At 68.4% G+C, this 115343-nt stretch carries 104 protein-coding genes and 2 pseudogenes (1 of these 106 running past the window's edge); 75 read left to right on the top strand and 31 right to left on the bottom strand.

The genetic code is table 11. The features are described from left to right. The 13 genes from J3476_RS11410 to ppc all read left to right on the top strand — a co-directional run. Positions 1-626 carry the 3' portion of a bifunctional 3,4-dihydroxy-2-butanone-4-phosphate synthase/GTP cyclohydrolase II gene (locus J3476_RS11410; protein WP_152517030.1) on the top strand. The gene continues 658 nt to the left of window position 1, outside the view, so 626 of the gene's 1284 nt are visible here — the last part of the coding sequence; the start codon falls outside the window, past its left edge; it ends in the stop codon at positions 624-626. Continuing rightward, positions 623-1105: a 6,7-dimethyl-8-ribityllumazine synthase gene (gene ribH, locus J3476_RS11405; protein WP_152517031.1), complete on the top strand. Its 483-nt coding sequence runs from the start codon at positions 623-625 to the stop codon at positions 1103-1105. Before J3476_RS11410 ends, ribH begins: the two co-directional genes overlap by 4 nt. Further along, positions 1102-1572, top strand: a complete 471-nt coding sequence (locus J3476_RS11400; RefSeq protein WP_207066588.1) for a PH domain-containing protein — start codon at positions 1102-1104, stop codon at positions 1570-1572. Before ribH ends, J3476_RS11400 begins: the two co-directional genes overlap by 4 nt. Before the next feature lie 36 nt (positions 1573-1608). Then, positions 1609-3729 carry an excinuclease ABC subunit UvrC gene (uvrC, locus tag J3476_RS11395; protein ID WP_207066587.1) on the top strand — a complete coding sequence of 707 codons (2121 nt, stop codon included), beginning with the start codon at positions 1609-1611 and terminating at the stop codon, positions 3727-3729. Beyond that, complete coding sequence (rapZ, locus tag J3476_RS11390) at positions 3726-4673, top strand: RNase adapter RapZ (protein ID WP_221356992.1); 948 nt, start codon at positions 3726-3728, stop codon at positions 4671-4673. Before uvrC ends, rapZ begins: the two co-directional genes overlap by 4 nt. Before the next feature lie 55 nt (positions 4674-4728). Further along, positions 4729-5748 (top strand): uridine diphosphate-N-acetylglucosamine-binding protein YvcK, encoded by a 1020-nt coding sequence (gene yvcK / locus J3476_RS11385; RefSeq protein WP_207066586.1) that lies wholly within the window; start codon positions 4729-4731, stop codon positions 5746-5748. Beyond that, positions 5745-6722, top strand: a complete 978-nt coding sequence (gene whiA / locus J3476_RS11380) for a DNA-binding protein WhiA (protein ID WP_207066613.1) — start codon at positions 5745-5747, stop codon at positions 6720-6722. The genes yvcK and whiA overlap by 4 nt, the downstream gene beginning before the upstream one ends. Positions 6723-6872: 150 nt before the next feature. Beyond that, positions 6873-7589, top strand: coding sequence for an ABC transporter substrate-binding protein (locus J3476_RS11375; protein ID WP_286182902.1), 717 nt, complete (start codon positions 6873-6875; stop codon positions 7587-7589). Between the two features lie 108 nt (positions 7590-7697). Then, positions 7698-8720 (top strand): type I glyceraldehyde-3-phosphate dehydrogenase, encoded by a 1023-nt coding sequence (gene gap / locus J3476_RS11370; RefSeq protein ID WP_207066584.1) that lies wholly within the window; start codon positions 7698-7700, stop codon positions 8718-8720. Between the two features lie 4 nt (positions 8721-8724). Beyond that, complete coding sequence (gene pgk / locus J3476_RS11365; RefSeq protein ID WP_207066583.1) at positions 8725-9939, top strand: phosphoglycerate kinase; 1215 nt, start codon at positions 8725-8727, stop codon at positions 9937-9939. Positions 9940-9949: 10 nt separating this feature from the next. After that, positions 9950-10735 carry a triose-phosphate isomerase gene (gene tpiA, locus J3476_RS11360; RefSeq protein WP_207066582.1) on the top strand — a complete coding sequence of 262 codons (786 nt, stop codon included), beginning with the start codon at positions 9950-9952 and terminating at the stop codon, positions 10733-10735. Between the two features lie 72 nt (positions 10736-10807). Next, positions 10808-11041, top strand: a complete 234-nt coding sequence (gene secG, locus J3476_RS11355) for a preprotein translocase subunit SecG (RefSeq protein ID WP_048417856.1) — start codon at positions 10808-10810, stop codon at positions 11039-11041. Positions 11042-11198: 157 nt separating this feature from the next. Continuing rightward, a complete protein-coding gene (ppc, locus tag J3476_RS11350; RefSeq protein ID WP_207066581.1) occupies positions 11199-14003 on the top strand; it encodes a phosphoenolpyruvate carboxylase in 2805 nt (934 codons plus the stop codon). Positions 14004-14009: 6 nt separating this feature from the next. Here the strand turns inward: ppc and J3476_RS11345 are convergent, their stop codons facing one another. Then, a complete protein-coding gene (locus J3476_RS11345; RefSeq protein WP_207066580.1) occupies positions 14010-14384 on the bottom strand; it encodes an ATPase in 375 nt (124 codons plus the stop codon). A 231-nt stretch (positions 14385-14615) separates the two neighbouring features. On the opposite strand from J3476_RS11345, the gene J3476_RS11340 reads away from it, so the two are divergent. Then, positions 14616-14918: a hypothetical protein gene (locus J3476_RS11340; protein WP_207066579.1), complete on the top strand. Its 303-nt coding sequence runs from the start codon at positions 14616-14618 to the stop codon at positions 14916-14918. Between the two features lie 179 nt (positions 14919-15097). On the opposite strand, the gene pgl is transcribed toward J3476_RS11340, so the two are convergent. The 5 genes from pgl to tkt are packed head-to-tail and all read right to left on the bottom strand — an operon-like array spanning position 15098 to position 21554. Then, positions 15098-15829 carry a 6-phosphogluconolactonase gene (gene pgl, locus J3476_RS11335; protein WP_207066578.1) on the bottom strand — a complete coding sequence of 244 codons (732 nt, stop codon included), beginning with the start codon at positions 15827-15829 and terminating at the stop codon, positions 15098-15100. After that, a complete protein-coding gene (gene opcA, locus J3476_RS11330; protein WP_207066612.1) occupies positions 15826-16737 on the bottom strand; it encodes a glucose-6-phosphate dehydrogenase assembly protein OpcA in 912 nt (303 codons plus the stop codon). Before opcA ends, pgl begins: the two co-directional genes overlap by 4 nt. Positions 16738-16768: 31 nt before the next feature. Continuing rightward, entirely contained in the window at positions 16769-18325 is a 1557-nt protein-coding gene (gene zwf, locus J3476_RS11325; RefSeq protein WP_207066577.1) for a glucose-6-phosphate dehydrogenase, read from the bottom strand. Further along, positions 18309-19427 carry a transaldolase gene (gene tal, locus J3476_RS11320; RefSeq protein WP_207066576.1) on the bottom strand — a complete coding sequence of 373 codons (1119 nt, stop codon included), beginning with the start codon at positions 19425-19427 and terminating at the stop codon, positions 18309-18311. The genes zwf and tal overlap by 17 nt, the downstream gene beginning before the upstream one ends. A gap of 39 nt (positions 19428-19466) precedes the next feature. Beyond that, the gene (tkt, locus tag J3476_RS11315) at positions 19467-21554 is read right to left on the bottom strand and encodes a transketolase (RefSeq protein WP_207066575.1); all 2088 of its coding nucleotides are present in this window, start codon (positions 21552-21554) and stop codon (positions 19467-19469) included. 206 nt (positions 21555-21760) lie between these two features. Between tkt and J3476_RS11310 the strand changes: the two genes are divergently transcribed. Further along, complete coding sequence (locus tag J3476_RS11310; protein ID WP_152517047.1) at positions 21761-22702, top strand: heme o synthase; 942 nt, start codon at positions 21761-21763, stop codon at positions 22700-22702. 1 nt (position 22703) lies between these two features. On the opposite strand, the gene J3476_RS11305 is transcribed toward J3476_RS11310, so the two are convergent. Further along, on the bottom strand, positions 22704-23690 hold the full coding sequence (locus J3476_RS11305) for a quinone oxidoreductase (RefSeq protein WP_207066574.1): 987 nt from the start codon (positions 23688-23690) through the stop codon (positions 22704-22706). A 55-nt stretch (positions 23691-23745) separates the two neighbouring features. Between J3476_RS11305 and J3476_RS11300 the strand changes: the two genes are divergently transcribed. Beyond that, a complete protein-coding gene (locus tag J3476_RS11300) occupies positions 23746-24702 on the top strand; it encodes a RimK family alpha-L-glutamate ligase (RefSeq protein WP_207066573.1) in 957 nt (318 codons plus the stop codon). Here J3476_RS11300 and J3476_RS11295 read toward each other — a convergent pair. From J3476_RS11295 to mptB, 4 genes are all read right to left on the bottom strand, one after another. Beyond that, positions 24652-25587, bottom strand: coding sequence for a heme A synthase (locus J3476_RS11295; RefSeq protein WP_207066611.1), 936 nt, complete (start codon positions 25585-25587; stop codon positions 24652-24654). The genes J3476_RS11300 and J3476_RS11295 overlap by 51 nt on opposite strands. A gap of 67 nt (positions 25588-25654) precedes the next feature. After that, positions 25655-26449: an ABC transporter permease gene (locus J3476_RS11290; RefSeq protein WP_286182910.1), complete on the bottom strand. Its 795-nt coding sequence runs from the start codon at positions 26447-26449 to the stop codon at positions 25655-25657. Next, positions 26443-27381: an ABC transporter ATP-binding protein gene (locus J3476_RS11285; protein ID WP_207066572.1), complete on the bottom strand. Its 939-nt coding sequence runs from the start codon at positions 27379-27381 to the stop codon at positions 26443-26445. The genes J3476_RS11290 and J3476_RS11285 overlap by 7 nt, the downstream gene beginning before the upstream one ends. Further along, positions 27378-29102, bottom strand: a complete 1725-nt coding sequence (gene mptB / locus J3476_RS11280; protein WP_207066571.1) for a polyprenol phosphomannose-dependent alpha 1,6 mannosyltransferase MptB — start codon at positions 29100-29102, stop codon at positions 27378-27380. Before mptB ends, J3476_RS11285 begins: the two co-directional genes overlap by 4 nt. Positions 29103-29158: 56 nt before the next feature. Between mptB and J3476_RS11275 the strand changes: the two genes are divergently transcribed. The 7 genes and pseudogenes from J3476_RS11275 (at position 29159) to J3476_RS11245 (ending at position 35676) form a co-directional block, all read left to right on the top strand. After that, positions 29159-29941, top strand: a complete 783-nt coding sequence (locus J3476_RS11275) for a helix-turn-helix transcriptional regulator (protein WP_373889049.1) — start codon at positions 29159-29161, stop codon at positions 29939-29941. Between the two features lie 74 nt (positions 29942-30015). Then, the gene (sufB, locus tag J3476_RS11270; RefSeq protein ID WP_152517053.1) at positions 30016-31455 is read left to right on the top strand and encodes a Fe-S cluster assembly protein SufB; all 1440 of its coding nucleotides are present in this window, start codon (positions 30016-30018) and stop codon (positions 31453-31455) included. 2 nt (positions 31456-31457) lie between these two features. Then, positions 31458-32657, top strand: a complete 1200-nt coding sequence (gene sufD / locus J3476_RS11265) for a Fe-S cluster assembly protein SufD (protein ID WP_207066569.1) — start codon at positions 31458-31460, stop codon at positions 32655-32657. A 2-nt stretch (positions 32658-32659) separates the two neighbouring features. After that, complete coding sequence (gene sufC / locus J3476_RS11260; protein WP_152517055.1) at positions 32660-33436, top strand: Fe-S cluster assembly ATPase SufC; 777 nt, start codon at positions 32660-32662, stop codon at positions 33434-33436. A 1-nt stretch (position 33437) separates the two neighbouring features. Next, positions 33438-34709 (top strand): cysteine desulfurase, encoded by a 1272-nt coding sequence (locus J3476_RS11255; RefSeq protein ID WP_207066568.1) that lies wholly within the window; start codon positions 33438-33440, stop codon positions 34707-34709. Then, positions 34709-35143 (top strand): annotated as a pseudogene (gene sufU, locus J3476_RS11250) (Fe-S cluster assembly sulfur transfer protein SufU); the annotation flags it as partial. The gene J3476_RS11255 and the pseudogene sufU, both read left to right, overlap by 1 nt. A gap of 185 nt (positions 35144-35328) precedes the next feature. Beyond that, complete coding sequence (locus tag J3476_RS11245) at positions 35329-35676, top strand: metal-sulfur cluster assembly factor (protein WP_152517057.1); 348 nt, start codon at positions 35329-35331, stop codon at positions 35674-35676. Between the two features lie 10 nt (positions 35677-35686). Here the strand turns inward: J3476_RS11245 and J3476_RS11240 are convergent, their stop codons facing one another. Beyond that, entirely contained in the window at positions 35687-36367 is a 681-nt protein-coding gene (locus J3476_RS11240; protein WP_207066567.1) for a haloacid dehalogenase type II, read from the bottom strand. A 92-nt stretch (positions 36368-36459) separates the two neighbouring features. Here J3476_RS11240 and J3476_RS11235 point away from each other — a divergent pair, with 92 nt between their 5' ends. The 3 genes from J3476_RS11235 (at position 36460) to J3476_RS27930 (ending at position 40035) form a co-directional block, all read left to right on the top strand. Next, entirely contained in the window at positions 36460-37107 is a 648-nt protein-coding gene (locus tag J3476_RS11235; RefSeq protein WP_207066566.1) for a hypothetical protein, read from the top strand. Then, positions 37104-37820, top strand: a complete 717-nt coding sequence (locus J3476_RS11230) for a flavodoxin family protein (protein ID WP_207066565.1) — start codon at positions 37104-37106, stop codon at positions 37818-37820. The genes J3476_RS11235 and J3476_RS11230 overlap by 4 nt, the downstream gene beginning before the upstream one ends. Before the next feature lie 532 nt (positions 37821-38352). Beyond that, complete coding sequence (locus J3476_RS27930) at positions 38353-40035, top strand: glycoside hydrolase family 16 protein (RefSeq protein WP_286182894.1); 1683 nt, start codon at positions 38353-38355, stop codon at positions 40033-40035. Positions 40036-40038: 3 nt separating this feature from the next. Here the strand turns inward: J3476_RS27930 and J3476_RS11220 are convergent, their stop codons facing one another. Further along, positions 40039-40863: a helix-turn-helix transcriptional regulator gene (locus J3476_RS11220; protein WP_207066564.1), complete on the bottom strand. Its 825-nt coding sequence runs from the start codon at positions 40861-40863 to the stop codon at positions 40039-40041. Positions 40864-40976: 113 nt separating this feature from the next. Between J3476_RS11220 and ilvD the strand changes: the two genes are divergently transcribed. The 5 genes from ilvD (at position 40977) to J3476_RS11195 (ending at position 46103) form a co-directional block, all read left to right on the top strand. Then, on the top strand, positions 40977-42872 hold the full coding sequence (gene ilvD / locus J3476_RS11215) for a dihydroxy-acid dehydratase (RefSeq protein WP_207066563.1): 1896 nt from the start codon (positions 40977-40979) through the stop codon (positions 42870-42872). Next, positions 42869-43231, top strand: a complete 363-nt coding sequence (gene trxA, locus J3476_RS11210) for a thioredoxin (RefSeq protein ID WP_207066562.1) — start codon at positions 42869-42871, stop codon at positions 43229-43231. Before ilvD ends, trxA begins: the two co-directional genes overlap by 4 nt. A gap of 23 nt (positions 43232-43254) precedes the next feature. Continuing rightward, positions 43255-44112: an enoyl-CoA hydratase gene (locus J3476_RS11205; protein WP_207066561.1), complete on the top strand. Its 858-nt coding sequence runs from the start codon at positions 43255-43257 to the stop codon at positions 44110-44112. Between the two features lie 96 nt (positions 44113-44208). Beyond that, positions 44209-45846 (top strand): ABC-F family ATP-binding cassette domain-containing protein, encoded by a 1638-nt coding sequence (locus tag J3476_RS11200; RefSeq protein ID WP_163675088.1) that lies wholly within the window; start codon positions 44209-44211, stop codon positions 45844-45846. Between the two features lie 68 nt (positions 45847-45914). Next, entirely contained in the window at positions 45915-46103 is a 189-nt protein-coding gene (locus J3476_RS11195) for a helix-turn-helix domain-containing protein (RefSeq protein WP_152517066.1), read from the top strand. A gap of 6 nt (positions 46104-46109) precedes the next feature. Here the strand turns inward: J3476_RS11195 and J3476_RS11190 are convergent, their stop codons facing one another. Beyond that, the gene (locus J3476_RS11190; protein ID WP_152517067.1) at positions 46110-46673 is read right to left on the bottom strand and encodes a TetR/AcrR family transcriptional regulator; all 564 of its coding nucleotides are present in this window, start codon (positions 46671-46673) and stop codon (positions 46110-46112) included. A gap of 17 nt (positions 46674-46690) precedes the next feature. Beyond that, positions 46691-49516, bottom strand: coding sequence for an aconitate hydratase AcnA (gene acnA / locus J3476_RS11185; RefSeq protein WP_207066560.1), 2826 nt, complete (start codon positions 49514-49516; stop codon positions 46691-46693). 211 nt (positions 49517-49727) lie between these two features. Between acnA and J3476_RS11180 the strand changes: the two genes are divergently transcribed. The 9 genes from J3476_RS11180 (at position 49728) to J3476_RS11140 (ending at position 58880) form a co-directional block, all read left to right on the top strand. Next, entirely contained in the window at positions 49728-50267 is a 540-nt protein-coding gene (locus J3476_RS11180; RefSeq protein WP_286182891.1) for a DUF6676 family protein, read from the top strand. A 235-nt stretch (positions 50268-50502) separates the two neighbouring features. Continuing rightward, positions 50503-51939 carry an NlpC/P60 family peptidoglycan endopeptidase RipA gene (gene ripA, locus J3476_RS11175; RefSeq protein WP_207066559.1) on the top strand — a complete coding sequence of 479 codons (1437 nt, stop codon included), beginning with the start codon at positions 50503-50505 and terminating at the stop codon, positions 51937-51939. Next, positions 51939-52628, top strand: a complete 690-nt coding sequence (ripB, locus tag J3476_RS11170) for an NlpC/P60 family peptidoglycan endopeptidase RipB (RefSeq protein WP_163680273.1) — start codon at positions 51939-51941, stop codon at positions 52626-52628. Before ripA ends, ripB begins: the two co-directional genes overlap by 1 nt. A 336-nt stretch (positions 52629-52964) precedes the next feature. Next, positions 52965-54125, top strand: a complete 1161-nt coding sequence (locus J3476_RS11165) for a MoxR family ATPase (RefSeq protein WP_207066558.1) — start codon at positions 52965-52967, stop codon at positions 54123-54125. Positions 54126-54204: 79 nt separating this feature from the next. Further along, on the top strand, positions 54205-55131 hold the full coding sequence (locus J3476_RS11160; protein WP_207066607.1) for a DUF58 domain-containing protein: 927 nt from the start codon (positions 54205-54207) through the stop codon (positions 55129-55131). Between the two features lie 22 nt (positions 55132-55153). Further along, positions 55154-56161, top strand: coding sequence for a VWA domain-containing protein (locus J3476_RS11155; RefSeq protein ID WP_207066557.1), 1008 nt, complete (start codon positions 55154-55156; stop codon positions 56159-56161). A gap of 59 nt (positions 56162-56220) precedes the next feature. Then, entirely contained in the window at positions 56221-57006 is a 786-nt protein-coding gene (gene fabG1, locus J3476_RS11150) for a 3-oxoacyl-ACP reductase FabG1 (protein WP_286182890.1), read from the top strand. A gap of 39 nt (positions 57007-57045) precedes the next feature. Further along, positions 57046-57855, top strand: coding sequence for an NADH-dependent enoyl-ACP reductase InhA (gene inhA / locus J3476_RS11145; protein ID WP_207066556.1), 810 nt, complete (start codon positions 57046-57048; stop codon positions 57853-57855). 2 nt (positions 57856-57857) lie between these two features. Then, positions 57858-58880, top strand: coding sequence for a ferrochelatase (locus J3476_RS11140; RefSeq protein WP_207066606.1), 1023 nt, complete (start codon positions 57858-57860; stop codon positions 58878-58880). 14 nt (positions 58881-58894) lie between these two features. On the opposite strand, the gene J3476_RS11135 is transcribed toward J3476_RS11140, so the two are convergent. Further along, positions 58895-59773 carry a hypothetical protein gene (locus J3476_RS11135; RefSeq protein WP_207066555.1) on the bottom strand — a complete coding sequence of 293 codons (879 nt, stop codon included), beginning with the start codon at positions 59771-59773 and terminating at the stop codon, positions 58895-58897. A 59-nt stretch (positions 59774-59832) separates the two neighbouring features. Here J3476_RS11135 and J3476_RS11130 point away from each other — a divergent pair, with 59 nt between their 5' ends. The 3 genes from J3476_RS11130 to J3476_RS11120 are packed head-to-tail and all read left to right on the top strand — an operon-like array spanning position 59833 to position 61833. Continuing rightward, complete coding sequence (locus J3476_RS11130) at positions 59833-60267, top strand: NfeD family protein (protein WP_207066554.1); 435 nt, start codon at positions 59833-59835, stop codon at positions 60265-60267. A 28-nt stretch (positions 60268-60295) separates the two neighbouring features. Continuing rightward, the gene (locus tag J3476_RS11125; protein WP_207066553.1) at positions 60296-61474 is read left to right on the top strand and encodes an SPFH domain-containing protein; all 1179 of its coding nucleotides are present in this window, start codon (positions 60296-60298) and stop codon (positions 61472-61474) included. Next, positions 61471-61833, top strand: coding sequence for a DoxX family protein (locus J3476_RS11120; RefSeq protein WP_207066552.1), 363 nt, complete (start codon positions 61471-61473; stop codon positions 61831-61833). The genes J3476_RS11125 and J3476_RS11120 overlap by 4 nt, the downstream gene beginning before the upstream one ends. On the opposite strand, the gene J3476_RS11115 is transcribed toward J3476_RS11120, so the two are convergent. Beyond that, on the bottom strand, positions 61820-62533 hold the full coding sequence (locus J3476_RS11115) for a TVP38/TMEM64 family protein (protein WP_207066551.1): 714 nt from the start codon (positions 62531-62533) through the stop codon (positions 61820-61822). The genes J3476_RS11120 and J3476_RS11115 overlap by 14 nt on opposite strands. Before the next feature lie 100 nt (positions 62534-62633). On the opposite strand from J3476_RS11115, the gene mutA reads away from it, so the two are divergent. Genes mutA through J3476_RS11095 form a run of 4 tightly spaced genes read left to right on the top strand, consistent with a single transcriptional unit; the run spans position 62634 to position 69115 of the window. Then, a complete protein-coding gene (gene mutA, locus J3476_RS11110; protein ID WP_207066550.1) occupies positions 62634-64511 on the top strand; it encodes a methylmalonyl-CoA mutase small subunit in 1878 nt (625 codons plus the stop codon). Between the two features lies 1 nt (position 64512). Beyond that, the gene (gene scpA / locus J3476_RS11105) at positions 64513-66765 is read left to right on the top strand and encodes a methylmalonyl-CoA mutase (RefSeq protein ID WP_207066549.1); all 2253 of its coding nucleotides are present in this window, start codon (positions 64513-64515) and stop codon (positions 66763-66765) included. Positions 66766-66769: 4 nt separating this feature from the next. Beyond that, entirely contained in the window at positions 66770-67765 is a 996-nt protein-coding gene (meaB, locus tag J3476_RS11100; RefSeq protein WP_207066548.1) for a methylmalonyl Co-A mutase-associated GTPase MeaB, read from the top strand. 54 nt (positions 67766-67819) lie between these two features. Then, the gene (locus J3476_RS11095; protein ID WP_286182887.1) at positions 67820-69115 is read left to right on the top strand and encodes a serine hydrolase domain-containing protein; all 1296 of its coding nucleotides are present in this window, start codon (positions 67820-67822) and stop codon (positions 69113-69115) included. 127 nt (positions 69116-69242) lie between these two features. On the opposite strand, the gene J3476_RS11090 is transcribed toward J3476_RS11095, so the two are convergent. Next, entirely contained in the window at positions 69243-69977 is a 735-nt protein-coding gene (locus J3476_RS11090; protein WP_207066547.1) for a hypothetical protein, read from the bottom strand. Between the two features lie 55 nt (positions 69978-70032). Beyond that, positions 70033-70416: an XRE family transcriptional regulator gene (locus tag J3476_RS11085; protein ID WP_207066546.1), complete on the bottom strand. Its 384-nt coding sequence runs from the start codon at positions 70414-70416 to the stop codon at positions 70033-70035. A gap of 136 nt (positions 70417-70552) precedes the next feature. Here J3476_RS11085 and J3476_RS11080 point away from each other — a divergent pair, with 136 nt between their 5' ends. Together J3476_RS11080 and ileS are read left to right on the top strand one after the other, a co-directional pair. After that, positions 70553-71158 carry a hypothetical protein gene (locus tag J3476_RS11080; protein ID WP_207066545.1) on the top strand — a complete coding sequence of 202 codons (606 nt, stop codon included), beginning with the start codon at positions 70553-70555 and terminating at the stop codon, positions 71156-71158. Between the two features lie 276 nt (positions 71159-71434). Beyond that, a complete protein-coding gene (ileS, locus tag J3476_RS11075; protein ID WP_207066544.1) occupies positions 71435-74566 on the top strand; it encodes an isoleucine--tRNA ligase in 3132 nt (1043 codons plus the stop codon). A gap of 95 nt (positions 74567-74661) precedes the next feature. On the opposite strand, the gene J3476_RS11070 is transcribed toward ileS, so the two are convergent. After that, positions 74662-74868 (bottom strand): RNA-binding S4 domain-containing protein, encoded by a 207-nt coding sequence (locus J3476_RS11070; protein ID WP_286182886.1) that lies wholly within the window; start codon positions 74866-74868, stop codon positions 74662-74664. 31 nt (positions 74869-74899) lie between these two features. On the opposite strand from J3476_RS11070, the gene J3476_RS11065 reads away from it, so the two are divergent. Beyond that, complete coding sequence (locus tag J3476_RS11065) at positions 74900-76267, top strand: DNA polymerase IV (protein ID WP_207066542.1); 1368 nt, start codon at positions 74900-74902, stop codon at positions 76265-76267. A 41-nt stretch (positions 76268-76308) separates the two neighbouring features. On the opposite strand, the gene J3476_RS11060 is transcribed toward J3476_RS11065, so the two are convergent. Beyond that, a complete protein-coding gene (locus J3476_RS11060; protein ID WP_207066541.1) occupies positions 76309-77244 on the bottom strand; it encodes an asparaginase in 936 nt (311 codons plus the stop codon). A gap of 34 nt (positions 77245-77278) precedes the next feature. On the opposite strand from J3476_RS11060, the pseudogene lspA reads away from it, so the two are divergent. The 6 genes and pseudogenes from lspA to J3476_RS11030 form a co-directional block, all read left to right on the top strand. Next, a pseudogene (gene lspA / locus J3476_RS11055) lies at positions 77279-77881 on the top strand (signal peptidase II); the annotation flags it as partial. 194 nt (positions 77882-78075) lie between these two features. After that, positions 78076-79005 carry an RluA family pseudouridine synthase gene (locus J3476_RS11050; protein ID WP_207066540.1) on the top strand — a complete coding sequence of 310 codons (930 nt, stop codon included), beginning with the start codon at positions 78076-78078 and terminating at the stop codon, positions 79003-79005. After that, a complete protein-coding gene (gene rarD, locus J3476_RS11045) occupies positions 79002-79892 on the top strand; it encodes an EamA family transporter RarD (RefSeq protein WP_207066539.1) in 891 nt (296 codons plus the stop codon). The genes J3476_RS11050 and rarD overlap by 4 nt, the downstream gene beginning before the upstream one ends. Positions 79893-79946: 54 nt before the next feature. Next, positions 79947-80621, top strand: a complete 675-nt coding sequence (locus J3476_RS11040; RefSeq protein WP_286182884.1) for a TetR/AcrR family transcriptional regulator — start codon at positions 79947-79949, stop codon at positions 80619-80621. A 104-nt stretch (positions 80622-80725) separates the two neighbouring features. Continuing rightward, a complete protein-coding gene (gene dnaE, locus J3476_RS11035) occupies positions 80726-84292 on the top strand; it encodes a DNA polymerase III subunit alpha (protein WP_207066537.1) in 3567 nt (1188 codons plus the stop codon). Next, positions 84289-85506, top strand: a complete 1218-nt coding sequence (locus tag J3476_RS11030; protein WP_207066536.1) for an MFS transporter — start codon at positions 84289-84291, stop codon at positions 85504-85506. Before dnaE ends, J3476_RS11030 begins: the two co-directional genes overlap by 4 nt. Before the next feature lie 73 nt (positions 85507-85579). Here the strand turns inward: J3476_RS11030 and J3476_RS11025 are convergent, their stop codons facing one another. Further along, positions 85580-85810, bottom strand: a complete 231-nt coding sequence (locus J3476_RS11025) for a hypothetical protein (RefSeq protein WP_207066535.1) — start codon at positions 85808-85810, stop codon at positions 85580-85582. Between the two features lie 133 nt (positions 85811-85943). Between J3476_RS11025 and ilvA the strand changes: the two genes are divergently transcribed. Next, on the top strand, positions 85944-87233 hold the full coding sequence (gene ilvA / locus J3476_RS11020) for a threonine ammonia-lyase IlvA (protein ID WP_207066534.1): 1290 nt from the start codon (positions 85944-85946) through the stop codon (positions 87231-87233). A 25-nt stretch (positions 87234-87258) separates the two neighbouring features. Here ilvA and treZ read toward each other — a convergent pair whose 3' ends face one another. Genes treZ through J3476_RS11000 form a run of 4 tightly spaced genes read right to left on the bottom strand, consistent with a single transcriptional unit; the run spans position 87259 to position 95552 of the window. Continuing rightward, positions 87259-88986 carry a malto-oligosyltrehalose trehalohydrolase gene (treZ, locus tag J3476_RS11015; protein WP_207066533.1) on the bottom strand — a complete coding sequence of 576 codons (1728 nt, stop codon included), beginning with the start codon at positions 88984-88986 and terminating at the stop codon, positions 87259-87261. Further along, positions 88979-91285, bottom strand: a complete 2307-nt coding sequence (gene treY, locus J3476_RS11010; protein WP_207066532.1) for a malto-oligosyltrehalose synthase — start codon at positions 91283-91285, stop codon at positions 88979-88981. The genes treZ and treY overlap by 8 nt, the downstream gene beginning before the upstream one ends. Then, on the bottom strand, positions 91285-93435 hold the full coding sequence (gene glgX, locus J3476_RS11005) for a glycogen debranching protein GlgX (RefSeq protein WP_207066531.1): 2151 nt from the start codon (positions 93433-93435) through the stop codon (positions 91285-91287). The genes treY and glgX overlap by 1 nt, the downstream gene beginning before the upstream one ends. Then, positions 93435-95552, bottom strand: a complete 2118-nt coding sequence (locus J3476_RS11000; RefSeq protein ID WP_286182883.1) for an acyltransferase family protein — start codon at positions 95550-95552, stop codon at positions 93435-93437. The genes glgX and J3476_RS11000 overlap by 1 nt, the downstream gene beginning before the upstream one ends. Positions 95553-95671: 119 nt before the next feature. Between J3476_RS11000 and J3476_RS10995 the strand changes: the two genes are divergently transcribed. The 4 genes from J3476_RS10995 to J3476_RS10980 all read left to right on the top strand — a co-directional run bounded on the left by J3476_RS10995 (position 95672) and on the right by J3476_RS10980 (position 99428). Then, the gene (locus tag J3476_RS10995; RefSeq protein WP_207066529.1) at positions 95672-96964 is read left to right on the top strand and encodes an adenosylmethionine--8-amino-7-oxononanoate transaminase; all 1293 of its coding nucleotides are present in this window, start codon (positions 95672-95674) and stop codon (positions 96962-96964) included. Between the two features lie 122 nt (positions 96965-97086). Continuing rightward, complete coding sequence (locus J3476_RS10990; RefSeq protein ID WP_207066528.1) at positions 97087-98229, top strand: 8-amino-7-oxononanoate synthase; 1143 nt, start codon at positions 97087-97089, stop codon at positions 98227-98229. Continuing rightward, complete coding sequence (gene bioD / locus J3476_RS10985; RefSeq protein WP_207066527.1) at positions 98226-98903, top strand: dethiobiotin synthase; 678 nt, start codon at positions 98226-98228, stop codon at positions 98901-98903. Before J3476_RS10990 ends, bioD begins: the two co-directional genes overlap by 4 nt. Continuing rightward, complete coding sequence (locus J3476_RS10980) at positions 98904-99428, top strand: 2'-5' RNA ligase family protein (RefSeq protein ID WP_207066526.1); 525 nt, start codon at positions 98904-98906, stop codon at positions 99426-99428. 45 nt (positions 99429-99473) lie between these two features. Here the strand turns inward: J3476_RS10980 and J3476_RS10975 are convergent, their stop codons facing one another. Further along, the gene (locus J3476_RS10975; protein WP_207066525.1) at positions 99474-100070 is read right to left on the bottom strand and encodes a TetR/AcrR family transcriptional regulator C-terminal domain-containing protein; all 597 of its coding nucleotides are present in this window, start codon (positions 100068-100070) and stop codon (positions 99474-99476) included. Positions 100071-100242: 172 nt separating this feature from the next. On the opposite strand from J3476_RS10975, the gene bioB reads away from it, so the two are divergent. From bioB to J3476_RS10960, 3 genes are read left to right on the top strand one after another with little or no spacing between them, the layout of a single operon-like run. Beyond that, positions 100243-101238, top strand: a complete 996-nt coding sequence (gene bioB, locus J3476_RS10970) for a biotin synthase BioB (protein ID WP_207066524.1) — start codon at positions 100243-100245, stop codon at positions 101236-101238. Then, positions 101238-101465, top strand: a complete 228-nt coding sequence (locus J3476_RS10965) for a hypothetical protein (RefSeq protein WP_207066523.1) — start codon at positions 101238-101240, stop codon at positions 101463-101465. The genes bioB and J3476_RS10965 overlap by 1 nt, the downstream gene beginning before the upstream one ends. Next, positions 101462-102118 (top strand): DUF2567 domain-containing protein, encoded by a 657-nt coding sequence (locus J3476_RS10960; protein WP_207066522.1) that lies wholly within the window; start codon positions 101462-101464, stop codon positions 102116-102118. Before J3476_RS10965 ends, J3476_RS10960 begins: the two co-directional genes overlap by 4 nt. On the opposite strand, the gene J3476_RS10955 is transcribed toward J3476_RS10960, so the two are convergent. Together J3476_RS10955 and J3476_RS10950 are read right to left on the bottom strand one after the other, a co-directional pair. Then, positions 102054-103406, bottom strand: a complete 1353-nt coding sequence (locus J3476_RS10955; protein WP_207066521.1) for a lipase family protein — start codon at positions 103404-103406, stop codon at positions 102054-102056. The two genes, J3476_RS10960 and J3476_RS10955, sit on opposite strands and share 65 nt — an antisense overlap. A gap of 42 nt (positions 103407-103448) precedes the next feature. After that, a complete protein-coding gene (locus tag J3476_RS10950) occupies positions 103449-104153 on the bottom strand; it encodes an NUDIX domain-containing protein (protein WP_207066520.1) in 705 nt (234 codons plus the stop codon). Positions 104154-104201: 48 nt separating this feature from the next. Here J3476_RS10950 and nadA point away from each other — a divergent pair, with 48 nt between their 5' ends. The 4 genes from nadA to J3476_RS10930 are packed head-to-tail and all read left to right on the top strand — an operon-like array spanning position 104202 to position 108150. Next, positions 104202-105245: a quinolinate synthase NadA gene (gene nadA / locus J3476_RS10945; RefSeq protein WP_207066519.1), complete on the top strand. Its 1044-nt coding sequence runs from the start codon at positions 104202-104204 to the stop codon at positions 105243-105245. Further along, on the top strand, positions 105242-106804 hold the full coding sequence (locus tag J3476_RS10940; RefSeq protein ID WP_207066518.1) for an L-aspartate oxidase: 1563 nt from the start codon (positions 105242-105244) through the stop codon (positions 106802-106804). The genes nadA and J3476_RS10940 overlap by 4 nt, the downstream gene beginning before the upstream one ends. Beyond that, a complete protein-coding gene (nadC, locus tag J3476_RS10935) occupies positions 106801-107670 on the top strand; it encodes a carboxylating nicotinate-nucleotide diphosphorylase (protein WP_207066517.1) in 870 nt (289 codons plus the stop codon). Before J3476_RS10940 ends, nadC begins: the two co-directional genes overlap by 4 nt. 27 nt (positions 107671-107697) lie before the next feature. After that, positions 107698-108150, top strand: coding sequence for a hypothetical protein (locus J3476_RS10930; protein WP_207066516.1), 453 nt, complete (start codon positions 107698-107700; stop codon positions 108148-108150). A 3-nt stretch (positions 108151-108153) separates the two neighbouring features. On the opposite strand, the gene J3476_RS10925 is transcribed toward J3476_RS10930, so the two are convergent. Beyond that, positions 108154-108792: a LysE family transporter gene (locus J3476_RS10925; RefSeq protein ID WP_207066515.1), complete on the bottom strand. Its 639-nt coding sequence runs from the start codon at positions 108790-108792 to the stop codon at positions 108154-108156. A 12-nt stretch (positions 108793-108804) separates the two neighbouring features. Next, positions 108805-109209 (bottom strand): nitroreductase family deazaflavin-dependent oxidoreductase, encoded by a 405-nt coding sequence (locus J3476_RS10920; RefSeq protein ID WP_207066514.1) that lies wholly within the window; start codon positions 109207-109209, stop codon positions 108805-108807. Positions 109210-109244: 35 nt separating this feature from the next. Between J3476_RS10920 and hisD the strand changes: the two genes are divergently transcribed. From hisD to hisF, 7 genes are read left to right on the top strand one after another with little or no spacing between them, the layout of a single operon-like run. After that, positions 109245-110600, top strand: coding sequence for a histidinol dehydrogenase (hisD, locus tag J3476_RS10915; protein WP_207066513.1), 1356 nt, complete (start codon positions 109245-109247; stop codon positions 110598-110600). Then, positions 110597-111706: a histidinol-phosphate transaminase gene (locus J3476_RS10910; protein ID WP_207066512.1), complete on the top strand. Its 1110-nt coding sequence runs from the start codon at positions 110597-110599 to the stop codon at positions 111704-111706. Before hisD ends, J3476_RS10910 begins: the two co-directional genes overlap by 4 nt. After that, entirely contained in the window at positions 111703-112329 is a 627-nt protein-coding gene (hisB, locus tag J3476_RS10905) for an imidazoleglycerol-phosphate dehydratase HisB (protein ID WP_207066511.1), read from the top strand. The genes J3476_RS10910 and hisB overlap by 4 nt, the downstream gene beginning before the upstream one ends. Then, positions 112326-112946 carry an imidazole glycerol phosphate synthase subunit HisH gene (gene hisH / locus J3476_RS10900; protein WP_207066510.1) on the top strand — a complete coding sequence of 207 codons (621 nt, stop codon included), beginning with the start codon at positions 112326-112328 and terminating at the stop codon, positions 112944-112946. The genes hisB and hisH overlap by 4 nt, the downstream gene beginning before the upstream one ends. Positions 112947-112951: 5 nt before the next feature. Further along, positions 112952-113701, top strand: coding sequence for a bifunctional 1-(5-phosphoribosyl)-5-((5-phosphoribosylamino)methylideneamino)imidazole-4-carboxamide isomerase/phosphoribosylanthranilate isomerase PriA (gene priA, locus J3476_RS10895; RefSeq protein WP_207066509.1), 750 nt, complete (start codon positions 112952-112954; stop codon positions 113699-113701). Beyond that, the gene (locus J3476_RS10890; RefSeq protein WP_207066508.1) at positions 113698-114516 is read left to right on the top strand and encodes an inositol monophosphatase family protein; all 819 of its coding nucleotides are present in this window, start codon (positions 113698-113700) and stop codon (positions 114514-114516) included. The genes priA and J3476_RS10890 overlap by 4 nt, the downstream gene beginning before the upstream one ends. A gap of 2 nt (positions 114517-114518) precedes the next feature. After that, a complete protein-coding gene (gene hisF / locus J3476_RS10885; RefSeq protein ID WP_207066507.1) occupies positions 114519-115298 on the top strand; it encodes an imidazole glycerol phosphate synthase subunit HisF in 780 nt (259 codons plus the stop codon). Positions 115299-115343 lie beyond the last annotated feature (45 nt).

Raw genomic sequence — 115343 nt, 5'->3', positions numbered from 1 at the left:
GACACGGCGAGTTCCGGGCCGTCGGCTACACCAGCATCTACGAAGACGTCGAGCATGTCGCCCTGGTCAAGGGCGATATCGCCGGGCCGGGGGCGGGCCCCCACGGTGACGGCCACGACGTGCTGGTGCGGGTGCACTCGGAGTGCCTGACCGGCGACGTGTTCGGCTCCCGCCGCTGCGACTGCGGCCCGCAGCTGGACGCCGCGTTGGCGATGGTGGCGCGCGAGGGCCGCGGAGTGGTGCTCTACATGCGAGGCCACGAGGGCCGCGGCATCGGGCTGATGCACAAGCTGCAGGCCTATCAGTTACAGGACGCCGGGGACGACACCGTCGACGCCAACCTGAAGCTGGGCCTGCCCGCCGATGCCCGCGACTACGGCACCGGGGCGCAGATCCTGGTCGACCTCGGGGTGCGCTCGATGCGTCTGCTGACGAACAACCCGGCCAAACGCGTCGGCCTCGACGGTTACGGCCTGCACATCATCGAACGCGTCCCGCTGCCGGTGCGTGCCAATGCCGAGAACATCCGCTACCTGATGACGAAACGCGACCGCATGGGCCACGACCTCGTCGGCCTGGAGGACTACGACGAGGCGGTACCCGGCGAGTTCGGCGGAGCCGTATGAGTCCAGCCGCCGGTGTCCCCGATCTGCCCGCGCTGCAGGCCGGCGACGTCACGTTGGCGATCGTCGCCAGCACCTGGCACGAGACCATCTGCGACGCGCTGCTCGAAGGAGCGCGAAGGGTCGCTGCCGAGGCGGGGATCGCCGATCCGACCGTCGTGAGGGTGCTCGGCGCCATCGAGATCCCTGTGGTCGCGCAGGCGCTGGCCGCGACCCACGACGCCGTCGTCGCGCTCGGTGTGGTGATCCGGGGGGAGACGCCGCATTTCGACTACGTCTGTGACGCGGTCACCCAGGGGTTGACGCGGGTGTCGCTGGATTCGTCGACGCCGGTGGCCAACGGTGTGCTCACCACGAACACCGAGCACCAAGCGCTCGACAGGGCAGGGCTGCCGTCCTCGGCCGAGGACAAGGGCGCGCAGGCGGCTGCGGCGGCGCTGTCGACCGCGCTGACCTTGCGCCGGCTGCGGTCGGGGACATGACCGGGGCGGACTGGGACCTCGAGGTCAAACCGCACCTGGCCCCGATCTTCGCCTACAGCGCGGCGGCCGTCGTGCTGGTCGCCCACATCGCGGTCGGGGCCCTGCTCAAGGTGGGCTCGACCGGGGTGATCTTCCGCACCTACGACCAGGTGGCGATCGCCACCGTGGGCGTCGTGATCGCGGGCTTTCTGTGCCTGTTCGCCCGGCCGCGGCTGCGTATCGGTGCCGCCGGCGTCGCAGTGCGAAACCTGTTCGGCTACCGGCTGTTTGGGTGGGACGACGTGTGCGGGGTGTCCTTCCCTGCCGGTGCGCGCTGGGCGCGGCTGGACCTGCCCGACGACGAGTACGTCCCGGTGATGGCGATCCAGACCGTGGACAAGGGGCGGGCCGTGCAGGCCATGGACCGGGTCCGCGAGCTCGAGCAGCGGTATCGGCCCGATCTGGCGTCCCGTAGCGACCCGCACTGAGGCGAGCCGTCGGGGTGGGGCAGTAGCCTGGGAGCTGTGCCCGATCCATCGACGTACCGACCTGCCCCCGGGTCGATTCCCGTCGAACCCGGGGTGTACCGCTTCAAGGACGCCCACGGCCGGGTCATCTACGTCGGCAAGGCCAAGAGCCTTCGCAGTCGGCTGAACTCCTACTTCGCCGACCTGTCCGGACTCGCTCCGCGCACCCGCCAGATGGTGATGACCGCGGCCGGGGTGGAGTGGACGGTCGTCAACACCGAGGTCGAAGCCCTTCAACTCGAATACAACTGGATCAAGGAATTCGATCCGCGGTTCAACATCCGCTACCGCGACGACAAGTCCTACCCCGTGCTCGCGGTCACCCTCAACGAGGAGTACCCGCGTCTGATGGTCTACCGGGGACCGCGGCGCAAAGGGGTGCGCTACTTCGGCCCCTACTCCCATGCCTGGGCCATCCGCGAAACGCTGGACCTGCTGACCCGCGTGTTCCCCGCGCGGACCTGTTCCAACGGAGTGTTCAAGCGTCACAGCCAGATTGACCGCCCCTGCCTGCTCGGATACATCGACAAGTGTTCCGCACCGTGCATCGGCCGGGTCAGCGCCGAGGAGCACCGGCGCATCGTCGGCGATTTCTGCGACTTCCTGGCCGGCAAGACCGACAAGCTGGTCCGCGAGATGGAGCAGCAGATGAACGACGCGTCGGTCAACCTCGATTTCGAGCGCGCTGCGCGGCTGCGCGACGACATCTCGGCGATGCGCCGCGCGCTGGAGAAACAGGCCGTGGTCTTCGGCGACGGCACCGACGCCGATGTCGTCGCCTTCGCCGACGACGAGCTGGAGGCCGCGGTGCAGGTCTTCCATGTCCGCGGCGGGCGGGTGCGCGGCCAACGCGGCTGGGTCGTCGAAAAGTCCGGTGAGCCCGGCGAATCCACGCTGGAGTATCTGGTCGAGCAGTTTCTCACCCAGTTCTACGGAGACCAGGCGGCACTGGGCACTGCCGCCGACGGCGGGCGAGACGAGGTCGCCAACCCGGTGCCGCGTCAGGTGCTCGTGCCGGTGCTGCCGGAGACCTCCGACGAACTCGAGACGTGGTTGTCCCAGCTGCGGGGCTCGCGGGTGACGCTGCGGGTGGCGCAGCGCGGCGACAAACGGGCGCTGGCCGAAACGGTGCACCGCAACGCCCAGGACGCCCTGACCCAGCACAAGCTCAAGCGGGCCGGTGACTTCACCGCGAGAAGTGCTGCGCTGCAGAGCATCCAGGAGGCTCTCGAGCTCGAGGACGCGCCGCTGCGCATCGAGTGCGTCGACATCAGCCATGTCCAGGGCACCGACGTCGTCGCCTCGCTGGTCGTCTTCGAAGACGGCCTGCCCAAGAAATCCGACTATCGGCATTACGCGATCAGAGAGGCGGCGGGGCACGGCCGCTCCGACGACGTCGCATCGATCGCGGAGGTGACACGGCGGCGCTTCCACCGTCACCTGCGTGACTCCGAGGACGTCGCAGAGTCGGGCGCGGACGATGGCGCTCGGGCGGACGATGGTTCTCGGGTGAGCGCTCGGGTGGATGACGGTCCCCGCGCTCGTCCGGCCCGCTTCGCTTACCCCCCCAACCTTTTCGTCGTCGACGGGGGCGCACCGCAGGTCAACGCGGCGGCGTCGGTGCTCGACGAACTGGGCGTGACCGACGTCGCGGTGGTCGGCCTGGCCAAGCGGCTCGAAGAAGTGTGGGTGCCTGGACGCGACGGCGCGCCCGCCGAGCCGGTGATCCTGCCGCGCAACAGCGACGGTCTGTACCTGCTGCAGCGGGTGCGTGACGAGGCGCATCGGTTCGCGATCAGCTACCACCGCAGCAAGCGCTCCAAACGAATGACGGCATCGGCGCTGGACTCGGTGCGGGGGCTGGGTGAGCACCGGCGCAAAGCCCTGGTCACCCACTTCGGGTCGCTGGCCCGGCTCAAGCAGGCCAGCGTCGAGGAGATCACCTCGGTGCCCGGCATCGGCGCTGCGACAGCCCACGCCGTGCTGGAGGCGCTCGGCGCCGCGCCGCCGACTGGGCCACCCGTCGAGGCGCCGGCGGCCGCGGCGCCTGATTCACCGGCCGTTTCGCAGGCGTCCGCACCCGTGATCGGCGATGATCGGAGCACAGCACCGGGATGACAGAGCAAGGTATGCACGAGGAACTGCGCGCAGACACCGGCACCGCCGCTGACGGGAGTGACCTCGGCGACGAGGTCGGAAGCGACATCGACGTGGTCCTCGTCACCGGCCTGTCCGGAGCCGGCCGGGGAACCGCGGCCAAAGTGCTCGAGGACCTCGGCTGGTATGTCGCCGACAACCTGCCGCCCGAGCTCATCGCCCGGATGGTCGACCTCGGGCTGGCCGCCGGGTCCCGCATCACCCAACTCGCGGTGGTGATGGACGTGCGATCCCGGGGCTTCACCGGGGACCTCGACTCGGTGCGCAACGAGCTCGCGACCCGCAACATCGCCCCCCGCGTCCTGTTCCTGGAGGCCTCCGACGACATCCTCGTCCGGCGCTACGAGCAGAACCGGCGCAGCCATCCGCTGCAGGGCAACCAGACGCTGGCCGAGGGCATCGCCGCGGAGCGGGCCATGCTCGCGCCGGTGCGCGCGGCGGCCGATCTGGTCATCGACACGTCGTCGCTTCCGGTTCCCGCGCTGCGCGAGAGCATCGAGCGCGCCTTCGGGGGCGAGACCGTCGCCCACACCAACGTCACCGTGGAGTCCTTCGGTTACAAGTACGGCCTGCCGATGGACGCCGACACCGTGATGGATGTGCGGTTCCTGCCCAATCCCCACTGGGTGGACCAGCTGCGCCCCCACAGCGGCCAGCATCCCGACGTCCGCGACTACGTCCTCGGCCAACCGGGCGCCGTCGAGTTCCTCGACTCCTACCATCAGCTGTTGGGCGTCGTCATCGACGGGTACCGCAGGGAGGGGAAGCGCTACATGACCGTGGCCATCGGCTGTACCGGCGGCAAGCACCGCAGTGTGGCGATGGCCGAGGCCCTGGCTGCCCGGTTGTCCGGCGGCGACGCGCTGACGGTGCGGGTGCTGCACCGCGATCTGGGGCGCGAATGAGCTGCTCGGTCCGTGAGGCACAGCAGGTGAGCTTCTCCGCGCGGGAGGTGGACGGGTGAGTCCCCGCATCGTTGCGCTCGGGGGCGGGCACGGGTTGTACGCGACGCTGTCCGCGGCCCGGCGGATCACCCCGCATGTCACCGCGATCGTCACCGTGGCCGATGACGGCGGGTCCTCGGGCCGGCTGCGCAGCGAGCTCGACGTCGTTCCCCCCGGTGATCTGCGAATGGCGCTGGCGGCGTTGGCCTCCGACAGCCCGCATGGCCGGTTGTGGGCGACGATCATCCAGCACCGGTTCGGCGGTAGCGGTGCGCTCGCCGGGCACCCCATCGGCAATCTCATGCTGGCCGGGTTGAGCGAGGTCCTCGCCGACCCGGTGGCCGCCCTCGATGAGCTGGGCCGCATCCTCGGCGTGAAGGGCCGGGTGCTGCCGATGTGTCCCACCGGATTGAGTATCGAAGCCGACGTGGTCGGCTTGGAGGCCGATCCGAGGGTCAGCCGCGCCATCCGCGGGCAGGTGGCCATCGCCACCACCGTGGGCAAGGTGCGGCGGGTGCGGCTGCTGCCCAGCGACCCGCCGGCCACGCGTCAGGCCATCGACGCCATCATGAACGCCGATCTCGTCGTGCTCGGTCCGGGCTCGTGGTTCACCAGTGTCATCCCCCACGTGCTGGTGCCGGAGCTCGCGGCGGCACTGCGCTCGACGACCGCCCGGCGCGCGCTGGTGCTCAACCTGGTGGCCGAACCGGGGGAGACGGCCGGCTTCTCGGTGGAACGCCACATCCACGTGCTGTCGCAGCACGCGCCGGAATTCACCATGCACGACATCATCGTCGACAGCACCAGCGTGCCCAGCGAGCGCGAGCGCGATCAGTTGCGCCGCACGGCGCTGATTCTCGACGCCCGCGTAGAGTTTGCTGACGTTTGCAGACCTGGTACACCTTTACATGACCCGGCGAAACTGGCCGCGGCGTTGGAGGGGGTCCGAAGGCGGGGCATGGTGCCCAGGGCGGCGCCGCCTACTGTGCCCACACCGACAGTGAACGGACCGAGAGGTGACGACCCGTGGCGATGACAGCCGAGGTCAAAGACGAACTGAGCCGGCTGGTGGTCAATTCGGTGAGCGCCCGCCGTGCCGAGGTGGCGTCACTGCTGCGGTTCGCCGGCGGATTGCACATCGTCTCCGGCCGGGTCGTCGTCGAAGCCGAAGTCGACCTGGGCATCATCGCGCGCCGGCTGCGCAAGGACATCTACGACCTGTACGGGTACAACGCGGTGGTGCAGGTCATGTCGGCGACCGGAATCCGCAAGAGCACCCGCTACCTGGTGCGCGTGGTCCAGGACGGTGAGGCGCTGGCCCGTCAGACCGGCCTGCTCGATCTGCGCGGCCGCCCCGTGCGCGGACTGCCCGCCCAGGTCGTCGGCGGCAGCGTCGCCGATGCCGAAGCCGCTTGGCGGGGCGCGTTTTTGGCGCACGGCTCGCTCACCGAGCCGGGTCGATCCTCGGCGCTGGAGGTCAGCTGCCCCGGGCCCGAGGCGGCGTTGGCCCTGGTCGGTGCTGCGCGGCGGCTCGGTGTCAGCGCCAAAGCCCGCGAGGTGCGCGGCAGTGACCGGGTGGTGGTGCGCGACGGCGAGGCCATCGGCGCACTGCTGACCCGGATGGGTGCCCAGGACACCCGACTGACCTGGGAGGAGCGGCGCATGCGCCGCGAGGTCCGCGCCACCGCCAACCGGCTGGCCAACTTCGACGACGCGAACCTGCGCCGGTCCGCGCGGGCCGCGGTCGCCGCCGCCGCCCGCGTCGAACGCGCGCTGGAGATCCTCGGCGATACCGTGCCCGATCACCTGGCCGCCGCCGGCAGCCTGCGCGTCGCGCACCGCCAAGCTTCGCTGGAGGAGCTGGGTCGCCTCGCCGATCCGCCGATGACGAAAGACGCCGTGGCAGGGCGTATCCGGCGCTTGCTCTCGATGGCCGACCGCAAGGCCAAACAGGACGGCATCCCCGACACGGAATCCGCGGTCACGCCCGACCTGCTCGAGGACGCCTAGAGATCGACGAGGTGCTCGAGCACCTTCTTGTCGATGGCCTGGAACCGGTGGTCCTCGACCCAATGTCGCGCAGAGCCGGTTGACGAAATCGTTGGTCGCCGGTATCGCCCAATCGGTCATCTGCTGATTATCGGGCGATACGGTGGTTCCGTGGCTGCATTGCTCGTCGGGGTCGGCTCTCCCGAGCCGCCGTTCAACGGGATGCCCGGCGGTGGACTGGACATCGACCTGATGACCGCGCTGGGGTCGGCCGTGGGCGAATCGGTGGAGTTCATCGCCGACGAGGCGAGCGCGGACTTCGGCGCCGTCCTCGAGCGACTGGCCGCCGGCGAGTACGACTGTGTGGCCGCAGCAGTGACCACCACCCCCGAACGGGAACACACGGTCGCGTTCCTCCCGCCCTACGTGATCTCCGGCCAGGGCCTGGCCGTCGACACCGTGCGGCTGCCGCAGGTCCGCTCGATCGACGATCTGAGCGGATTGACCGTCGGCGTGCAACGTGGCGACACCAGCGAAGCGATCGCCGGGCATCTCGTCGCCGAGGGCCGCGTGGCGCGCGTGCGGATCTATGACTACGGAGCCGCCGGCACCGCCGTCGCCGATCTCACCGCCGGTGGCTGCGACGCAGTGCTCGAACTTGCTCCGGTGTTGTCCCGGCTGGTCAGCCAGGTGCCCGATGTCGAAATCGTCCAGTCCGGCGGTATCTCCACCGAACAGATCGCGGTCGCGGTCAACCCTGCTGACCAAGCCCTGCTGGCGCGCCTGCAGGTGGCCCAGGCCGAGTTGGAAGAAGACGGCACACTGCAGCGGTTGCGGCGCAAATGGCTCGGCAACCCCTACGTCGACCAGAGTTTGTCGGTGAGCTAGCAGTGGTCTGGGCCAGGCCGCGCGGGGCGACACCGACACCTACTAGGCTGGCTGCCGAGCAGTTCAGGAGAACGACAGCGCAGTTCGAGCGACATTGAGGAGACACACGTGACGATCCGGGTAGGCGTGAACGGCTTCGGCCGTATCGGACGCAACTTCTTCCGCGCACTGGATGCCCAGAAGGCCGAGGGCAAGAACGCCGACATCGAGATCGTCGCGGTCAACGACCTCACCGACAACGCCTCACTGGCGCACCTGCTGAAGTTCGACTCCATCCTGGGCCGGCTGCCCTATGAGGTCAGCCTCGAAGGCGAGGACACCATCGTCGTCGGCAGCACCAAGATCAAGGCACTGGAGGTCAAGGAGGGCCCGGCCGCCCTGCCGTGGGGTGATCTCGGCGTGGACGTCGTCGTCGAATCGACCGGCATCTTCACCAAGGCCGACAAGGCCAAGGGACACCTCGACGCCGGGGCCAAGAAGGTCATCATCTCCGCACCTGCCACCGACGAGGACATCACGATCGTGCTCGGCGTCAACGACGACAAGTACGACGGCAGCCAGAACATCATCTCCAACGCTTCCTGCACCACCAACTGCCTGGGCCCGCTGGCCAAGGTGTTGCACGACGAGTTCGGCATCGTCAAAGGGCTGATGACCACGGTGCACGCCTACACCCAGGACCAGAACCTGCAGGACGGCCCGCACAAGGACCTGCGACGCGCCCGCGCCGCCGCGCTGAACATCGTGCCCACCTCCACCGGTGCCGCCAAGGCCATCGGCCTGGTGCTGCCCGACCTGAAGGGCAAGCTCGACGGTTATGCGCTGCGCGTGCCGATCCCCACCGGATCCTGCACCGACCTGACCGCGGAGCTGGCCAAGTCGGCCACCGCCGATGAGATCAACGCCGCGATGAAGGCGGCGGCCGACGGTCCGCTCAAGGGCATCCTGAAGTACTACGACGCGCCGATCGTCTCCAGCGACATCGTCACCGATCCGCACAGCTCGATCTTCGACGCCGGGCTGACCAAGGTGATCGACAACCAGGCCAAGGTGGTGTCCTGGTACGACAACGAGTGGGGCTACTCCAACCGCCTCGTCGACCTGGTCGGCCTCGTCGGCAAGTCGCTGTAGCCCGATGGCTGTCAAGACGCTCTCCGATCTTCTGGCAGAGGGTGTTTCGGGGCGCGGCATACTGGTGCGCTCCGACTTCAACGTCCCGCTGAACGACGACGGTCAGATCACCGATCCGGGCCGGATCATCGCCTCGCTGCCGACCCTGAAGGCGTTGAGTGACGCCGGCGCCAAGCTCGTCGTCACCGCGCACCTGGGCCGGCCGAAGGGCGAGCCTGATCCGAAGTACTCGCTGGCTCCGGTGGCCAGGGACCTCGGGGAGCGGTTGGGCCGCCACGTTCAGCTCGCCGGTGACGTGGTCGGCAGTGACGCGCTGGCCCGCGCCGAGGGACTGACGGACGGCGACATCCTGCTGCTGGAGAACATCCGCTTCGATCCGCGCGAAACCAGCAAGGACGACGCCGAGCGGGAATCGCTGGCCAAGGCGCTCGTCGAGCTCGTCGGCGACGACGGTGCTTTCGTCAGTGACGGCTTCGGCGTCGTGCACCGCAAGCAGGCTTCGGTGTTCGACGTCGCCAAGCTGCTGCCGCACTATGCCGGCACACTGGTCGCGACCGAGGTCAGGGTGCTCGAGCAGCTGACCGAGTCGACGCAGCGGCCGTACGCCGTGGTACTCGGCGGGTCCAAGGTCTCCGACAAGCTCGCCGTGATCGAGAACCTGGCCACCAAGGCCGACAGCCTCATCATCGGCGGCGGTATGTGCTTCACCTTCCTTGCGGCGCAGGGTCTTTCGGTCGGTTCATCGTTGCTCGAAGAGGGCATGGTCGACACCTGCCGCAAGTTGTTGGACACCTACGCCGACGTGTTGCATCTGCCGGTGGACATCGTCGTCGCCGAGAAGTTCGCCGCCGACTCGCCACCGGAGACGGTTTCCTGCGATGCGATCCCGGACGACAAGATGGGCCTCGACATCGGCCCCGAGTCGGTGAAGCGCTTCGCCGCGCTGCTGTCCAACGCCAAGACGGTGTTCTGGAACGGTCCGATGGGCGTGTTCGAGTTCCCGGCGTTCTCGGCGGGCACCAAGGGCGTCGCCGAAGCCATCATCGCCGCGACCGGCAAGGGCGGCTTCAGCGTCGTCGGCGGCGGGGACTCCGCCGCGGCGGTACGGCAGCTGGGGTTGCCCGAGGACGGCTTCTCCCACATCTCCACCGGCGGCGGGGCGTCGCTGGAGTACCTCGAGGGCAAGACCTTGCCCGGCATCTCCGTACTCGAGTCCTGAAGGGGGCACCGTGTCGCGAAAGCCGCTGATCGCCGGCAACTGGAAGATGAACCTGAACCACTTCGAAGGCATCGCGCTGGTGCAGAAGATCGCGTTCTCGTTGCCCGACAAGTACTTCGACAAGGTCGACGTCACCGTCATCCCGCCGTTCACCGACCTGCGCAGCGTGCAGACGCTGGTCGACGGGGACAAGTTGCGGCTGACCTACGGTGCCCAGGACCTCTCCCAGCACGACTCGGGCGCCTACACCGGCGAAGTCAGCGGGGCTTTCCTGGCGAAACTGGGCTGTTCGTTCGTCGTGGTCGGCCACTCCGAGCGGCGCACCTACCACCACGAGGACGACGCGCTGGTCGCCGCGAAGGCGCTCGCCGCGTTCAGGCACGGGCTGGTGCCGATCATCTGCATCGGTGAGCATCTCGAGATCCGTGAGGCCGGCAACCACGTCGACTACAACGTCGAACAATTGCGGGGCTCGCTGGCCGGGTTGAGCGCCGAGCAGATCGGGCAGGCCGTGATCGCCTACGAGCCGGTCTGGGCGATCGGCACCGGCCGGGTGGCCAGCGCGGCCGACGCCCAGGAAGTCTGCCAGGCCATCCGGCAGGAGTTGGGCAACCTGGCATCGCCGGAGTTGGCTGCCGGCGTGCGGGTGCTCTACGGCGGCTCGGTCAACGCCAAGAACGTCGGTGAGATCGTCGGCCAGGCGGACGTGGACGGCGCGCTGGTGGGCGGTGCCTCGCTGGACGGCGAGCAGTTCGCCACGCTGTCGGCGATCGCCGCGGGCGGGCCGCTTCCTTGAGGCCGGTTCTCATGGCCGATTTCTCAGGGTCGATTTGGGAGGGCGGACTGCCCACCCTGTAGTCTGGCCGCCATGGAATTGGCCCTGCAGATCATCCTGGTCGTGACCAGCGTGCTGGTTGTGCTCCTGGTCCTGCTGCATCGCGCCAAGGGTGGCGGTCTGTCCAGCCTGTTCGGTGGCGGTGTGCAGTCCAGCCTGTCCGGCTCCACGGTGGTCGAGAAGAACCTGGACCGGTTGACGCTGTTCGTCACCGGCATCTGGGTGGTCGCCATCATCGGGATGGCGCTACAGATCAAGTACAGCTGACCCTGCGACACCGCATGCCCGGTCCGACGTCACCGTCGTTACCGGGCATTGTGCGTCGGGGGCTGGTCACCGTCGTGACCGGGCGTTGTGCGTCGGGGCGGGGTCCCCGCAGGGGGCTCGTCATGCAGTCGATGGGCTCGCCCTCGATACTTGGGGGATGGCTGAGTCTCCCGATATCGCACTGGCACCGATCGGTTCTGTCCTCCGCACCCAGGTGGGACGGGAAGCGACGGAGCCGATGCGTGAGGACATCCGCCTGCTCGGCGCGATCCTGGGAGAGACCGTTCGCGACCAGAACGGTGACACCGTCTTCGACCTGGTAGAACGCGCCCGGGTGGAGTCGTTTCGGGTGCGTCGCTCCGAGATCGACCGCGCCGACATCGTCTCGCTATTCGACGGCATCGATGTTCACCAGGCCATCCCCGTCATCCGCGCCTTCACCCACTTCGCACTGCTGGCCAACGTGGCCGAGGACATCCATCGCGAGCGTCGCCGGGCAGTCCACGAGGCCGCCGGTGAACCGCCCCAGGACAGCAGCCTGGCCGCCACCTATCTCAAACTCGACACGGCGAACCTGGATCCCGACATCGTCGCCGACGCGCTGGTCGGCGCGCTGGTGTCGCCCGTCATCACCGCGCATCCCACCGAGACGCGACGACGCACCGTGTTCGACACCCAGCACCGCATCACCGAGTTGATGCGGATGCGGCTGCACGGCCTGGCCAGGACCGAGGAAGGCCGCGACATCGAGACCGAGTTGCGCCGCCACATCCTCACGCTGTGGCAGACCGCGCTGATCCGGCTGTCCCGGCTCAAGATCCAGGACGAGATCGAAACCGGCCTGCGGTACTACGCAGCAGCGTTCTTCGAGGTCATTCCACAGGTCAATGCGCAGGTGCGCGCGGCGCTGCAGGCCCGCTGGCCCGACACCGATCTGCTGGCCGAGCCGATCCTGCGCCCCGGATCGTGGATCGGAGGCGACCGGGACGGCAACCCGAACGTGACCGCCGAGGTGGTGCGGCTGGCCACCGGCCGCGCCGCATTCACCGCATTCGCGTATTACTTCGGTGAGCTCACTGCGCTCCAGCAGGAGTTGTCGATGTCGGTGCGTCTGGTGCACATCAGCGACGGGCTGGCCGCCCTCGCCGACGCCTGCCATGAGCCGGCCCGCGAGGACGAGCCCTACCGTCGGGCCCTTCGGGTCATCCATGCGCGGCTCACGGCGACGGCCCAGCAGATCCTCGACGAACAACCCGAGCACGAGCTCGACCTGGGTATGTCGCCCTACCAGACGCCGGCCGAGTTGCTGGCCGACCTCGATGTGGTCGACGACTCGCTGCGCGCCAACGGCAGCGCGGTGCTCGCCGACGATCGGTTGTGCCGGCTGCGGGAATCGGTGCGGGTGTTCGGGTTTCACCTCTCCGGGCTGGACATGCGGCAGAACTCCGACGTGCACGAGGAGGTCATCGCCGAGTTGTTCGCCTGGGCGGGGGTGCACGACGACTACGCGTCGCTGAGCGAACCGGAGCGCGTCGAGCTGCTCGCCGCCGAACTGGGCACCCGGCGACCGCTGGTGCGCCCGGAGGCCGACCTGTCCGAGCTGGCGCGCAAGGAGCTGGGCATCGTCAGGGCCGCGGCACGCGCCGTGCACGTGTTCGGGCCGCAGGCGGTGCCGAACTACATCATCTCGATGTGCCAGTCGGTGTCGGACATGCTCGAACCCGCCATCCTGCTCAAGGAGGCCGGGCTGCTGGACGCCTCGGGTGATCAGCCTCACGCCGCGGTCGGGATCGTGCCGCTGTTCGAGACCATCGACGATCTGCAGCGCGGGTCGTCGATTCTGGAGGCGGCGCTGGACCTTCCGTTGTACCGCGCTCTGGTCACCGCGCGGGGTGACAGCCAGGAGGTGATGCTGGGCTACTCCGACTCCAACAAGGACGGTGGCTACCTGGCGGCCAACTGGGCGCTCTACCGCGCGGAACTCGATCTCGTGGAGTCGGCCCGTAAGACCGGTATCCGGCTGCGGTTGTTCCACGGTCGCGGCGGGACGGTGGGCCGCGGCGGGGGGCCCAGTTACGACGCCATCCTGGCGCAGCCGCCCGGTGCGGTGCGGGGCTCGCTGCGGCTGACCGAGCAGGGCGAGGTGATCGCCGCCAAGTACGCCGAACCGCAGATCGCCCGCCGTAACCTGGAAACCCTGCTGGCCGCCACACTGGAGGCCACCCTGCTGGACACCGAGGGTCTGGGGCAATCGTCGGAAGAGGCCTACGCGGTGCTCGACGACCTCGCTGCCAGGGCACAGCGCGCCTACGCCGAATTGGTGCATGAGACACCGGGTTTCGTCGACTACTTCAAAGCCTCGACACCGGTCAGTGAGATCGGCGCGCTGAACATCGGCAGCCGGCCCACGTCACGGAAACCGACCACCCAGATCTCGGACCTCCGCGCGATCCCGTGGGTGCTGGCCTGGAGCCAGTCGCGGGTGATGCTGCCGGGCTGGTACGGCACCGGCAGCGCCTTCGAACAGTGGATCGCCGACGGCGAGGACCCGGATGCGCGGCTGGCCGTGCTGCAGGACCTCTATCAGCGCTGGCCGTTCTTCACCACCGTGCTGTCCAACATGGCCCAGGTGCTGGCCAAGTCTGATCTCGGCCTGGCGGCCAGATATTCGGAGTTGGTCGACGACGAAGACCTTCGGCGGCGGGTGTTCGACAAGATCGCCGACGAGCACGCGCGGACGATCCGGATGCACGCGCTGATCACCGGGCAGGACGATCTGCTGGCCGACAACCCGGCGCTGGCCCGCTCGGTGTTCAACCGGTTCCCGTACCTCGAGCCGCTGAACCACCTGCAGGTGGAGTTGCTGCGCCGCTACCGCTCCGGCGACGAGGACGAGTTGGTCCAGCGAGGGATCCTGCTGACCATGAGTGGGCTGGCGACGGCGCTGCGCAACAGCGGCTGAGCGGTCTTACTGCAGTCCCGCGGTGCGTCGCACCCGGTCGATGGCGCCACGCACGACCTGCTCGGTGGCCGCGAGCGGGGAGATGACCGATTCGCCCATCTCGACGATGCGCTCGACGCGAGCGACGACCCCTTCCATCCGGTCGACGACGTCGTGCAGGCGAGGAGCCAACTCGTTGATCTGGTTGATGGTCTCGTTGAACCGCTCCAGAGTGGCGTCCAGATTGCCGGTCGAATGGTTGAGGTCCTCGAGCGTCTCGCTGAGACCCTCCAGGATGGTGTCGACCTGCTCGACGGTGACGTCGGCGTTCAGCGCCGCCTGCGCGAGTTTGCGGATCCGTTCCGGGCCGGTCCGGACCGGTCGGTCACCTCTGTCTGCCATGACGCAAGTATGACGACTCGGCGCGCCGAACCGGCAGTGCCCCGGCGTCGAGACTGCAGCCACCGCGGGAAAGTGCGAGAGGGAAGCGCGGCCACCGCAGTGTGAACGGATGTGGCCGGCCGTTGTGAAGTGCATTCCTGCCAGCGGCCGGTCACTTTCTGCCAGTGGAAATCAACGGCCTGACCTGCGGGTTACACCGGGCAGAACTCAAGATCGGAAAGAGGAACCGAGATGAAGAGCATCACTGTCGCCACCGCCGCCGCTGCCGGATTGACCGCCGCCGTCCTGGGACTGGCCGCCCCCGCCGCCGCCGCACCCAGTGGCTCCGATGCCCAGCAGACCATCAGCCAGCTCGAAGCCGACGGCAACCGCGTCATCGTCAACCGCCTGTCCGACACCCCGCTGTCGCAGGCGACCGTCGTCGCCGTCCAGCCCGGACCGGCCCTGCGCGGCACCGTGCCCAACACCGGCTACAACGACGACAACCGCCAGGACGTCGTCACCGGCCAGGTCTACTACGTCGACATCCGCTGAGCGGATAAACAGGCAAGAGTCCGCTGAGCGGATAATCAGGCAGGAGTCCGCTGAGCGGATAATCAGGCAGAAGTCCGCTGAGCGGAGCTCCGCACACCGTTGAGACTGCGGCCACGGCGACGAAGTTCGAGTGACGTCCGCCGCCAGCGCAGTCTCAACGGGGAGAGCGCCTTGGAGAGTCAGAGCTTGGCGGCGGCGGCCTCGTCGAGCAGCCAGACCGTCGCCTCGGAGCCGACCGCCCCGGCGGCCGGCACCTCCGTCGGTTCGGCGCCGTTGACCGCAGCGGCCACCGCGTCGGCCTTCCCCTCGCCGGAGACCACCAGCCACACCTGCCGGGAGCGCCGAACCGCGGGCAGGGTCAACGTGATCCGGCGCGGCGGTGGCTTGGGGGAGTCGGTGACGCCGACCACCATCCGCTCGGTCTCGCGCACCGCCGCAGAGTCGGGGAACAACGAGTTGACGTGGCCCTCACCGCCCATGCCGAGCAGATGAATGTCGAATTCGGTGGCGGGGTCGACGAACGTCTCGGCGAGCAGCTGCTCGTACCCACCGGCGGCCGCGTCGAGGTCGTCGCCGAACTCGCCGTCGGAGGCAGCCATCGAATGCACGTTGACCGGTGGGATGTCGATGTGGTCGAGCAGCGCCTCGCGGGCCTGCTTGTCGTTGCGCTCGTCGTCGTCGGAGGGTACGAAACGTTCGTCACCCCAATAGATGTGCACCTTCGCCCAGTCGATCTCGCCGGCGCGTTCGCGCACCCGTTCGAGCAGCCCTATCCCGGTGCCGCCGCCGGTCAGCACGATCGAGGCTGAACCGTGCTCCTCGATCGTCGAGGCGATGGCCGACACCAGCCGGTCGCCTGCGGCAGCGACCAGCGCCGTGCTGTCGGAGTAGGTTTCGATGGTCGGTTTCATTGATAGGACACCTTGTCGATTCCGGTCAGCGCCTCGCGATAGATCTCGTCGGCATCGAGCCGACGCATCTCCTCGGCGAGGCATTCAGGGACATCTCTTCTTGCCAGTGGAACCAGCGCCACGGGCCGCGACGTGCGGCTCAGCGTCGCCGTAACACCCTCCTGCGGTCGGCTGAGCGTGACGGTGTCGTGATCCCGGTGCAGCTCCACCTTGAGCGTGCCGACCGACCGGGTCACCGTGCCGTCGATGCGGCTGGCCAGCCAGCCGGCCAGCATGTCCAGCGCGGGCTCGGACTTCAGTCCCGACACCACTGCTGAACGGATCGGCTCATGCGGCGGCTCGTCGATGGCCGAGGCCAGCAGCGCGCGCCAGTAGGTGATGCGACTCCACGCCAGGTCGGTGTCGCCGGGGTGATAGCCGGGCAGGCGACTCTTGATCGCGGCCAGCGGATCGGGGGCGTCGGTCGCGTTGGTGATCCGCCGGATCGCCAACCTGCCCAACGGATCCTCGGCCGGCACCTGCGGCGCGGTGTCAGGCCACCACGCCACCACCGGGGTGTCGGGCAGCAGGAACGGCAGAACGACTGCCGAGGGCTGCGCGGACAGTTCGCCGTGCAGACGCAGCACCACGACCTCACCCGCTCCGGCGTCACGGCCGACTCGCAGCTCGGCGTCGAGCCGCGAGTCAGCGGCGTCGCCGTCACCGGCCAGTGCTGCGATCACCCGGCAGGGATGCTCACGACTGGCGAACGTGGCGGCGTCGATCGCGCTCTGCAGCGTCTCCTCGCTGTCGGGGGCGATGACGAGGGTCAGCACCCGGCCCAGCGTCAGCGCGCCGCCCTCTTCACGAAGCCCGGTGATCTTCTTGTTGATCTCGGCAGTGGTGGTGTCGGGAAGTTCGACGATCATCGGGGCCCCCGGTTCCTCGCGCAAGCGCTCGTCACGGCCGCCTCCATTCCCGGTCCAGCCGATGCACCATCTCGAATGCCGACGGCGGGCCCCACGTACCCGACTCGTAGGGCTCCGGACGCCCTTGCCCGGCCCACGCGTCCAACACCGGATCGAGGATCTTCCAGGACAATTCGACCTCGGCGTTGACCGGGAACAACGACGGCTCGCCGAGCAGGACATCGAGGATCAGCCGCTCATAGGCTTCCGGGGAGTCCTCGGCGAACGCCGAGCCGTAGGAGAAGTCCATGTTCACATCTCGGACCTCCATCGCGCTGCCGGGCACCTTGGAGCCGAACCGCATCGTGATGCCTTCGTCCGGCTGGATCCGCAGCACCAGTGCGTTCTTGCCGAGCTCCTCGGTCATCGTGGAGTCGAACGGCAGATGCGGGGCACGCTTGAACACCAACGCCACCTCGGTGACACGACGCGGCAGTCGTTTTCCGGTGCGCAGGAAGAACGGCACCCCCGCCCAGCGCCGGGTGTCCACCTCGAGGGTGATCGCGGCGAACGTCTCGGTCGTGGACTCGGGGGAGAAGCCGCCCTCGTCGAGCAGGCCCGGCACCTTCTCGTTGCCCTGCCAGCCCGCCGAATACTGGCCGCGCGCCGAGGTCAGATTCAACGGCTGAAGCGGCCGGGTCGCCGAGAGCACCTTGATCTTCTCGGCCTGCAGCTCGTGCGGACCGAAGCTGACAGGTTCCTCCATCGCCGTCAGCGCCAGCAGCTGAATGAGGTGGTTCTGGATGACGTCGCGCGCAGCGCCGATCCCGTCGTAGTAGCCGGCCCGGCCGCCCAGGCCGATGTCCTCGGCCATCGTGATCTGGACATGGTCGACGTAGTGGGCGTTCCAGATCGGCTCGTAGAGCTCGTTGGCGAACCGCAGCGCCAGGATGTTCTGCACCGTCTCCTTGCCGAGATAGTGGTCGATACGGAACACCGACTCCTCGGGAAAGACGCTGTTGACCACCGCGTTGAGCTCGCGGGCGCTGGCCAGATCGTGCCCGAACGGCTTCTCGATCACGACCCGGCTCCACCGGTCCTCCTGCGGACGGGCCAAGCCCGACTTCTGCAGCTGTTCACACACGACGGGGAACGCCTTGGGCGGGATGGACAGGTAGAAAGCGTGATTCCCGCCGGTGCCGCGTTCGGCGTCGAGCTTGTTCAGCGTCTCGGCGAGCCGCTCGAAGGCCGCGTCGTCGTCGAACGTGCCCTGCACGAAGCGGAAACCTTCGGCCAGCCGGTCCCACACCTCTTGACGAAACGGGGTGCGCGCGTGCTGCTGGACGGCCTCGTAGACCACCTGGCCGAAGTCCTCGTCGGCCCAGTCCCGGCGTGCGAAACCCACCAGGGCGAACGACGGCGGCAGCAAGCCCCGGTTGGCGAGGTCATAGATCGCCGGCATCAACTTCTTGCGTGCCAGGTCACCGGTCACGCCGAAGATCACCACGCCGCACGGGCCGGCGATGCGGGGCATGCGCTTGTCGCGCTTGTCCCGTAGCGGGTTGTGCCATGGAGTCGTCACGGCCGGGAGGTCACTTCCCGGCGGCATCGAGTTGTCCCTTGGTGGCGTCGAGCAGCTCCAGCCAGGACTTCTCGAATTTCTCGACACCTTCGTCTTCGAGCACCTTGAACACATCGGGCAGGTCGATGCCGATGTCGGCGAGCTTGTCGAAGACCTCCTGGGCCTCCGCGGCACGGCCGGTCACCGTGTCACCGGTGACCACGCCGTGGTCGGCGACGGCGTCGATTGTCTTCTCCGGCATGGTGTTCACCGTGTTGGGTGCTACGAGCTCGGTCACGTAGAGCGTGTCGGAGTAGTCCGGGTTCTTGACACCGGTCGACGCCCACAGCGGACGCTGCACCCGGGCGCCGGAGGACTGCAGCGCCGAGAAGCGGTCGCCGCCGAGGAACACCTCTTCGTAGGCGGCGTAGGCCAGCCGGGCGTTGGCCACGGCAGCCTTGCCGCGCAGCGCCATTGCTTCCTCGGAGCCGATGCTCTCGAGGCGCTTGTCGATCTCGGTGTCCACGCGGGAGACGAAGAACGAGGCGACCGAGTGGATGCGGGACAGATCGTGGCCGGCCTCCTTGGCCTTCTCGAGGCCGGCCAGGTAGGCGTCCATCACCATGCGGTGTCGTTCGACCGAGAAGATCAGTGTCACGTTCACCGAGATGCCCTCCGCGAGCACCGCGGTGATCGCCGGAATGCCGGCCATCGTGGCCGGGATCTTGATGAGCAGGTTGGGGCGGTCGACGGTCTTCCACAGATCGATGGCCTGCAGGATCGTCTTGTCGGTGTCGTGCGCCATCCGCGGATCCACCTCGATGGACACCCTGCCGTCCACCCCGTCGGACTGCTCGTACTGCTTGGCCAGCACGTCACAGGCGTTGCGGACGTCGTCGGTGGTGACGGTGCGGATGGTGGCCTCGACGTCGGCGCCGCGCGCGGCCAACTCGTTGATCTGCTCGTCGTAGGCGTCGCCGGAGGACAACGCGGACTGGAAGATCGACGGGTTGGTGGTCACGCCGACCACCGACTTGGTGTCGATCAGCTCTTGCAGGTTGCCGGTCTGCAGCCGGTCTCGGGACAGGTCGTCGAGCCACACGGATACGCCCGCAGCGGACAGTGCGGCCAGATTCTGGTTCTGGGTCATGGTCGGATCCTCGGTCTCTCGTTGTGTCTGGTTGGCCGTCTAGTTGGCCATCGTGCGTTCCGCGGCGGCCACCACAGCCTCTGGGGTGAAGCCGAATTCACGGAACAGCGTCTTGTCGTCGGCGGACTCGCCGTAATGCTCGATGGACACGATCTCGCCGCAGTCGCCGACGAGCTTGTACCAGCTCTGGGCGATGCCGGCCTCGACCGCCACCCGCGCCGACACGGTGGGCGGCAGCACGCTGTCGCGGTATTCCTGCGGCTGCGATTCGAACCATTCGATGCAGGGCATCGACACCACGGCGGCGGTGATGTTCTTGTCCGCCAGCATCTTCTTGGCCTCGACCGCGATCTGCAGTTCGGAGCCGGTCGCGATGAGGATGACGTCGGCCTGGGCTGAGTCGCCGCCCAGTACGTAACCTCCACGGGAGACGCCTTCGGAGTCGGTGCCCTCCAGGACCGGGATTCCCTGACGGGTCAGGATGAAACCGACCGGGCCGCTGCCGTTGCCCCGGGCGATGATGCTGCGCCAGGCGTAGGCGGTCTCGTTCGGATCGCCCGGCCGGACCACCGACAGGTTGGGAATGGCCCGCAGCGCCGCCAGGTGCTCGATCGGCTGATGGGTGGGGCCGTCCTCGCCGAGGCCGATGGAGTCGTGGGTCCAGACGTAGATGGTGTCGATGTCCATCAGCGAGGCCAGTCGGACCGACGGCCGCATGTAGTCGGAGAACTGCAGGAACGTGCCGCCGAACGCGCGGGTCGGTCCGTGCAGCACGATCCCGGACAGGATCGCACCCATCGCGTGCTCACGCACCCCGAAGTGCAGCACCCGGCCGTACCAGTCGGCTGTGAAGTCGTCGGTGGAAATCGAGGGTGGTCCAAAGGATTTGACCCCATCGATGGTGGTGTTGTTGCTGCCGGCCAGGTCGGCGGAACCGCCCCAGAGCTCGGGCAGTTTGGGGGCGACGTCGTTGAGCACCTCGCCGAAGGCCTTGCGGGTGGCCATCGCCTTGGAGCCCGGCTCCCAGTAGGTGATGTCGGCGTCCCAGCCGTCGGGCAGCTCCTGGGCCAGCAGCCGGTCCAGCAGCTTCTTGCGCTCGGGTTCGCGCTCGGCCCACGCGTCGAATGTCGACTGCCACTTCTGGTGTGCCTCGCGGCCGCGGTCGACGAGTTTGCGGGTGTGCCCGATGACCTCTTCGCTGACCTCGAAGGTCTGGTCGGGGTCGAACCCGAGGATCTTCTTCGTGGCGGCGACCTCGTCCTCGCCGAGCGCGGAGCCGTGCACGCCGCCGGTGTTCATCTTGTTGGGTGCGGGATAGCCGATGATCGTGCGCAGCGCGATGAACGACGGCTTGTCGGTGACCTTCTTGGCCTCGGCGATCGCCTGCTCGATCGCGACGACGTTCTCGCCCCCCTCGATCTCCTGCACGTGCCACCCGTAGGCCCGGTAGCGTGCCGCGACGTCCTCGGACAGTGCGATGTTGGTGTCGTGCTCGATGGAGATCTGGTTCTTGTCGTAGAACACGATCAGATTGCCGAGCTGTTGGGTGCCCGCAAGTGAGGACGCCTCGCTGGTGACCCCCTCCTCGATGTCGCCGTCGGAGGCGATCACGTAGATGTAGTGATCGAACGGGCTCTCACCCCACGGCGTGTCAGGGTCGAACAGGCCGCGCTCGTAACGTGAGGCCATCGCCATGCCCACGGACGAGGCCAGCCCCTGCCCGAGCGGGCCGGTGGTGATCTCCACACCTCGGGTGTGGCGGAACTCGGGATGGCCGGGGGTCTTGGACTTGAACGTCCGCAGCGCCTGGATGTCGGACAGCTCCAGGCCGAAGCCACCGAGATAGAGCTGGATGTAGAGGGTGAGGCTGGAGTGACCGCAGGACAGCACGAACCGGTCCCGACCCAGCCAGCTGGTGTCGCTGGGGTCGTGGTTCATCTGCCGCTGGAACAGCGTGTAGGCCAGTGGCGCCAGGCTCATCGCAGTGCCGGGGTGTCCGCTGCCGACCTTCTGGACCGCGTCGGCGGCCAGCACCCGCACGGTGTCGACGGCCCGGGTGTCCACCTCCGTCCAGTCGTCCGGGTGGTTCGGCCGGGTGAGGGCGTTGATCTCTTCGAGCGTGGTCACGAGGAGCACTCCTTGACTTGGGCGGTGGGCATCCGGTTGTGAGTGGGTGATCCGCACCAACCACCCTAGTGCGGAACGCTGCGGCGACGCAGGGGTCATCCCTGGCCGGGGAGTCGGTGGGGACCCTGCGGTTCCGGGTACCCGCCCCGGCGGTCTACCATCCTCTGTAGTAGAAGTTCGTTGTTCGTCGTCGAGGAGTGGGTTGCGTGAGGATTCGCGAAGGCCATCTCGTCGACGACAGCCCGAACGGGTCCGTCCGCTTCCGCGACCGCATCCTCGGCTACATCGGGTTGACCAAGCCGCGCGTCATCGAACTGCTGTTGGTCACGACGATCCCGGCCATGCTGCTGGCGCACCGCGGCACGGTCGACCCGGTGCTGATCTTCAACACGCTGGTCGGTGGCCTGCTGGCGGCTGCCGGCGCCAACACGCTGAACTGTGTGGCCGACGCCGACATCGACAAAGTGATGAAGCGCACCGAACGCCGCGCCCTGGCACGCGCCACGGTGCCGCGCAGCCATGCGTTGATCTTCGGCTTGACCCTGTCGGTGGCCTCGTTCTTCTGGCTGTGGTGGACGACCAACATGCTCTCGGCCCACCTCGCAGGCGCCACCATCGCGTTCTACGTGCTGGTCTACACGTTGCTGCTCAAGCGGCGCACCTCGCAGAACGTGGTGTGGGGCGGGGCCGCGGGCTGCATGCCGGTGATGATCGGGTGGTCCGCGGTGACCGGCACGATCCAGTGGCCCGCGCTGGTGATGTTCCTGATCATCTTCTTCTGGACTCCTCCGCACACCTGGGCGCTGGCCATGCGCTACAAGGAGGACTACAAGGCCGCCGGTGTGCCGATGCTGCCCGCGGTGGCCACCGAGCAGCAGGTCACCAAACAGATCCTGATCTACACCTGGCTGACCGTTGCGGCGACGCTGGCGCTGGCGCTGGCCACCGGCTGGTTGTACGCCGCGGTGGCGATCGTGGCCGGCACCTGGTTCCTGGTGATGGCGCACCAGCTCTACGCCGGGGTGCGACGCGGCGAGCCGGTCAAGCCGCTGCGGCTGTTCCTGCAGTCCAACAACTACCTCGCGGTCGTGTTCCTCGCGCTGGCCGTCGACTCGGCCTTGGCCCTGCCCGCGCTGTTCAGCGTCTGACTCAGGGGACCAGCACCACCGACCCCACGGTCTGTCGGCCCTGCAGGTCCCGGTGGGCCTGCTGCGCCTCGTGCAACCGGTAGCGGTGGCTGACGGTCACCGACAGCGTGCCGTCGGCGATGGCGGTGAGCAGTTCGCCGGCCCGCCACGAGAACTCGTCGGGGGTGCGGGTGTAGTGCGCGAGGTTGGGTCGAGTCAGGTAGACCGACCCGGCCGCGTTGAGGCGCTGCGGGTCGACCGGGGGGACAGGCCCGCTGGCCGCGCCGAACAGCGCCAGCGTGCCTCGTACCGCCAAGCTCGCCAGGCTCGCGTCGAACGTCGACGCCCCCACACCGTCGTACACCGCGGCGACGCCGTTGCCGTCGGTGAGCTCGCGGATGCGGTCGCCGAACGCCTGCGCGTCGCCGGCGTCGCTGCCGGGATAGTCGAGGACCTCGATCGCGCCGGCCCGGCGTGACAGTTCGGCCTTGTCCGGTGTCGACACCGTGGTGATGACGCGAGCAGCCAGCGCGGTCGCCCATTGCGTCAGGATCAGCCCCACCCCGCCGGCGCCCGCGTGCATCAGCACGGTGTCGCCCTGCTGGACCGCATAGGTGGACTTGAGCAGGTAGTGCGCCGTCATGCCCTTGAGCAGGGCCGAGGCCACGGCGTCGGGGGCCACGCCGTCCGGCACGTAGGCGACGAAGTCGGCCGGCGCCAGACAGTACTCGGCGTATGCGCCGGACGCCTTGTCGGTGACGACCCGGTCGCCGACCGTCAGGGCGGCGACGTCGTCGCCGACGGCCTCGATGACGCCGCACACCTCGCTGCCGACGACGAACGGCAGCTCGCGCGGATACAGCCCGGAGCGGAAATAGGTGTCGATGAAGTTGACGCCGATCGCCTCCGCGCGGATCAGCACCTGGCCGGGGCCGGGTTCGGGTCGCGGCTTCTCCACGTGGGACAGGACTTCCGGTCCGCCGGTCTCGGCGACTTCGATGGCGTACATAGGCCCATCATGCCCGCCGCGGTGCCGGGCGCCCCCTCGGTAGCATTGCTTCGCCATGAAGACGGCCCGGCCCGACCTGTTCCACCCGCGGATCGTGTTCGCGGGGTGTCCGGCATTGCCGGACGGCGACGGCGATGACGCCGGACTGGTCGGCGCGCTGCGTCGCCGCGGACTGCACGCGCGCTGGATGTCCTGGGACGACCCGGCGGCGCTCGAGGCGGACCTGGTGATCCTGCGCGCGGCCTGGGACTACACCGAACGGCTGGACGAGTTCCTGGACTGGACGCGCCGGGTGCCGCGTCTGCTGAACTCGCCCGACGTGGTGGCCTGGAACACCGACAAGCGCTACCTGGGCGACCTGGCCGACGCCGGCGTGCCGACGGTGCCGAGTTGTTTCATCGCGCCCGGGCAACGCTTCGAGCTGCCTGAGGGTGTGCTGTCCCGGGGTGGCGAGATCGTCGTCAAGCCGGCGGTCGGCGCGGGGTCGTCCGGTGCGCTGCGGTTCTCCGAGGCGGAGGCGGCGGGCGCGCACGCGGCGATACTGCAGGCCGGTGGCCACACCGTGCTGGTGCAGCCGTTCGACCCGCGTGTCGAGGCAGGGGAGACGGCGCTGGTGTTTCTCGGCGGCGCGGCGTCGCACGCGTTCACCAAAGGCCCGATCCTCCCGCCGCCGGGGGGTGCGCCGGTGTTCGACGAGTCGGGTACCTACGCGCAGGAGCGGCTGTCGCCCGCGGATCCTGATTTCGAGCTGTGGGACCTCGGCCACGCGGCGCTGTCGGCGGCCGCGGCGCACCTGGGTATCGCGGTCTCGGAACTGTTGTACGCACGGGTGGACGTCATCGGCGGTCCCGACGCACCCGTGCTGCTCGAGCTCGAATTGGTGGAGCCGTCGCTGGGCTGGCGCCAGCTGAACGCGCCGAGCCGACTGCGTCAGCAGCGGGTCTTCGCGCTGGGTGTGGAGTCAGCGCTGGAGCGGTTCGGCCTCGGTCCGCTCTCGCATCGACGCCCATAGCGCCGCGGTGGCCGCGGTGCAGGCCGCCGCGCCGGCGACATGCAGCGCTACCAGTGCCGCGGGCACGCCGGTGAAGAACTGGATGGTGCCCAGCAGGCCCTGCGCGGCGACCAGGACCACGAGCACCGCCAGCCGGGTGCGTACTTCGCGCGGAGCACGCACAGCCAGAAGCCCGAACCCCAGGCCGATCACCAGCGACAGGTAGGCCACCAGCAGCGACGAATGCATGTGCACCAGCGTGGTGATCTCGATCTGCAGGCGGGGTACCGGGCGGTCCAGGCTCTTGTCGCCGGCGTGTGGTCCGGCTCCGGTGACCATGGTGCCCGTGACCAGCACCGCGGCGAGGGCCACGGCGCTCAGTGCCGCCAGCCGGCGCAGCGGAGCGGGGACGCAGGCGACGTAGCTGCCGGTGTCGGGTTGTCCGATCTTGACGTAAAGCAGCACCGCCAGCCAGACCATCGTCATCGATGCGAGCAGGTGAATCGCCACGGTCCACCACAGCAGTCCGGTGAGGACGGTGATGCCCCCGATCACGGCCTGCACCACCGTCGACGCGGGCATCAGCCAGGCGTAGAACAGGACCTCCCGGCGGCGCCGCGCCCGCACCACGGCGAGCACCGCGGCGGCAGCGGTGAGCACGACGAGGAACGTCAGCAGCCGGTTGCCGAACTCGACCGCCTGGTGGATGCCGGGTACCTCGGGATGGGGAACGGGGGTGAAGCTGCCCGGGAAACACTGTGGCCAGGTCGGGCACCCCAGCCCAGAGGCGGTCACCCGCACGATCGCACCGGTCACCGCGATCCCGCCCTGGGTGAGGATCACCGCCGCAGCGATGACGCGCTGCACGCGCAGGCTCGGTTCCGGAAGCAGGTCGACGAGCCGCATGAAGAGTCGTTTCACGGGCACCTTGTGATGGTAGAGGCTCGCTAACTACACCCCGTAGTAGGGGCGGTCAGGTGAACCGGAACCAGCGCAGCGCGCACACCGCACCGACCGCCCCCCACACCGCCAGCACGGCCAGCCCGAACCAGTCCACCGAGAGTGTCATCGCCTGCGACAGCGCCTCGGTGAGTGCACCCGACGGGGTCAGCCTGGCGACCCAGGCCACCGCCGACGGCACCATCGCGTCCTCGCCACTCTGGCCCTCGACGGTCAGGGCGCCCAACCCGGCGAAGACGAACCACAGCAGGTTCGCCAGTGCCAGCACGATCTCGGCGCGCAGGGTGCCGCCCAGCAGCAATCCCAGCGCGGCGAACACCGCCGTGCCCGCCGCGATGATCACCGCACCCAGCACCAGACCCGCCAGCGGCGGCCGCCAGCCCAGGGCCGCGCCGATGGCGCCGAGTACCACCGACTGCAGGATCACCACCGTGACCACGGCCAGCGATTTGCCCGCGATGATGCCCCACACCGGCAGCGCGGTGGCACCAAGTCGTTTGAGCGCGCCATAGCGCCGATCGAACGCCACGGCGATGGCCTGGCCGGTGAACGCGGTCGAGACGACCGCCAGTGCGACGATCGCCGGCACGAACGTGGCGGCGCGGTTGGGTCCGAACGATCCCAGCGGCAGCAACGTGAGCCCGACAAGCAGGGTGATCGGGATGAACATGGTCAGCAGCAATTGCTCGCCGTTGCGCAGCAGCAGGCGAAGCTCCAGAGCGAACTGCGCGGCCAGCATGCGCGGGACGGGGGCCGGGCGGGGATCGGGATCGAAGGTGCCCGGGGCGAATCGATTCTCGGTCACGATCGCAGCTCCCGGCCGGTCAGGTCCAGGAACACGTCTTCGAGGCTGCGCTGTTCCACGCGCATGTCGGTGGCCAGCACGTCCAGTCTGGCGCACCACGCGGTGACGGTGGCCAGCACCTGGGGGTCGATCCGGCCCTCCACGAGGTATTCGCCCGGCGCTGCTTCGACGGCCCGGTAGCTCTCGGGAAGCGCGGTGACGAGCAGGCTCAGATCGAGCTTGCGCGGGGCCCGGAACCGCAGTTGGTTCTCGGCGCCGTTGCGGGTGAGCTCAGTCGGGGTGCCGGTCGCCACCGCGGTCCCGTGGTCGATGATCAGGATTCGGTCGGCCAGTTCCTCGGCCTCGGCCAGCTGGTGCGTCGTGAGCACCACGGTGACCCCGTCGCGGCGCAGCGCGTCGATCAACTCCCAGACGACGATGCGCGCGTGGGCGTCCATGCCGGCAGTGGGTTCGTCCAGGAACACCAGCTCAGGACGTCCCACCACGGCACAGGCCAATGCGAGCCGCTGCTGCTGGCCGCCGGACAGCCGTCGGTACGGCGTGCGCGCCGACTCGCTGAGGCCCAGCGTGTTCAACAGCCACTGGGGGTCCAACGGGTGGGCGGAGTAGGCGGCCACCAGGTTGAGCATCTCGCCGGCCTTGGCGGCGGGATAGGCCCCTCCGCCCTGCAGCATCACCCCGGTGCGGGCCCGCACCTGTGCGTTGTCGGCGACGGGGTCGAGCCCGAGGATCTCGATGGAGCCGGCATCGGGTGCGAGGAAGCCCTCACACATCTCCACCGTGGTCGTCTTTCCGGCGCCGTTGGGGCCCAGCAGGGCGAACACCTCGGCCGACCCGACCTCTAGGTCCAGCTCGGACACCGCGGTCAGCGAGCCGTAGCGCTTGCTGACTCCACGCAGCCGCACCGGCGTCGATGAGCGTTCGCGCGGGGTCACGGGGATTCAGCGTAGGCGTCGCTCCTGGGTGCGGGCCGCGCCGGTGGTGAGGTGGGGTCGCCGGATGCCGCAGTGTCGTTGCCGCCGGCTGGGTCTGGATCCGGATCGGGCAGCGCACGCCACGGCAGGCGCCGGTAGGTCAGCGCCATCAGCACCGCCACGATCACCGTGCTGGCCAGCGTCGCCAGCACGATCTGGAACAGCGCGAAGCGGTCGCCGTTGGCGGTCGGCCCGAAGATGCCGACCACCAGCGTGACGACGATCGCCGCGACCCGGAACTTGGGCAGCGTGGCCCAGGCCGCGAGCGGAATGATCGCCCAGAGCAGATACCAGGGCTGGACCACGGGGAACAGCAGCACCGTGGCGCCGAGCGCGACACCCAGCCCACCGACGGGGTGCAGGCGCCCGCGCAGCACCGACAGCAGCAGCCAGGTCACGATGAGCGCGATCAGCGTCACGCCGATCGCGCGGGTCAGCGCCAGCACCGCGGTGGTGTGGTCACCGAGTCCGAGCAGGATGCCGACTTGCCCGGTGCCCAGGGCCAGCAGCGTCGGCGGCGACATCCAGCTGCGCACGACGTTGGCCGTGCCCAGCGTGAACAGCCAGCCGAAGCCCAGCCCACTGGCCCAGCCGATCAACGCCATCACCGCCAGCGCCACCGTGCCCAGTAGGCCGCTGGCGGCCACAAACGCCCGTACCGTGCCGCCCCACTGATGCGCCAGAGCCATCGCCACGAATCCCAGTGCCAACAGCGAGGGCAACTTGACCTGCGACGACAACGTGATCAGGACGGCGCCGAGCACCACGATCGCCAGCGGGGACCAGCGGGCCGGCCCGAGGGGCAGGTGCGGCGGTCGCGACGACGACCCGTCGTTGGCGGCTCGCATGGCCTCGATGCCGCGCAGCGCGAACTCGGTGCCGGCCAGCATGAGGCCCAGCATCAGCGCCTCGTTGTGAATGCCGGCCACCAGATGCATGAACAGCAGCGGATTGCAGGGGCCCAGCCACAGCGCGCTGACCTCCGCGACGCCGCAGCGGCGGGCCAACCGTGGGGTGGCCCAGACGATGAGTCCGACGCCGACGAGTACGACCAGACGATGGAACAACACGGCTTCGACGATGTTCTCGCCGGTGATGCTCGATATGCCCCGCCCGATCCACAGGAACAACGGGCCGTAGGGCGCCGGGGTCTCCCGCCACAGGCTGGGCACCGACAGCGTGAAGACGTGGTCCAACCCGAGGCCGGTCGCCGGTCCGACCCGGTACGGGTCGCTGCCCTGCAGCGAGATCTCGCTCTGGGCCAGGTAGGAGTACACGTCCTTGCTGTACATCGGCGGAGCGATGAGCAGCGGCAACGTCCACAACAGCAGCGTGCGGTCGAGTTGGCTGCGCGTCATACGCCGCTCACCGAGCGCGAACCGGCCCAGCATCAGCCAGGCCAGTGCCATCATCACCGCGCCGGTGGTGGTCATCGTCAGTGACACCGTCTGGATCCGTGACGGCAGGTTGAGCAGCCGCACCCCGAACGTCGGATCCTGGATGACCGGCCGGGCGCCGGCGCCCAGCGCACCGATGGCCATGAGCACGGTGCCGGTGGCGCCGAACAGCCGGGTGCGGCGCATCGCGATGAGCTCAGCGTCGTTCAGTGGTGTGCCGACCGCGCGCTCGTCGCCGTGCCAACCGGCGATCGAGGTGCTCAACGAAGAGAGGCGGCCTGCCACGATGGCAGCGTAACCGCCGGATATTCCCGGGCGGTCGGGGTAAGTCGATGTGAGCATTGCGACACCCACCGATAAGGGTGCCCTTCCTAGACCCTGTCGGGGAATTGCGTCACACTGGTGTTGTGAAAATCCGTACGCAGCGCTCGACCGCACCGAACCCGGTGTCGTCGCATGCTGTCGACGGTGACACCCACGGTCACACCCGTGGCGCGATCATCAGGCTCCTGCTGGAGTCCGGTCCCACCACCGCGGGTCGCATCGGCGACGAACTCGGCCTGTCCGCCGCGGGCGTCCGGCGGCACCTCGATGCGCTCATCGAGGCCGGCGATGCCCAGGCCAACGCCGCGGCGGCCTGGCAGCAGGAGGGGCGTGGTCGGCCCGCCAAGCGCTACCAGCTCACCGCAGCTGGTCGGACCAAGCTCGAACACACCTACGACGACCTGGCATCCGCGGCCATGCGGCAACTGCGGGAGATCGGCGGGGACGACGCCGTGCGCACGTTCGCGCGCCGGCGCATCGATGCGATCCTCGCCGGTGTCGAGCCGGCCGACGGGGACGTCCAGGAGGCCGCCGATCGGGTCGCCGATGCGCTCAGTCAGGCCGGTTACGCCACCACGACCACCCAGGTGGGCGGTCCGCTGCGCGGCGTGCAGATCTGTCAGCACCACTGCCCGGTGTCCCACGTGGCCGAGGAGTTCCCGGAATTGTGCGAGGCCGAGCAGCAGGCGATGTCCGAGGTTCTGGGTACCCACGTCCAGAGGCTGGCGACCATCGTCAACGGCGACTGCGCCTGCACCACCCACGTCCCGTTGAGCTCGGGCGCGCTGCCGCAACGGTGACCGTCCGAACCCGCACGACCTTCGGCGCACAGCCCGCGCCGGAGTAACCACCAGAGCAAAAGGAGTGTGTCGCAATGACACTCACACCGGAGGTCAAGCCAGAGGCGCTGACCCAGGAAGAGACCATCGCGTCCCTGGGCCGGTACGGCTATGGCTGGGCCGACTCCGATGTCGCAGGCGCCAGTGCGCAGCGGGGGCTGTCCGAGGCCGTGGTCCGCGACATCTCTGCCAAGAAGAACGAACCGGAGTGGATGCTCGACATCCGGCTCAAGGCGTTGCGCACCTTCGACAAGAAGCCCATGCCGTCCTGGGGGTCGAACCTCGAGGGTATCGACTTCGACAACATCAAGTACTTCGTGCGTTCCACGGAGAAGCAGGCCGCCAGCTGGGAGGACCTGCCCGAGGACATCCGCAACACCTACGACAAGCTGGGCATCCCGGAAGCCGAGAAGCAGCGCCTGGTGTCCGGCGTGGCGGCCCAGTACGAGTCCGAGGTCGTCTACCACCAGATCCGCGAGGATCTCGAGGCGCAGGGTGTTCTCTTCCTCGACACCGACAGTGCCCTGCGTGAGCACCCGGAGGTCTTCAAGGAGCACTTCGGCACCGTGATCCCGGCCGGAGACAACAAGTTCTCCGCGCTGAACACCGCGGTGTGGTCGGGCGGCTCGTTCATCTACGTGCCGCCGGGCGTGCACGTCGACATCCCGCTGCAGGCCTACTTCCGGATCAACACCGAGAACATGGGCCAGTTCGAGCGCACGCTGATCATCGTCGACGAAGGCGCCTACGTGCACTACGTCGAAGGCTGCACCGCCCCGATCTACAAGAGTGACTCGCTGCACTCGGCGGTGGTCGAGATCATCGTCAAGCCCGGGGGCCGGTGCCGCTACACGACGATCCAGAACTGGTCGAACAACGTCTACAACCTGGTCACCAAGCGTGCCCGGGCCGAGGCCGGCGCCACCATGGAGTGGGTCGACGGCAACATCGGCTCCAAGGTCACGATGAAGTATCCGGCGGTGTGGATGACCGGCGAGCACGCCAAGGGTGAGGTGCTCTCGGTGGCCTTCGCCGGCGAGGGGCAGCACCAGGACACCGGCGCCAAGATGCTGCACCTGGCGCCGCACACGTCGTCGAACATCGTGTCCAAGTCGGTGGCGCGCGGCGGCGGACGGGCGTCCTATCGCGGCCTGGTCCAGGTCAACAAGGGCTCGTACGGATCCCGCTCGAGCGTGAAATGCGATGCGCTGCTCGTCGATACGGTCAGCCGCAGCGACACCTATCCCTACGTCGACATCCGCGAGGACGACGTCACGATGGGCCACGAGGCCACCGTGTCGAAGGTCAGCGAGGACCAGATGTTCTATCTGATGAGCCGCGGTCTGACCGAGGACGAGGCGATGGCGATGGTCGTGCGCGGGTTCGTCGAGCCGATCGCGAAGGAACTGCCGATGGAGTACGCGTTGGAGCTCAACCGGCTCATCGAGCTGCAGATGGAAGGTGCGGTCGGATAACAGTGACGTCGAATCTGACTCAGGCTGTGGAGGGCTCGGCGCTCTCCGCTGTCAACAAGGGAGAGATCTTCTCGTCCTTCGACGTCGACGCCTTCGAGGTGCCCGGCGGTCGAGACGAGATCTGGCGGTTCACCCCGCTCAAACGGCTGCGTGGACTGCATGACGGGTCGGCGGGATCGGATGGCCGCGCCACCGGTTCGGCCGGCATCACCGTCACCGAGCGTCCCGGCGTCACCGTCGAAACCGTCGGACGCGACGACGAGCGGCTCGGCCAGGCCGGTGCTCCCACCGACCGCGTTGCCGCGCAGGCGTATTCATCGTTCGACACCGCCACCGTGGTGACGGTCGCCCGCGACACCGAGGTGAGCGAACCGATCGAGATCGCGATCACCGGTCCCGGTGAGGGCGCCGTGGCCTACGGCCACCTGCAGATCCGCGTCGAGGAACTCTCGCGTGCCATCGTCGTGGTCGACCTGCGCGGGAGCGGGACCTACGCCGACAACGTCGAGATTCTCGTCGGGGACTCGGCCGGCGCCGGAGTGATCTGGATCGCCGACTGGGCCGACGACATGGTCCACGTCAGTTCGCATCACGCCACACTCGGCAAGGATGCCGTGATCGGGCATGTGAACGTCACCCTCGGCGGAGACGTGGTGCGGACCACGGCGACGGTGCGCTACACCGCCCCCGGCGGGGACGCCCAGATGTTGGGCACCTATTTCGCCGACGACGGACAGCATTTCGAGTCCCGGCTCCTGGTCGACCACGCCCACCCGAACTGCAAATCCGACGTGCTCTACAAGGGGGCGCTGCAGGGTGATCCCGACTCGGCCAAGCCCGATGCGCACACCGTCTGGGTCGGCGACGTCCTGATCCGCGCCGCGGCGACCGGCACCGATACTTTCGAGGTCAACCGCAACCTGGTGCTGACCGACGGAGCCAGGGCGGACTCGGTGCCGAATCTGGAGATCGAGACCGGCGAGATCGCCGGCGCCGGACACGCCAGCGCCACCGGTCGTTTCGACGACGAGCAGCTGTTCTATCTGCGCTCGCGCGGGATTCCCGAGGAAGCGGCACGGCGGCTGGTCGTGCGCGGCTTCTTCAACGAGATCATTGCCAAGATCGCCGTGCCCGCGGTGCGTGAGCGTCTGACCGAAGCCATTGAACGAGAACTAGCCATCACGGAATCGAGAACCTCGTAACCATGACCACTCTGGAAATCAAAGACCTGCACGTGTCGGTCGCCAACCCCGACGCGGCCGGCGAGCAGATCCCCATCCTCAAGGGCGTGAACCTCACCGTGCGCTCGGGCGAGACCCATGCGGTGATGGGCCCCAACGGGTCCGGCAAGTCGACGCTGTCCTACGCGATCGCCGGTCACCCCAAGTACACCGTCACCTCCGGCTCCATCACCCTGGACGGCCAGGACGTCCTCGAGATGGAGGTCGACGAGCGGGCCCGCGCGGGGCTGTTCCTGGCGATGCAGTACCCGGTCGAGGTGCCCGGCGTGTCGATGTCGAATTTCCTGCGCACCGCGGCCACCGCCGTGCGTGGCGAGGCGCCGAAGCTGCGGCACTGGGTCAAAGAGGTCAAGGGCGCGATGGGCGACCTGGGCATCGATCCGTCCTTCGGTGAGCGCAGCGTCAACGAGGGGTTCTCCGGCGGCGAGAAGAAGCGCCACGAGATCCTGCAGCTGGGGCTGCTCAAGCCGAAGATCGCCATCCTCGACGAAACCGACTCCGGTCTCGACGTCGACGCGCTGCGGGTGGTCAGCGAGGGAGTCAACCGGTATGCGAAGGACGAGGACGGCGGCATCCTGTTGATCACCCACTACACGCGGATCCTGCGCTACATCCAGCCGCAGTTCGTCCACGTCTTCGTCGATGGCCGGATCATCGAGTCCGGTGGTCCGGAGCTGGCCGACGAACTCGAGGAGAACGGTTACGAGCGCTTCACCCAGGCTGCGGCCGCCGGAGCCTGACATGACGGCCGTGCGGACGCCCGGCCTGCACCGGGGCGACACCATCGACGTCGAGCGGATCCGGGTGGATTTCCCGATTCTGAGCCGGGTGATGCGAGGCGGACACCAGCTGGCCTACCTGGATTCCGGCGCGACGTCGCAGAAGCCCCTGGCGGTGCTCGACGCCGAGCGTGACTTCCTGACCACGTCCTACGGCGCGGTGCACCGCGGTGCGCATCAATTGATGGAGGAAGCGACCGACGCCTACGAACAGGGCCGCGACGACATCGCCGCGTTCGTCGGCGCGCGGGCCGACGAACTGGTCTTCACCAAGAACGCGACCGAGGCCCTCAACCTGGTGTCCTACGTGCTGGGCGACGACCGGTTCGACCGCACGGTCGGTCCCGGCGACGTGATCGTCACGACCGAACTCGAGCACCACGCCAACCTCATTCCGTGGCAGGAATTGGCGCGCCGGACGGGCGCGACTCTGCGCTGGTACGGGGTGGACGAGCAGGGGCGCATCGATCTGGATTCGCTGCAGCTCGATGAGCGGGTGAAGGTGGTGGCGTTCAGCCACCATTCGAACGTCACCGGAACGGTCGCGCCGGTGGCCGAGCTGGTCGCACGGGCGAAGGCGGTCGGAGCGCTGACGGTGCTCGACGCCTGCCAGTCCGTGCCGCATCAGCCGGTCGACCTGCACGACCTCGACGTGGACTTCGCTGCGTTCTCCGGCCACAAGATGCTCGGTCCGACCGGTATCGGAGTGCTCTACGGCAGGGCGGCGCTGCTCGAGGAGATGCCGCCGTTTCTGACCGGCGGATCGATGATCGAGACCGTCACGATGGAGATGGCCACCTACGCGCCGCCCCCGCAGCGGTTCGAGGCCGGCACGCCGATGACGTCCCAGGTGGTCGGTCTGGGTGCCGCCGCCCGGTATTTGACCGAACTCGGCATGCCGGCCGTCGAAGCGCACGAACGCGAACTGGTGGCGGCCGCGCTGACCGGGCTCGCCGAAATCGACGCGGTCCGCATCATCGGCCCGACCTCGATGACCGACCGCGGCTCGCCGGTGTCGTTCGTGGTGGACGGCATTCACGCCCACGATGTCGGTCAGGTCCTCGACGACGACGGTGTGGCGGTGCGCGTCGGTCATCACTGCGCGTGGCCCCTGCACCGCAGGTTCGGGCTGGCGGCGACCGCGCGGGCCTCCTTCGCGGTGTACAACACCGTCGACGAGGTGGACCGCCTGGTCGCCGGGGTACGCCGGGCGCTGGAGTTCTTCGGAGACTGATGAGGCTCGAGCAGATCTACCAGGAAGTGATCCTCGATCACTACAAGCATCCACACCATCGCGGGCTGCGTGAGCCCTTCGGCGCCGAGGTGCATCACGTCAATCCGACCTGTGGTGACGAGGTGACGTTGCGGGTGGCGTTGTCCGACGACGGTCAGACCGTCGACGACATCTCCTACGACGGTCAGGGTTGCTCGATCAGCCAGGCGTCGACGTCGGTACTGACCGATCAGGTGATCGGTCAGAGCGTCGGGGATGCGCTCAAGACCGTCGCGGCGTTCTCGGAGATGGTGTCGTCTCGCGGCCGGATCGACGGGGACGAGGAAGTGCTCGGTGACGGCGTGGCTTTCGCCGGGGTCGCGAAGTATCCCGCCCGGGTGAAGTGTGCACTGCTGGGCTGGACCGCGTTCAAGGCCGCGCTGGCGCAGGCCAGCGCATCGGACACCGCGTTGGCGCAGGCCAGCGCATCGGACACCGCGTTGGCGGAGGCCAGCGCATCGGACACCGCGTTGGCGGAGGCCAGCGCATCGGACACCGCGTTGGCGGAGGCCAGCGCATCGGACACCGCGCTGGCGCTCGCCGGCAGCGGCGACGCTGCTGAAGAAGCTGAGGAGAATTCATGAGTGACACCGCACTGCCCAACGACGAACTGTTGGCCGAGCTCGAGGAGGCCATGCGCGACGTCGTCGATCCCGAGTTGGGCATCAACGTCGTCGACCTCGGACTGGTCTACGGCATCGACGTCGAGAAGAGCGACGGTGGACCCGTCGCGTTGATCGACATGACGCTGACGTCGGCGGCGTGTCCGCTGACCGATGTGATCGAGGATCAGTCGCGTACCGCGCTGGTGGGTGCGGGGCTGGTCAACGAGATCAAGATCAACTGGGTGTGGAACCCGCCGTGGGGCCCGGACAAGATCACCGACGACGGGCGTGAGCAGCTGCGAGCGCTCGGGTTCACGGTGTAGCGAACTCGGGTCAACCCAGCAGGGCGGCCAGTTCGATCAGATCGGTGGCCACCAGCGTGGGCCGGGGCAGTGAGTCGGAGGGGAGTACGGCGTTGCCCGGACGGGCGATGAACGCCGCGCTCATCCCGGCGGCTTGCGCGCCCATCGTGTCCCAGATATGGGCCGCGACCATCATGCAGTCCGTGGGCAGGACCCCGAGTTCGGCGGCAACGCCGGTGTAGAGCCGGGTGGTCGGCTTGAACACCCCGAATGTGTCGACACTGAACTGCCGCTCGAAGTGACCTGCCAGTCCGGCGTTCTCGAGCGGTGTCGGGGCCCCGGACGACGGCGGTGAGTTCGTCAGGGTGACAAGGCGGTAGCCCCGGTCGGCCAGGGTGGTCAGGCCTTCGGCGACGTCCGGGTGGGCCGGCATCGTGCGCATGCTCTGCCCGAGTCGCTCGAGGTCGTCGGACCCGACAGCAACACCGTGCACGTCCCCGAGCATTCGCAGGACCGATCGGCCGAGGGTGAAGAAATCCACGTAGCTGTCGGACAGGGTCACCGTCATCGAATACATGACCAGCTGGCCGAACCATTCCCGCAGCACCTGTGGGTCGCCGAACAGGCCGTCGAACACCGGGGCCAGCGCATCGATGTCGATCAGCGTCTCGTTGACATCGAACACCAACACCGACGGTTCATCCGCAGTCACGCCTTTCACGATCTCATTCTGCGTACGCGGCTTTCGTGTAACGCTCGACCTGGACGACCGCACTGTCTCGGGTGGAGGCGAGAGGAGCCGAGGTGGCCGAGGGTTTCGACCAGCGCTATGTGCGCACCCGTGTCCAGTTGCACGGCTTGGCGGACGGTCTTATCGCCGGCCCGCAGTATCGGTCGGCGGGCACGATCCGGCTGTCGGTCTACGCCGACGGGTTCGGTGGCGCCGCATCACCGCTGTCCATCCGCGGCATGCGGTTCGACTGGGCCGACGGGTCCGCGCCGTTGGCGGGTACGCCACGGGAGTTGGCCCGGGCCGCGGGTGTCGACTTCGGCGCACCCGAGGACGTCTATCCAGCCACCGGTCTGGTGGACGCCGAGACGACTCTCGCTGTCGATGAAGCCGCCGCCACCCTCATCATCCGCAGCCACCATGCAGGCAGCCAGGCTTTGCGGCAGCTGTTCACAGAGCAGCAGCCGGTTCTGTGGCCCGAACACTTCGACGTCGCGGTGAGCGTGAGCGACGTCAACTACGGCGTCTCGGCGGGCGACGGGTACCACCCGACGCCCTACGCGTATGTGGGTCCCTGGATACCGCGAACCGGCTCGTTCTGGAACGCCCCGTTCGGTGCGGCGTATCCGCTGAACACCAACGACGACTGCGCAGAGCTCATCATCGGCATCGTCGAATTCTTCGAACAGGGCACAGCCGAACTGGAGGGACACGCCCCATGACCGACATCGACCCGGATTTCAGTGACCTTCGCGCCTTGTTCATCAACTGCACGCTCAAGAGGTCGCCCGAGATCAGCCACACCGAGGGCCTGATCCGGATCAGTTCCGCCATCATGGAGCGACACGGCGTCGCGGTCGAGGTGGTCCGCGCCGTCGACCATGACATCGCGACCGGGGTGTGGCCGGACATGCGGGAGCACGGCTGGCCGAGCGACGACTGGCCCGCCATCTTCGAGCAGGTCCTGGCCGCCGACATCCTGGTGCTCGCGGGTCCGATCTGGCTCGGCGACAACAGCTCGGTGATGAAGCGGGTGCACGAACGGTTGTACGGAGGGTCGCACCTGCTCAACGATGCCGGCCAGTATCTCTACTACGGCCGGGTCGGTGGGTGCCTGATCACCGGCAACGAGGACGGAGTCAAGCACTGTGCGCAGAACGTGCTGTACACGCTTCAGCACATCGGGTACACGATCCCGCCGCAGGCCGATGCCGGCTGGATCGGTGAAGCCGGCCCGGGCCCGTCGTACCTCGACCCGGGTTCGGGTGGGCCGGCCAACGATTTCACCAACCGCAACACCACCTTCATGACCTGGAATCTGATGCACCTGGCCCGGATGCTGAAGAACAGCGGAGGTGTGCCGGCCTACGGCAACGTCCGCGCGGGGTGGGACGCGGGATGCCGGTACGACTTCGTCAATCCGGAGTACCGCTGACCCTGATGTTGCCTCTCTGCTTTCGGCAATTGTGACGTCGGCGCGCGCCGCGGGCAGTTCCACTGAAAAGGCCGCGCAGAGCGCTGCAATTGCCGATTTCCGCCCGCAGTAATGAGAGCGCTGGCAAACGCCGAGTGCTGCGCTGCAAATGTCGATCACGCCTTCGTTTTTCGTCCGGCCCCTGTTCTGAAATTTGCGGAGTGGAATTTTTCGGAAGAAAACAAGCGCGTGGTCACGTCATTGGATATCGTTTGCTGCACAGCGAGGTCAGTCAGCGGAGAGGCGTTGCACGAGAGCCTTTTTCTGCACCGTTAGCGCTGATGCGTGTGCGAGGGGGCGTCCGCATCGGGATTCCTGTATTCGCTGTGGCGTGGCGTTCTTGGGGCGGTCGCGCCGTGTTCGTTTCTGTTTCTTGTCGCCGACAGCAGGGATGGATGGAGTCATGCGAAGTCGCCACAGTGATTGCTCGCCGGGGGTCAACGGCAAATACTTGTTGGCCAGCGGTGTGGTCGTTGCCGGACTCGGTGCGGCCATGCTGACCGCTAGCGTCGCCACCGCTTCGGCCACTCCCGCCGACTCCGGTGCATCCGCCGGCTCGTCGTCGCAGGACGGCACCTCGCCGCGGGATGCCAATTCCTCCGACGGGTCCACCACGGCGAGTGCACCGGATGACGACGCGACCGACAGAGCGTCCGACGACGCGACCGATCATTCGGTCGGCGACGAGCTCGACGATTCCGACGTTGTCGGCGAGCACGATGAGGTGACCGAGGAGATCTCGCAGGACTCCGACGATGAAGCAGTGGACCCGAACCGAGACACGGTCGACCTCGTCGAATCCGTCGACATCTCCGGTGAGAACGACTTCTCCGATGAGAACGACATCGCCGGCGAGGAGAGCGCAGGCGCGGGAAACGACACCGACGAGGGAACCGCCTCGGGTGCGGACGACGCGGGCGCGGGAGACGCCGGCGGAGAAGAACAGGTCGGAACCACGCAGGGCGACGATTCCGGCTCCGACGAGTCCGGCGGGGTGAGCATGCCGGTCCCGGTCACGCGCAAGGAGACCGATCACGACGAGGTACTGCGGGACGCGGTCGACCGCGCGCCCGCTCCGGTCGACCGCGCGCCCGCTGCAGCGCAGGCGCATCGCGTCGCGGCGGACCCGCCCGCCGAGACCGCATCGGCCCAGTCCGCGATGTCGGTCACCGCCGCATCCCCTGCCCGGATCACGGTCGGCTCGATGATCGTCGACATGCTCTACTCCCTGGGAATTCGCAATACCGGGTTGGGGGCCGACTTCCTGGCCATTCCTGTGCCGCGCTTCATCGAGTCCTGGTGGCAGGGTGTGCGCACCCGCATCTACCGCGACGTGGTCATTCCCGAACCGGAGCCCGAACCCGAACCGGAGCCCGGACCTGAGCCGGAGCCCGCTCCAGAGCCGGCCGACCCAGAGTTGTTGTGGGAGAGCAACTTCACCGACATGTCCGAGGCGCTGCGGTACTGGGGCCTGCAGACCGGGCGATGGGGCGCTCCGGCGGGGGAGAACCAGTACTACACCGACGGCGACAACGTCTACATCGACGCCGACGGGAACCTCGTCATCGACGCCCGGCGAGAGGCCACGCCCGACGGGCTCGGCGCACCGCACAACTACACCTCGGCCCGCGTGGTCACCTACGGCAAGCAGTCCTTCGGCGTGGGCACCAGGGTGGTGGCACGCATCCAGATGCCGGCCACGCAGGGCAGCCTGCCGGCGTTCTGGTCGGTGGGCCTCGAACCGGGTCACGAATTCGACTGGCCGCGGCAAGGCGAGATCGACATCGTCGAGATCCCCGGGCTGGGCACCCCGCAGTCACGGCGGGTCTGGACGGGCAACATCCACGGTCCGGACGACACCGACAACGGCGTCGACGTCACACTGCACGACGTCGCTGCCGACCTGGGCATCGATCTGTCGCAGGGGTTCCACGACTACGGCATGGACTGGTATGCCGACCGCATCGTCTGGCACGTCGACGGCGTCGAGGTCGGCAGCGTCACCCAGGCCCAGTACGAGGCTCTGGGCGGCGACTGGACACCCTTCTCCGGGGCCTGGGACCACTACCTGATCCTCAATGTGGCGGTCGGCAACCCCTGGACCGGGGACCCGGACCCGTCGGCGCCGTTCCACGCACAGATGAAGGTCGACTGGGTCAAGGCCTATCAGCTGTGACCCTCAGTGCTCATCGAGCAGCGAGCGGGTGGTCTCGTCCAGCGGGGTGTAGACCACCAGCTGCAGGTCCGGGCGGTCCGAGGGGCGCAGTTGATGGTGTTCGAGCCGCAGCCGGCCCGCACCGGGACGGTGGAACACCCGCTCGCGGGACTCGAACCCCGCCACCGGGTGACCGTCCCAGCCGCTGCAGAACTCGGGGCTGGCGGTCCGCAACCGGTCGACCAGGGCCACGATCTCCGGGTCACCCAGCCGGCCGGCGGACTCGGCGCGGAACTCGGCGAGGAACCGGCGGCTGGTGACCTCCCAGTCGTCCACCAGCTCGCGCACCGCGGGGTCGGTGAACACCAGCCACAGCAGGTTGCGATCTGCCGCTCCGACCTTCGCCACGTTGGGGTACAGCGACGCGTACGCGCGGTTCCACGCCACGATCGTCCAGTCGGCGGCCAGCGCGTAGGCGGGCCTGCCCGCCAGCTCGTCCAACAGGCGCTGGATGTGCGCCGGCGCCGGTTCGACGGTGTCGGCGTGCAGGTGCGGCGGCGGGGCGTAGCCGGCCAGGCTGAGCAGGTACTGATGCTCCGGGCCGGAAAGCCGCAGTGCCGTGGCGATCGCGTCCAGCACCTGCCGCGAGGGCGTGATCGGCCGGGCCTGCTCGAGCCACGTGTACCAGGTCACGCTCACACCGCAGAGCGCAGACACCTCCTCGCGGCGCAGCCCGACCGTGCGGTCCCGGGGCAGCGCCGGCAAGCCGTGCAGCTCTCGCGACATCTCGGTGCGGCGGGCCCGCAGGAACGCGGCCAGCTCGGCGCGGCTGTCGGAGTGTCCCGCCATGGCTGACCATCGTATTCGTGGAAAACGCCGGCCTCCGCGATCGGACCTGGTGCTCTCACTACTAGCAGCGCCGCCGTCTTCCGGGCGGCACCGGGCAGCGCAAGGCTGAGCAGATGCCTGAACTTCGCTCCCGCACCGTCACCCACGGCCGCAACATGGCCGGCGCCCGGGCATTGCTGCGCGCGGCCGGCGTCGCGGCGGCCGACTTCGGCAAACCGCTGGTGGCGGTGGCCAACAGCTTCACCGAATTCGTGCCCGGCCACACCCACCTTCAGCCCGTCGGCCGGATCGTCTCCGAGGCGGTCAAGGCCGCCGGTGGAATTCCGCGGGAGTTCAACACCGTCGCCATCGACGACGGCATCGCGATGGGGCACGCCGGCACGTTCTATTCGCTGCCGTCGCGCGACCTCATCGCCGACTCGGTCGAGTACATGGTCGAAGCGCATCGCGCCGACGCGCTGGTCTGCATCTCCAACTGCGACAAGATCACCCCCGGCATGTTGATGGCGGCGTTACGGTGCAACATCCCGACCGTGTTCGTCTCGGGCGGCCCCATGGAAGGCGGGCGCACCACCCTTGCCGACGGGGCCCGCAAAACCGGCATGCACCTGATCGACACCATGACGACGGCCGCCGATACCGCGGTCAGCGACGACGACCTGACCCGGATCGAGGAAGCCGCGTGCCCGACCTGCGGATCGTGTGCCGGCATGTTCACCGCGAACTCGATGAACTGCCTGGTCGAAGTGCTGGGTCTGGCGCTACCCGGCAACGGCACCACGCTCGCGACCCATGTCGCGCGCCGTGCTCTCTACGAGAGAGCCGGCGCACTGGTGGTCGAACTGGCGCACCGGTGGTACGACCACGACGACGACACCGCGCTGCCGCGTCGTATCGCCGACCGCGCCGCATTCGGCAACGCGATGTCCGTCGACATCGCCATGGGCGGCTCCACGAACACCGTGCTGCATCTGCTGGCCGCCGCCCACGAAGCCGGTCTGGACTTCGGTCTCGACGACATCGACGCGGTGTCACGCAGCGTGCCGTGTCTGTGCAAGGTCGCGCCCAACGGCACGCACCTGATCGAGGATGTCCACCGCGCCGGCGGCATGCCCGCGCTGATGGGTGAACTCAACCGTGCCGGTCGGCTCACCGGGGACGTCTGCGCCATACACGCCAGCTCGCTGCCGCAGTGGCTGGGTCGCTGGGACGTCCGCGGCGGCCCCGCCACCGCTGAGGCGCATGACCTGTTCCGGGCTGCCCCGGGCGGGCGTCGCACAGCGGCGGCGTTCACCGCGACGGAGTTGCACGAATCGCTGGACACCGACGCCGTCGCAGGATGCATCCGCGACGCCGCGCACGCATACAGCGAAGACGGAGGCCTGGCGGTGCTGCGCGGGAACCTGGCGCCCGACGGCTGTGTGGTCAAGACCGCCGGCGTCGAGGCGCGCATGCTGAGATTCTCCGGAGCCGCGGTGGTGGTCGAGTCGCAGGAAGAGGCCGTCGACGCCATCCTCAACGGCCGGGTGCGCGCCGGGGATGTTCTCGTCGTGCGATACGAGGGACCCCGCGGCGGGCCGGGCATGCAGGAGATGCTGCACCCCACGTCCTTCCTGAAGGGCCGCGGTCTGGGCTCGGTCTGCGCGCTCCTCACCGATGGCCGGTTCTCCGGCGGCAGCTCGGGCCTGTCCATCGGGCACGTGTCACCGGAGGCCGCGGCGGGCGGCGCGATCGCGCTGGTCGAGGACGGCGACCTGATCGACATCGACGTCCCCGGGCGCCGTGTCGAGCTACGGGTGGGCCCCGATGAGCTGACCCGGCGGCGGACCGAGCAGCTGCACCATGGGGGGTTCCGACCTCGGCACCGGAACCGGCCGGTATCCACCGCTCTACGGGCTTACGCCGCGTTGACGACGTCGGCCGACCGCGGCGCTGTGCGCCACGTGCCTGCGGATCCGGTAGTGGACGGGGGAACACCACACCGTTCGCGGGCGTTGACAGACACGTGACTACTCAAGACATCACCGCCGAACAGTTCAACGACATCGTCACCGACAACGAGATCGTTCTGGTCGACTTCTGGGCGTCGTGGTGCGGACCGTGTAAGCAGTTCGCCCCGACGTATGCGGCGTCCTCGGAGAAGCACCCCGACGTCGTGTTCGCCAAGGTCGACACCGAGGCCGAGCAGCAACTCGCAGCCGCGGCCGACATCCGTTCCATCCCGACGCTGATGGCCTTCAAGAAGGGCAAGCTGGTGTTCAACCAGGCCGGCGCCCTGCCTCCGGCCGCGCTGGAGGACCTGGTCCAGAAGGTCAAGGAGTTCGACATCGACGCCGCGGTGGCCGCGCAGGAGAACGGGCAGGAATAACCTGCCCCGGCACGCCCGCTAGCGTGCTGAGCGTGACCGAGCAGCAGAACTCCGCACCGTTGGTCCTCGTCGACCGCCCGAGCGAACACGTGGCGGTCGTGACGCTCAACCGGCCCGAGCGCATGAACTCGATGGCCTTCGACGTCATGGTGCCGCTGAAGAGCGCACTCGACGAGCTGTCGTACGACAATTCCGTCCGCGCGATCGTGCTGACCGGGGCGGGGCGCGGGTTCTCCTCGGGCGCTGACCACAAGTCGGCGGGGTCCGTGCCGCATGTGGACGGTCTGACCAGGCCGACGTATGCGCTGCGGTCCATGGAGGTGCTCGACGACGTCATCCTGGCCCTGCGGAAGCTGCACCAACCGGTGATCGCCGCGGTCAACGGCGCCGCCATCGGCGGCGGCCTGTGCCTCGCGCTGGCCTGCGACATCCGTATCGCCTCGGTCGAGGCTTATTTCCGTGCCGCCGGGATCAACAACGGCTTGACGGCCAGTGAGTTGGGCCTGTCCTACCTGCTGCCGCGTGCCATCGGCACGTCCCGCGCCTTCGAGTTGATGCTCACCGGCCGCGACGTGGATGCCGAGGAGGCCGAGCGCATCGGCTTGGTGTCGCGCGCCGTGGCGCCCGCTGAACTGCTCGCTGTCTGCGTGCAGATGGGGGTGCGGATCGCGTCGTTCTCGCGGCCCGGCATCGAGTTGACCAAGCGCACATTGTGGAGCGGTCTCGACGCGGGCAGCATGGAGGCGCACATGCAGGCCGAAGGCCTGGGTCAGCTGTACATCCGGCTGCTCACCGACAACTTCGACGAGGCGGTCGCCGCGCGAGCACAGCAGCGCCCGCCGGTGTTCACCGACGACAAGAACCCGCGGCCGGGCAATTGAGTTGGCGCCCGGTCGGGCCTGCACACTAGCCTTGGAAGGATGGTCACGGGCGCGTAGTGCGCCCGATGTCGATTCACATGCAACAGGAGGGTCAGCGTGATCACCGCAACGGACCTCGAGGTCCGCGCCGGGGCGCGCACACTGCTCTCCACCGAGGGATCGGCGCTTCGGGTCCAGCCGGGTGACCGGATCGGGCTGGTGGGGCGCAACGGCGCGGGCAAGACGACGACGATGAGGATCCTGGCCGGCGAAGGTGAGCCCTACGCCGGATCGATCTCCCGATCGGGTGAGATCGGATATTTGCCGCAGGATCCCCGCGAAGGCGATCTGGACATGCTCGCCCGGGACCGGGTGCTGTCCGCGCGCGGTCTGGACACGCTGCTGGCCGACCTGGAGAAGCAGCAGGTGCTGATGGCCGAGGTGGCCGACGACACGGCCCGCGACAAGGCGGTCCGCCGCTACGGCCAACTCGAGGAACGGTTCGCGGCGCTGGGCGGTTACGCGGCCGAGAGCGAGGCCGGTCGTATCTGCGCCAGCCTCGGCCTGCCCGAGCGGGTGTTGACGCAGCCGTTGCGCACACTGTCGGGCGGTCAGCGGCGCCGGGTGGAGCTGGCGAGGATCCTGTTCGCCGCCAGCGACGGCGCCGGCGGCGGGGCCGGCTCCCAGACCACGCTGCTGCTCGACGAACCGACCAACCACCTCGACGCCGACTCGATCGGCTGGTTGCGCACTTTCCTGCAGAACCACAGCGGCGGACTCGTGGTGATCAGCCACAACGTCGAGTTGCTCGCCGACGTGGTCAACCGGGTGTGGTTCCTCGACGCCGTGCGCGGTGAAGCCGATGTGTACAACATGGGCTGGCAGAAGTATCTCGATGCCCGCGCCACCGACGAAGCGCGCCGGCGTCGCGAGCGCGCCAACGCCGAACGCAAAGCCGCCGCACTGCGGACCCAGGCTGCCAAGATGGGCGCCAAGGCCACCAAAGCCGTTGCCGCACAGAACATGCTGCGTCGCGCTGACCGCATGATGGCCGCGCTGGACGAGGAGCGGGTGGCCGACAAGGTGGCGCGGATCAAATTCCCCACCCCGGCCGCATGCGGACGTACCCCGCTGGTGGTCAAGGGACTGACCAAGAACTACGGCTCACTGGAGGTGTTCACCGGCGTCGATCTGGCGATCGACCGCGGCTCGCGGGTCGTCGTGCTGGGCCTCAACGGTGCAGGCAAAACCACGCTGCTGCGGCTTCTCGCCGGGGTGGAGACCCCCGATGCGGGTGTGATGGAACCGGGCCATGGCTGCAAGATCGGTTATTTCGCGCAGGAGCACGACACTCTCGACGACCACGCCTCGGTGTGGGAAAACATCCGCCACGCGGCGCCGGACACCGGCGAACAGGACCTGCGCGGTTTGCTGGGCGCCTTCATGTTCACCGGCGCCCAGCTCGAGCAGCCGGCCGGCACGTTGTCCGGTGGCGAGAAAACGCGCCTCGCGCTGGCCGGTCTGGTCGCGTCCACCGCCAACGTGCTGTTGCTGGACGAGCCGACGAACAACCTGGATCCGGCGTCTCGCGAACAGGTCCTCGACGCGTTGCGCAGCTACGTCGGGGCGGTGGTGCTGGTCACGCACGACCCGGGCGCCGCCGAAGCCCTCGATCCGCAGCGCGTGGTACTGCTTCCCGACGGCACCGAGGATTTCTGGTCGGAGCAATACCGCGATCTGATCGAATTGGCCTGACCGTCCCCAGGTGTCAACCCCCCAACTGCGGGGTATGTGTGTCGGAGCACAGACCCGGGAGGCGTTTGATGAAGAAAACCACCCAGTCCAGGGACCAGTTGCTCACCGAGCTCCGCAGCGCCTACGAGCGCGGAGCCAGCATCCGGAACCTGGCGGCGTCGACCGGTCGGTCGTACGGCTCGGTCCACAGTCTGCTCCGTGAATCGGGTACCACGATGCGCAGTCGCGGCGGACCCAACCACCGGCGCCGCACGTAGGACCGTTCAGGGCTGACGCACCGAGTCCTCGACCAGATCGAGTACCGCGCTGAGCTTTTCCGGATCGTCGCCGGAGGCCAGCCGGGCCACCAGCCCATCCAGCACCAGTTCGAGATACGTGCGCAGCACGTCGCCGGGCACATCGTCTCGCAGGCGCCCGGCCTGCTTCTGGCGTCGGAGCCGCTCGGCGGTGGCGGCGGACAACTCCGCTGACCGCTCCGCCCAGCCGCGACTGAACGCCGGGTCGTTGCGCAGTTTGCGCGCGATCTCCAACCGGGTGGCCAGCCAGTCGAATTGCTCCGGCGCCGCGAGCAGGTCGCGCATCACCTGGATCAGCCCCTCGCGGGCAGCGACGTCGGCCATCCGCTCCGCGTCCTCGCGGGCGAGTTCGAAGAACAGCGTGTCCTTGTCGCGGAAGTGGTGAAAGATCGCGCCGCGCGACAGCCCGATGGTTTCCTCGAGCCGCCGCACGGTCGCGCTCTCATAGCCGTATTCCGCGAAACACCGCCGGGCGCCGTCGAGGATCTGGCGGCGGCGGGCCGCCAGATGATCCTCGGTGACCCTGGGCATGTTTCCGGTGTGCCCGTCTAGGACTTCAACATGTTGCGCAGCACGAACTGCAGGATGCCGCCGTTGCGGTAGTAGTCCGCTTCGCCGGGGGTGTCGATGCGCACGACCCCGTCGAACTCGACCGTCGACCCGTCCTCTTTCTTCGCGGTCACCTTGACCGTCTTGGGCGTCTTGCCGTTGTTGAGTTCCTCGATGCCCGCGATGTCGAACACCTCGGTGCCGTCGAGCTTGAGCGACGCCGCCGACTCGCCTTCGGGGAACTGCAGCGGGATGACGCCCATGCCGATCAGGTTGGAGCGGTGGATGCGTTCGAAGGACTCGGCGATCACCGCACGCACGCCCAGCAGCGTGGTGCCCTTGGCCGCCCAGTCACGCGACGAGCCCGATCCGTACTCCTTGCCGCCGAGCACGACCAGCGGGATGCCGGCCTTCTCGTAGTTCTGCGCGGCGTCGTAGATGAAGGCCTGCGGCCCGCCATCCTGGGTGAAGTCACGTGTGTAACCACCGGAGACGTCGTCGAGCAACTGGTTGCGCAACCGGATGTTGGCGAAGGTCCCGCGGATCATCACCTCGTGGTTGCCGCGGCGTGATCCGTAGGAGTTGAAGTCCTTCTGTTCGACGCCGTTGGCCTCCAGGTACTGCGCCGCCGGTGTGCCCTTCTTGATGCTGCCCGCCGGCGAGATGTGGTCTGTGGTGACCGAATCGCCAAGCAGGGCCAGCACTCTGGCGCCCTTGATGTCGGAGACGGGCTCCGGCTCGGCGGGCATGCCGTCGAAGTAGGGAGGCTTGCGCACATACGTCGAGTCCGAATCCCACTCGAAGGTCTTGCCTTCGGGGGTGGGCAGGTTGCGCCACCGCTCGTCGCCCTTGAAGACGTCGGCGTAGTTCTTGGTGAACATCTCCTGGTTGATCGCCGAGGCGATGGTGTCGGAGATGTCCTTGGGCGAGGGCCAGATGTCCTTGAGGAAGACGTCGTTGCCGTCGGAGTCCTGGCCCAGCGGATCGGCCTCGAAGTCGAAGTCCATGGTTCCGGCCAGTGCATAGGCGATCACCAGCGGCGGGGAGGCGAGGTAGTTCATCTTCACATCGGGGGAGATGCGGCCTTCGAAGTTACGGTTGCCCGACAGCACCGCGGTCACGGTGAGGTCTTCGTCGTTGACGGCCTTGGAGATCTCCTCCGGCAGCGGACCGGTGTTGCCGATGCACGTGGTGCAGCCGTATCCGACGAGATAGAAGCCCAGCTTCTCCAGGTACGGCCACAGGCCGGCCTTGTCGTAGTAGTCGCTGACCACCTGGGAGCCGGGCGCCATCGAGGTCTTGACCCACGGCTTGGCCGACAGGCCTTTCTCGACGGCGTTGCGGGCCAGCAGCGCCGCGCCCAGCATCACCGACGGGTTGGAGGTGTTGGTGCAGGAGGTGATGGCTGCGACGACCACCGCACCGTGATCGAGGACGAACTCGCCGCGGTCGGCGGAGGTCACCTTGACCGGCTTGGTGGGACGACCCTCGGAACCGTTGGCCGCCGATGCCACGTCGACGGAGTCGTCGTCGGCGAAGGACAGTGACACCGAGTCGCTGGCCGGGAACGACTCGTCGACGGCCTCGTCGAGCTTCGTCTCGGGGGCGGGGTGGTTCTCTTCGACGTAGTTGTGGATGTCCTTGCGGAACGCGTTCTTGGCATCGGAGAGCTCGATCCGGTCCTGCGGGCGCTTCGGGCCCGCGATGGACGGCACGACGTCGCCCAGATCGAGTTCGAGGTACTCGGAGAACTCGGGTTCGCGGCTCGGGTCGTGCCACATGCCCTGCGCCTTGGCGTAGGCCTCCACCAGCGCCAGCTGGTCCTCGTCGCGGCCCGTCAGCCGCAGATAGTCGATGGTGACCTCGTCGATCGGGAAAATCGCTGCGGTGGAACCGAACTCCGGGCTCATGTTGCCCAGCGTGGCGCGGTTGGCCAGCGGCACCTCGGCCACGCCCTCACCGTAGAACTCGACGAACTTGCCGACGACGCCGTGCTTGCGGAGCATGTCGGTGACGGTCAGCACGACATCGGTGGCGGTCACGCCGGGCTTGATCTCCCCGGTGAGTTTGAAGCCGACGACGCGGGGGATGAGCATGGAGACCGGCTGGCCGAGCATGGCCGCCTCGGCCTCGATGCCGCCGACGCCCCAGCCGAGGACGCCGAGCCCGTTGACCATCGTGGTGTGGCTGTCGGTGCCGACGCAGGTGTCGGGGTAGGCCACCTTGGTCCCGTCGCCCTCGCGGACCATCACGGTGCGAGCCAGGTACTCGATGTTGACCTGATGCACGATGCCGGTACCGGGGGGGACGACCTTGAAGTCGTCGAAGGCGCCCTGGCCCCAGCGCAGGAACTGATAGCGCTCGCCGTTGCGCTCGTACTCGATCTCGACGTTGCGTTCGAAGGCGTCGGCGCTGCCGAACACGTCGACGATGACCGAGTGGTCGATCACGAGCTCAGCGGGGGCCAACGGATTCACCTTGTCGATGTCGCCGCCCAGGTCACCGACCGCCTCGCGCATGGTGGCCAGGTCGACGATGCAGGGCACGCCGGTGAAGTCCTGCATGACCACGCGGGCCGGCGTGAACTGGATCTCGATGCTCGGGTCGGCCGACGCGTCCCAATTGGCGATCGCGTCGATGTGGTCTTTGGTGACGTTGGCGCCGTCTTCGGTGCGCAACAGGTTCTCGGCGAGCACCTTGAGGCTGTAGGGAAGCTTCTCCGTCCCGGGAACGGCGTCGAGGCGGTAGATCTCGTAGTTGTTGTCTCCCACCTCGAGCGTGTCGCGTGCTCCGAACGAGTTCAGGGATGAATTCTTGGTGCTCACATCAACTCCCGGCTGTATTCATCGCCGCGACGGGCTGTGTCGGCGGCGTCCGTAACCCTAACAGTACGCTTGTCCTGTAAGTAATCCCAGGGTGCCTCTAGTGTTGTCGCTGACCGCTGGCGGTGCCAGTCCTGGCCGCCCCTGGGTTACCCCGAATCGCCGCCGACCGTGTCGGCGTCGCCTCGGAGGCCGGGTCGGCTACCGTGCTCGTGTGACCGAAGCTCAGTTCGTCGGGTTTCTGCCGGGATACATCCCGCCCGAGATCGACATGGACCGGGTGCAGAGCGATGTCGCCGACGACGGTATCAGCGTCGCGCCCGCGTATCAGGCCGACATTCCCGCGCTGCGCCAGGTCGTCGCCGACGCTCGCGAACAGGGCATCGACCTCAAGATCGTGGCGATCGACGTCAACCCTCCGATCGACACGCCGCTTCGCGACATCGCCACCGAGGTGGGGATGGCGAACCCCGGTTCGACCGTGCTGGCGATGAGCCCCTCGTACGCCGGGACCTACAGCACCGACTTCGATCGGGTCACGCTCGAGGCCGGTGAGGACTTGGCCGAGACCGGCAACCCGGTGCAGTCGTCGACCAATTTCGTCGGCGAGTTGACCGATTCCCACTTTGCGTGGACGCCATTCACCATTGTGGTCATTTTCGTCACCGTCTTGGCCGTCGTGGCCACCCGCATACTGCAAAAATGGGGCAAACGGGCAACCGGGTCGAAGGCGGCGTCCACCAGCGTCGATTAACGGGTTCCGCGCCCTGCGCAAATTCAAACATCACCGTTTGATAACGCGAAATGCAATTACATTGTTGTAATTCGTTACTAAAGTTTCTTTAGCGTCAGATGTGACGTACGGTGCAATCGGTGCTTGATGTTGCAGTAGTGCTTCGTGTTACTTCTGTGATCTTTGTGCTCACTGTGCTCGAGCGCCCGAGAATCTTCCGACACGTTCGCGTGGAGCATTAGGAGACTTGAGTCGGATGAGACGCACCCCTGGCGCCCCCGCTTCGCGGCTGTGTGCGGTGTCCCTGGCGTTCGGCATGGTCGTGACCGTGCCGAACCTGGGGCCCAGCCTGGCACTGGCCCAGCCCGCAAGCTCTGACACCTTGGCCGAGCTCGTCACCGAGGTGGCCACCGTCAACCAAAAGCTGCAGGATCTCGGAGCGGCGATCCAGTCGCAGCAGGAGAGTGTCAACAAGGCCATTCTGGAGGTCAAGACCGCGCGGGACTCCGCCGCGGCTGCGCAACAGGAAGTCGACGCCAGCGCACAGCGCGTCGAGCAGGCCAATGGCGCGATCACCGACGCCCAGAAGCGATTCGACACCTTCGCCGCCGCGATGTACGTCAACGGCCCGTCGAGTTCGTACCTGACGGCCTCGGATCCGGTCGACATCCTCAACACCGCCGCGGCCGGCGAGACGCTGGCGATCAGCTCCCGCCGGGTGATGACCGAGCTGCAGAGCGCCCGCGTCGAACAGGTCAACAAGGAGTCCGCGGCGCGACTGGCCAAACAGCAGGCCGACGCGGCCGTTTCGGCGGCCGAGGCCAGCCAGCAGGACGCCGTCGACGCGCTGACCGGCGCCCAGGAGACGTTCAAGTCCCAGCAGGCCGAGCTCGACCGCCTCACCGCCGAACGTCAGCAGGCCCAGGCGAAACTGGCCGAGGCGCGGACCCTGGCCGCGCCCAGCAGCCCGGCCGGGGCCGGCCGGCCCGCCGCCGCACCCGGGTCCTCCTCGTCCGGCGCGCCAGCGCCGGCCAAGCCGGGCGCCGCAAACCCGAACTGGGACGTCGACCCGGCCACCGGGAACCGCGAGACCGCCTGGGACATGACGCTGCCGCAGATCCCGAGCGCGTTCGTCAGCGGAGACCCGATCCAGATCATCAATGCGGTGATCAAGATCATCACGACGTCGCTCGAGATCACCCAGAACCTGGGCCGCAAGTTCCTGCAGAGCCTCGGCCTGCTGCCGACCGAAACCGGCATCACCAACGGTGCCATCCCGGCCGTCGCCGGACCCCAGGCCACCGAGCTGGTGATCCGGCGCGGCATGTCGCAGCTGGGCGTGCCGTACTCGTGGGGCGGCGGCAACGCCGCAGGACCCAGCCGCGGCATCGATCACGGCGCCGGAACCGTCGGGTTCGACTGCTCGGGGCTGATGCTGTACATGTTCGCCGGCGTCGGCATCAAGCTCGACCACTACTCGGGCTCGCAGTACAACGCGGGCCGCAAGGTGCCGTCCTCGCAGATGCGCCGCGGCGACATGATCTTCTACGGCCCCAACGCCAGCCAGCACGTGGCGATGTACCTCGGCGACGGCAAGATGCTCGAGGCGCCCTACACCGGTTCGGTGGTCAAGATCTCGCCGGTCCGTACCAGCGGCATGACCCCCTTCGTCACCCGGATGATCGAGTGGTGATCCCCGTGCGCCGCCTGCTCGTCGCGTTGGTGGCCGTCGCCGGTGTCGCGTTCGGTCCGATCGCTCCCGCCTCCGCCCAGCCCGCGGCCGGACAGTGGGACCCCACATTGCCCAAGCTCATCAGTGCGGGCGCTCCGGGCGACCCGCTGGCCATCGCCAACGCCTCGCTGGCCGCCACCGCGCAGGCAACCGAGGTCACCATGAACCTCGGGCGCAAGTTCCTGCAGACCATCGGTCTGGTGCCGGCCGATGCGCCGGCGAGTGTGGCACCGGGAACCGTGCGCGGTCCGGCTGCCATCGAATACGCGATCCGGCGTGGCGGCAGCCAGATGGGTGTGCCCTATTCCTGGGGTGGGGGCAAGCCCAGCGGCCCCAGCACCGGGGTCGACTCCGGCGCCAACACCGTCGGATTCGACTGTTCCGGGTTCACCCAGTTCTCCTACGCCGGGGTGGGCGTGCTGATCCCGAAGTACTCGGGCGACCAGTACAACACCGGTCGCAAGGTGCCCGTCTCGCAGGCCAAGCGTGGAGACCTCCTGTTCTGGGGACCCGGCGGCAGCCAGCACGTCGCGATGTACCTCGGCGGCGGAAAGATGCTCGAGTCGGCCAGCAGTGCGGGTCGGGTGACCGTGAGCCCGGTGCGCACGGCAGGCCTGCAGCCCTACGCGGTGCGCGTCATCGAAACCTGAGGCGGCCGCGCCTGTCACCGTGAGGTGCCCGCGCCCTGAGGTGCCCGCGCCTGTCACCCCGAGGCACCGGCGCGTGCGCCACGCCGAGTCGCCTGCGCGTGCGCAAGCCCGAGGCGCCTGCGCGTCCGCCACCCTGAGGCGCCCGCGCGTCCGCCAACCTGAGTGTGGCCTGAGTTAAAGCTGAGCACCATTGGTGAATGGCTGGGGTACGGCCCGGCTCGGCATGGGCGGCGTCGACGGATTCCGAACCGCCTGGAATAGTTGACGGCGAGCACGGTGCCACAACGGGCCCGTGCGCACAGACCTGTAGGTACTGCGCTTGTGGAAGGAAGTTTGATGACCGCACCGAGTGGGCCGCCACAGGGCTCTGGAGGATTTCCCGGGCAGGCCCCGGCACCCGGCTACTCCCCGGGTGCGCATGCCGCACCGAGCACCGGACAGTCGGGTTCGTCGGGCACCAACGGCGGCATGCAGCACGAGGTGCACACGCTCGAGCGCGCCATCTTCGAGGTCAAGCGCATCATCGTCGGTCAGGACCAACTGGTCGAGCGGATGCTCGTCGGTCTGCTGGCCAAGGGCCACGTTCTGCTCGAAGGTGTGCCGGGCGTCGCCAAGACGTTGGCGGTCGAAACCTTCGCCAAGGTCGTCGGCGGCACGTTCGCCCGCATCCAGTTCACCCCCGACCTGGTGCCCACCGACATCGTCGGCACCAGGATCTACCGTCAGGGCAAGGAGGAGTTCGACATCGAGCTCGGCCCCTGCGTGGTGAACTTCCTGCTGGCCGACGAGATCAACCGCGCGCCGGCCAAGGTGCAGTCGGCCCTGCTGGAGATCATGGCCGAACGCAAGATCTCCATCGGCGGCAAGACGTTCCCGCTGCCCAGTCCGTTCCTGGTCATGGCCACGCAGAACCCCATCGAGCAGGAGGGCGTCTATCAGCTGCCCGAGGCGCAGCGCGACCGCTTCCTGTTCAAACTCAACGTCGGCTACCCCTCACCGGAGGAAGAGCGCGAGATCATCTACCGGATGGGCGTGAAGCCGCCGGAGCCCAAGCAGATCCTCAACACCGGTGACCTGCTGCGGCTGCAGGAGACCGCAGCCAACAATTTCGTCCACCACGCGCTGGTCGACTACGTGGTGCGGATCGTCACCGCCACCCGCGAGCCGGAGAAGTTCGGGATGCCCGACGCCAAGGCGTGGATCGCCTACGGCGCCTCACCGCGTGCGTCGCTGGGCATCATCGCGGCGGCCCGGGCCCTGGCCCTGGTGCGGGGCCGCGACTACGTCATCCCGCAGGACGTCGTCGAGATCATCCCCGATGTGCTGCGGCACCGCCTGGTACTCACCTACGACGCGCTCGCCGACGAGGTGTCCTCGGAGACGGTGATCAACCGGATCATGCAGACCGTGGCACTTCCCCAGGTGAATGCCATTCCGCAGCAAGGTCCTTCCGCTTCGCCCGGGGTTCCCGCCGGCGCGGCCGCGGGTGGGCGCTGAGCATGCGTAGGCGGCTCACGCGGTGACGGCTCCCTCAGATCCTTCCAGTTCCTCCGGCTCCACCAACTCCACTCGTTCCATCGACCTGCCCTCTCTGCAGCGCGGGGAGATCCGGGACCCGGCACTGACCGCGGCCCTGCGAAAGCTCGAGTTGACGGTGCGCCGGAAACTGGACGGCGTGCTGCACGGAGATCATCTCGGTCTGCTGCCCGGACCCGGAACGGAACCGGGCGAGTCCCGCAGCTACCAGCCGGGCGACGACGTGCGCCGCATGGACTGGTCGGTGACCGCGAGGACGACCCAGCCCCACGTCCGGCAGATGATCGCCGACCGTGAACTGGAGACCTGGCTGGTGGTCGACGTGTCCGCCAGCCTGGACTTCGGCACCACCGGCTGTGAGAAGCGTGATCTGGCCGTCGCCGCGGCGGCCTCGATCGCCTTCCTCAACAGCGGCGGCGGAAACCGGCTGGGCGCGATCATCTCCAACGGCGACACGATGCGCCGGGTGCCCGCCCTGTCCGGCCGGATGCACGAGCAGGAACTGTTGCGCGCCATCGCCACCACCCCCCGGGCCCCGATGGGTACCCGCGGTGACCTCGCCGCGGCCATCGATGCGCTGCGCCGGCCCGAACGTCGACGTGGAATGGCCGTGATCATCAGCGATTTCCTGGGCCCGATCGACTGGATGCGTCCGCTGCGCGCCATCTCGGGCCGCCACGAGGTGCTCGGGATCGAGATCCTCGATCCCCGTGACATCGAGCTGCCGCCGGTCGGGGACGTGATCCTGCAGGACACCGAGACCGGGCGCACCCGCGAGTTCACCATCGACGAACAGCTGCGCAGCGACTTCGAGCGGGCCGCCGCCGCGCACCGCGCCGAGGTGGCCCGCACGCTGAGGCGTTGTGACGCGCCGCTGCTGACGCTGCGCACCGATCGAGACTGGATCGCGGACGTGGTGCGCTTCGTCGCCAGCCGGCGTCGCGGTGCCCTGGCCTCGGCGCGATGACCAACGAAATGACAGCGAGCACATGACTTTACCGTTTTTCGGCCCGATGTCGCTGACGGGCTTCGAGCATCCCTGGTTCTTCCTGTTCCTCCTGGTCGTCATCGGGCTGATCGCGCTGTACGTGATCGTTCAGATGGCGCGCCAGAAGCGCATGCTGCGGTTCGCCAACATGGAGCTGCTGGAAAGTGTTGCCCCACAGCGCCCCAGCCGCTGGCGGCACCTGCCGGCGGTGCTCCTCGTGTCCTCGATGGTGTTGTTCACCATCGCGATGGCCGGCCCGACCCACGACGTGCGTATTCCCCGCAACCGCGCGGTGGTGATGCTGGTGATCGACGTGTCGCAGTCGATGCGCGCCACCGACGTGTCGCCCAACCGGCTGGTGGCCGCCCAGGAAGCCGCCAAGCAGTTCGCCGATCAGTTGACCCCCGGTATCAACCTGGGCTTGATCTCCTACGCCGGCACCGCCACGGTGCTCGTCTCGCCGACCACCAACCGCGAGGCCACCAAGAACGCCATCGACAAGTTGCAGCTGGCCGACCGCACGGCGACCGGTGAGGGAGTGTTCACCGCGCTGCAGGCCATCGCGACGGTGGGAGCCGTCATCGGTGGCGGAGACGAACCGCCGCCGGCGCGCATCGTGCTGATGTCCGACGGCAAGGAAACCGTTCCGTCGAACCCGGACAACCCCAAAGGGGCCTACACCGCGGCGCGCACCGCCAAGGATCAGGGCGTCCCGATCTCGACGGTGTCGTTCGGCACGCCGTACGGCTACGTCGAGATCAACGAGCAGCGCCAACCGGTGCCCGTCGACGACGAGATGCTCGCCAAGATCGCCGAGCTCTCCGGTGGCGAGGCGTTCACCGCATCCAGCCTCGAGCAGCTCAAACAGGTGTTCAGCAACCTTCAAGAGCAGATCGGCTACGAAACCATCAAAGGTGATGCGAGCGTGGGCTGGCTACGGCTGGGTGCACTCGTACTGGCCGGTGCCGCACTGGGCGCGCTGCTGATCAACCGTCGGTTGCCCAACTAGTAGCCGAGCGCGCCGACCTTGATTTCGGATCCGTGCAGTCCACGCACTAAGTTGGCGGCATGACCGACACCTCCGGAGCCGCTCAGACGGAGACGGCGAACGCCGTCGCCGAACCCACCGACACCGGCCGGCCGGCTTTCGTCGCGCGGTCTGTGCTGGTCACCGGCGGCAACCGGGGGATCGGCCTGGCCATCGCGCAGCGACTGGCCGCAGACGGCCACAAGGTCGCGGTCACCCACCGCGGCTCCGGTGCCCCGGACGGATTGTTCGGTGTGCAGTGTGACGTCACCGACAGCGAGGCCGTCGACCGGGCGTTCACCGAGGTCGAGGAGCACCAGGGCCCGGTCGAGGTCCTGGTTTCCAACGCGGGTGTCTCCGCGGATGCCTTCCTGATGCGGATGACCGAGGAACGCTTCCAGAAGGTCATCGACGCGAACCTCACCGGGGCGTTCCGGGTGACCCAGCGCGCGTCGCGCACCATGCAGCGCAAGCGCTTCGGCCGCATCATCTACGTCGGTTCGGTCTCGGGCATGTGGGGCATCGGCAACCAGGCCAACTACGCGGCCTCCAAGGCCGGACTGATCGGGATGGCGCGCTCGATCTCCCGGGAGCTGTCCAAGGCCAACGTCACCGCCAACGTGGTGGCCCCCGGCTACATCGACACCGAGATGACCCGTGCGCTCGACGAGCGCATCCAGCAGGGAGCGCTGGATTTCATCCCGGCCAAGCGGGTCGGCACCGCTGCCGAGGTGGCGGGCGTCGTCAGCTTCCTGGCCTCAGAAGACGCCAACTACATTGCCGGCGCGGTGATCCCGGTCGACGGCGGCATGGGTATGGGCCACTAGCGAGGCCTCAGCGGCCCTGACACAGATAAGGACGTTCACATGACTGGCATTCTCGAGGGCAAGCGGATCCTCGTCACCGGCATCATCACCGATTCGTCGATCGCGTTCTACATCGCCAAGGTGGCCCAGGAGGCCGGCGCCGAACTGGTGCTGACCGGGTTCGACCGGATGAAGCTGATCCGGCGGATCTGCGACCGGCTGCCGAATCCGGCGCCGCTGCTGGAGCTCGACGTGCAGAACACCGAACACCTCGACACGCTGGCCGACCGGATCGCCGCGGAGATCGGTGAGGGCAACAAGCTCGACGGTGTCGTGCATTCGATCGGTTTCATGCCGCAGACCGGCATGGGCATCAACCCGTTCTTCGACGCGCCGTACGAGGACGTCGCCAAAGGCATCCACATCTCGGCCTACTCCTACGCCTCGCTGGCCAAAGCGGTGCTGCCGATCATGAATCCCGGCGGCGGCATCGTCGGCATGGACTTCGACCCGACCCGCGCGATGCCGGCCTACAACTGGATGACGGTGGCCAAGAGCGCGCTGGAATCGGTGAACCGCTTCGTCGCGCGCGAGGCCGGCAAGGTCGGCGTCCGCTCCAATCTCGTTGCCGCCGGACCGATCCGGACTCTGGCGATGAGCGCCATCGTCGGTGGCGCGCTCGGTGAGGAGGCCGGAGCGCAGATGCAGCTGCTCGAAGAGGGCTGGGACCAGCGTGCGCCGCTGGGCTGGAACATGAAGGATCCCACACCGGTGGCCAAGACGGTGTGTGCGCTGATGTCGGACTGGCTGCCGGCGACCACGGGCACCGTGGTCTACGCCGACGGCGGGGCCAGCACCCAGTTGTTGTGACCGTGGAGTTCGACGCGCTACTGCTGCTGTCCTTCGGTGGCCCCGAGGGGCCCGAGCAGGTCATGCCGTTCCTGGAGAACGTCACTCGCGGACGCGGCATCCCGCGGGAGCGGCTGGAGTCGGTGGCCGAGCACTACCTGCATTTCGGCGGGGTCTCGCCGATCAACCGGATCAACCGTGCGCTCATCGCCGAGATCGAGGCCGAGCTGGCCCGCCGCGGGCGCCGGATGCCGGTCTACTTCGGCAACCGCAACTGGGAGCCCTACGTCGAAGACACCGTCACGCAGATGCGCGACAACGGGATCGAACGCGCAGCGGTCTTCACCACCTCGGCGTGGGGCGGATATTCGGGCTGCACGCAGTATCAGGAGGACATCGCACGCGGCCGCGCGGCCGCTGGGGTGGGTGCACCGGAGTTGGTGAAGCTGCGCCAGTACTTCGACCACCCGCTGTTGGTCGAGATGTTCGCCGACGCGATCCGCGACGCCGCCGCCACACTGCCCGCCGAACTGCGTGACAAAGCGCGCCTGGTCTTCACCGCGCACTCGATCCCGCTGCGCGCGGCCAACCGGTGCGGCCCCGACCTCTACGAACGTCAGGTCGGTTACGCCTGCCGACTGGTGGCCGCGGCCGCGGGCTACCTCGACTACGACCACGTCTGGCAGTCCCGCTCCGGCCCGCCGCAGGTGCCGTGGCTCGAACCGGACGTCGGTGACCATCTGGAGGCGTTACAGCGGGCGGGCACCCCAGCGGTGATCGTGTGTCCGGTCGGGTTCGTCGCCGACCACATCGAGGTGGTGTGGGACCTGGACAACGAACTGGCCGAGCAGGCCGCGCAGGCGGGAATCGCGCTCGCGCGGGCCTCCACGCCCAACGCCCAGACCCGGTTCGCCCGGCTGGCGGTCGACCTGCTCGACGAGATGCGGATGGATGCCCCGGCCGCCCGGGTCACCGGGCCGCAGCCGGTGCCCGGCTACGGCTGCAGCGTCAACGGTGCGGTGTGCACCCCGGACTGTGAGGCCTGACGAGCGCCGAATCGTCAACGACGCCAGGCGGAATGCAGGATCGCCTCGACGGCGGCCAGCCGTGCCGAGCGGACCACCGCGGTCAGCGGACGCAATGCGTCGCTGGCGACCTGGACCTCCGAGGAACTCTGCAGACCGCTCGGGATCAACCCGGAGCTGACGGTGATGATCGCGTCGACGTGCGCGGCGTTCTCCAACACACGCACCGCGCGCGCCGGCGCGTGGTCGGGCACGCGATGGGCGAGAGTGGAATCGAGGACCTGTTCGACGAGTCGGCGGGGGTCGCCGATGTCACCGCCGGACGCGCCGGCCCGCAACGCGCCGAGCGCGTCGGCCGCCGAGCGCACCGCGTCGCGCAGGGCGTACTCCGCCTCGCCGAGATCGAAGTACCCGACGATGACGGGGCCGGGCAGCGAGTACACCGTCCACGACAGGCCACTGGGTTCGGGGTCGAAGATGTCGGGGTCGAACATGTCGGTACCCAGGTCGGTCTCGGGGAAGCCATCGGGGTACTCGAAGTCGGGGACGAGGCCGACGAGCGCTTCCGGCGGACCGACGAGAACCGCCTCACCGGCGGCGATGGCGTCCCGCCCGAACTGGGTGCCGGGCGGCAGGCCCCGGACGTCGCCGGGCACGGGCAGCGCCAGCGTGATCGCCGGCTGCGTGCCGGCGGCCCGGGCCGCGGTACGCATGGTCTGCAGCAGCGACACCGCACCCGGATCGTCGAGGTCGGGCCACGACAGGCCCGTGCGCTCCGCGGCTGCGGAGTCGTAGGCCGTGACCGAATGCCTTGGCGTCCACAGAGATAACGCGTCCAGGACGTCGTCAGGCGCGGCGGCGCCGGCCAGCCACGAATTGGCCCACACCGAAAGCGAAACACTGGGACACCACATGATGGCTGCAGTGTAGTTGTTCGATGCTGGCCCGGTCGGTCGCGCGATAGGCTGGCCATATGCCTGTTGCGCTGATCTGGCTGATCGCGGCCCTGGCGTTGGCCGGCGCCGAGGCGCTGACCGGCGATCTGTTCCTGCTCATGCTCAGCGGCGGTGCGCTGGCGGCCGCCGGGTCGGCGTGGGTGCTGGACTGGCCGATCTGGGCCGACGGACTGGTGTTCCTGCTGGTGTCGGTGCTGCTGCTGGTCGGTGTCCGGCCGGCGTTGAGGCGACGGATGCAGTCCGGTCAGGGACTGCCCGAGCCGGCCCGCGCCCTGGAAGGCAAGAACGCGTTGGTGCTCGGCCGCGTCGCGCGCCATGAAGGCCAGGTGAAACTCGAGGGTGAGGTCTGGACCGCGCGTCCGCTCAACGACAACGATGTGTACGAACCCGGCGACCAGGTCCTGGTCGTGAAGATCGACGGTGCCACCGCGGTGGTGTCGAAGATCGCCTGAGAAGTTCGGCGAGGGAAGGAGCCCCATCATGGACGGCACCATCGCAGGATTGGTCCTGCTGGCTGTGCTGGTCGTGTTCGCCGTGATCGTGGTCGCCAAGTCGGTGGCCCTGATCCCACAGGCCGAGGCGGCCGTGATCGAGCGACTCGGCCGCTACAGCAAGACCGTGTCCGGCCAGCTGACGTTGCTGTTGCCGTTCGTCGACAAGATCCGGGCCCGGGTCGATCTGCGCGAGCGGGTGGTGTCCTTCCCGCCGCAGCCGGTCATCACCGAAGACAACCTCACGGTGCAGATCGACACCGTCGTCTACTTCCAGGTGACCAACCCACAGGCCGCGGTGTACCAGATCAGCAACTACATCGTCGGGGTGGAGCAGCTGACCACCACCACGCTGCGCAACCTGGTCGGCGGGATGACGCTGGAGCAGACACTGACGTCACGCGACCAGATCAACACCGCGTTGCGCGGGGTGCTCGACGAGGCCACCAACCGATGGGGGCTGCGGGTGGCGCGGGTCGAACTGCGCAGCATCGATCCGCCACCCTCCATCCAGGATTCGATGGAAAAGCAGATGCGCGCCGACCGGGAGAAGCGCGCGATGATCCTGACCGCGGAGGGCCATCGCGAGTCGGCGATCAAGCAGGCCGAGGGTGAGAAGCAGGCCGCCATCCTGTCCGCCGAGGGCGCCAAGCAGGCCGCGATCCTGGCCGCCGAGGCCGACCGCCAGTCCCGCATGCTGCGGGCCCAAGGCGAACGCGCCGCGGCCTACCTGCAAGCTCAAGGCCAGGCCAAGGCGATCGAGAAGACGTTCGCCGCGATCAAGGCCGGCCGACCCACCCCGGAGCTGCTGGCTTACCAGTACCTGCAGACGCTTCCGAAGATGGCCGAAGGCGACGCCAACAAGGTGTGGGTGGTGCCCAGCGACTTCGGTACCGCGCTGCAGGGCTTCACCAAGATGCTGGGCGCGCCCGGCGAGGACGGGGTGTTCCGCTGGACACCGCCGCCGGTCGAGGACGATCTGGCCCGGCCGGAGGACGACAGCGAGGCCGTCGCCGACTGGTTTTCCACCGAGACCGATCCGGTGATCGCGCAGGCGGTGGCCAAGGCTGAGGCGGAGGCCCGGTCGCCGGTCGACGGGCCGGGGCTGCTCTCGTCGGCGCCACGGAACCCGCAACTGGGCTCGACCCCGCCGGGGGAGAACCAGTGAGCGCGCTGACCTCCCGACGGGCCTATCTGGCGCTGGCGGTGCTCCAGGCGGCCGATGCAGCGGCATGCGTCGGACCCATGGCGCCGGTGAAGAAGGCGTTCGACGATGTCGGCCTCCCGGAGGAACTGCGCCCGCTCATCCCGGTCGTCAAGGCCGCGAGCGCGGTGGGCCTGCTGTCGGTGTTGCGGTTCCCCGCCCTGGCCCGCCTGACGACGTTCATGCTGACGGTGTACTTCGTGCTGGCTGTCGGATCCCACCTGCGAGTTCGCGACTTCAGCCCGAACCTGATCGCGGCGTCGGCATTCCTGGCACTCTTCGGCACGATGACCGTGGAGGGCCCTGACCTCAGGACACGCTGACCGCGTCCTCGGCGCGGCGGTGCCGGCGTATCTCGTAGGCCAAGCCGGCCACGCCGACACCCGCGGTGCACAGCGAGACCGCGAGCAGCAGCGGGCTCACCCGCCCGGTGAGAGCGTCGCCGAGAATCACGACCGCCGCGGTGCCGGGGAGCACCCCGAACAGGGTTGCCAGGGTGTAGGGCAGGACCCGGACCGACGACGCGCCCGCGGCGTAGTTCAGCACGGAGAACGGCACCGCCGGGATCAGCCTGGTCGCCAGCACCACCGGCCAACCACGTTCCCGCAGCCGCGCGTCGACGGCGTCGATCCTGGGATGCCGGACCAGGCTGCTGACCTGCCAACCGGCGGAGCGCACCAGGAACAGCGCGATCAGTGCGGACAACGTGCTGGCTGCCACGGCGATCGGGATCCCCAGCACCGGACCGAACAGCAGGCCCGCGGCCAGCGTGAAGGCGGTGCGCGGGAACGGGAACACCGTCACCACCACGTGTGCGGCGAAGAACGCCAACGGAAACCACGCACCGACCGAGGTCGCCCAGTCGCGCAGCTGAACGGCGGACGGGATCGGCACCAGCAGCGCAACTGCGACGAGAATCACAATCGCGCACAGGACCGCCACGAGCCTGCCGCGGGGGATGGTCGCCAGGGTGCCGAGAAACGCGGCGCGGGCGGTGCGCAGCGTTCTGACGACGGATTTCACGCCTTCCAAGAGTACGGGTGTGCGCGCTCACCGGCTCAAATAGCGCGGTGTGGAGTCTGCACACCGGCGTGCGCTGATGTGACGCCCATCATTTAGCCTGATGGCTGTGCAGACACCCAGCGCCGGCTCTGCCGGGGTAGCAGACTCCGATCTGGACCGATGGCGCTCCGCGGTTGCGGGCGTTCTGGCGAAGTCCACGAAGCGGGATCCCGCCGATCTGGGCGCCGAGCCGGAGCGTCTGCTCGATTCGGACACCTACGACGGTTTCCCGGTCCGGCCTCTGTACACCGACGCCGACGAACTGGCTGAACCAGCTCTCCCCGGGCACTGGCCCTACGTGCGGGGCGGCGACGCGCTGCGCGACGTGAAGGCCGGGTGGAAGGTCGCCGACGTCTACCCGGCAGCCAACGCGGGCGTCGCCGAGGCCAACGGGTCGATCCTGCTCGGGCTGACCGAGGGCATCAGTGCGCTGGTGTTGCGCGTCGGCAGCGGCGACGCCGGCGACGCGGTGGCCCCCGCCGATCTCGAGCGTCTCCTCGACGGCGTGTACCTCGACCTCGTCCCCATCGTGGTCGAGCCGGTCGGTGACGCGTTCCGCTCCGCCGCCGACGCCGTGCTGGCACTGGTGACCGGACTCGATGACGAACAGCGGTCCAGGCTTTCGATCGATCTGGGCGCCGATCCGCTCGTCGCGCCACTGGCCGGCCGGGCCGCGCCCGACCTCGAGGACGTCGTCGCGGCGGCGACCAAGGCCAGCGCCTACGACGGCCACGTGCGAACGATCACCGTGGACGGACCGGTGTTCCACAACCTGGGCGCCAATGCCGCCTGGGAGCTCGGCGCCGCGATCGCCGCAGGTGTGTCGTGCGTGCGCCACCTGGTCGAGCGCGGTCTGTCGGTTCCGGCCGCGCTGGGACAGGTCGCGTTCCGGTTCGCCGTGGATGACGACCAGTTCACCTCGATCGCAAAACTGCGTGCCGCGCGCCAGATCTGGGCCCGCGTGGCTGAGGTGGTGGGGGAGCGTGACGCCGGCGCGGCGACCGTTCACGTCACCACGTCGCTGCCGATGATGTCGCAGCGGGACCCGTGGGTGAACATGTTGCGCACGACGGTCGCGGCCTTCGCGGCAGCCGTAGGAGGCGCCGACACCGTGCAGGTGCATCCCTTCGACGTGGCGATCGACGGCGGTTTTCCCGGCACCGCACGCAGTTTCGCGCGGCGCATCGCCCGCAACACCCAGCTGTTGTTGCTCGAGGAATCCCACATCGGCCGCGTTCTCGACCCGGCCGGCGGATCGTGGTTCGTCGAGGACCTCACCCGCCGGCTCGCCGAACAGGCGTGGTCGCACTTCCAGGAGATCGAGGCGAAGGGTGGCTTCGAGGCGGCCCGCGAGCACATCGCGGCAGCGATCGCCGAGGTCGCCGAACGCCGCGCCGGCGACATCGCGCACCGCCGGACAGCGCTGACCGGGGTCAACGAATACCCGGATCTCGCGGAAGTGCCTCTGCCGCAGGGCGATCCGCTGCCACACGTCCGGCGCTACGCCGCCGACTTCGAAGCCTTGCGGGATCGCTCGGATGCACACCTGCAGACCACCGGGGCGCGGCCGACAGCTCTGTTGTTGCCGCTGGGCCCGCTGGCCGAGCACAACATCCGGGCCACCTTTGCCGTGAATCTGTTGGCCTCAGGCGGGATCGAAGCAGTCAACCCCGGTCCGCTCAGCGCCGCCGACGTCGGTGCCGCGGTCGCCGATGCCGCGTCCACCGAGGTCGCCGTCATCTGCGGCACCGACGCCCGCTACTCCGAGGAGGTCGGCGCTGTCGTCGACGCGGCGAGGGCGGCCGGGATGCGCCACGTTCTGCTGGCTGGACCGGAGAAGGCTGTCGCGGCGGTGGACTCGAAGCCCGACGGATACCTGACCATGAAGATCGACGCTGTCAGCACCCTGTCGGATCTGCTGACCCGAATGGGGGCCTGAGGTGACTGCGACACAACCCAAGATCCAGAGCTTCGCCGACGTGCCGCTGCACGCCGGGGATGCCGTGGCGTCGCCGACCCACGAGCAGGTGGGCGAACACGTTCAGGCCGCGGCAGCAGCCCACGGCTACACCGCCGAGCAGCTCGACTGGGCCACTCCGGAGGGCATCGACGTCAAACCCGTCTACATCGCGGCCGACCGCGACGAGGTCGTCGATGCCGGCTTCCCGCTGGCCAGCCTGCCCGGGGAGCCGCCGTTCGTGCGCGGTCCCTACCCGACCATGTACGTCAACCAGCCGTGGACCATCCGCCAATACGCGGGTTTTTCCACCGCGGCGGAGTCCAACGCGTTCTACCGTCGCAACCTGGCGGCAGGACAGAAGGGTCTGTCGGTGGCCTTCGACCTGGCCACCCACCGCGGCTACGACTCCGATCACCCGCGCGTCGCCGGTGACGTCGGGATGGCCGGGGTGGCCATCGACTCGATCCTGGACATGCGTCAGCTGTTCGACGGCATCGACCTGTCCGCGGTGAGTGTGTCGATGACGATGAACGGCGCGGTGCTGCCGATCCTCGCGCTGTACGTGGTGGCCGCCGAGGAACAGGGCGTACCGCCGGAGAAACTGGCCGGGACCATCCAGAACGACATCCTCAAAGAGTTCATGGTCCGCAACACCTACATCTATCCGCCGAAGCCGTCGATGCGGATCATCTCCGACATCTTCGGCTACACCAGCGTGAAAATGCCCAAGTTCAACAGCATCTCGATCTCGGGCTACCACATCCAGGAAGCCGGGGCCACGGCCGACCTGGAACTGGGATACACGTTGGCCGACGGCGTCGAATACATCAAGGCGGGTTTGGACGCCGGACTGGACATCGACAAGTTCGCCCCGCGGCTGTCCTTCTTCTGGGGCATCGGCATGAACTTCTTCATGGAAGTCGCCAAGCTCCGCGCCGGGCGGCTGCTGTGGAGCGAGCTGGTCGGGCATTTCGATCCCAAGAACCCGAAATCGCGGTCGCTGCGGACCCATTCGCAGACCTCGGGCTGGTCGCTGACCGCGCAGGACGCCTTCAACAACGTCGCTCGCACCTGCATCGAGGCGATGGCGGCGACCCAGGGGCACACCCAGTCGCTGCACACCAACGCCCTGGACGAGGCGTTGGCGCTGCCGACGGACTTCTCGGCGCGCATCGCACGCAACACCCAGCTGCTGCTGCAGCAGGAGTCGGGCACCACCCGGCCCATCGATCCGTGGGGCGGTTCGTACTACGTGGAGTGGCTGACCCACCAGCTCGCCGAGAAGGCCCGTGCGCACATCGCCGAGATCGCCGAGCACGGTGGCATGGCTCAGGCGATCAACGAGGGCATTCCCAAGATGCGCATCGAGGAGGCCGCCGCGCGCACCCAGGCCCGCATCGACTCCGGGCAGCAGACCGTCATCGGGGTCAATCGCTACCAGGTCGACGAGGACCACGAGATCGAGGTCCTCAAGGTCGAGAACAGTCGGGTGCGTGCCGAGCAGATCGCCAAGCTCGAGCGGCTGCGAGCCGAACGTGACAACGACGCGACCGAGGCCGCTCTGGCCGAGTTGACCCGGGCGGCGGCCGCGACCGGCGCCGCCGGGGAAGACGGTCTGGGGAACAATCTGCTGGCGCTGGCGATCAATGCGGCCCGAGCCCAGGCCACGGTCGGCGAGATCTCCGACGCCCTGGAGAAGGTGTACGGCCGGCACCAGGCCGAGATCCGGACCATCGCCGGCGTGTACCGAGACGAGGTGGGGATGGCCAGCAACGTCAGCAGCGCCACCGAGATGGTGGAGAAGTTCGCCGAGGCCGACGGCCGGCGGCCCCGCATCCTGGTCGCCAAGATGGGGCAGGACGGGCACGACCGCGGTCAGAAGGTCATCGCCACGGCGTTCGCCGACATCGGTTTCGACGTCGACGTCGGCTCGCTGTTCTCCACGCCCGACGAGGTCGCGCGGCAGGCCGCGGACAACGACGTGCATGTCGTCGGTGTCTCGTCGCTGGCCGCCGGCCACCTGACGTTGGTGCCGGCGTTGCGGGACGCCCTCGCCGAGGTCGGCCGCCCCGACATCATGATCGTCGTCGGCGGCGTCATCCCGCCGGGCGATTTCGAGGAGCTCTATGCGGCGGGGGCCACCGCCATCTTCCCGCCCGGTACCGTCATCGCCGACGCCGCGATCGGCCTGCTCGACAAGCTCGCGCACCGCCTCGGCTACACCCTCCAGTAGCGCGATGAGCCCATCGGTCAGCGAGCTCGCCGCGGCGATCCGCGACGGTGACCGCTCCGCGCTGGCTCGGGCCATCACGCTGGTCGAATCAACCCGCGCCGACCACCGCCAGACCGCGCAGGAACTGCTGCTCGAGCTCATGCCGGAGGCCGGCCGCGCGTTGCACGTCGGCATCACCGGCGTGCCGGGAGTCGGTAAGTCGACGTCGATCGAAGCGCTCGGCATCTACCTGATCGAACAGGGTCACCGGGTCGCCGTCCTGGCGGTCGACCCGTCGTCCACTCGCACGGGTGGTTCCATCCTGGGAGACAAGACCCGCATGGCCAAGCTCGCCGTGCACCCCGACGCCTACATCCGGCCGTCGCCCACCTCGGGCACGCTCGGCGGGGTGGCCAAGGCGACACGCGAGACCATCGTGTTGCTGGAGGCTGCCGGATACGACGTCATCCTGGTCGAGACGGTCGGGGTCGGGCAGTCCGAGGTGACGGTTGCCAACATGGTCGACACCTTCGTCTTCCTGACCTTGGCGCGCACCGGAGACCAACTGCAGGGCATCAAGAAGGGTGTGCTCGAACTCGCCGACATCGTCGTGGTCAACAAAGCCGACGGTGAGCATGCGGTGGAGGCGAAGTCGGCCGCTCGCGAGCTCGCCGGTGCGATCCGGCTCATCTATCCGCGTGAAACGCTCTGGCGGCCACCGGTGTTGACGATGAGCGCGCTGCAGGGAACCGGGCTGACCGAACTGTGGGACACCGTTCTCAAACACCGCGAAGTGCTCACCGAGGCAGGGGAGTTCGAGGCGCGTCGACGCACCCAGCAGGTGCAGTGGACATGGTCGATGGTCCGCGACACGGTGCTCGACCGGGTGTTGTCGAGTGCCGGGGTGCGCGCGATTCGCGACGACGTGGAGCAGAAGGTGCGCGACGGTGAACTGACCCCGGCGCTTGCTGCGCAGCAGATCCTCGAGGCGGTGGACTGGCCGGCCAAAGCCGACGGTTAACAAATGGGTAACACCTGTCTACTTTGCCGCCCGGCGGGGTAAATTCAAATCATTGTGACGTCCGTCAACTTCGGGGAGCGCAACGTGGCGCCCTCACAGAGCATCGACGGCGCACCGCTGCCCCGAGGGGTGCAGGGCGCCGCCGACGAGAACTTCATGCTGGCGGTGCGCACGTTCGCGCAGATGTTCCCCTGGCGACGGCTCGGCGGCGGGGCTTTGTCGGTGTACCTCGACGGCGAGCCGGTCGTCGACGTCTGGACCGGCTTCCGTGACCGCCGCGGCTCTCAGCACTGGACGGCCGACACCGGGACCATGGTCTTCTCGGCCACCAAAGGGGTAGCGGCGACCGTCATCCACCGCCTGGTCGACCGCGGGCTGATCGACTACGACGCCCCGGTGGCCGAGTACTGGCGGGCGTTCGGCGCCAACGGCAAGTCGACCATCACCGTCCGCGACGTTCTGCGGCACCGATCCGGGCTGTCCCAGTTGAACGGCGTGCGAAAGGCCGACCTGCTCGACCATCTGCGCATGGAGGAGCGCCTCGCCGCGGCCCCGATGAGTTGGTTGCACGGCAAGCCCGCCTACCACGCGCTCACCTTCGGCTGGCTGCTGTCCGGACTGGCCCGGGCCGTGACCGGAACCGGTATGCGGGAACTCATGCGCACCGAGGTGGCCGAGCCGCTGGGCACCGACGGTCTGCACCTGGGCCGGCCCCCGGCGGGAGCAGCCACCCACGCCGCACAGATCATCGGCCCGCAGAGCGCGCTGCAGAACCCGCTGTTCAACATGGTGGCGCCGCACGTGGCTGCGCTGCCGTTCTCCGCCGCGTTCGGCGCGATCTACTTCCCGGGCGTCAAAGCCATGGTTCAGGGCGAAACGCCGTTGCTGGACAGTGAGATCCCGGCCGCCAACGGGGTGGCCACCGCGCGGGCGCTGGCCCGCATGTACGGTGCCATCGCCAACGGCGGCCAGATCGACGGTGTCCAGTTCCTGTCCCCGGAGACCACCGCCGCGCTCGTGGGGCGGCCCAGCCTGCGTCCCGACCACAGCATGGTGATGCCGTTGTCGTTCCACCTCGGCTACCACGGGCTGCCCTTCCCCGGCGTGCTGCCCGGGTTCGGGCACGTCGGGCTCGGAGGTTCACTGGGTTGGGCCGACCCGGCAACCGGTCTGGGGTTCGGCTACGTCCACAATCGGTTGCTGACCCCGCTGGTCGCCTCCGACCAGGCTGGCTTCGTGGCCACCGCGGCACTGATCCGGCGCGGAGCCGCGGCGGCCCGCCGGAACGGGTACCGCGCCGTGCGCGAGTTCGGGGCGCCCTACGCCCCGGCCACGGCGACGGCCGTGTGATTCGACCAGGGCCTGATTCGACCAGGGCCTGATTCGCCGCTCGCGGCTGGTGTTCTATTCGCCGCTCGCGGCGGTGGCCTGATTCGCCGCTCGCGGCTGGTGTTCTATTCGCCGCTCGCGGCGGTCCTCAGCTGTTGGCCCGCGTGAACCACTTCGTCTTGATCCGCCAGGAGTGCGCCGACGTCAGCGCGAACGCGGCGCCGCAGGCGCAGGCGAAGAACCACACCAGCGTGCTGCCCTGCACGGTCTGAAGCGTCGGCACCAACGCGGTGATGATGCGGACCACGCACGCCATGATGCCCATCGCCGAGGCGAACAGATAGACGTTGGCGATGTGGCGCGACCGCGGGTCGGTGCGCAGGATGAGCAGCGCGCGGGCCCCGTATCCCAGCAGGTAGATCAGCATGCCGCACAGCAGCAGCCAGTACATGTTGAGCCAGAAGTCCGTCGGCACGTCGAAGAAATCGGGCCGGTAGATCGCAGCACCGTTGCCCATCCAGAAAAGCGCCAGCAGCACCGGGATGCACAGTGTGGCGGGCCGTTCGACGAACTGCCGGAAGCGCTGGTGCATGGCGTTGTCCTGCTCCAGCCGGCCCAGCGTGTTGTACACCACCGCCGACGCGGCGACGATGTAGGCGTCGTGGCCCAGGTAGTCCTCGAGGTTCCATTTACCGGTCAGCGAGTAGAGCCAATGCCCGAGCGTCTGCGACGCCAGCGGCGACATCAGCAACACCGCCAGCCCCTGCAGGGCGATGTTCAGGGTGGCCGCGACCTCCCACCGGCAGGACCAGGTGACGCGACGAATCCACAGGCTCCACGCGATGCACATCAACGTGATCGCGATGAGAGTTGCCAGAGCCATGGGGTGTCGCCTTCGAGCTGAGCCTGATCAGCAAACAGTGTATGTGGTCAGACGCCTACAGGGGGGGAGCGTCGAACCGCGGTGTCAGCTCGGAGAGCTTGGGACGACGCCGTGTGTCGGTGGTGGTGCGCGCGCGAACCGCCGTGTCGATGCCGCGGCCGGGACCGTCCACGGCGGCCGTCGACTCGATGTACTGCCATACCTCTTGCCTGCTCATCAAGCCGAACTGGATCTGCAGATCGGGGTAGTTGAGCTGGAAGCGATCGGCGACCAGGCGCAGCTCTTCGGCGCTGGGGTAGTCGGCCTCTTTGATGCGCCGGTAATACGTGCTGCTGGAGATGCCCAAGGCGTCGAAGAGGTCTTTCGCGTCGATCTCTCCGTCGAGGAGGTAGTCGAGCAGCGCCTTGAGCTGTCTACCGTTCTCGTCTGTCCGTGGCATCTGACCACCATAAACTGCGTTCCGGCAAATGGGGAGAGTCACCCGGCAAACGGATAACACAATCTTAATTGACACGGCCGTCACAGTTCTGGGACCACTCTCCCATATCTGGGACATTCGCTGTACGGTTGGCTGCATGGTCGCTCCGTACATGGCTGACGAGGTCAGAAACACTCTCGTCGCCTCCGCACCGGAATCGCTGGTTGTTGTCGATCACGCCGCGGCAGACGGCGAAGCTCGGCAATTCGAGAATGTGGTCACCCCACCGTCGAGCGAACTGTCCGCAGAGCTCGACTCGTCGGCGGAATGGCTCGGCGTGACGGTCGAGGAAATCCTGCTGGCCGCCCTCGGCCGGACCTTCGGACGGACCCGCGGCGACGGGGCTGTCGTCGTCGACGTCGCGGCGGGTCAACCCGGACTGTGCCGGCGGGTGTCGCTGCTGTGCGCGGCCGGTGCGCCGATGGGGCCGACCGAGATGTTGCAGGGTGCGCACAACAGCCTGATCGCGGCGTCCAGCCATCCCGACGCGCGCGCCGAGATCCTGCTCGACGTCACCGGCGCCGGCGCGACCGGCCAGAGTCCGCGGGCGTTGGAGCTGCGCGTCGCGCGCCAGTCTGACGACCTGCACATCCAGTGGTGCTACGACCCGAGCCGTCTCGACCGGTACTCGGTCGAGGAGATGGCCGAGCAATTTCCGTTGGCGCTGATCGAGATCACCTCGGACGCCGCTGCGCCGCTGTGATGTGAGTTGAGCGGGCCGGCCCGCTAAACTGAGCGCCATCGGCGCCGATCCGGCCATCACCGGGGAGCCTTCGGAAGAACAGCCGTGTCCGGTGCTACCGGCCACGGCCCAGTAGAGCCGAACGGGTGGGCCCGTCATCGCCTTCAGTGGAGCGGCGCGCGACAGTGCGCGCAAGCGGGGTGGTACCGCGGCGCTCGCGCACCGGCGCGACGTTCGTCCCCGTGCCTTGACGACGACATCGTCGTCCACAACGCCGAGGCACAGGAGACGACGCACGTGACCGGATATCCGAAGCCCGCCGCCGGGGCGCCGAGTTTCCCGGCGCTGGAAGCCGATGTGCTGGACTACTGGGAACGCGACGACACGTTCCGGGCGAGCATCGCCCGTCGGGACGACTGCCCGGAGTACGTGTTCTACGACGGCCCACCGTTCGCCAACGGCCTGCCGCACTACGGTCACCTCCTGACCGGCTACGTCAAGGACATCGTTCCCCGTTACCGCACCATGCGGGGCTACAAGGTGGACCGTCGCTTCGGCTGGGACACCCACGGCCTGCCCGCTGAACTCGAGGTGCAGCGCCAGCTCGGCATCACCGACAAGGCCCAGATCGAAGAGATGGGCATCGAGAAGTTCAACGATGCCTGCCGTGCGTCGGTGTTGAAGTACACCGGCGAATGGCGCAACTACGTCACCCGCCAGGCACGCTGGGTCGATTTCGACAACGACTACAAAACCCTCGACATCGGCTTCATGGAGTCGGTGATCTGGGCGTTCAAACAGCTGTGGGACAAAGGTCTGGCCTACGAGGGCAACCGGGTGCTGCCGTACTGCTGGAACGACGAAACCCCGCTGTCCAGCCACGAACTGCGGATGGACGACGACGTCTACCAGAATCGCCAGGATCCGGCGCTGACGGTGGGGTTCCGCATCGACGGGGGAGCAGCCGAACTGGTCGGCGCGCATCTGCTGGTGTGGACCACGACGCCGTGGACGCTGCCCTCCAACCAGGGCGTCGCGGTCAACCCCGAGGTGACCTACGTCGTCGTGGAGAAGGACGGCCGCCGCTACGTGCTCGCCGAGGCCCGGGTGGCCGCCTATGCCCGCGAGCTCGGCGAGGAGCCGACGGTGCTCGCCACGTTCTCCGGAGCCGAGCTGATCGGCGTCCACTACGTGCCGCCGTTCCCATACTTCATGGACTCGGCCAATGCATTTCAGGTGCTGCCGGCCGACTTCGTCAGCACCGACGACGGAACCGGTCTGGTGCACCTCGCCCCGGCCTACGGCGAAGACGACATGGCCACTGCGCAGGCCGCCGGTATCGCAGCCGTCACGCCCGTCGACGCCAAGGGCCGGTTCGACGCAGGCGTGCCCGACTACGCCGGGCAGCACGTGTTCGACGCCAATCCGCAGATCATCCGCGATCTCAAAGCCGGATCCGGACCTGCGCAGGCCAACGGCGCGGTGCTGCTGCGCCACGACACCTACGAGCACTCCTACCCGCACTGCTGGCGCTGCCGCAATCCGCTGATCTACCGGGCGGTGTCGTCGTGGTTCATCAAGGTCACCGAGATCCGCGACCGCATGGTGGAGCTGAACCAGCAGATCACCTGGTACCCGGAGCACGTCAAGGACGGCCAGTTCGGCAAGTGGCTGGCCGGCGCCCGGGACTGGTCGATCTCTCGGAACCGCTACTGGGGCACGCCGATTCCGGTGTGGAAGTCCGACGATCCGGCGTATCCGAGGGTCGACGTGTACGGCAGCCTCGACGAACTCGAGCGCGACTTCGGGGTGCGGCCGGACAACCTGCACCGCCCGTTCATCGACGAGTTGACCCGGCCGAATCCGGACGACCCGACCGGCCGCTCGACGATGCGCCGGATCGAGGACGTGCTCGACGTGTGGTTCGACTCGGGATCGATGCCGTATGCGCAGGTGCACTACCCCTTCGAGAATCGCGAGTGGTTCGACGGCGCGGCCGGCGCGGAGGCCCACTTCCCCGGTGACTTCATCGTCGAGTACATCGGCCAGACCCGTGGCTGGTTCTACACCTTGCACATCTTGGCCACCGCGTTGTTCGACAAGCCGGCGTTCCGCACGTGTGTGTCGCACGGCATCGTGCTGGGCAACGACGGCCAGAAGATGAGCAAGTCCCTGCGCAACTACCCCGATGTCACCGAGGTGTTCGACCGGGACGGTTCCGACGCGATGCGCTGGTTCCTGATGGCCTCACCGATCCTGCGGGGCGGCAATTTGATCGTCACCGAGCAGGGCATCCGCGAAGGGGTGCGGCAGGTGCTGCTGCCCCTGTGGAACGCCTACACGTTCCTGGCGCTCTACGCGCCGAAGAAGGGCGCGTGGCGCACCGACTCGACTCACGTGCTGGACCGCTACATCCTGGCGAAGCTCGCGGTGCTGCGCGATGACCTGACCGTCGCGCTGGACGAATGCGACATCTCGCGGGCGTGCGATCAGCTTCGCCAGTTCACCGAAGCCTTGACGAACTGGTACGTGCGCCGGTCGCGGTCACGGTTCTGGGATGAAGACGCCGACGCCATCGACACCCTGCACACGGTGCTGGAGGTGACGAGCAGGCTGGCCGCGCCGTTGTTGCCGCTGATCACCGAGGTCATCTGGCGGGGAGTCACCGGCGAGCGTTCGGTTCACCTGTCGGACTGGCCGCAGTCCGATGTGCTGCCTGCCGATCCGCAGCTGGTCGCCGACATGGACCTGGTGCGCGAGGTGGCCTCCACCGGTTCGTCGCTGCGCAAGGCCAAGAAGCTGCGGGTTCGTTTGCCGCTGCCCAAACTGACTGTGGCGGTCGACGATCCGGGCCGACTCGCGGCGTTCGCCGACCTGATCTCCGACGAGCTCAACGTCAAGGCCGTCGAACTCACCGATGACATCGCCGCACACGGCCGATTCGAGCTCACGGTCAACGCGCGGGTCGCGGGTCCCCGCCTCGGCAAGGACGTCCAGGCGGCGATCAAGGCGGTGAAGGCCGGCGAGGGCGTGGTCAACGCCGACGGAACGCTGACCGCGGGTCCTGCGGTGCTGTTGCCCGAGGAGTTCAGCTCCCGGCTGGTCGCTGCGGACCCGGAGTTCACCGCGGCACTGCCCGACGGAGCAGGGCTGGTCGTGCTCGACGGAAACGTCACCCCCGAGCTGGAAGCCGAGGGGTGGGCCAAGGACCGCATCCGCGAGCTGCAGGAGTTGCGCAAGGCCACTGGCCTCGATGTGTCCGACCGGATCAGCGTCACGATGGCGGTACCGGCCGACAAGTTGGCCTGGGCCCAGACCCACCGGGATCTGATCGCCCACGAGATCCTCGCCACCCGCTTCGAATTCGGCGAGACCGCCGACGGTGCCGACATCGGCGACGGGGTGCGGGTCGCGCTGCAGAAAGCGTGAGGTTCGCCGCCGTGCAGCGGCGGCCGGGGGCGCGAGCGTGCAGCCACGGTTGTGATTTCGGCGTGCGAACGACCGTACGCGCACGCTCGCGGTGATCAGCCCACCCGCGCGGTCCGGCCGGCGAACTCGACGACGTCGCCGGCGCGGAGCTGACGCCCGCGGCGGGTCTCGACGTCACCGTTGACGCTGACCTGACCGTCGGCGATGACCGCCTTGGCATCGGCGCCGCTGTCGATGAGGTTGGCCAGTTTGAGGAACTGGCCCAGCCGGATCGACTCGTCACGGATAGGCACTTCGGACACGACCGCAACGGTAGCGCCTACGATTCGCCCTGTGGGCGCGCGATGGGTCCTGCACCTGGACATGGACGCGTTCTTCGCGTCGGTGGAGCAGCTCACCCGTCCCACGTTGAGGGGTCGCCCGGTACTGGTCGGGGGTCTGGGCGGACGTGGGGTGGTGGCCGGCGCCAGCTACGAGGCCCGGGTGTTCGGCGCCCGGTCGGCGATGCCCATGCACCAGGCGCGGCGCCTGGTCGGCGCCGCGGCGGTGGTGCTGCCGCCTCGCGGCGTCGTCTACGGTCTGGCCAGTCGGCGGGTGTTCGAGACGGTTCGGGCCACGGTGCCCGTGCTCGAGCAACTGTCGTTCGACGAGGCGTTCGGCGAACCCGGTGCGCTGGCCGGCGCCTCGCCGGCGCAGGTCGAGCAGTTCTGTCAGCGGCTTCGCGCCGAGGTGGCGGCCGTCACCGGCCTGGTGGCCTCGGTGGGCGCCGGGTCTGGCAAGCAGATCGCCAAGATCGCATCGGGCCTGGCGAAACCGGACGGAGTCACCGTGGTGGCGCGGGATGAGGAGGCGGCTCTGCTGCACGGCCTGCCGGTGCGCAAACTGTGGGGCATCGGACCGGTGGCCGAGGAGAAGCTGCACCGCCTCGGCATCGAGACCATCGGCGGGTTCGCGGCGCTGTCCGACACCGAGGTCGCCAACATCCTCGGACCCACCGTCGGCCCGGCGCTGCACAGGTTGGCCCGGGGCATCGACGAGCGTCCGGTGGCCGAGAACGCCCCGGCGAAACAGATCAGTGCGGAGTCCACGTTTGCGCAGGACCTGACCACGCTGGACCAACTCCGTGATGCGGTCGGGCCGATCGGTGAGCACGCTCACCGCCGGCTCCTCAAGGACGGTCGGGGCGCCCGCACCGTGACCGTGAAACTCCGCAAGTCCGACATGAGCATCCTCACCCGCTCGGCCACGCTGCCCTACGCCACCACCGATGTGGCGACACTGACCGCCATGGCGCGACGGCTACTGCTCGACCCGATCGAGATCGGGCCGATCCGCCTTGTGGGGGTCGGCTTCTCGGGTCTGTCGGACGTGCAGCAGGAGTCGCTGTTCCCGGACCTGGAGCTGGCCGCAACCGAGCACACGGCGAGCGTCGCCGCGTCGTCGGCGGTGGCGCCCGAGGGCGACCAGCTTCCGGCCTGGCGGGTCGGCGACGACGTGGTGCACGCCGACTACGGGCATGGCTGGATCCAGGGGGCCGGCCACGGGGTGACGACGGTGCGATTCGAGACGCGCAGCACCGGCCCGGGCACCGCACGGACGTTCAGCGCAACCGATCCGGCACTGTCGCGGGCCAATCCCGTCGACAGCCTGGACTGGCCACAATTCGTCGAGGAGACGTCGCGCTACCAGAGCACGCCGTAACGGGAGCACGGAACGGTCGCCCGGCTCCGGTCACCGGCCTGTCACCCCCAGCGGGTGAGGGCGTCTTCTGCGGAGACCCCGGCGGCCAGCGCGCCCATCAGCAGTATCCGCGCCTGGGGCGGCCGCAGGGTCGGCACGACGACGGCTCCGGCGTCGAGCAGATCACGACCCGGGCCGTACCCGGCATGCACCCGGCCGGCGGGAACGCGGGTGGACACCGCGACCGTGACACCGTCGGCGGTGAGCCTGCCCACCGCGTCGATGACGGCCGCGCCGGCGTTGCCCGACCCCAACGCCTCGAGCACGATTCCGCGGGCACCGGCCGCAGCGCACGCGCCCAGCGCCACGCCGTCGGCTCCCGGATAGACGGCGACGATGTCGACTCGCGGCGCCGAACGTGCCGACAGTGCACCGAGGCTGGGACGGTCGGCCCGGTCGGCTTCGGCCATGAAGGTGTGGTCGGCGACCGTGCCGAGCGTCCGCCCGGTGAAACCCTGCAAGCCTGCGGTGGCGACCTTCTGTAGCCCCAGCGCAGCGAACACCGTGCCGGCGAAGCAGACCGTCACACCCAGGTCGCGTGCGGCCGGGCTGGCGGCCACGGCCAGCGCATCGCGCAGATTCGCCGGTCCGTCTGCGTCGGGGGAGTCGGCGCTGTGCTGCGCGCCGGTCAACACCACCGGTGGCGATCCCGGGTGCACCAGTTGCAACCACAACGCGGTTTCTTCCATCGTGTCGGTGCCGTGGGTGATCACTATGCCGTCAATGGCGGCGTCCGCCGAGGCGCGCCGTACCGCTGCGGCCATCACGTCCCAGTCCTCGGGGCGCAGCTGCGAGCTGTCCACCGCCATCAGGTCGATGACCTCGACATCGAGCCCCTCGGTCAGATCTGCGCCGGACCGGCTGGGACGCTTGACCCCACCAGCATCGGCGCTGGTCGAGATCGTGCCACCGGTGGCGAGGACGAGGAGGCGACCCATGGGTGGGATTCTTCCCCACCTGTGCTTTGCGATGATGGGGGGCGTGACTGACGAATCTTCCAGCCCGGCCGACCCGGCGGCCGGTGACGCGGCGCCTCGGGATCCCTCGCCGCCGCGCCGGCTGCGCCTTCTGCTCGGCGTCGCCGGAGTCGTACTCGTGCTGGACATCGTCACGAAGGTGTTGGCCGTCGAGCTGCTGACGCCAGGTCAGCCGGTGTCGATCATCGGTGACACCGTGACCTGGACGTTGGTGCGCAATTCCGGTGCGGCGTTCTCGATGGCGACCGGTTACACGTGGGTGTTGACGTTGGTGGCCACCGGTGTCGTGTTCGGCATCATCTGGATGGGGCGCCGGCTGGTGTCACCGTGGTGGGCGATCGGCCTGGGGCTGATTCTCGGCGGGGCCATGGGCAACCTGGTAGACCGCTTCTTCCGGTCGCCGGGCCCGCTGCGCGGCCACGTGGTGGACTTCCTGTCGATCGGGTGGTGGCCGGTGTTCAACGTGGCCGACCCGTCGGTGGTGGGCGGCGCGATCCTGCTGGTCGTGTTGTCGCTGTTCGGATTCGATTTCGATTCCGTCGGGAGGCGTCAGCCGGACGGCGGCGAGGGTTCCGTCGGGAGGCGTCAGCCGGACGGCGGCGACGATCCGGTCGGGAGGCGTCAGCCGGACGGCGGCGAGGGTTCCGTCGGGAGGCGTCAGCCGGACGGCGGCGACGATCCGGTCGGGAGGCGTCAGCCGGACGGCGGCGAGGGTTCCGTCGGGAGGCGTCAGCCGGACGGCGGCGACGATCCGGTCGGGAGGCGTCAGCCGGACGACGAGTCGGGTCGGGAATGACGACACGGTCGATGCCGGTGCCGGAAGGCCTGGCTGGGATGCGCGTCGATGCCGGTCTGGCCAGGCTGCTCGGCCTGTCGCGCACCGCGGTGGCGGCGTTGGCCGAAGAGGGCGGCGTCGAGGTCGACGGCGTGCGTGCGGCCAAATCGGACAAGCTGCCGGCAGGGGCTTGGCTGGAGGTGCGGCTGCCCGACGCGCCGCCGCCGGTGGAGAACACCCCGGTCGATGTCGAGGGCATGGACATCCTGTATGCCGACGACGACATCGTCGCGGTGGACAAGCCGCCCGGGGTCGCGGCGCATGCGACGGTGGGCTGGCACGGGCCCACCGTGCTGGGTGGACTGGCCGCGGCCGGCTTCCGGATCAGTACCTCGGGTATCCACGAGCGGCAGGGCATCGTGCACCGTCTCGACGTCGGTACCTCGGGGGTGATGGTGGTCGCGTTGTCCGAGCGGGCGTACACGGTACTGAAGCGGGCCTTCAAGCAGCGCACCGTCGACAAGCGCTATCACGCACTGGTGCAGGGGCACCCTGACCCGTCGAGCGGAACCATCGATGCACCGATCGGCCGGCACCGCGGCCACGACTGGAAGTTCGCCGTCGTCGAGGACGGCCGCCACAGCGTGACGCACTACGACACGCTGGAGGCGCACCAGGCGGCCAGCCTGCTCGACATCGAACTCGAGACCGGACGCACTCATCAGATCCGGGTGCACTTCGCCGCGCTGCACCACCCATGCTGCGGGGACCTCACGTATGGCGCGGACCCGGCCCTGGCGAAACGGCTCGGACTGGAACGTCAGTGGCTGCACGCCTGCTCGCTGGCCTTCGCGCATCCCGCCGACGGCCGCCGGCTGGAGATCACCAGCGACTATCCGGCTGATCTGCAGCATGCGCTCGACGTGCTTCGCAACCAACAGCTGTGAGGTCGGGACTGCTGTTCGGGTTCGGCGCCTATGCGATGTGGGGGCTGTTCCCGGCGTTCTTCCCGCTTCTGAAGCCGGCCGGCGCCGTCGAGATCTTGGCGCACCGCATCATCTGGAGCTTCCTGTTCCTGCTGGTCGTGGTGGCGGCGGTCCGGCGCCTCGGTGACGTGCGTCGGCTCGACCGGCGCACCTGGCTGTTGCTGACCGCGGCCTCGGCGTTGATCGCGGCGAACTGGGTGATCTACGTGTACGCGGTGAACAACGGTCACGTCGTCGACGCCGCGCTCGGGTACTTCATCAACCCGCTGGTCTCGATAGCGCTGGGGCTGTTGATCTTCCGGGAACGGCTGAATCGGTGCCAGCTGAGCGCGCTGGTGATCGCCGTCGTCGCGGTCATCGTGTTGACGATCAATGTCGGGGCACCTCCGGTGATCGGCCTGGGGCTCGCGTTGTCGTTCGGCATGTACGGCGCGGTGAAGAAGTCGGTGTCCACCGACCCGCGCGTCAGCGTCGGCATCGAGGCGGGCCTGGCGACGCCGTTCGCGCTCGCCTATGTCGGGGTCACCGCCGCCGCCGGGCATGCGACGTTCACCGGTCACGGCGGCACACACGTGGTGCTGATGATCCTGGCCGGCGTGCTCACCGCGCTGCCGCTGCTGCTGTTCGCCGCCGCGGCGCAGCGGCTGGCGATGGTCTCGTTGGGGCTGCTGTTCTACATGACCCCGGCGATGCAACTCAGTTGGGGCGTGTTGGTCGGGCACGAACCGATGCCACCGGCGCGGTGGTTGGGCTTCGCGCTCATCTGGCTGGCGCTGGCGGTGTTCACCGTCGACGCGGTGCGGCGCGCACGCTCCGACCGGCGCACAATACAGACCACAGCAGCCTGAGAATTTGCGATCGGTGCGATTGACCCCCCAATAGCTATGCAATAACGTTTGCTCGTGGAGACTGTCAGCTCGGCCGGCGAGCGCCCTCGGGGCCGCGGCCGCCCGGTGGGGGCTGATTCCGAGAACACGCGCCGCGGAATCCTGGTCGCGGCGCGGGGCGTCATCACCGAACGCGGTTACCAAGCGGCGACGTTCCAGCAGATCGCGATGCGGGCCGGGGTGAGCAGGCCCACGCTGCACTATTACTTCGGCAGCCGTGAGCAGATCTACGACGTACTCCTCGCCGAGGTCCACCACGCCATGATGGGTTGCGTCGCCGAAGCCCAGCAGCAGGTCGGCCTACGCGACCAGTTGGCCAGCTTTCTCGGGTCGTTGCAGCGGTGGAGCCTCGAGGATGCCGACACGCTGCGGTTCCTCGTCGCGGCGCGGCTGGAACACCACCGTGGACCACATCGGGCCGAGGCCGCGGCGCGCATCTTCGCCGCGGTGCATTCTTTCTACGATTCTGTGGTCGTCGAGGCGATGCGGCGTGGTGAGTTGCCGTCCGACATCGACGCTGCCGCGGTGGCGGACATGCTGGCCGGGTTGTTCTGGGGCGCGGGGTTTCATGCCGGTTTCCTTCGGCACAGCACCTCCGACCAGGACGCCGGTGGTGTTGCCAGGCAATTGTTGACCCTGTTCGAGAGCGGATTGCTGGAATCGCCTGTCGCGGCGCACATCGACGCGTGAGCGGAACCGGGCGGGGGCCGGTGGGGCCGGGTCGTCGACCGCCGCGAGACACGCACCGCGACACGCCGCGCACTGTCGGTGGGCGGCCATAGACTGGCTGGCCTATGAGTGGTTCAGACGGGCGGTCTCCAGGGTCTTCAGGGTCTTTTGTGCATCTGCACAACCACACCGAGTATTCGATGCTCGACGGTGCCGCGAAGGTCAAGCCCATGCTGGCCGAGGCGCAGCGGCTGGAGATGCCCGCGATCGGGATGACCGACCACGGAAACATGTTCGGGGCCAGCGAGTTCTACAACGCCGCCACCGACGCCGGCATCAAACCGATCATCGGGATCGAGGCCTACATCGCCCCGGCGTCGCGTTTCGACACGAAGCGGGTGCTCTGGGGCGACCCGAGCCAGAAGTCCGACGACGTCTCGGGCAGCGGCGCCTACACGCACATGACGATGGTCGCCGAGAGTGCCACCGGGCTGCGCAATCTGTTCAAGCTGTCTTCGCTGGCGTCCTTCGAGGGCCAGCTCGGCAAGTGGTCACGGATGGATGCCGAGGTGATCGCCGAGCATGCGGAGGGCATCATCGCCACGACCGGGTGCCCGTCGGGAGAGGTGCAGACCCGGTTGCGACTCGGGCACCAGCGGGAGGCGCTGGAAGCCGCAGCGAAGTGGCGCGAGATCTTCGGCCCGGAGAACTTCTTCCTCGAATTGATGGATCACGGCCTCGACATCGAGCGCCGCGTCCGCGAGGGACTGCTGGAGGTGGGACGCAAACTCAACATCCCGCCGTTGGCCACCAACGACTGCCACTACGTCACCCGCGACGCCGCGCAGAACCACGAGGCGCTGCTGTGCATCCAGACCGGCAAGACACTCTCGGACCCCAACCGGTTCAAGTTCGACGGCGACGGTTACTTCCTCAAGTCCGCTGCCGAGATGCGGGCACTGTGGGACGACCAGGTCCCGGGCGCCTGCGACTCGACACTGCTGATCGCCGAGCGCGTCACGTCCTACGCCGACGTGTGGGAGCCCCGCGACCGGATGCCGATCTTCCCGGTTCCCGACGGTCACGACCAGGCCTCCTGGCTGCAGCACGAGGTGATGGCAGGACTGGAGCGGCGCTTCCCCGGAGCGGTCGGCCAGGACTACATCGACCGGGCGAACTACGAGATCAAGGTCATCTGCGACAAGGGCTTCCCGTCGTACTTCCTGATCGTCGCGGACCTCATCAACTACGCGAAGTCCGTCGACATCCGGGTGGGCCCCGGGCGTGGTTCGGCGGCCGGTTCCCTGGTGGCCTACGCGCTGGGCATCACCAACATCGACCCCATCCCGCACGGCCTGCTCTTCGAGCGGTTCCTCAACCCCGAGCGCCCGTCGGCGCCCGACATCGACATCGACTTCGACGACCGTCGTCGCGGCGAGATGCTGCGGTACGCGGCCAATAGGTGGGGTAGCGACCGGGTCGCCCAGGTCATCACCTTCGGCACCATCAAAACCAAAGCCGCGCTGAAGGATTCGGCGCGCGTGCACTACGGCCAGCCCGGGTTCGCGATTGCCGACCGGATCACCAAGGCGCTGCCACCGCCGATCATGGCCAAGGACATCCCCGTCTCGGGCATCACCGACCCCAACCACGAGCGGTACAAAGAGGCCGCCGAGGTCCGAGCCCTCATCGACACCGATCCCGACGTGCGGACCATCTACGAGACCGCCCGCGGGTTGGAGGGGCTGGTCCGCAACGCCGGGGTGCACGCCTGCGCGGTGATCATGAGCTCCGAACCGCTGATCGACTCGATCCCGCTGTGGCGCCGTCCGCAGGACGGCGCGGTGATCACCGGCTGGGATTACCCGTCGTGTGAGGCCATCGGTCTGCTCAAGATGGACTTCCTCGGGCTGCGGAACCTGACGATCATCGGCGACTGCATCGAGAACATCAAAGCCAACCGGGGTGTCGACCTCGATCTGGAGTCGCTGGAACTCGACGACCCCAAGGCTTACGAACTTCTCGGTCGCGGCGACACGCTCGGCGTGTTCCAGCTCGACGGCGGGCCCATGCGCGACCTGCTGCGCCGCATGCAGCCCACCGAGTTCAACGACATCGTCGCCGTGCTCGCGCTGTACCGGCCCGGACCGATGGGCATGAATGCCCACAACGACTACGCCGACCGCAAGAACGGCCGCCAGCCGATCAAACCGATTCACCCCGAACTCGAGGAGCCGCTCTCGGAGATCCTGGCCGAGACCTACGGCCTGATCGTCTACCAAGAGCAGATCATGTTCATCGCCCAGAAGGTGGCCTCCTACACCATGGGCAAAGCCGATGCGCTGCGAAAGGCCATGGGCAAGAAGAAACTCGAGGTGCTGGAGGCCGAGTACAAGAGCTTCCACGAAGGCATGACCAACAACGGCTTCTCCGAGGGTGCGGTGAAGGCGTTGTGGGACACCATCCTGCCGTTCGCCGGATACGCGTTCAACAAGTCACACGCGGCCGGTTACGGGTTGGTCTCGTACTGGACGGCTTACCTCAAGGCGAACTATCCGGCCGAATACATGGCCGGTCTGCTCACCTCGGTCGGCGACGACAAGGACAAGGCAGCGGTGTATCTGGCCGACTGCCGCCGGCTCGGCATCACCGTGCTGCCGCCGGACGTCAACGAGTCGGTGCAGAACTTCGCCTCGGTCGGCAACGACATCCGCTTCGGGCTCGGTGCGGTGCGCAACGTCGGGGCCAACGTGGTCTCGTCGCTGGTGAGCACGCGGACCGAGAAGGGCAAGTTCACCGACTTCTCCGACTACCTCAACAAGATCGACATCGCAGCGTGCACGAAGAAGGTCACCGAATCGCTGATCAAAGCCGGCGCCTTCGACTCGCTCGAGCATCCGCGCAAGGGTCTGTTCCTGGTCCACACCGACGCCGTCGACTCGGTGCTGGGCACCAAGAAGGCCGAGGCGATGGGACAATTCGATCTGTTCGGCGGCGGTGACGGCGCCGACGCAGGGGAGTCGGTCTTCACGATCAAGGTGCCCGACGACGAGTGGGAGGACAAGCACAAACTCGCGCTCGAGCGCGAAATGCTCGGCCTCTACGTCTCCGGTCACCCTCTCAACGGCATCGCCCACCTTCTCGCCGCACAGGTCGACACCCAGATCCCGGCCATCCTGGACGGGGACATCGCCAACGACACCCAGGTGCGGGTGGGTGGAATTCTGGCCTCGGTGAACCGGCGGGTCAACAAGAACGGCCTGCCGTGGGCCTCCGCCCAGATCGAGGATCTGACCGGCGGTATCGAGGTGCTGTTCTTCCCTCAGACGTACTCGATGTTCGGTGCTGAGATCGCCGACGACGTCGTGGTGCTGATCGGGGCGAAGGTGGCGATCCGCGATGACCGGATCTCGCTGATCGCCAACGAGCTGATCGTGCCCGACTTCTCCAGCGCCCAGGTCAACCGTCCGGTCGCGGTGAGCCTGCCGACCCGGCAGTGCACGGTCGACAAGGTCACTGCTCTCAAGCAGGTGCTGGCCCGCCATCCCGGCACGGCGCAGGTGCACTTGCGGTTGATCAGTGGTGAGCGCATCACCACCCTCGAACTGGATCAGTCCCTGCGAGTGACCCCGTCCTCGGCGTTGATGGGTGATCTCAAGGAGCTGCTGGGTCCGGGCTGTCTGGGGGGATGACGCCACGGTCGGGGGTGGGATTGAGCGCCTGGCGGTTTGTCACCACCTTCGGCCTGATCAGCCTGCTCGCCGACATCGTCTACGAAGGCGCGCGGTCGATCACCGGGCCGCTTCTGGCTTCGCTCGGAGCGACCGCCGTCGTCGTGGGTGTCGTGACGGGGGTGGGCGAAGCGGCGGCGCTGCTGTTGCGAATCGTGTCCGGACCGTTGGCCGACCGGACGGGGCACTTCTGGGCCTGGGCGATCAGCGGCTATTTCCTGACCGTGGTCACGGTGCCCTTTCTGGGGCTCGCCGGTGCGGTCTGGGTGGCCGCGGTGCTGGTGATCGCCGAACGGGTGGGCAAGGCCGTGCGCAGTCCCGCCAAGGACACGCTGCTCTCCCATGCCACGTCGGTGACCGGCCGGGGCCGCGGGTTCGCGGTGCACGAGGCGATGGACCAGGTCGGTGCCTTCGTCGGACCCCTCGCGGTCGCGGGCATGCTGGTGATCTTCGGGGGCGACTACCGCCCCACGTTCGCCCTTCTCGCGCTTCCCGGGGTCGCCGTGCTGGTCCTGCTGCTGTGGCTGCGGGCCCGGGTACCCGAGCCCGCAGCCTACGAGGTCATCGCGGCGACGGAGTCTTCATCTGCGTCTGACGGTGCGCAGCTCTTTGTGCGGGCTCTACCGCGCGCCTTCTGGGTGTACGCGGGATTCTCGGCTGCCACGATGGTCGGCTTCACGACTTTCGGTGTCCTGTCGTTTCATCTGGTCGATCGGCGGATCGTGTCGGTGGCGCTGGTCCCGGTCATCTACGCGACCGCGATGGCCGCTGATGCGGTCGCGGCGTTGGCCACCGGCTGGATGTATGACCGCCGGGGTGCACGCGTCTTGGTGGCACTGCCGCTGCTGGCTGCCCTCGTGCCGGTCTTCGCGTTCCAGGGCGCCGTGTCTTCGGTGGTGATCGGGGCTCTGCTCTGGGGCGCGGCGGTCGGCATCCAGGAGTCCACGTTGCGTGCCGTCGTCGCTGACCTGGTGGAGCCGGCCCGACGGGCCACCGCCTACGGGGTGTACGCGGCCGTCATCGGCGTCGCGGCAGCAGCCGGGGGAGCATTGACGGGTCTGTTGTATTCACAGTCCGTCGGTGCGCTGATCGCCGTCGTCATCGCCATCCAGGTGGCCAGTTTGTCGGTGCTGCCTGCGGTTCGCCGCGCAACGCATACGCCGGGGCGGGTGTGAGGCGGCATGGGCACTGCCACAGGAATCGCCCGAGACCCTGCCGGCTTCAGCCGGCGTGCTCTTCGGCTGGGCTTCAGTGGCCGGCGGGAGCTGTCAACCCCGACACGATCCAGACCACTGCGGCGACCCCGGCACCGCTGAGCACCGCCGGGGCTGCCGACGCGGTCGCGACCCCGACGACGGTGAACACCAGCAGGCCGAGAACCAGGGCAACGACCTTGAAGGTGGGCCAGGGCACGCCGGCAATCGACACCGTCGACGCAGGACGGGTCACCACATCGCGCAGGTGGTGGACAGTGGTCATGGTTTGACGATAGCTCGCAGGAAAGTTTTCGGCCACCCGAAACGCCGTTTTCGGCGCGTCCTGTCATCGGGTTCACGGGGTGGCGCCGAATTCCGATTTTTGCCGGTCGAGCCCGGGGTGGCACCATTGATCGGTGTCCGCTGACCTGAGCCACCGTCCCCGCACCGGTTCCGCCGCGCCGCTTTGCGCCGCGGACATCGATGAGGCGGCGCGGCGAATTGCGGGCGTCGTCTCCACCACGCCACTGCAGTTCAGCGAGAGACTGTCGCAGATCACCGGTGCGCAGGTCTATCTCAAGCGTGAGGATCTGCAGGCCGTGCGGTCGTACAAGTTGCGCGGCGCCTACAACCTGTTGATGCAGCTGAGCCCCGACGAGAAAGCTGCCGGGGTGGTGTGCTCGTCGGCCGGCAACCACGCCCAGGGTTTCGCGCTGGCCTGCCGGTCGATGGGCGTGCACGGACGGGTGTACGTGCCGGCGAAGACGCCCAAACAGAAGCGCGACCGGATCCGCTACCACGGCGGGGACTTCATCGAACTCATCGTGGGCGGAAAGACCTACGACATGGCCGCCGAGGCCGCGCGGGAGGATGTGGCGCGCACCGGCGCGACGCTGGTGCCGCCCTATGATGATGTGCGCACGATGGCAGGGCAGGGCACCATCGCGGTGGAGATCCTCGACCAGCTCGGAGCCGAACCCGACACCGTGATCGTTCCGGTCGGTGGTGGCGGCTGCATCAGCGGGATCACCACGTTCCTCGCCGAGCGCACCGCCACCACGTCGGTGCTCGGCGTCGAACCCGCCGGAGCGGCAGCACTGGTGGCTGCGCTGGCCAACGGCGCCCCGGTCACGCTCGAGCACGTCGACCAGTTCGTCGACGGGGCCGCGGTCGCCCGTGTGGGCACCAAACCGTTCGAGGCCCTCACCGCAGCGGGGGACATGGTGTCGATCACCACCGTCGACGAGGGTGCCGTGTGCACCGCCATGCTGGACCTGTACCAGAACGAAGGCATCATCGCCGAGCCCGCAGGCGCGCTCTCGGTGGCCGCGCTGACAGAGGCCGATATCGAGCCGGGATCGACGGTGGTGTGTCTGATCTCCGGTGGCAACAACGACGTGTCCCGCTACGGGGAGGTGCTCGAGCGTTCGTTGGTTCACCTGGGTCTCAAGCATTACTTCCTGGTCGATTTCCCCCAGGAGCCGGGGGCGCTGCGCCGCTTCCTCGACGAGGTTCTCGGCCCCAACGACGACATCACGTTGTTCGAATACGTCAAACGCAACAATCGGGAGACCGGAGAAGCTCTGGTCGGCATCGAGATGGGCTCGGCGTCCGACCTGGAGGGTCTCATGGCGCGGATGCGGACCTCGGAATGCCACGTGCAGTTGCTCGAGCCCGGGTCGCCGACCTACCGATACCTGACCTGATACCCCGCTGAGCTCTCGGTGGGCCTCAGGCGCGCAGCACTGCCACCGAGTGCCCACCCAGCCTCGAGGTGTCGCGTCCGGATGACGTCTCGCCGAAGGCCAACACCGTTTCCCCGGCGGCAGGGATGTCGACCGGCTCGGCACCGATGTTGCAGCAGATCGCCAGCGCACCGCGCCGCATGACGACCCAGCGAGCGTCTTCGTCGTAGTCGACACGCAGGTGGTCCAGCCAGGGATCGCCCATGTCGGGCTCGGAGCGGCGCAAGGCGATCAGAGCGCGGTAGAAGTCGAGCAGACGAGCGTGCTCGCCGGTGCCGACCTCGTCCCAGTCGAGCTTGGAACGCAGGAATGTCTGCGGATCCTGCGGGTCGGGTATGGCGTCGGCATCCCAGCCGTGCTCGGCGAACTCCCGCTTACGGCCCTCGGCCGTGGCGCGAGCCAATTCCGGCTCGGGATGGGAACTGAAGAACTGGAACGGTGACGACGACGCCCACTCTTCACCCATGAAAAGCATTGCGGTATAAGGCGATCCGACGGCAAGCGCAGCCTTGATGGCAAGCTGACCCGGGGTCAGGTTCTGCGAGGGCCGGTCACCGATCGCACGGTTGCCGACCTGGTCGTGGGTCACCGTGTAGGCCAGCAATCGGGTCGCCGGAATCGTGGCGGTGTCCAGCGGCCGGCCGTGGCGGCGGTGCCGGAACGACGAGAAGGTGCCCGCGTGGAAGTAGCCGCCGCGCAACGTCTGCGCGAGCGTCTCCAGGGAACCGAAATCCGAGTAATAGCCTTGCCGTTCGCCGGATACGGCCGCGTGGATCGCGTGGTGGATGTCGTCGTCCCACTGCGCGGTCATGCCCAGACCGCCTGCGTCGCGTGGGGTGATCAGCCGGGGATCGTTGAGGTCGCTCTCCGCGATCAGGGACAGCGGCCGAGCGACCCGTGCTGCCAGGTCGTCGGTTTCGGCAGACATCTCTTCCAGGATGTGGATCGCGGTCGTGTCGACGAGGGCGTGTACCGCATCCAGGCGCAGGCCGTCGGCGTGGAAATCGTGCATCCACCGCAGCGCGCAGTCCAGGATGTAGCGGCGCACCTCGTCGGCCTCGGCGTCGGCGATGTTGATCGACTCGCCCCACGGATTGGAGCCGGTGGACAGGTAGGGGCCGAACTCGGGCAGGTAGTTCCCCGAGGGGCCGAGGTGATTGAACACCGCGTCGATCAACACGCCGAGCCCACGGGTGTGGCACGCGTCGACGAACCGGATCAATCCGTCCGGTCCACCGTAGGGTTCGTGCACCGCATACCAGAGCACGCCGTCGTAGCCCCAGCCGTGCGTGCCGCCGAAGGCGTTGACGGGCATCACCTCGACGAAGTCGACGCCGAGGTCGACCAGGTGGTCGAGCTTCTCGATCGCTGCGTCGAACGTGCCATCGGGGGTGAACGTGCCGATGTGCAACTCGTAGATCACGGCACCTTCGATGGAGCGGCCCTGCCAGTCACCGTCGGTCCACGCGTCCGGGGCCGCGCGCCACAGCGCCGAGCGTTCATGCACCCCGTCGGGTTGGCGTGGAGAGCGCGGATCGGGCAGCACCTTGGGGTTGTCGTCGAGGACGAATCCGTAGCGGGCGTCGGCAGCGGTGTCGACGACGGCGCGCCACCAATCGTCCTCTCCGCGGGTCATCGGGTACAGGGTGCCCTCGACGTCGAGGCGCACCAGGTCGGGACGTGGTGCCCAGACGGCGAATTCATGTTCAGGCATCGGCGCGCACCAGCAATGCGACGGGCATCTCGGCGAACAACTCAGCGGCCGGCACCGTGCCGCGACGTCGGGTGCGGGACAGGACGTCGGTCCACACGCCGTCGGGCAGCGTCACCGCCGTGTCTTCCCACCCGCTGTCGCCCAGGCGCACGGTCCAGCGACTCACCGCGACCAGGACATCCTCGCCACGGAGGAAGGCCACCACATGCTCGGCCAACGCCCCGCCGGCAGGTACCGGACGGTAGCCACCCGAGACGAACGTGTCTGGGCGCTCCCGGCGCAGCCGAAGAGCCTCGCGCACCACCCGCATCTTCGGGTGGGTCATGGTGTCCAGGGCGTGGCGGCGTTCGGAGTAGTCCACCTCACGACGGTTGTCCGGATCGACGAGGCTGTCCTCCCACAGCTCGGTGCCCTGGTAGACGTCGGGGATCCCGGGCGCGGTCAGAGCGATCAGCTTCTGCCCCAGCGCATCGGAGTCTGCGTGCGGACCGAGCCGATCAACCAGCGCCGTCATCTCGACGGCGACGGGGCCGTCGATCACCGAGTCGATCCAGGTGTGCACGGCCTCCTCGAACTCGGTGTCGGGATCATTCCAGGTCGTGTGCAGCGCAGCCTCCCGGATGGCCTTCTCGGCGTACGCATGCAGACGCTGACGCAGTTCGGCGCTCACCACGCCGTCTCGTGGCCACACCCCGAACATGTTCTGCAGCAGGAACATGGCGGTCTGGGCGTCCGGGGCCGGGGCGGTGCTCTGCCAGCCCCCGACGAGCTCGGACCACAGCGACGGCACTTGGGACAGCACCCCGATACGGGCCCGCACGTCCTCGCCGCGTTTGGTGTCGTGGGTGCTCAGCGTGGTCATCGCGCGCGGCCACAGCGCGGCCCGCGCCGTCGCACGTTGGTGGAACTCCGCGGCGCTGACGCCGAAGTACTCGGGCTCGCCGCCCACCTCGTTCAGCGATACGAGCCGGGAGTCGCGGTAGAACAGGCAGTCCTCCATCGACTTGGCGGTGGCGGCGCCGCACAGCTGCTGAAGCCGCACCCCGACTTCCTCGGCGTTGCTCAGCGCCGCGCTGAGCAGCTCCAACGGTCGGCTCAGCTCGGGATGCTCAGATGCCGTTTCCGACATGGCCACCGGCAGCACCTGGGCCAGTGCCCGGTAGTCGGACCGGTACACGCCCACGTGGCTGAGCAGGACCGCGATCGACTCGGGCAGACGGTCGTGATCGGCGCCGGCGGCAGCCACCACCGCTCGGTGCAGCCGGGCCAGTTCACTGGCCAGCGTTTCGGTGGCGGCCTGGCGTTTCAGCCGGCGGGCTTCCTCGGCGACGGCGGCGTAGTCGGCGCCGGCTGAGTCGGTGAGTTCGGTCAACGCGTCCCGGCCGGTCGGGTCGATGAACAGGCCTCCGGTCTCGCGCAGCGCGTCGTAACCGGTGGTCCCGTCGACGGGAAGGCTGGGGTCGAGTGCCTCGTCCACGGCGAGGATCTTCTCGATGACGATCCAGGCCTGCGGACCGGTGAGGTCACGCAACCATTCGAGATAGCCGGTGGGATCGGACAATCCGTCCGGATGGTCGATCCGGATGCCGTCGACCAGCCCCTCGCTGAACCAGCGGCGGACCTCGACGTGGGTGGCGTCGAACACCTCGCGGTCCTCCTGGCGTAGCCCGGCCAGCGAGGTGATCGAAAAGAAGCGGCGGTACCCGCACACCCCGTTGCGCCAACCGATCAGCTTGTAGTGCTGGCGGTCGTGCACCTCCGGTCCGGTGCCCTCCTCGGTGCCCGGACTGACCGGGAATTCCAGATCGCCGAGCCGCAGCACGGCTCCGTCCTGTCCCCGGTCCACCACCAGGTCCGCGACGTCGGAGTCGGATCCCAGTACCGGCAACAGGATTCGTCCGTCAGGGTCGACGCCCCAGTCGATGTCGAAATAGCGCGCGTACTCGGACTGGCGACCGTGCGTCAACACGTCCCACCACCACCGGTTCTGGCGCGGTGCGTCGACGCCGACGTGATTGGGCACGATGTCGACGATCACACCGAGGCCGGCCGCCTCGGCGGAGGCCACCAGGCGGGCGAAGCCCTCGGCGCCGCCCAGTTCAGCCGACACCGCGGTCGGATCGGTGACGTCGTAACCGTGTCCCGAACCTTCCGTGGCGGTGAGGATGGGGGACAGGTAGAGGTGGGAGACACCCAGTTCGGCGAGGTAGTCCACCAGCTTCTCGGCGTCGGCGAAGGTGAACGTCTGACCGCTGGCCGGACCGCGCATCTGCAGCCGGTAGGTCGAGGTGACCGCCATCAGGCGGTCTTACGCAGTACGAGAAGTGAGCGCGGTGCCAGCGAGACTTTCTCCCCGGCGGACACGGTGAGGGCGGTGGTTCCGGTGGGGTCGGCGGTGTCGAGCGCGGCCTCCCACTCATTGGCGTAATTGCCTTGAGGCACAACGAAGTCCTGAATGTGGTCGTGGGCGTTGAAGCACAGCAGGAACGAGTCGTCGATGACGCGCTCGCCGCGTTCGTTGGGGGCGGGGATGGCCTCCCCGTTGAGGAAGACCGCGACGCACGTGCCCAGCCCGGCACCCCAGTCGTCGTAGTCCATCTCCTTGCCGGAGGTCGTCAACCAGGCGATGTCGCGGACCTGGTCGCCGGTGCGGATCGGCTTCCCCTCGAAGAAGCGTCGGCGGCGGAACACCGGATGGTCCTTGCGGAACTTGACCACCTTGCGGGTGAAAGCCAACAGGTCGGCGTTGGTGTCACACAGCGACCAGTCCATCCAGGACAGTTCCGAATCCTGGCAGTAGACGTTGTTGTTCCCCGACTGGGTGCGGCCGATCTCGTCGCCGTGCGCGATCATCGGGGTGCCCTGCGAGAGCATCAGGGTGGCCATGATGTTGCGCATCTGCCGTCCCCGCAGGGTGAGGATCTCAGGATCGTCGGTCGGTCCCTCGACCCCACAGTTCCACGACCGGTTGTGGCTCTCGCCGTCGCGGTTGTCCTCTCCGTTGGCCTCGTTGTGCTTCTCGTTGTACGAGACCAGGTCGGCCAGCGTGAAACCGTCGTGACAGGTGACGAAGTTGATACTCGCCGACGGTCGCCGACCCGTCGCCTCATACAGATCCGACGACCCGGTCAGCCGGGACGCGAGTTCGCCGAGGGTTGCGGGCTCTCCCCGCCAGTAGTCACGCACAGTGTCGCGATACTTCCCGTTCCACTCGGTCCACAAACCTGGGAAGTTGCCGACCTGGTAGCCGCCCTCGCCGACGTCCCACGGTTCGGCGATGAGCTTGACCTGGCTGACCACGGGATCCTGCTGCACCAGGTCGAAGAACGCCGACAGCCGGTCGACGTCGTAGAACTCCCGCGCCAGCGTGGAGGCGAGGTCGAAGCGGAACCCGTCGACGTGCATGTCGGTGACCCAGTACCGCAGCGAGTCCATGATCAGTTGCAGGGTGTGCGGGTGCCGGGCGTTGAGGCTGTTGCCGGTGCCGGTGAAGTCCTTGTAGTAGCGGAGGTCACCGTCGAGCAGCCGATAGTAGGCGGCGTTGTCGATGCCCCGGAAGTTCAGGGTGGGGCCGAGGTGATTGCCCTCGGCGGTGTGGTTGTAGACCACGTCGAGGATGACCTCGATCCCGGCCTCGTGGAAGGCGCGCACCATGGTCTTGAACTCGCCGACCGCGCCGCCGGCATGTTTGGTGGCGGCATAGTCGGCGTGCGGCGCGAAGAAGCCGAACGTGTTGTAGCCCCAGTAGTTTCGCAGCCCCAGGTCGAGCAGGCGGTGGTCGTGGAGGAACTGGTGGACCGGCATCAACTCGATCGCGGTCACGTTCAGCGACTTGAGGTGATCGATGATCGCCGGATGCGCGAGCCCGGCATACGTGCCGCGCAGCTCGTCGGGAATGCCGGGGTGCGCCTGGGTCATGCCCTTGACATGCGCTTCGTAGATCACCGTCTCGTGATAGGGCGTGCGCGGCGCGCGGTCGGAGCCCCACTGGAAGAACGGGTTGATGACGACGCTGGTCATGGTGTGTCCGAGCGAGTCGATCTGTGGCGGCGTGCCGCCGGTGACGAGGTCGTCGGCCTTCAGGTCGTAGGAGTACAGCGCCTGGCCGAACGCGAAGTCACCGTGGAAGGACTTGCCGTACGGATCGAGCAGGAGCTTGCTGGGATCACACCGGTGCCCGGCCGCCGGGCTCCAGGGCCCGTGCACCCGATATCCGTAGCGTTGGCCCGGGGTCACCGTGGGCAGGTAACAGTGCCAGACGAAGCCGTCGACCTCGTCGAGTTCGATGCGGTCCTCGCGGCCGTCCTTGCCGATCAGGCACAGCTCGACCCGTTCGGCAACCTCGGAGAACAGGGAGAAGTTCGTTCCCGCTCCGTCGTACGTGGCGCCCAGCGGATAGGCGTCGCCGGGCCAGACAGTGGGGATGGACGTCGAACCGGACGACGTCATCAATCCGTCCACCAGCCGGTGACGGCGGCGATCTGACGGCCCAGTTCGGGGGCCAGCGACCGCATGTAGGTCGCGGTCAGGTGATGGGAATCGTGGTAGATCAACACATTTCCCTCCACGGCACGGCATGTGTCGGCGCGGCATACCGCGTCGGTCATGTCCAGGGGCTTGAGGTTGGGAAAGCGACTGAGGAAGTCCAGCGTCGGGTTGTGATCGGCCAGGGCCATCGACCGGTCCATACCGCACGACACCGCGTCACCACCGTCGGCCAGGCAATCGGCGGGCCGGAACGGTTCACGGTCCTCGTCGAGAATCCACGGCGTGTCGCGCATCGCCAGCACGGGAATGTCGTGGTCGAGGAGCTTCTGCCAGATGCCGATGTAGGTGGCCGGCATGACGTCTCCGTCCTTGGTGTTCCACGGCCTGGTGGAGGTGGTGAACACATAGTCGGGCCGGTCGGCGATCAATGCGGACATCGCCCGCTGATTCCACGTGTGGCACTGCGGGTCCCGGCGGGTGGAGCCCATGATCAGCGGGGCTTCCTCGGTGGTCAGCGGACAACCCATCTTCAGGTATGTGACCACCTTGAAGTGGTGCATCCGCCCGAGCAGATCCAGTGCGGTGATCCAGTGCTCGGCATGCGAGCCGCCCGCCAGCGCAATGGTTCGCGCGGCGTCCGGGTCGCCGTAGGTGCAGTTGATGAGCCCGGCATTGGAGAAGTCGCTGATGCACTTGTCGATGGTGGAGATGGGCAGGTCTTCCTTGGCCTCCAGGACCGTCGGACGCATCGGCAGCTTGGGGACCCGGGCGTCGTCGACAAGGGCACGCGCGCCCGGGTAGTCGCGGGATGACAGGCCGGCGAGCTCCTTGCCGTCGGCGCGCAGCACCATGACGTGCTCGCGCCAGCTGAACGAGGTCGCGGTCAGCGCCACCCCGAGCAACGCCACTGTCGAACCGAGCACGATCGTCGGGCGCCGCAGGCGGACCCGCAGCGGTACCGGCGAGGCCGGGCTGACCGCCGCCGACGGCCCGCTGCGCTGACGCAACGGATCCTCGACGTAGCGGGTGGTCAACCAGGCCAACACGCCGGAGACCGCCAGGATGGCGGCTCCTTCGGCCACGGTGACCCGGGTCTCCCCGGTGTAGACGAGGTAGAAGATCAGCAGCGGCCAGTGCCACAGATACAGCGAATACGCCATCGCGCCCAGGGCGACGAAGGGCTTGCTGGCCATCAGCCGGTTGGGCGCCGGCATCGCGCCGCCGGTGTGCGGATCAGCGTGGCGGTTGGCCGCCGACAGGATGAACAACAGCGTCGCCACCACCGGGACGAGCGCCCAGGGGCCGGGGAACTCCCGCACTCCGTCGATCAGCGCCCCACACGACAGGATCACCGCCAGGGCCGTCACCGACATCGCGACGCGCAACCACATCGGGCAGCGCAGGTTCGGTACGACCGCCCCGACGAGCACGCCGACGAGCAGCTCCCAGGCTCTGGCGAAGCTGTTGTAGTACGCGGTGGCCTGATCGGTGTTGTGCGCGATGATCGCGTAGACGAACGAGGCGATGGTCAGCCCGGCAAGCAGGACGACGAACGCCGCCCGCATGTGGCTGCCGAAGAGGCGGCGAAACGCGAACGCGAACACCAGGATCAGGGCCAGGAAAGCGATGTAGAACTGCCCCTGCACCGACATCGACCAGATGTGCTGCAGCGGGCTGACGGCTTCCCCGGCGCGCAGGTAGTCCGCGGCGGAGTTGGCCAGCTCCCAGTTCTGGTAGTAGCCCAGGCTCGCCAGGCTCTGGTCGGCGAACGTCTCCCAGCGCGTCTCGGGTTGGATCAGGATGGTCAGTACCGCGGAGGCGGCCAGCACCACGACCATCGCCGGCAGCAGCCTGCGCACCAGCCTCTTGATCTCGGGCACCGGGCGTAGCGACGCACCCGGGGTCAGCGCGCCGCGCAGCAGCCGGCCGCCGAAGAAGAAGCCCGACAGGACGAGGAAAACGTCGACTCCGCCCGACACCCGCCCGAACCACACGTGGAACACCGCGACGAGCGCGATGGCGACACCGCGCAGCCCGTCGAGGTCATGCCGGTAGAAACCGGACGTGCGGGTGCCCATGCCGGGGCGCGACGAGGTCGCCGCGGCAGACGAAGGTCTGCCCGGGACGGTCCTCGGTGCCGGCCGGGCGGGGGCAAGGGTCATCATGATCGACGGCTAATCTACCGAAGGTGTGTGCGATGACGCCCGCTGAGATCAGCGCCATCGACGCCGCCCACGTCTGGCATCCCTACAGCGCGATCGGCGACGGTGCGGTGCCGCCGCTCGTCGCGGTCGGCGCGCGGGGCGCCTGGCTGACCGTGATTCACGAAGGACGCCAGGTCGAGGTGCTCGATGCGATGGCGTCGTGGTGGACGGCGGTGCACGGTCACGGCCACCCCGCGCTCGATTCAGCGATCACCGACCAGCTCGGGACCATGAACCACGTCATGTTCGGTGGTCTGACCCACGAACCCGCCGCCCGACTTGCCCAACTGCTCGTCGAGGTGACGCCGCAGGGGCTGGAAACGGTGTTCTTCAGCGACTCCGGGTCGGTGTCGATCGAGGTCGCGGTCAAGATGGCGCTGCAGTACTGGCGCAGCAGCGGACATCCGGCCAAACGGCGCCTGATGACCTGGCGGGGCGGCTACCACGGTGACACCTTCACCCCGATGAGCGTCTGCGACCCCGACGGCGGTATGCACGAGTTGTGGACGGGTGAGAATTCGTTACTCGCCGACCAGCTCTTCGCCCCGCCTCCGCCCCGGGACTTCGACGCCGACTACGTCAGGCGGTTCGAGGAGTTGCTCGCCGCCCACGCCGACGAACTGGCCGCCGTCATCGTCGAGCCCGTCGTCCAGGGCGCCGGCGGGATGCGGTTCCACGATCCCCGCTACCTCGTCGAGCTGCGACGCATCGTCGACCGGTACGGCGTGTTGCTGATCTTCGACGAGATCGCGACCGGCTTCGGGCGCACCGGCACCATGTTCGCCGCCGACCAGGCCGGGGTCAGCCCGGACATCATGTGCGTCGGCAAAGCGCTGACCGGTGGCTACCTGACACTCGCGGCCACCTTGTGCACGGGCGACGTCGCGGCCACGATCAGTGCGAATCCGCCCGGAGCGTTGATGCACGGCCCGACATTCATGGCCAACGCGTTGGCGTGCGCGGTGAGTGTCGCGTCGGTCGAGTTGTTGCGTACCGGGGATTGGCAGTCCCGGGTGCGCCGCATCGAGTCCGGTCTCACCGACGGGCTCAGAGCTGCCGAGGCGCTGCCCAACGTGATCGACGTGCGGGTACTCGGCGCCATCGGAGTGCTGGAACTCGACCGACCGGTCGATCTGCGGGTCGCCACTCCCGCGGCGGTGGAGCGGGGCGTGTGGTTGCGCCCGTTCCGCAATCTGATCTACGTGATGCCGCCGTACATCTGCACCGACGCCGAGATCGACCAGATCACCTCGGCGATGGTGGGCGTCGCGCGTGCACTAACCTGAACGGTGTTCAAGTGTCGGCTCGCCGACGTGTTCAAGTGTCGGCTCGCCGCTGATTTCCAGTCGGCCCGCCGACGCGCGTAACCGTCGGCTCGCCGACGCATCCAGTTCTGGAGGGGAGTGCCATGACGCGCACGGGTCTGTCCCCGTTGGCCTGGCTCGACGACGTCGCCGTCGAGCGGCGCGCCGCCGGGCTACGCAGGTCGCTGAAAGCCCGTACCCCCGTCGGCGCCGATCTGGACCTCGCTTCCAACGACTATCTCGGGCTGTCGCAGCACCCGCGCGTGCTCGAGGGCGGAATCGCGGCCCTGCGAACCTGGGGCGCCGGCTCAACCGGCTCCCGTCTGGTGACCGGTAACACCGAACTGCACGAAGACTTCGAGAACGCCCTGGCGGAATTCGTCGGCGCCGAATCAGCGCTGGTGTTCTCCTCGGGCTACACGGCCAACCTGGGTGCCGTGGTGGCGCTGTCGGGCCAGGGATCGCTGGTGGTCTCCGACGCGCTGACCCACGCGTCGCTGGTCGACGCGTGCCGGTTGTCCCGCGCCCGTGTCGTGGTGACCCCGCACTCCGATGTCGCCGCGGTATCCGAAGCTCTGGCCAACCGTTCCGAACAGCGTGCCGTGGTCGTCACCGACTCGGTTTTCTCCGCCGACGGCGATCTGGCGCCGTTGCGCGAGCTGCACGACGTGTGTCGCCGCCACGGTGCCCTGATGGTCGTCGACGAGGCGCACGGCCTGGGGGTGCGGGGCACCGGTGGTCGGGGCTTGCTGCACGAAGTGGGCCTGGCCGGTGAGCCTGACGTGGTGATGACGGTGACGCTGTCCAAGGCGCTGGGCAGTCAGGGTGGTGCGGTGCTCGGACCTGCCGCCGTGCGCGACCACCTGATCGACGCGGCCCGGCCGTTCATCTTCGACACCGGGTTGGCGCCCGCTGCCGTCGGATCGGCGCGCGCCGCCCTGCAGGTGCTCGTCGACGAACCGCGCAGGGCTCAACGAGTGCTCGATCGCGCCGCCGAGCTGGCCGCCGTGTGCGGTGTCGACGAGGTGCCGTCCTCGGCCGTGGTGTCGGTCATCCTCGGAGCACCCGAGGTGGCGCTGGCCGCCGCGGCCGCATGCCTGCAGCGCGGCGTGCGGGTCGGCTGCTTCCGGCCGCCGACCGTGCCCGCCGGAACGTCCCGGCTGCGGCTCACCGCACGTGCGTCGCTGTCCGAGGACGACATGACGTTGGCCCGTGAGGTCCTGACCGACGTGCTCTCCCCGTCATGAGCATCCTCTTCGTCTCCGGCACCGACACCGGCGTCGGCAAGACTGTCGCCACCGCTGCGCTGGCCTGTCACGGGCGGCTCGCGGGGCTCGACGTCGCCGTGTGCAAGCCGGTGCAAACGGGCACTCGCGACGGTGACGACGACCTCGCCGAGATCGCCCGGCTGGCCGGCATCGAGAACCTCTACTCGCTGGCGACGTTTCCCGAGCCGCTGGCGCCGCGCGCGGCCGCCCAGCGGGTCGGATCTGCCCTGCCCAGCAGGGCGGAGCTGCTCAAGCTCGTGACCGGGGCCGATCGGCCGGGACGACTCACCCTCGTCGAGGGTGCGGGCGGTCTGCTGGTCGAGATCGGCGCCGAAGCGACGACGCTGCGCGATCTGGCCGCTGCGGTCGGTGCGCCGGTGCTGACGGTCGTCGCGCCAGGTCTGGGCACGCTCAACCACACAGCGCTCACGCTGGAAGCGCTCGCCGCGCACGGCGTCCCCGGCGCGGGTCTGGTCATCGGGTCGTGGCCGGCGCATCCGGGCGTGGCGGAGGTGGACAACCGCGATGCGCTGGCCCGCCTGGCGCCGGTGCGCGCGGCGTTGCCGACCGGCGTGGCGTCGCTGGGCAGGACCGACTTCGAACGGATCAGCGCGCAGGCTTTCGACCGGTCCTGGGTGCAGAGCCTGGTCTGAATGGTTCACTCCGTCGAGCTGCTCTTCGACCACGGCACCGAGGCGGCGGTCGGAAGGATGTGGGACGACCTCCTGGCCGCAGGCATTCGCAGCCTGGCCACACACAGGTCTCCGAGCAATCGACCGCACGTCACGCTGTCGGTCGCCGAGTCCATGGACGACAGCGTCGACGACGCGCTGTGCGCGCTGCTCGATCGCCTACCGATGCCCTGCGTGCTGGGGGCGCCCACCCTGTTCGGCGGCGGCCGGACGGTGACGCTGGTACGGATGCTGGTGCCGTCGCAGAACCTCCTCGGCTTGCACGCCGATGTGCACCGAGTCTGCCTGCCGCACATGTCGGGTGGGCCGTTGCCACATACCGAGCCGGGACAGTGGACCCCGCACGTCACGCTGGCGCGCCGGGTGCCGCCGGATCAGTTGGCCACCGCCGTGATGCAGCCGGGCATGTTCGGCGACATCAGCGCGACGGCGGTGGCGTTGCGCCACTGGGACGGCAACAACCGCGTCGTCCACCCGATCGGCTGACCGTGAAGACCGACTCGGCATGTCGCCACTCGTACGTCGGTGACATCACCCGGGCGTCGCCGGTGATGGCTGGACGTCTGCTCGGGTGTGCGCGGCGATCCCGTCGACCAGCAGCCGCAAACCGAACGCGAACCGGGCGTCGGAATTCTCGGCCCAGACCGGGGCGCTGACATCGGCTCCCGCGGCGTCCCACTGCAGCCGGGACTGCTCGTCGACGGTCGAGCCGAGAACGAAATAGACCACCGTGCGGGCGGCCGATTCAGTGCTGTCGGCGGGCACCCCGGCATCGTCGGCTGCGGCTGCCAGCACCGCGAGCAGGTCGGTCATCGCCGCCGATTGGCCGGCCGCGAAGCTGGCCGACACCAACTCGGCGCCGTCGGTGTGCGACAACAGCGCCTCGCGGAGCCGACCGCAGGTCTGCACGATCCGTGTCTGCCAGTCACCGCCGGAGTCCTGCACCGCTGCCAGGATCCGGTCGGCCACCGCGCCCAGCAGCTGCTGCTTGTTGGCGAAGTGCCAGTACAGCGCGCCGGGGGACACCTCGAGCTCGCGAGCCAGGCGCCGCATCGACAGATCGGCGATGCCGTAGTCGTCCAGCAATCCCGTCGCCGCCTCGACCACGTCGCGTTTGTGGAGCTGCACGCCAGTACCCTAACCTGAACGGTGTTCAAGTGTCGGCTCGCCGCTGGTTTCACCTGTCGGCTCGCCGGCGTGGTCACGCGCCGGCTCGGTCGACGTGGTGACGCGCCGGCTCGGTCGACGTGTTCGGATGTCGGCCCGGCCGGCGTGGTGAAGTTCGCACAGGAGGCAACGGGTGAGCGACATTCTGGCAGTAGCGCGCGAGCAGGTGCTGGAGCGGGGCGAGGGCCTCGACCAGGACCAGACGCTGCAGGTGCTGCAACTTCCAGACGATCGGCTCGACGAGTTGTTGGCGTTGGCTCACGACGTCCGGATGGCCTGGTGTGGCCCCGACGTCGAGGTCGAGGGCATCATCAGTCTCAAGACCGGTGGCTGTCCCGAGGACTGCCACTTCTGTTCGCAGTCGGGTCTTTTCGCCTCGCCGGTGCGCAGTGCGTGGCTGGATGTGCCCAGCCTCGTGGAGGCCGCCAAGCAGACCGCCAAGTCCGGGGCGACCGAGTTCTGCATCGTCGCGGCGGTGCGCGGACCCGATGAGCGGTTGATGGCACAGGTCGCGGCCGGCATCGAGGCGATCCGCAACGAGGTCGACATCCACATCGCCTGCTCGCTGGGCATGCTCAGTTCTGATCAGGTCGAACAGCTGTCGGCCATGGGAGTGCACCGGTACAACCACAACCTCGAGACGGCGCGCTCGTTCTTCACCAACGTGGTGACCACCCACAGCTGGGAAGAGCGCTGGGGCACCCTGCAGATGGTGCGCGAAGCCGGCATGGAGGTGTGCTGCGGCGGCATCCTGGGCATGGGCGAGACGCTCGAGCAGCGCGCGGAGTTCGCCGCCAACCTCGCCGAACTCGACCCCCACGAAGTTCCGTTGAACTTCCTGAATCCGCGACCGGGCACACCGTTCGGCGATCTGGAGGTGCTGCCCGCGTCCGAGGCGCTCAAGGCCGTCGCGGCGTTCCGGCTGGCGCTGCCGCGCACGATGCTGCGCTTCGCGGGTGGGCGCGAGATCACGTTGGGCGATCTGGGGGCCAAGAAGGGCATCCTGGGCGGCATCAACGCGGTCATCGTCGGCAACTACCTGACCACACTGGGCCGGCCCGCCGAGGCCGACCTCGAGCTGTTGGACGATCTGCAGATGCCGATCAAGGCCCTCAACGCCACACTGTGATGCTCGACGAACTCCCCGCCCCGGTGGGTGCGGGTGTGTACAACGTCTATACCGGCGCCCCGGCGGGCAGTGAGGTCCCCACGGCCGCGCAGCTCGGCCTGGAGCCGCCGAGATTCTGCGCAGAGTGCGGGCGGCGCATGATCGTGCAGGTGCGGCCGGACGGCTGGTGGGCGAAGTGTTCCCGGCACGGTCTGGTGGATTCCAAGGACCTGGAGTCGCAGCGATGAGCCCCTCGGGCGAAGGGCCGAGAACCTCTCCCGGGCGCGCCGCAGTGACGGTGGTGGTCGGCATGGCTGTGGCCGGTGTGCTGGTGGGTGCGTTGTGGGCATGGCTGGCGCCCGGGATCCACGGAGTCGTCGCGTTGACCGACGACGGCGATCGCGTCCAGGCCTACCTCGGTAACGAGTCGGAGCACCTGTTCACCGCCGCGGCGATGGCCGTCGGCTTTCTGTCGGTGCTGGCCGTGATTGCCGCGGTGCTGGTATGGCAGTGGCGTGCGCATCGCGGTCCGCTGCAGGCGTCTGCGCTGGCCATCGGCTCGGTGGCGGCCGCCGCCGTCGCGACTGGGGTGGGGGCGCTGGGCGCGCACTGGCGCTACGGCTCGGTCGACGTGGCGGGGGCACCGGTGTCACCGGAGAACCGGGTGCACTATGTCGTGGAGGCGCCGGCGGTTTTCTTCGGGCACTCGCCGCTGGTGATCGCGGCGACGTTGCTGCTGCCCGCCGCCGTGGCCGCGACGGTGTATCTGCTGTGCGCGGTGTCGACCCCGCGCGACGACCTCGGTGGCTGGCCGCCGGTGGACTATCTCGCCGTTCCTACAGATCGAACCGCGACAGCGGGGTCCGTTCCACCCGCCGGCCCGTCATCACCTTCGCCGTGATCATGCCGAGCGTGATCATTCCGCGGTAGGTCGACGGGTTGAGCAGAGTGGGCCATTTGGTCCGCTTGATGTGTGTGCGCAAGGGCTGGCCGGCGAAGCGTTCCCGCAGCCAACGCAGCGTCATGGGCGCGGACATCGGATGAAGCAGCATGTGCTCGCTGAACAGGTCGCGGTGATACGTCACCCGGGACCCGCCACGGGCGTAGGTCTCGGCCAGGTCGTCGATGTCCTCGACCGAGATGACGCGGTCGTGGACCGCCTGAACGATCAACACCGGAACCTTGGGCGCCGCGGTCCCGAGCTTGATGCTGTCGAAGACGTGCTGGACCTCGGGGGTCAGCAGGATCTCCTCCAGGGGGCGGTCGATCATGTGCGCCATGTCCTTGCCGGCCATCCACACCAGGGCGTGCGCCGTGGTCATCCGCTGGATGCGCGTCAGCATTTCTCTGCCCTCGTCGGTGACGTGTTCGTCGATGACACGGTCGAGGTCCGGGTAGATGTGGCTGAGCGCCGCCACGACCAGCGCCGGCAGGCCGGCGTAGAGACTGCCGTTGAGGCGCCGGAACGTGTGGCCCAGGTCGCCGACCGGTGAGCCGAGCACGGCACCGACGATGTTGAGCTCGGGTGCGTAGCTTTCCTGGACCTCGGCAGCCCACGCCGAGGCCAGTCCGCCTCCGGAATATCCCCACAACCCGACGGGGGATTCGGCGGTCAGGTCGAACGGCTCGTGGCTGATCGCGGCGCGGATGCCGTCGAGGATGTGGTAGCCGGGCTCGTACGGTGCCCCCCACATGCCGGTTGACCCCTCGTGGTCGGGGACGGACACCGCCCATCCCTCCGCCAGGGCCGCCGCCACCAACAGGAACTCGAATTGGGCGATGGAGCCGATGGCCTTGGCGCCCCGGCGCATCGCGTAGGAGGGGAAACAGCGGGCCGCGACCGCGTCGATCGCGCACTGGTAGGAGATGATGGGAAGCGGGCCTTTGCGGGCGCGCTCGGTCGGAATGACGACGGTCGTCACGCCGGCTTGGGGCTGTCCCTCGAAGTCGGCGGTGCGGTACAGCAGCTGGGTGGCGGTGAACTTCTGGGGGATGAAGCCGAGGAACGCCAGCTCGACGTCGCGGGACCGCAGCACCGTGCCGGGGCGCGCGTGCTCGTAGCCCGCCGGCGGTTGGTAGAACGGGTCCTTGTCCGGCACGACGGGCGCTGACCTGGGCTTGAGCGGTTCGTGGGCCGCCTGACCGATCCATTCGGCGCCGGTCGCCCGCGCTACGCTACCCATCTCCATCTCCGCGACGGTACTTAAGAAGGCATTAAGAATCCAGTCGACTCACCCCGGGGGGCGTAAAGCAGCGAACTCATCGGTGACCCGATAGCGGGAATCGGCGAACCGATACAACGCCGCGGGACGTCCTCCGCTGCGGCCGGATCTCGCGGTGGTTCCGGTCCTGGTGATGACCTTCCGCCGCTCGAGCACGCGTTGCAGGTTGGTCGCGTCGACGGGGTGCCCCAGTGCCGCGCTGTAGATGTCGCGCAGTGTGGAGAGTGCGAATTCGTCTGGCGCCAAGGCAAATCCGATGTTGGTGTAGGACAGTTTCGCGCCGAGTCGGGTGCGTGCATGCTCGACCATCGGCCCGTGGTCGAACGCCATCGGTGGCAGGTCGCTGACTGCGTGCCAGCAGGTGTCCGAGGGAAGTTCCGGGGTGGCAGGGGAGGGCACCAGACCCAGGAACGACGACGCGATGGTGCGGGGGCCGGGCACGCGGGTCGGGTCGGAGAACACGGCGAGTTGCTCGAGATGGGCCAACTCGCGCAGGTCCACCTTCTCCGCCAGTTGGCGCCGAACCGAGCTCGTGAGGTCTTCGTCGGCGCCGAGTCGACCGCCCGGCAGCGACCACTTTCCGCGTTCGGGATCGAGTGCACGCTGCCACAACAGCACGTGAAGTGCGGGTTTCCCGTCGGTGTCGGCGGCGGTGGGCAGGCGAACCTGGAACACCACTGCCAGCACCTCATGCTCGGTGATAATATGGGCCACGTTTTCGATTGTAAGTCGAAAACCTCGCACGTAGTGAAGGAGGCGGACATGACGGTCCTGGACCAGAACACCGCTCACGACCTGACCGCTCGGATCGTCGACGGTCCCGGTGGCTATTCCGGTGTCGACGGCGACGAGCAGTGGGCGGCCGAAGTCCGTCGCCTCCTCGATCTGCGTGGCGCCACGCTGCTGGCGCACAACTACCAGCTGCCGGCGATCCAGGATGTGGCCGACCACGTCGGCGATTCACTGGCACTGTCGCGCATCGCCGCCGAGGCCGGCGAAGACACCATCGTCTTCTGCGGTGTGCACTTCATGGCCGAGACCGCCAAGATCCTGTCGCCGGCCAAGACCGTCCTCATCCCCGACGAGCGGGCCGGATGCTCGCTGGCCGACTCGATCACCGCCGACGAGTTGCGCGCCTGGAAGGCCGAGCATCCCGGCGCGGTGGTGGTGTCCTACGTCAACACCACCGCAGCGGTGAAGGCCGAGACCGACATCTGCTGCACGTCGTCGAACGCGGTCGAGGTGGTCGACTCGATCCCTGCCGACCGCGAGGTTCTGTTCTGCCCCGACCAGTTCCTGGGCGCCCATGTGCGCCGCGTGACCGGGCGCACCAACCTTCACGTGTGGGCCGGCGAATGCCATGTGCACGCCGGGATCAACGGCGACGAACTCGCCGAGCAGGCCCGCACGCATCCCGACGCCGAACTGTTCGTCCACCCCGAGTGCGGGTGTGCCACCTCGGCGCTGTACCTGGCCGGCGAAGGTTCCTTCCCCGAGGATCGCGTCAAGATCCTGTCCACCGGTGGCATGCTCGACGCCGCCCGCCAGACCGGCGCCCGCCAGGTTCTGGTCGCCACCGAGGTGGGCATGCTGCACCAGCTGCGCCGCGCCGCGCCGGAGGTGGACTTCCAAGCGGTCAACGACCGCGCGTCCTGCCGGTACATGAAGATGATCACCCCGGCGGCGTTGCTGCGTTGCCTCGTCGAGGGCGCCGACGAGGTGCACGTGGACCCGGACGTCGCGACGGCGGCGCGAGCCAGCGTCCAGCGGATGATCGAGATCGGACAGCCCGGCGGCGGCGAATGACGCGCCCACCCGCCTGCGGCGGGACCAACCTCTGGCGCCAGCGTGCCGATGTCGTCGTCATCGGCACCGGCGTGGCCGGCCTGGCCGCGGCGCTGGCCGCGCACCGCCGCGGCCGTACTGTGGTCGTGCTCAGCAAGGTCGGGGACACCGCCACGTTCTACGCGCAGGGCGGCATTGCGGTGGTGCTGCCGGAGAGCTTTCGCGACACCGACGACTCGGTCGAGGCCCACGTCGCCGACACACTCTCCGCAGGGGCGGGATTGTGCGATCCCGACGCCGTCCGGTCGATCGTGGCCGACGGCTACCGCGCCGTCACCGACCTGGTCGGGTGGGGAGCCCGGTTCGACGAATCCGCAGCCGGCGGCTGGGCGCTGACCCGCGAAGGCGGTCACACCCGGCACCGCATCATCCACGCCGGCGGCGATGCCACCGGCGCAGAGGTCCAGCGGGCTCTGGACGACGCTGCCGCCCGGCTCGACGTCCGCCACAACCACGTCGCGGTGGACCTGCTGCTCGACGACGGAATGGTGTCCGGGGTACTGGTCCTCAGCGGCGACGGACCGGGAGTCATCCATGCGCCCTCGGTGATCGTCGCGACGGGAGGTCTGGGACATCTGTACCAGGCCACCACCAACCCCGAAGGCTCGACCGGCGACGGCGTCGCCCTGGCGATGTGGGCCGGGGTGGCGGTCAGCGACGTCGAGTTCGTCCAGTTCCATCCGACCATGCTGTTCGACCCGGGCAGTACCGGCCGGCGACCGCTCATCACCGAGGCGCTGCGCGGTGAAGGTGCTGTGCTCGTCGACGCGCGGGGCCACTCGGTGACCGCGGGTGCGCATCCGATGGGCGATCTGGCGCCGCGCGACGTCGTCGCAGCCGCGATCGAGGCCCGTCTGACGCAGACCGGTGATGCGTGCGTGTTCCTCGACGCACGGGCGATCGACCGTCTGCCTGAACGATTTCCCACTGTCACCGCGGCGTGCCTGGGAGCCGGGATCGACCCGGTGCGGGAGCTCATCCCGGTGGTTCCCGGCGCCCACTACAGCTGCGGGGGAGTCGCCACCGACGTGCACGGCCGGACCGAGGTGACAGGCTTGTTCGCCGCGGGAGAAGCGGCACGAACCGGGATGCACGGCGCCAACCGGTTGGCCAGCAACAGCCTTCTGGAAGGGCTCGTCGTCGGTGGACGCGCCGGGACGGCGGCCGCCGACCACGCCGCGCACGCCGGCCCCAGCCGGGTCACTGCGGCGGCGCTCCCGGCTCGGCCGGCGGTACCGCGCGCCGAGCTGCAGCGGGCGATGACCGCCAACGCCTCCGTCACCCGCACCGGTGAGGGGTTGGCTGCTCTGCAGGAGATTCTCGACGGCGCGCCGATGCGCCGCTTGAGCTGCCGCCGCGACGTCGAAGACGCATCGCTGACGACGGTGGCGGGCGCCGTCGCGGCCGCCGCCCGCGCGCGCACCGAATCCCGCGGATGTCATCACCGCGCCGACTTTCCGGACATCGATCCGGCGCAGGCTTTCAGTCGCACGTTGGTTCCGGAGGTGGCGGGCACATGATCGACCTGACCGCACTCAGCGAGGCCGAGCTCACCGAAGCTCGTGGGGTCATCGCGCGGGCGCTCGACGAGGACCTGCGCTACGGACCGGATGTGACCACGCTGGCCACGGTGCCCGCCGACGCCACCACTACCGCCTCGGTGGTGAGCCGCGAACCCGGCGTGCTCGCAGGAGCGGACGTCGCGCTGATGGTGCTCGACGACGTGCTCGGCCCCGACAGCTACCGGGTGACACACCGGGTGCCCGACGGTTCGCGGCTGCAGCCCGGCGGGGTCGCCCTGACGATCGAGGGCCCGACCCGCGGGATCCTGACGGCCGAGCGCACGATGCTGAACGTCCTGTGCCACCTGTCCGGCATCGCGACGACGACGGCGGCGTGGGTCGAGGCGATCTCCGGAACGCGGGCCCAGATCCGCGACACCCGCAAGACACTGCCCGGCCTGCGCGCCCTGCAGAAGTACGCCGTCCGCGTCGGTGGCGGCGTGAATCACCGCATGGGACTCGGTGATGCGGCCCTGATCAAGGACAACCATGTCGCCGCGGCGGGTTCGATCCTGGCCGCGCTGCGCCAGGTGCGAGCCGCGGCGCCCGACCTGCCGTGCGAGGTCGAAGTGGACTCGCTCGAACAACTCGATGAGATCCTCGCCGAGGACGTCGAGCTGGTGTTGCTCGACAATTTCCCGGTGTGGCAGACACAGATCGCGGTGCAGCGCCGCGACGCACGGGCACCCGGCACCAAGCTGGAGTCCTCCGGCGGCCTGTCCCTGCCGAACGCCGGCGACTACGCCGGTACCGGGGTGGATTATCTGGCCGTCGGTGCGCTCACCCACTCGGTGCAGGTGCTCGACCTGGGGTTGGATCTGTAGATCGTGGAGAGGTCTCCGAGACGCCCGATGACGTCGGTCGTCGCACTCGCTCTGGCAGTGCTGTCGCTGGGTCTGGCGCTCGTCGCGCTGCTGCGGCAGCGCGACAGCGTCCCCGAGTACAGCCAGGCCCAGCGCGACGAGGCTCGGACGGCGATCTGCGCGGCGTTCGCCACCGTGCGCACCGGGGTGGCGATCAACACCAACCGCGAGCCGCCGGGCGGCTTCGGCGACATCGCAGGAGCTCTTGCGGTGTCGGGCAACGCGCGGGCGGCGCTGTTCGACGGCGGTCAATACCTGCTGGCCAGGCTGGATCCGGCCACTCCGCCGGAGCTGGCGGGCGAGATCCGCCGGTTCGCCGGTCTGGTGATGGACATCGGTGCGGCCGCCACCGCCGGCGTGCCCGATTCAGATCCCGTGCAGGCCGGCCGTCTCGAGCAGGCCGAGGACGCCGGCGCCCAGATCAGCGGGTTGTGCGCCTGACCGTCAGGCCGCGGCGGGACCGCGGCGCACCAACGCCAGCACCACCGCCGCGCCGGCGAACAGGCCCGAGAGGACACGGTTGAGTGCGGTCTGCTGGCGGGGAGTGCGCAGCCAGGTCAACAGCCGGACCGCCAGCCCGGTGTAGAGGCCCATCACGACCAGGTCGACGACCACCATCGTGGCGCCGATGGCCAGGTATTGCGGCAGCAGCGGTGCGGTCGGCACGACGAACTGCGGCATCACCGCCAGAAAGAACACCAGCGCCTTGGGATTGCTGGCATTGACCAGGAAGCCACGGACCAGCAGCGCGCAACGTCCCCCGCCGGCAGCATCGTCGAGTCGGCCGACCAGGTCGACGGTGGCGGCGCGCCACTGCCGCACCGCCAGGTAGACCAGGTAGGCCACTCCCAGCCATTTGATGATCGTGAACGCCAGGATCGAGTTCGCCACGGCGGCCCCGAGGCCGATGGCGACCAGCGCCAGCTGCAGGACCAAGCCCGCCTCCAGACCCGCGATGGACCAGTACCCGCGCTTGATTCCGTGCGTCGCCCCGGTCGCCATCGACTGGACCGCGCCGGCGCCCGGCGACACCGCGATCACGATTGCCGCCCCGAAGAACGCCAGCCACATCTGCCAGGTCATGACCTGAGTCTGTCAGGGGTGTCCAACCGATTTCGGCTGGACGTCCGCGACGAAGACGGCGACCTTGCGGGCTTGGCGGCGGGCGAACCCCGGCAGCGCCTCGACGCCGTCGCCGCTGGGGGCGATCCGCGGGTTCACGATGTGGACTTCGTCACCGGACATCGTGACGTCGGCTTCGCCGGCCGCCAGGACGTTCTTGGCCCAGTCGGTCTTTCCGTGGCCCAGCACGATCGCCAGCTGGGAGTCGTTGCGGTAGGCGGTCACGATGGTCTCGTACGGCCGTCCGGAGGTACGACCTCGGTGTTTGATCACCGACAGCCCGGGCATCCGGCCGGCCAGCGGCTTGACGATGGGGTTGAAGTACTTGATCTGGATCCGGTCGAGCCACTCCGGGAACATCCGCGGCAGTTCCGACATGACGCCTCCAAACCGATTTGGCCTGCTCTGGGACAATGGACAGCGTGAATCTAACGCCAGGGCCTCTGCGACGCATCGACCTGCGTGGTACCACGCTGTCAGCGGCCGGGCTGCGCGGCGCCCTGCCCCGTGGTGGTGTCGACGTCGACGCGGTGGTGCCGACCGTCAGGCCCATCGTCGACGCGGTCGCCGACCGCGGCGCGGCGGCCGCCCTGGAGTACGGCGCCTCGTTCGACGGTGTGCGCCCCGACCGCATCCGTGTCCCGTCGGACAAACTCACAGCCGCGCTCGCGGCGCTGGACCCGGACATCCGGACCGCACTGAACGTCGCCATCGAGCGCGCCCGCACCGTGCACGCCGATCAGCGCCGCACCGACACCACCACCACACTCGCCCCCGGCGCCACGGTGACCGAACGCTGGGTGCCCGTCGAGCGGGTCGGTCTCTACGTTCCCGGCGGCAACGCGGTGTACCCGTCGAGCGTCGTGATGAACGTCGTCCCGGCCCAGACCGCGGGCGTGGACTCGCTGGTCATCGCCAGCCCGCCCCAGGCCGCCAACCCGGCCGACTTCCAGGGCCTGCCGCACCCGACGATCCTGGCCGCGGCAGCGCTGCTCGGCGTCGACGAGGTGTGGTCGGTGGGCGGCGCGCAGGCCGTCGCGCTGCTCGCCTACGGGGGTGCCGACACGGATGGCGGCGAGCTCGCGCCGGTCGACATGATCACCGGGCCCGGCAACATCTATGTCACGGCCGCCAAGCGCATCTGCCGTTCACAGGTGGGTATCGATGCCGAAGCCGGCCCCACCGAGATCGCGATCCTGGCCGATCACACCGCGGACCCCGCCCACGTGGCCGCCGACCTGATCAGCCAGGCAGAGCACGACGAGATGGCCGCCAGCGTGCTGGTCACCCCCAGCACCGAACTCGCCGACGCGACCGATCGGGAGCTCGCCCGGCAGTTGGAGACCACGGTGCACCGCCAGCGGGTCACCACCGCGCTGAGCGGCGATCAGTCGGCGACGGTGCTCGTCGACGACATCGACGCCGGAGTGCGCGTCGTCAACGCCTACGCCGCCGAGCACCTCGAGATCCAGACCGCCGACGCCTCCGACGTGGCTGGCCGAATCCGTTCGGCCGGTGCGATTTTCGTGGGCCCGTGGGCGCCGGTGAGCCTCGGGGACTACTGCGCCGGGTCGAACCATGTGCTGCCCACCGCGGGATGCGCCCGGCACTCCAGCGGATTGTCGGTGCAGACCTTCCTGCGCGGCATCCACGTCGTCGACTACACCGAGGCGGCGCTCAAAGACGTGGCGGGCCACGTGATCACGTTGGCGCAGGCCGAGAATCTGCCCAGCCACGGGGAAGCGGTGCGCCGGAGGTTCGAGTCGTGAGCGTTCCCGGTGCCGCGGCCACGCTCGACGAGCTGCCGCTGCGAGACGATCTGCGCGGTAAATCCCCCTACGGCGCACCACAGTTGAACGTGCCGGTGCGGCTGAACACCAACGAGAATCCGCATCCGCCCACCCCGGCGTTGATCGACGACGTCACCGCGTCGGTGCGGTCGGCAGCAGCGGAGTTGCACCGCTATCCCGACCGCGACGCGGTCGCATTGCGCACCGATCTGGCGGCCTATCTCAGTGCCGCGACCGGGGTGACGGTGGGCGTGGACAATGTCTGGGCGGCCAACGGATCCAACGAGATCCTGCAGCAGCTGCTGCAGGCGTTCGGGGGTCCCGGCCGCAGCGCGATCGGGTTCGTGCCGTCCTACTCGATGCACCCCATCATCTCCGACGGGACGCAGACCCGGTGGCTGGTGGCCAACCGCGCCGGCGACTTCAGCCTGGATGCGGCGGTGGCCGCCACCGCCATCAAGGAGCACACCCCCGACATCGTGTTCGTGGCCAGCCCGAACAACCCGTCGGGGCAGAGCGCGACACCCGACGAACTGCGTGCGCTGCTGGACGCGATGGACCGCGGAGTGATGATCGTCGACGAGGCCTACGGCGAGTTCTCCTCGCAGCCCAGCGCGATCGGGTTGATCGAGCAGTTCCCGACACGGTTGATCGTGACGCGGACCATGAGCAAGGCGTTCGCGTTCGCCGGTGGCCGACTGGGCTATCTGATCGCAGCACCCGCCGTGATCGAGGCGATGCTGCTGGTGCGCCTGCCCTATCACCTGTCCGCGCTCACCCAAGCCGCCGCCCGAGCCGCGCTGCGCCACGCCGACGACACGCTCGGCAGCGTCGCCACGCTGATCCAGGAACGGGAGCGGGTGGCGAAAGCGCTCACCGGCATGGGTTTTCGAGTCATTCCCAGTGACGCCAACTTCGTGCTGTTCGGCGAGTTCGCCGATGCGCCCGGCACGTGGCAGCGTTACCTGGACGCCGGCGTGCTGATCCGCGACGTCGGCATCCCCGGATATCTGCGCACCACCATCGGCCTGGCCGACGAGAACGACGCGCTGCTGGCTGCCAGCGCCCGGATAGGAGCATCGTGAACGAGCCGGTACGTCCCGAACGCCGCGCAAGGGTCGAACGCAAGACGAAGGAATCCGACATCGTCGTCGACCTGGATCTCGACGGAACCGGGCAGGTCAGCGTCGACACCGGCGTGCCGTTCTTCGACCACATGCTGACCTCGTTGGGCAGCCACGCGAGCTTCGATCTGACGATCAAGGCCACCGGCGACATCGAGATCGAGGGCCACCACACCATCGAGGACACCGCGATCGTGCTCGGCCAGGCCCTCGGCCAGGCTCTCGGCGAGAAGAAGGGCATCCGCCGCTTCGGCGACGCCTTCATCCCGATGGACGAGACGCTGGCCCACGCCGCGGTCGACGTGTCGGGCCGGCCCTACTTCGTGCACACCGGCGAGCCCGACTATCTGGTCGAATTCACCATCGCCGGCTCGCAGGCGCCCTATCACACCGTGGTCAACCGGCATGTTTTCGAATCGCTGGCCTTCAACGCCCGAATCGCCCTGCACGTGCGCACGCTCTACGGCCGCGATCCTCACCACATCACCGAGGCGCAGTACAAGGCCGTTGCCCGCGCGCTGCGCCAGGCCGTGGAGTACGACCCCCGGGTGACCGGCGTCCCGTCCACCAAAGGCACGCTGTGACACGCAAACTCGTCGTGCTGGACTACGGTTCGGGCAACCTGCGCTCGGCGCAGCGCGCGCTGGAACGCGTCGGCGCGCACGTCGAGGTGACCGCCGATCCGCACGCCGCGATGGAGGCTGACGGGCTGGTCGTGCCGGGGGTGGGCGCCTTCGAGTCCTGTATGACGGGCCTGCGCAAGATCGGCGGCGAGAAGATCATCGCCGACCGGCTCGCGGCCGACCGTCCGGTCCTCGGCGTCTGCGTGGGAATGCAGATCCTGTTCAGTCGCGGGGTGGAGTTCGGGGTGGAGACCACCGGTTGCGGGCAGTGGCCCGGCGCGGTGATCCGGCTGGACGCGCCGGTGATTCCGCACATGGGATGGAACGTGGTGGACGCCCCGGCCGGCAGCGTGCTGTTCCGGGGTCTGGACGCCGACACCCGGTTCTACTTCGTGCACTCCTATGCCGCTCAGCAGTGGGAGGGCGATCCGTCGGCGCTGTTGACATGGGCCACCCACCACGTACCGTTCCTGGCCGCGGTGGAGACGGGTGCGTTGTCGGCCACCCAGTTCCATCCCGAGAAGAGCGGGGACGCCGGCGCCGAATTGCTGTCCAACTGGATCGGGGCGCTAAGTTGAGCCCCGTGAATGCGACCTCTCCCTCGCTCGTCCTGCTGCCCGCCGTCGACGTCGTCGAAGGCCGCGCGGTGCGCCTGGTGCAGGGCCAAGCCGGCAGCGAGACCGAGTACGGCTCGGCGCTCGACGCCGCGATGACCTGGCAGCGCGACGGCGCCGAGTGGATCCACCTGGTCGATCTGGACGCGGCTTTCGGCCGCGGCTCCAACCGGGAACTGCTCGCCGAGGTGGTCGGCAAGCTCGACGTCGCGGTCGAACTGTCGGGCGGAATCCGCGACGACGACTCACTGACCGCGGCCCTGGCCACCGGATGTGCCCGGGTGAACCTGGGCACCGCGGCGCTGGAGAATCCTCAGTGGTGCGCCAAGGTCGTCGCCGAGCACGGTGACAAGGTGGCCGTCGGGCTCGACGTCAAGATCTCCGGCGACGATTACCGGCTGCGGGGCCGCGGCTGGGAGACCGACGGCGGTGACCTGTGGGCGGTGCTGGAACGCCTTGATGCCGAAGGTTGTTCGCGTTTCGTGGTCACCGACGTCACTAAGGACGGCACCCTGAAGGGGCCGAATCTGGACCTGCTCGCCGCGGTATGTGAACGCACCGAGGCCCCGGTCATCGCGTCCGGCGGGGTATCGAGTCTCGACGATCTGCGCGCGATCGCGACCCTGACCGATCGGGGGGTCGAGGGTGCGATCGTCGGGAAGGCGCTCTACGCGGAGCGTTTCACGCTGCCCGAGGCACTGGCCGCGGTTCGCTCGTGACCGTGGAGCCGCAGCAACTGCGCGACCTGCTCGCCACCGCCGCCGGCGTACTCGACTCGGCCTCCGCGCAGTTCGTCGCCGGCCATCGCGCCGATTCGGCGGTGGAGAAGAAGGGCAACGACTTCGCCACCGAGGTCGATCTCGCGATCGAACGCCGGGTGGTGGCCGAACTGACCAGGCTGACCGGCATCGGTGTGCACGGCGAGGAATTCGGCGGGGAGTCGTTGGACGCCGAGTTGGTGTGGGTCCTCGATCCCATCGACGGCACGTTCAACTACGCCGCGGGGTCACCCATGGCCGCGATGCTGCTCGCTCTGCTGGCCGACGGGGACCCCGTGCTGGGTTTGACGTGGCTGCCGTTCGTCGGGCAGCGCTACACCGCGATGACCGGCGAACCGGTGCTGTGCAACGGCGACGCTCTGCCCTCGTTGGGTCCGGGCGCCCTGTCGGAGTCGGTCGTCGGCATCGGCACCTTCAACATCGACTCGCGCGGCCGCTACCCGGGCCGGTACCGGGCCGAGGTCCTCGCCAATCTGAGCCGGAAATGCTCGCGGGTGCGGATGCACGGGTCGACCGGTATCGACATGGCGTTCGTCGCGGCGGGGATTCTCGGCGCCGCGATCAGCTTCGGCCACCACATCTGGGATCACGCCGCCGGGGTGGCGTTGGTGCGCGCCGCGGGCGGTGTCGTCACCGACCTGGCCGGGCGACCGTGGACGGCCTCGTCGCCGTCGGCGCTGGCCGCGGCCCCCGGGGTGCATGAAGAGATGCTCGACATCGTCCGCGCCGCAGGCGTTCCGGAGGATTACCTGTGACAATGAGCAGCGACGTCGCCACCCGCGTCATCCCGTGTCTCGACGTCGACGACGGCCGGGTGGTCAAGGGCGTCAACTTCGAAAACCTGCGTGACGCAGGTGATCCGGTCGAGTTGGCCGCGGTGTACGACGCCGAGGGCGCCGACGAGCTGACGTTTCTGGATGTGACCGCATCGTCGTCGGGCCGGGCCACGATGCTCGAGGTGGTGCGCCGGACCGCCGAGCAGGTGTTCATCCCGTTGACGGTCGGCGGGGGTGTGCGCTCTGTGGCCGACGTCGACGTGTTGCTGCGCGCCGGCGCGGACAAGGTGTCGGTGAACACCGCCGCGATCGCCCGACCGGAGCTGTTGTCGGAGCTGTCCCGGCAGTTCGGTTCGCAGTGCATCGTGCTCTCGGTCGACGCCAGGACCGTTCCCGCGGACAGCGAGCCCACACCGTCGGGCTGGGAGGTCACCACGCACGGCGGCCGGCGCGGCACCGGGATCGACGCCGTCGACTGGGCCGCCCGGGGAGCCGAGCTCGGTGTCGGGGAGATCCTGCTGAACTCGATGGACGCCGACGGCACCAAGGCCGGGTTCGATCTGGCGATGTTGCGGGCGGTGCGGGGCGCGGTGACGGTGCCGGTCATCGCCAGCGGCGGGGCGGGTCGCGTCGAGCACTTCGCGCCAGCCGTGCAGGCCGGAGCCGACGCTGTGCTGGCGGCCAGCGTGTTCCACTTCCGCGAACTGAGCATCGGTGAGGTGAAGGCGGCGATGAAGGCTGAAGGGATCACGGTCCGATGAGCGCTTGCGCGAAGAGCCGAGGGTCCCGATGAGTAGCCCTGTGTC

Origin of the sequence: Mycobacterium sp. PO1 (assembly GCF_017312405.1) — a bacterium.
Lineage (GTDB): Bacteria > Actinomycetota > Actinomycetes > Mycobacteriales > Mycobacteriaceae > Mycobacterium.
This window is presented reverse-complemented; position numbering and strand designations above follow the sequence as displayed.

Coding starts and splice junctions, on each gene's coding strand:
- J3476_RS11080 (WP_207066545.1), top strand. CDS start 70,553: ATGGTCGCTCCGTACATGGCTGACGAGGTCAGAAACACTCTCGTCGCC.
- J3476_RS11300 (WP_207066573.1), top strand. CDS start 23,746: ATGAAGACGGCCCGGCCCGACCTGTTCCACCCGCGGATCGTGTTCGCG.
- J3476_RS11025 (WP_207066535.1), bottom strand. CDS start 85,810: ATGACCACTGTCCACCACCTGCGCGATGTGGTGACCCGTCCTGCGTCG.
- J3476_RS11400 (WP_207066588.1), top strand. CDS start 1,102: ATGACCGGGGCGGACTGGGACCTCGAGGTCAAACCGCACCTGGCCCCG.
- J3476_RS27930 (WP_286182894.1), top strand. CDS start 38,353: ATGCTGACCGCTAGCGTCGCCACCGCTTCGGCCACTCCCGCCGACTCC.
- J3476_RS10940 (WP_207066518.1), top strand. CDS start 105,242: ATGACGCGCCCACCCGCCTGCGGCGGGACCAACCTCTGGCGCCAGCGT.
- treZ (WP_207066533.1), bottom strand. CDS start 88,986: ATGCCTGAACATGAATTCGCCGTCTGGGCACCACGTCCCGACCTGGTG.
- J3476_RS11125 (WP_207066553.1), top strand. CDS start 60,296: ATGGACGGCACCATCGCAGGATTGGTCCTGCTGGCTGTGCTGGTCGTG.
- opcA (WP_207066612.1), bottom strand. CDS start 16,737: ATGATCGTCGAACTTCCCGACACCACCACTGCCGAGATCAACAAGAAG.
- hisD (WP_207066513.1), top strand. CDS start 109,245: ATGGACAGCGTGAATCTAACGCCAGGGCCTCTGCGACGCATCGACCTG.
- J3476_RS11030 (WP_207066536.1), top strand. CDS start 84,289: ATGACGCCACGGTCGGGGGTGGGATTGAGCGCCTGGCGGTTTGTCACC.
- mutA (WP_207066550.1), top strand. CDS start 62,634: ATGGCTGTGCAGACACCCAGCGCCGGCTCTGCCGGGGTAGCAGACTCC.
- J3476_RS11085 (WP_207066546.1), bottom strand. CDS start 70,416: ATGCCACGGACAGACGAGAACGGTAGACAGCTCAAGGCGCTGCTCGAC.
- J3476_RS11190 (WP_152517067.1), bottom strand. CDS start 46,673: ATGCCCAGGGTCACCGAGGATCATCTGGCGGCCCGCCGCCGCCAGATC.
- J3476_RS11090 (WP_207066547.1), bottom strand. CDS start 69,977: ATGGCTCTGGCAACTCTCATCGCGATCACGTTGATGTGCATCGCGTGG.
- zwf (WP_207066577.1), bottom strand. CDS start 18,325: ATGCCGCCGGGAAGTGACCTCCCGGCCGTGACGACTCCATGGCACAAC.
- tal (WP_207066576.1), bottom strand. CDS start 19,427: ATGACCCAGAACCAGAATCTGGCCGCACTGTCCGCTGCGGGCGTATCC.
- J3476_RS11135 (WP_207066555.1), bottom strand. CDS start 59,773: ATGTGGTGTCCCAGTGTTTCGCTTTCGGTGTGGGCCAATTCGTGGCTG.
- pgl (WP_207066578.1), bottom strand. CDS start 15,829: ATGAAACCGACCATCGAAACCTACTCCGACAGCACGGCGCTGGTCGCT.
- J3476_RS10925 (WP_207066515.1), bottom strand. CDS start 108,792: ATGACCTGGCAGATGTGGCTGGCGTTCTTCGGGGCGGCAATCGTGATC.
- J3476_RS11340 (WP_207066579.1), top strand. CDS start 14,616: ATGAAGAGCATCACTGTCGCCACCGCCGCCGCTGCCGGATTGACCGCC.
- fabG1 (WP_286182890.1), top strand. CDS start 56,221: ATGACCGACACCTCCGGAGCCGCTCAGACGGAGACGGCGAACGCCGTC.
- J3476_RS10920 (WP_207066514.1), bottom strand. CDS start 109,209: ATGTCGGAACTGCCGCGGATGTTCCCGGAGTGGCTCGACCGGATCCAG.
- glgX (WP_207066531.1), bottom strand. CDS start 93,435: ATGACGTCGTCCGGTTCGACGTCCATCCCCACTGTCTGGCCCGGCGAC.
- J3476_RS10960 (WP_207066522.1), top strand. CDS start 101,462: ATGAGCCCCTCGGGCGAAGGGCCGAGAACCTCTCCCGGGCGCGCCGCA.
- J3476_RS11155 (WP_207066557.1), top strand. CDS start 55,154: ATGACTTTACCGTTTTTCGGCCCGATGTCGCTGACGGGCTTCGAGCAT.
- hisF (WP_207066507.1), top strand. CDS start 114,519: ATGAGCAGCGACGTCGCCACCCGCGTCATCCCGTGTCTCGACGTCGAC.
- J3476_RS10965 (WP_207066523.1), top strand. CDS start 101,238: ATGCTCGACGAACTCCCCGCCCCGGTGGGTGCGGGTGTGTACAACGTC.
- J3476_RS11000 (WP_286182883.1), bottom strand. CDS start 95,552: ATGGGCACCCGCACGTCCGGTTTCTACCGGCATGACCTCGACGGGCTG.
- pgk (WP_207066583.1), top strand. CDS start 8,725: ATGGCTGTCAAGACGCTCTCCGATCTTCTGGCAGAGGGTGTTTCGGGG.
- J3476_RS11220 (WP_207066564.1), bottom strand. CDS start 40,863: ATGGCGGGACACTCCGACAGCCGCGCCGAGCTGGCCGCGTTCCTGCGG.
- J3476_RS11305 (WP_207066574.1), bottom strand. CDS start 23,690: ATGTACGCCATCGAAGTCGCCGAGACCGGCGGACCGGAAGTCCTGTCC.
- J3476_RS10930 (WP_207066516.1), top strand. CDS start 107,698: ATGACGTCGGTCGTCGCACTCGCTCTGGCAGTGCTGTCGCTGGGTCTG.
- J3476_RS11245 (WP_152517057.1), top strand. CDS start 35,329: ATGAGTGACACCGCACTGCCCAACGACGAACTGTTGGCCGAGCTCGAG.
- nadA (WP_207066519.1), top strand. CDS start 104,202: ATGACGGTCCTGGACCAGAACACCGCTCACGACCTGACCGCTCGGATC.
- meaB (WP_207066548.1), top strand. CDS start 66,770: ATGAGCCCATCGGTCAGCGAGCTCGCCGCGGCGATCCGCGACGGTGAC.
- J3476_RS11295 (WP_207066611.1), bottom strand. CDS start 25,587: ATGCGGCTCGTCGACCTGCTTCCGGAACCGAGCCTGCGCGTGCAGCGC.
- sufC (WP_152517055.1), top strand. CDS start 32,660: ATGACCACTCTGGAAATCAAAGACCTGCACGTGTCGGTCGCCAACCCC.
- ribH (WP_152517031.1), top strand. CDS start 623: ATGAGTCCAGCCGCCGGTGTCCCCGATCTGCCCGCGCTGCAGGCCGGC.
- J3476_RS10980 (WP_207066526.1), top strand. CDS start 98,904: ATGGTTCACTCCGTCGAGCTGCTCTTCGACCACGGCACCGAGGCGGCG.
- J3476_RS10955 (WP_207066521.1), bottom strand. CDS start 103,406: ATGGAGATGGGTAGCGTAGCGCGGGCGACCGGCGCCGAATGGATCGGT.
- J3476_RS11230 (WP_207066565.1), top strand. CDS start 37,104: ATGACCGACATCGACCCGGATTTCAGTGACCTTCGCGCCTTGTTCATC.
- dnaE (WP_207066537.1), top strand. CDS start 80,726: ATGAGTGGTTCAGACGGGCGGTCTCCAGGGTCTTCAGGGTCTTTTGTG.
- nadC (WP_207066517.1), top strand. CDS start 106,801: ATGATCGACCTGACCGCACTCAGCGAGGCCGAGCTCACCGAAGCTCGT.
- J3476_RS10995 (WP_207066529.1), top strand. CDS start 95,672: ATGACGCCCGCTGAGATCAGCGCCATCGACGCCGCCCACGTCTGGCAT.
- J3476_RS11195 (WP_152517066.1), top strand. CDS start 45,915: ATGAAGAAAACCACCCAGTCCAGGGACCAGTTGCTCACCGAGCTCCGC.
- J3476_RS11345 (WP_207066580.1), bottom strand. CDS start 14,384: ATGGCAGACAGAGGTGACCGACCGGTCCGGACCGGCCCGGAACGGATC.
- J3476_RS11255 (WP_207066568.1), top strand. CDS start 33,438: ATGACGGCCGTGCGGACGCCCGGCCTGCACCGGGGCGACACCATCGAC.
- J3476_RS11060 (WP_207066541.1), bottom strand. CDS start 77,244: ATGGGTCGCCTCCTCGTCCTCGCCACCGGTGGCACGATCTCGACCAGC.
- J3476_RS11050 (WP_207066540.1), top strand. CDS start 78,076: ATGACGACACGGTCGATGCCGGTGCCGGAAGGCCTGGCTGGGATGCGC.
- sufB (WP_152517053.1), top strand. CDS start 30,016: ATGACACTCACACCGGAGGTCAAGCCAGAGGCGCTGACCCAGGAAGAG.
- J3476_RS11165 (WP_207066558.1), top strand. CDS start 52,965: ATGACCGCACCGAGTGGGCCGCCACAGGGCTCTGGAGGATTTCCCGGG.
- inhA (WP_207066556.1), top strand. CDS start 57,046: ATGACTGGCATTCTCGAGGGCAAGCGGATCCTCGTCACCGGCATCATC.
- rapZ (WP_221356992.1), top strand. CDS start 3,726: ATGACAGAGCAAGGTATGCACGAGGAACTGCGCGCAGACACCGGCACC.
- secG (WP_048417856.1), top strand. CDS start 10,808: ATGGAATTGGCCCTGCAGATCATCCTGGTCGTGACCAGCGTGCTGGTT.
- whiA (WP_207066613.1), top strand. CDS start 5,745: ATGACAGCCGAGGTCAAAGACGAACTGAGCCGGCTGGTGGTCAATTCG.
- treY (WP_207066532.1), bottom strand. CDS start 91,285: ATGGCGGTCACCTCGACCTACCGGCTGCAGATGCGCGGTCCGGCCAGC.
- ppc (WP_207066581.1), top strand. CDS start 11,199: ATGGCTGAGTCTCCCGATATCGCACTGGCACCGATCGGTTCTGTCCTC.
- ripA (WP_207066559.1), top strand. CDS start 50,503: ATGAGACGCACCCCTGGCGCCCCCGCTTCGCGGCTGTGTGCGGTGTCC.
- J3476_RS11130 (WP_207066554.1), top strand. CDS start 59,833: ATGCCTGTTGCGCTGATCTGGCTGATCGCGGCCCTGGCGTTGGCCGGC.
- J3476_RS10990 (WP_207066528.1), top strand. CDS start 97,087: ATGACGCGCACGGGTCTGTCCCCGTTGGCCTGGCTCGACGACGTCGCC.
- ilvD (WP_207066563.1), top strand. CDS start 40,977: ATGCCTGAACTTCGCTCCCGCACCGTCACCCACGGCCGCAACATGGCC.
- bioD (WP_207066527.1), top strand. CDS start 98,226: ATGAGCATCCTCTTCGTCTCCGGCACCGACACCGGCGTCGGCAAGACT.